General features: G+C 45.1%; 115 protein-coding genes, 1 tRNA gene, 3 pseudogenes and 1 riboswitch (1 of these 120 only partly in view). Of the genes and pseudogenes, 83 read left to right on the plus strand and 36 right to left on the minus strand.

The window, feature by feature from the left end; genetic code table 11:
• Nucleotides 1–15 precede the first annotated feature (15 nt).
• Together JEU20_RS07380 and moaC are read right to left on the minus strand one after the other, a co-directional pair.
• Nucleotides 16–711 (minus strand): ABC transporter permease, encoded by a 696-nt coding sequence (locus tag JEU20_RS07380; protein WP_198245942.1) that lies wholly within the window; start codon nt 709–711, stop codon nt 16–18.
• Nucleotides 712–715: 4 nt separating this feature from the next.
• Entirely contained in the window at nt 716–1189 is a 474-nt protein-coding gene (gene moaC, locus JEU20_RS07385) for a cyclic pyranopterin monophosphate synthase MoaC (protein ID WP_198244606.1), read from the minus strand.
• A gap of 48 nt (nt 1190–1237) precedes the next feature.
• Between moaC and moaD the strand changes: the two genes are divergently transcribed.
• The gene (gene moaD / locus JEU20_RS07390; protein ID WP_198244608.1) at nt 1238–1477 is read left to right on the plus strand and encodes a molybdopterin converting factor subunit 1; all 240 of its coding nucleotides are present in this window, start codon (nt 1238–1240) and stop codon (nt 1475–1477) included.
• Nucleotides 1474–1929, plus strand: a complete 456-nt coding sequence (locus JEU20_RS07395) for a molybdenum cofactor biosynthesis protein MoaE (protein WP_198244610.1) — start codon at nt 1474–1476, stop codon at nt 1927–1929. Before moaD ends, JEU20_RS07395 begins: the two co-directional genes overlap by 4 nt.
• Before the next feature lie 554 nt (nt 1930–2483).
• On the opposite strand, the gene ppa is transcribed toward JEU20_RS07395, so the two are convergent.
• Nucleotides 2484–3032: an inorganic diphosphatase gene (gene ppa / locus JEU20_RS07400; RefSeq protein WP_198244612.1), complete on the minus strand. Its 549-nt coding sequence runs from the start codon at nt 3030–3032 to the stop codon at nt 2484–2486.
• Nucleotides 3033–3175: 143 nt separating this feature from the next.
• Between ppa and JEU20_RS07405 the strand changes: the two genes are divergently transcribed.
• Both JEU20_RS07405 and JEU20_RS07410 read left to right on the plus strand, forming a co-directional pair.
• Nucleotides 3176–3976: a DUF2797 domain-containing protein gene (locus JEU20_RS07405; protein WP_198245944.1), complete on the plus strand. Its 801-nt coding sequence runs from the start codon at nt 3176–3178 to the stop codon at nt 3974–3976.
• Nucleotides 3977–4270: 294 nt separating this feature from the next.
• Nucleotides 4271–5272: a cytochrome-c peroxidase gene (locus JEU20_RS07410; protein ID WP_198244614.1), complete on the plus strand. Its 1002-nt coding sequence runs from the start codon at nt 4271–4273 to the stop codon at nt 5270–5272.
• A 96-nt stretch (nt 5273–5368) separates the two neighbouring features.
• Here JEU20_RS07410 and JEU20_RS07415 read toward each other — a convergent pair whose 3' ends face one another.
• Nucleotides 5369–7318: a BRCT domain-containing protein gene (locus tag JEU20_RS07415; RefSeq protein WP_198244616.1), complete on the minus strand. Its 1950-nt coding sequence runs from the start codon at nt 7316–7318 to the stop codon at nt 5369–5371.
• Nucleotides 7319–7471: 153 nt separating this feature from the next.
• Between JEU20_RS07415 and JEU20_RS07420 the strand changes: the two genes are divergently transcribed.
• The 28 genes and pseudogenes from JEU20_RS07420 to JEU20_RS07555 all read left to right on the plus strand — a co-directional run bounded on the left by JEU20_RS07420 (nt 7472) and on the right by JEU20_RS07555 (nt 36028).
• On the plus strand, nt 7472–8605 hold the full coding sequence (locus tag JEU20_RS07420) for a GGDEF domain-containing protein (RefSeq protein WP_198244618.1): 1134 nt from the start codon (nt 7472–7474) through the stop codon (nt 8603–8605).
• Between the two features lie 95 nt (nt 8606–8700).
• Nucleotides 8701–9570 carry a cell division protein ZapE gene (gene zapE, locus JEU20_RS07425; RefSeq protein WP_198244620.1) on the plus strand — a complete coding sequence of 290 codons (870 nt, stop codon included), beginning with the start codon at nt 8701–8703 and terminating at the stop codon, nt 9568–9570.
• Nucleotides 9571–9578: 8 nt separating this feature from the next.
• Nucleotides 9579–10049 (plus strand): annotated as a pseudogene (locus JEU20_RS07430) (IS5 family transposase); the annotation flags it as partial.
• The gene (zapE, locus tag JEU20_RS07435; RefSeq protein ID WP_245395145.1) at nt 10030–10377 is read left to right on the plus strand and encodes an AFG1/ZapE family ATPase; all 348 of its coding nucleotides are present in this window, start codon (nt 10030–10032) and stop codon (nt 10375–10377) included. The pseudogene JEU20_RS07430 and the gene zapE (JEU20_RS07435), both read left to right, overlap by 20 nt.
• 20 nt (nt 10378–10397) lie before the next feature.
• Nucleotides 10398–11768 carry a V-type ATP synthase subunit B gene (locus JEU20_RS07440; RefSeq protein ID WP_198244624.1) on the plus strand — a complete coding sequence of 457 codons (1371 nt, stop codon included), beginning with the start codon at nt 10398–10400 and terminating at the stop codon, nt 11766–11768.
• A gap of 1 nt (nt 11769) precedes the next feature.
• Complete coding sequence (locus JEU20_RS07445; protein WP_198244626.1) at nt 11770–12363, plus strand: V-type ATP synthase subunit D; 594 nt, start codon at nt 11770–11772, stop codon at nt 12361–12363.
• Nucleotides 12363–14165 (plus strand): V-type ATP synthase subunit I, encoded by a 1803-nt coding sequence (locus JEU20_RS07450; protein ID WP_198244628.1) that lies wholly within the window; start codon nt 12363–12365, stop codon nt 14163–14165. Before JEU20_RS07445 ends, JEU20_RS07450 begins: the two co-directional genes overlap by 1 nt.
• Nucleotides 14158–14616, plus strand: coding sequence for an ATP synthase subunit C (locus tag JEU20_RS07455; RefSeq protein WP_198244630.1), 459 nt, complete (start codon nt 14158–14160; stop codon nt 14614–14616). Before JEU20_RS07450 ends, JEU20_RS07455 begins: the two co-directional genes overlap by 8 nt.
• Nucleotides 14613–15302, plus strand: a complete 690-nt coding sequence (locus JEU20_RS07460; protein WP_198244632.1) for a V-type ATP synthase subunit E family protein — start codon at nt 14613–14615, stop codon at nt 15300–15302. The genes JEU20_RS07455 and JEU20_RS07460 overlap by 4 nt, the downstream gene beginning before the upstream one ends.
• A complete protein-coding gene (locus tag JEU20_RS07465) occupies nt 15299–15973 on the plus strand; it encodes a DUF2764 family protein (protein WP_198244633.1) in 675 nt (224 codons plus the stop codon). Before JEU20_RS07460 ends, JEU20_RS07465 begins: the two co-directional genes overlap by 4 nt.
• Nucleotides 15973–17796 (plus strand): V-type ATP synthase subunit A, encoded by a 1824-nt coding sequence (locus JEU20_RS07470; protein WP_198244635.1) that lies wholly within the window; start codon nt 15973–15975, stop codon nt 17794–17796. Before JEU20_RS07465 ends, JEU20_RS07470 begins: the two co-directional genes overlap by 1 nt.
• On the plus strand, nt 17783–18493 hold the full coding sequence (dnaQ, locus tag JEU20_RS07475; protein ID WP_198244637.1) for a DNA polymerase III subunit epsilon: 711 nt from the start codon (nt 17783–17785) through the stop codon (nt 18491–18493). The genes JEU20_RS07470 and dnaQ overlap by 14 nt, the downstream gene beginning before the upstream one ends.
• Nucleotides 18494–18510: 17 nt before the next feature.
• On the plus strand, nt 18511–19977 hold the full coding sequence (locus tag JEU20_RS07480; protein WP_198244639.1) for an NAD(P)H-hydrate dehydratase: 1467 nt from the start codon (nt 18511–18513) through the stop codon (nt 19975–19977).
• On the plus strand, nt 19974–20447 hold the full coding sequence (tsaE, locus tag JEU20_RS07485) for a tRNA (adenosine(37)-N6)-threonylcarbamoyltransferase complex ATPase subunit type 1 TsaE (RefSeq protein ID WP_198244641.1): 474 nt from the start codon (nt 19974–19976) through the stop codon (nt 20445–20447). The genes JEU20_RS07480 and tsaE overlap by 4 nt, the downstream gene beginning before the upstream one ends.
• 55 nt (nt 20448–20502) lie before the next feature.
• The gene (locus JEU20_RS07490; RefSeq protein WP_198244643.1) at nt 20503–21831 is read left to right on the plus strand and encodes an N-acetylmuramoyl-L-alanine amidase; all 1329 of its coding nucleotides are present in this window, start codon (nt 20503–20505) and stop codon (nt 21829–21831) included.
• Between the two features lie 145 nt (nt 21832–21976).
• Nucleotides 21977–22727 (plus strand): IS5 family transposase gene (locus JEU20_RS07495; protein ID WP_245395146.1). Its coding sequence is split into 2 segments (ribosomal slippage): nt 21977–22177 and nt 22179–22727, totalling 750 coding nucleotides; the frame shifts between segments, so codons are not numbered across the junction.
• Nucleotides 22728–22918: 191 nt separating this feature from the next.
• The gene (mutL, locus tag JEU20_RS07500; protein ID WP_198244648.1) at nt 22919–24736 is read left to right on the plus strand and encodes a DNA mismatch repair endonuclease MutL; all 1818 of its coding nucleotides are present in this window, start codon (nt 22919–22921) and stop codon (nt 24734–24736) included.
• Nucleotides 24736–25668, plus strand: a complete 933-nt coding sequence (miaA, locus tag JEU20_RS07505; RefSeq protein ID WP_198244649.1) for a tRNA (adenosine(37)-N6)-dimethylallyltransferase MiaA — start codon at nt 24736–24738, stop codon at nt 25666–25668. The genes mutL and miaA overlap by 1 nt, the downstream gene beginning before the upstream one ends.
• Before the next feature lie 257 nt (nt 25669–25925).
• Entirely contained in the window at nt 25926–26165 is a 240-nt protein-coding gene (gene hfq / locus JEU20_RS07510; protein ID WP_198244651.1) for an RNA chaperone Hfq, read from the plus strand.
• A 21-nt stretch (nt 26166–26186) separates the two neighbouring features.
• Nucleotides 26187–27452 (plus strand): ribosome rescue GTPase HflX, encoded by a 1266-nt coding sequence (gene hflX / locus JEU20_RS07515; RefSeq protein WP_198244653.1) that lies wholly within the window; start codon nt 26187–26189, stop codon nt 27450–27452.
• A 169-nt stretch (nt 27453–27621) separates the two neighbouring features.
• Complete coding sequence (hflK, locus tag JEU20_RS07520) at nt 27622–28809, plus strand: FtsH protease activity modulator HflK (protein ID WP_198244655.1); 1188 nt, start codon at nt 27622–27624, stop codon at nt 28807–28809.
• Nucleotides 28806–29657 (plus strand): protease modulator HflC, encoded by an 852-nt coding sequence (gene hflC, locus JEU20_RS07525; protein WP_198244657.1) that lies wholly within the window; start codon nt 28806–28808, stop codon nt 29655–29657. The genes hflK and hflC overlap by 4 nt, the downstream gene beginning before the upstream one ends.
• A gap of 86 nt (nt 29658–29743) precedes the next feature.
• Nucleotides 29744–30931: an ATP phosphoribosyltransferase regulatory subunit gene (locus JEU20_RS07530; RefSeq protein ID WP_198244659.1), complete on the plus strand. Its 1188-nt coding sequence runs from the start codon at nt 29744–29746 to the stop codon at nt 30929–30931.
• An 8-nt stretch (nt 30932–30939) separates the two neighbouring features.
• The gene (locus JEU20_RS07535; protein WP_198244661.1) at nt 30940–32232 is read left to right on the plus strand and encodes an adenylosuccinate synthase; all 1293 of its coding nucleotides are present in this window, start codon (nt 30940–30942) and stop codon (nt 32230–32232) included.
• Nucleotides 32233–32385: 153 nt separating this feature from the next.
• Nucleotides 32386–33741, plus strand: a complete 1356-nt coding sequence (gene miaB, locus JEU20_RS07540; RefSeq protein ID WP_198244663.1) for a tRNA (N6-isopentenyl adenosine(37)-C2)-methylthiotransferase MiaB — start codon at nt 32386–32388, stop codon at nt 33739–33741.
• Nucleotides 33741–34721: a PhoH family protein gene (locus JEU20_RS07545; protein ID WP_198244664.1), complete on the plus strand. Its 981-nt coding sequence runs from the start codon at nt 33741–33743 to the stop codon at nt 34719–34721. The genes miaB and JEU20_RS07545 overlap by 1 nt, the downstream gene beginning before the upstream one ends.
• Nucleotides 34699–35172 carry an rRNA maturation RNase YbeY gene (ybeY, locus tag JEU20_RS07550; protein WP_245395147.1) on the plus strand — a complete coding sequence of 158 codons (474 nt, stop codon included), beginning with the start codon at nt 34699–34701 and terminating at the stop codon, nt 35170–35172. Before JEU20_RS07545 ends, ybeY begins: the two co-directional genes overlap by 23 nt.
• Complete coding sequence (locus tag JEU20_RS07555; RefSeq protein ID WP_198244668.1) at nt 35165–36028, plus strand: CorC family transporter; 864 nt, start codon at nt 35165–35167, stop codon at nt 36026–36028. The genes ybeY and JEU20_RS07555 overlap by 8 nt, the downstream gene beginning before the upstream one ends.
• Nucleotides 36029–36048: 20 nt before the next feature.
• Here the strand turns inward: JEU20_RS07555 and JEU20_RS07560 are convergent, their stop codons facing one another.
• Nucleotides 36049–36456 (minus strand): PilZ domain-containing protein, encoded by a 408-nt coding sequence (locus tag JEU20_RS07560; RefSeq protein WP_198244670.1) that lies wholly within the window; start codon nt 36454–36456, stop codon nt 36049–36051.
• 157 nt (nt 36457–36613) lie between these two features.
• Between JEU20_RS07560 and JEU20_RS07565 the strand changes: the two genes are divergently transcribed.
• From JEU20_RS07565 to JEU20_RS07580, 4 genes are read left to right on the plus strand one after another with little or no spacing between them, the layout of a single operon-like run.
• Nucleotides 36614–37795, plus strand: a complete 1182-nt coding sequence (locus JEU20_RS07565; RefSeq protein ID WP_198244672.1) for an ABC transporter substrate-binding protein — start codon at nt 36614–36616, stop codon at nt 37793–37795.
• A gap of 1 nt (nt 37796) precedes the next feature.
• Complete coding sequence (locus JEU20_RS07570) at nt 37797–38756, plus strand: PQQ-dependent catabolism-associated beta-propeller protein (RefSeq protein ID WP_198244673.1); 960 nt, start codon at nt 37797–37799, stop codon at nt 38754–38756.
• A complete protein-coding gene (locus tag JEU20_RS07575) occupies nt 38753–39490 on the plus strand; it encodes an ABC transporter ATP-binding protein (protein WP_198245946.1) in 738 nt (245 codons plus the stop codon). Before JEU20_RS07570 ends, JEU20_RS07575 begins: the two co-directional genes overlap by 4 nt.
• The gene (locus JEU20_RS07580; protein ID WP_198244675.1) at nt 39487–40290 is read left to right on the plus strand and encodes an ABC transporter permease; all 804 of its coding nucleotides are present in this window, start codon (nt 39487–39489) and stop codon (nt 40288–40290) included. Before JEU20_RS07575 ends, JEU20_RS07580 begins: the two co-directional genes overlap by 4 nt.
• Before the next feature lie 11 nt (nt 40291–40301).
• On the opposite strand, the gene dtd is transcribed toward JEU20_RS07580, so the two are convergent.
• Nucleotides 40302–40745, minus strand: coding sequence for a D-aminoacyl-tRNA deacylase (gene dtd, locus JEU20_RS07585; protein WP_198244677.1), 444 nt, complete (start codon nt 40743–40745; stop codon nt 40302–40304).
• 618 nt (nt 40746–41363) lie between these two features.
• Here dtd and metG point away from each other — a divergent pair.
• The 4 genes from metG to JEU20_RS07605 all read left to right on the plus strand — a co-directional run bounded on the left by metG (nt 41364) and on the right by JEU20_RS07605 (nt 46564).
• Entirely contained in the window at nt 41364–43382 is a 2019-nt protein-coding gene (metG, locus tag JEU20_RS07590; RefSeq protein ID WP_198244679.1) for a methionine--tRNA ligase, read from the plus strand.
• Nucleotides 43383–43403: 21 nt separating this feature from the next.
• On the plus strand, nt 43404–45086 hold the full coding sequence (hcp, locus tag JEU20_RS07595) for a hydroxylamine reductase (RefSeq protein ID WP_198244681.1): 1683 nt from the start codon (nt 43404–43406) through the stop codon (nt 45084–45086).
• Between the two features lie 6 nt (nt 45087–45092).
• Nucleotides 45093–45665, plus strand: coding sequence for an electron transport complex subunit RsxB (gene rsxB, locus JEU20_RS07600; protein ID WP_198244683.1), 573 nt, complete (start codon nt 45093–45095; stop codon nt 45663–45665).
• Between the two features lie 65 nt (nt 45666–45730).
• A complete protein-coding gene (locus tag JEU20_RS07605) occupies nt 45731–46564 on the plus strand; it encodes an HDOD domain-containing protein (RefSeq protein ID WP_198244685.1) in 834 nt (277 codons plus the stop codon).
• Nucleotides 46565–46594: 30 nt separating this feature from the next.
• Here the strand turns inward: JEU20_RS07605 and JEU20_RS07610 are convergent, their stop codons facing one another.
• Together JEU20_RS07610 and JEU20_RS07615 are read right to left on the minus strand one after the other, a co-directional pair.
• On the minus strand, nt 46595–47434 hold the full coding sequence (locus JEU20_RS07610) for a thermonuclease family protein (protein WP_198244687.1): 840 nt from the start codon (nt 47432–47434) through the stop codon (nt 46595–46597).
• A 266-nt stretch (nt 47435–47700) separates the two neighbouring features.
• Nucleotides 47701–48450 (minus strand): annotated as a pseudogene (locus JEU20_RS07615) (IS5 family transposase).
• 94 nt (nt 48451–48544) lie between these two features.
• Between JEU20_RS07615 and JEU20_RS07620 the strand changes: the two are divergent.
• From JEU20_RS07620 to JEU20_RS07670, 11 genes are all read left to right on the plus strand, one after another.
• A complete protein-coding gene (locus tag JEU20_RS07620) occupies nt 48545–49291 on the plus strand; it encodes an OmpA family protein (RefSeq protein WP_245395148.1) in 747 nt (248 codons plus the stop codon).
• 60 nt (nt 49292–49351) lie between these two features.
• Entirely contained in the window at nt 49352–50146 is a 795-nt protein-coding gene (locus tag JEU20_RS07625) for a ParA family protein (protein ID WP_198244691.1), read from the plus strand.
• A 47-nt stretch (nt 50147–50193) separates the two neighbouring features.
• A complete protein-coding gene (locus tag JEU20_RS07630; protein ID WP_245395149.1) occupies nt 50194–50904 on the plus strand; it encodes a chemotaxis protein CheW in 711 nt (236 codons plus the stop codon).
• A gap of 226 nt (nt 50905–51130) precedes the next feature.
• On the plus strand, nt 51131–51880 hold the full coding sequence (locus tag JEU20_RS07635) for an IS5 family transposase (protein ID WP_198242867.1): 750 nt from the start codon (nt 51131–51133) through the stop codon (nt 51878–51880).
• A gap of 65 nt (nt 51881–51945) precedes the next feature.
• Nucleotides 51946–52419 (plus strand): chemotaxis protein CheW, encoded by a 474-nt coding sequence (locus tag JEU20_RS07640; RefSeq protein ID WP_198244695.1) that lies wholly within the window; start codon nt 51946–51948, stop codon nt 52417–52419.
• 5 nt (nt 52420–52424) lie between these two features.
• The gene (locus JEU20_RS07645; RefSeq protein ID WP_198244697.1) at nt 52425–52586 is read left to right on the plus strand and encodes a hypothetical protein; all 162 of its coding nucleotides are present in this window, start codon (nt 52425–52427) and stop codon (nt 52584–52586) included.
• A complete protein-coding gene (locus tag JEU20_RS07650) occupies nt 52586–52981 on the plus strand; it encodes a DUF2802 domain-containing protein (RefSeq protein ID WP_198244699.1) in 396 nt (131 codons plus the stop codon). Before JEU20_RS07645 ends, JEU20_RS07650 begins: the two co-directional genes overlap by 1 nt.
• 244 nt (nt 52982–53225) lie before the next feature.
• Nucleotides 53226–55247 carry a TonB-dependent receptor gene (locus tag JEU20_RS07655; RefSeq protein WP_198244701.1) on the plus strand — a complete coding sequence of 674 codons (2022 nt, stop codon included), beginning with the start codon at nt 53226–53228 and terminating at the stop codon, nt 55245–55247.
• A gap of 3 nt (nt 55248–55250) precedes the next feature.
• On the plus strand, nt 55251–55718 hold the full coding sequence (locus JEU20_RS07660; protein WP_198244702.1) for a Fur family transcriptional regulator: 468 nt from the start codon (nt 55251–55253) through the stop codon (nt 55716–55718).
• A 209-nt stretch (nt 55719–55927) separates the two neighbouring features.
• A complete protein-coding gene (locus JEU20_RS07665; RefSeq protein WP_198244704.1) occupies nt 55928–56716 on the plus strand; it encodes a peptidoglycan-binding protein in 789 nt (262 codons plus the stop codon).
• A gap of 89 nt (nt 56717–56805) precedes the next feature.
• Nucleotides 56806–58047, plus strand: a complete 1242-nt coding sequence (locus JEU20_RS07670; protein WP_198244706.1) for a hypothetical protein — start codon at nt 56806–56808, stop codon at nt 58045–58047.
• A gap of 249 nt (nt 58048–58296) precedes the next feature.
• Here JEU20_RS07670 and JEU20_RS07675 read toward each other — a convergent pair.
• Nucleotides 58297–58383, minus strand: a tRNA-Leu gene (locus JEU20_RS07675).
• A 290-nt stretch (nt 58384–58673) separates the two neighbouring features.
• On the opposite strand from JEU20_RS07675, the gene rnr reads away from it, so the two are divergent.
• From rnr to JEU20_RS07695, 4 genes are read left to right on the plus strand one after another with little or no spacing between them, the layout of a single operon-like run.
• A complete protein-coding gene (gene rnr, locus JEU20_RS07680; protein WP_198244708.1) occupies nt 58674–61010 on the plus strand; it encodes a ribonuclease R in 2337 nt (778 codons plus the stop codon).
• Complete coding sequence (rlmB, locus tag JEU20_RS07685) at nt 61011–61751, plus strand: 23S rRNA (guanosine(2251)-2'-O)-methyltransferase RlmB (protein WP_198244710.1); 741 nt, start codon at nt 61011–61013, stop codon at nt 61749–61751. It begins immediately after the preceding gene.
• The gene (locus tag JEU20_RS07690) at nt 61751–62023 is read left to right on the plus strand and encodes a c-type cytochrome (protein WP_198244712.1); all 273 of its coding nucleotides are present in this window, start codon (nt 61751–61753) and stop codon (nt 62021–62023) included. Before rlmB ends, JEU20_RS07690 begins: the two co-directional genes overlap by 1 nt.
• On the plus strand, nt 62020–63309 hold the full coding sequence (locus tag JEU20_RS07695) for an NAD(P)/FAD-dependent oxidoreductase (RefSeq protein ID WP_198244715.1): 1290 nt from the start codon (nt 62020–62022) through the stop codon (nt 63307–63309). Before JEU20_RS07690 ends, JEU20_RS07695 begins: the two co-directional genes overlap by 4 nt.
• A 10-nt stretch (nt 63310–63319) precedes the next feature.
• Here the strand turns inward: JEU20_RS07695 and mutS are convergent, their stop codons facing one another.
• Nucleotides 63320–65896, minus strand: coding sequence for a DNA mismatch repair protein MutS (gene mutS / locus JEU20_RS07700; protein WP_245395150.1), 2577 nt, complete (start codon nt 65894–65896; stop codon nt 63320–63322).
• A 246-nt stretch (nt 65897–66142) separates the two neighbouring features.
• Between mutS and infA the strand changes: the two genes are divergently transcribed.
• Nucleotides 66143–66361, plus strand: a complete 219-nt coding sequence (gene infA / locus JEU20_RS07705; RefSeq protein WP_198244717.1) for a translation initiation factor IF-1 — start codon at nt 66143–66145, stop codon at nt 66359–66361.
• Nucleotides 66362–66504: 143 nt separating this feature from the next.
• Here infA and clpA read toward each other — a convergent pair whose 3' ends face one another.
• On the minus strand, nt 66505–68769 hold the full coding sequence (gene clpA / locus JEU20_RS07710) for an ATP-dependent Clp protease ATP-binding subunit ClpA (protein ID WP_198244719.1): 2265 nt from the start codon (nt 68767–68769) through the stop codon (nt 66505–66507).
• Nucleotides 68770–68772: 3 nt separating this feature from the next.
• Nucleotides 68773–69096 (minus strand): ATP-dependent Clp protease adapter ClpS, encoded by a 324-nt coding sequence (gene clpS, locus JEU20_RS07715; protein ID WP_198244721.1) that lies wholly within the window; start codon nt 69094–69096, stop codon nt 68773–68775.
• A 206-nt stretch (nt 69097–69302) separates the two neighbouring features.
• Here clpS and JEU20_RS07720 point away from each other — a divergent pair, with 206 nt between their 5' ends.
• The 6 genes from JEU20_RS07720 (at nt 69303) to JEU20_RS07745 (ending at nt 74920) form a co-directional block, all read left to right on the plus strand.
• A complete protein-coding gene (locus JEU20_RS07720) occupies nt 69303–69755 on the plus strand; it encodes an NUDIX hydrolase (RefSeq protein ID WP_198244723.1) in 453 nt (150 codons plus the stop codon).
• A complete protein-coding gene (gene mnmA / locus JEU20_RS07725; RefSeq protein ID WP_198244725.1) occupies nt 69752–70840 on the plus strand; it encodes a tRNA 2-thiouridine(34) synthase MnmA in 1089 nt (362 codons plus the stop codon). The genes JEU20_RS07720 and mnmA overlap by 4 nt, the downstream gene beginning before the upstream one ends.
• 28 nt (nt 70841–70868) lie before the next feature.
• Nucleotides 70869–72236, plus strand: a complete 1368-nt coding sequence (gene purB, locus JEU20_RS07730) for an adenylosuccinate lyase (protein WP_198244727.1) — start codon at nt 70869–70871, stop codon at nt 72234–72236.
• On the plus strand, nt 72229–72720 hold the full coding sequence (gene pncC, locus JEU20_RS07735) for a nicotinamide-nucleotide amidase (RefSeq protein ID WP_198245950.1): 492 nt from the start codon (nt 72229–72231) through the stop codon (nt 72718–72720). Before purB ends, pncC begins: the two co-directional genes overlap by 8 nt.
• 560 nt (nt 72721–73280) lie before the next feature.
• On the plus strand, nt 73281–73991 hold the full coding sequence (locus JEU20_RS07740; protein WP_198244729.1) for a DUF434 domain-containing protein: 711 nt from the start codon (nt 73281–73283) through the stop codon (nt 73989–73991).
• Nucleotides 73988–74920 carry a histone deacetylase family protein gene (locus JEU20_RS07745; RefSeq protein ID WP_198244731.1) on the plus strand — a complete coding sequence of 311 codons (933 nt, stop codon included), beginning with the start codon at nt 73988–73990 and terminating at the stop codon, nt 74918–74920. The genes JEU20_RS07740 and JEU20_RS07745 overlap by 4 nt, the downstream gene beginning before the upstream one ends.
• Nucleotides 74921–75019: 99 nt before the next feature.
• On the opposite strand, the gene JEU20_RS07750 is transcribed toward JEU20_RS07745, so the two are convergent.
• Nucleotides 75020–76045 carry a zinc-dependent alcohol dehydrogenase family protein gene (locus JEU20_RS07750; protein ID WP_198244733.1) on the minus strand — a complete coding sequence of 342 codons (1026 nt, stop codon included), beginning with the start codon at nt 76043–76045 and terminating at the stop codon, nt 75020–75022.
• A gap of 192 nt (nt 76046–76237) precedes the next feature.
• Between JEU20_RS07750 and JEU20_RS07755 the strand changes: the two genes are divergently transcribed.
• Nucleotides 76238–76915, plus strand: coding sequence for a protein-L-isoaspartate(D-aspartate) O-methyltransferase (locus JEU20_RS07755; protein WP_198244735.1), 678 nt, complete (start codon nt 76238–76240; stop codon nt 76913–76915).
• A gap of 181 nt (nt 76916–77096) precedes the next feature.
• Here the strand turns inward: JEU20_RS07755 and merA are convergent, their stop codons facing one another.
• Both merA and JEU20_RS15605 read right to left on the minus strand, forming a co-directional pair.
• Nucleotides 77097–78779: a mercury(II) reductase gene (merA, locus tag JEU20_RS07760; protein WP_198244737.1), complete on the minus strand. Its 1683-nt coding sequence runs from the start codon at nt 78777–78779 to the stop codon at nt 77097–77099.
• A 2-nt stretch (nt 78780–78781) separates the two neighbouring features.
• Nucleotides 78782–79499 (minus strand): annotated as a pseudogene (locus JEU20_RS15605) (mercuric transporter MerT family protein).
• A gap of 83 nt (nt 79500–79582) precedes the next feature.
• On the opposite strand from JEU20_RS15605, the gene merR reads away from it, so the two are divergent.
• Together merR and JEU20_RS07780 are read left to right on the plus strand one after the other, a co-directional pair.
• Nucleotides 79583–79981: a mercury resistance transcriptional regulator MerR gene (gene merR / locus JEU20_RS07775; RefSeq protein WP_198244743.1), complete on the plus strand. Its 399-nt coding sequence runs from the start codon at nt 79583–79585 to the stop codon at nt 79979–79981.
• Nucleotides 79982–79996: 15 nt separating this feature from the next.
• Complete coding sequence (locus JEU20_RS07780) at nt 79997–80506, plus strand: SixA phosphatase family protein (protein ID WP_198244745.1); 510 nt, start codon at nt 79997–79999, stop codon at nt 80504–80506.
• A 33-nt stretch (nt 80507–80539) separates the two neighbouring features.
• On the opposite strand, the gene JEU20_RS07785 is transcribed toward JEU20_RS07780, so the two are convergent.
• A complete protein-coding gene (locus tag JEU20_RS07785) occupies nt 80540–81145 on the minus strand; it encodes a hypothetical protein (protein WP_198244747.1) in 606 nt (201 codons plus the stop codon).
• The gene (locus tag JEU20_RS07790; RefSeq protein ID WP_198244749.1) at nt 81135–81803 is read right to left on the minus strand and encodes a Bax inhibitor-1/YccA family protein; all 669 of its coding nucleotides are present in this window, start codon (nt 81801–81803) and stop codon (nt 81135–81137) included. The genes JEU20_RS07785 and JEU20_RS07790 overlap by 11 nt, the downstream gene beginning before the upstream one ends.
• 244 nt (nt 81804–82047) lie before the next feature.
• Here JEU20_RS07790 and JEU20_RS07795 point away from each other — a divergent pair, with 244 nt between their 5' ends.
• Both JEU20_RS07795 and JEU20_RS07800 read left to right on the plus strand, forming a co-directional pair.
• Nucleotides 82048–82440, plus strand: a complete 393-nt coding sequence (locus JEU20_RS07795; protein WP_198244751.1) for a group II truncated hemoglobin — start codon at nt 82048–82050, stop codon at nt 82438–82440.
• A gap of 4 nt (nt 82441–82444) precedes the next feature.
• The gene (locus tag JEU20_RS07800) at nt 82445–83161 is read left to right on the plus strand and encodes a M48 family metallopeptidase (RefSeq protein ID WP_198244753.1); all 717 of its coding nucleotides are present in this window, start codon (nt 82445–82447) and stop codon (nt 83159–83161) included.
• Here JEU20_RS07800 and corA read toward each other — a convergent pair whose 3' ends face one another.
• The 14 genes from corA to JEU20_RS07870 all read right to left on the minus strand — a co-directional run bounded on the left by corA (nt 83162) and on the right by JEU20_RS07870 (nt 95926).
• The gene (gene corA, locus JEU20_RS07805) at nt 83162–84118 is read right to left on the minus strand and encodes a magnesium/cobalt transporter CorA (protein ID WP_198244755.1); all 957 of its coding nucleotides are present in this window, start codon (nt 84116–84118) and stop codon (nt 83162–83164) included.
• Nucleotides 84118–85140 carry an FAD:protein FMN transferase gene (locus tag JEU20_RS07810; protein ID WP_198244757.1) on the minus strand — a complete coding sequence of 341 codons (1023 nt, stop codon included), beginning with the start codon at nt 85138–85140 and terminating at the stop codon, nt 84118–84120. Before JEU20_RS07810 ends, corA begins: the two co-directional genes overlap by 1 nt.
• Nucleotides 85141–85143: 3 nt before the next feature.
• Complete coding sequence (locus JEU20_RS07815) at nt 85144–85956, minus strand: undecaprenyl-diphosphate phosphatase (protein WP_198244759.1); 813 nt, start codon at nt 85954–85956, stop codon at nt 85144–85146.
• Nucleotides 85957–86053: 97 nt separating this feature from the next.
• Nucleotides 86054–86776: a cytochrome c1 gene (locus JEU20_RS07820; protein WP_198244761.1), complete on the minus strand. Its 723-nt coding sequence runs from the start codon at nt 86774–86776 to the stop codon at nt 86054–86056.
• A 2-nt stretch (nt 86777–86778) separates the two neighbouring features.
• Complete coding sequence (locus JEU20_RS07825) at nt 86779–88176, minus strand: cytochrome b (protein ID WP_198244763.1); 1398 nt, start codon at nt 88174–88176, stop codon at nt 86779–86781.
• Nucleotides 88173–88772 (minus strand): ubiquinol-cytochrome c reductase iron-sulfur subunit, encoded by a 600-nt coding sequence (gene petA / locus JEU20_RS07830; RefSeq protein ID WP_198244765.1) that lies wholly within the window; start codon nt 88770–88772, stop codon nt 88173–88175. The genes JEU20_RS07825 and petA overlap by 4 nt, the downstream gene beginning before the upstream one ends.
• A gap of 223 nt (nt 88773–88995) precedes the next feature.
• Nucleotides 88996–90078 carry a histidinol-phosphate transaminase gene (hisC, locus tag JEU20_RS07835; RefSeq protein WP_198244767.1) on the minus strand — a complete coding sequence of 361 codons (1083 nt, stop codon included), beginning with the start codon at nt 90076–90078 and terminating at the stop codon, nt 88996–88998.
• A 252-nt stretch (nt 90079–90330) separates the two neighbouring features.
• Nucleotides 90331–91635, minus strand: a complete 1305-nt coding sequence (gene hisD, locus JEU20_RS07840; protein ID WP_198244769.1) for a histidinol dehydrogenase — start codon at nt 91633–91635, stop codon at nt 90331–90333.
• A gap of 4 nt (nt 91636–91639) precedes the next feature.
• Nucleotides 91640–92266 carry an ATP phosphoribosyltransferase gene (gene hisG, locus JEU20_RS07845; RefSeq protein ID WP_198244771.1) on the minus strand — a complete coding sequence of 209 codons (627 nt, stop codon included), beginning with the start codon at nt 92264–92266 and terminating at the stop codon, nt 91640–91642.
• 11 nt (nt 92267–92277) lie between these two features.
• Nucleotides 92278–93543 carry a UDP-N-acetylglucosamine 1-carboxyvinyltransferase gene (murA, locus tag JEU20_RS07850; RefSeq protein WP_198244773.1) on the minus strand — a complete coding sequence of 422 codons (1266 nt, stop codon included), beginning with the start codon at nt 93541–93543 and terminating at the stop codon, nt 92278–92280.
• On the minus strand, nt 93536–93868 hold the full coding sequence (locus JEU20_RS07855; protein ID WP_198244775.1) for an STAS domain-containing protein: 333 nt from the start codon (nt 93866–93868) through the stop codon (nt 93536–93538). The genes murA and JEU20_RS07855 overlap by 8 nt, the downstream gene beginning before the upstream one ends.
• A gap of 2 nt (nt 93869–93870) precedes the next feature.
• The gene (gene mlaD / locus JEU20_RS07860; RefSeq protein WP_198244777.1) at nt 93871–94335 is read right to left on the minus strand and encodes an outer membrane lipid asymmetry maintenance protein MlaD; all 465 of its coding nucleotides are present in this window, start codon (nt 94333–94335) and stop codon (nt 93871–93873) included.
• A gap of 1 nt (nt 94336) precedes the next feature.
• The gene (gene mlaE / locus JEU20_RS07865; RefSeq protein ID WP_198244779.1) at nt 94337–95119 is read right to left on the minus strand and encodes a lipid asymmetry maintenance ABC transporter permease subunit MlaE; all 783 of its coding nucleotides are present in this window, start codon (nt 95117–95119) and stop codon (nt 94337–94339) included.
• 3 nt (nt 95120–95122) lie between these two features.
• A complete protein-coding gene (locus JEU20_RS07870) occupies nt 95123–95926 on the minus strand; it encodes an ABC transporter ATP-binding protein (RefSeq protein WP_198244781.1) in 804 nt (267 codons plus the stop codon).
• A 510-nt stretch (nt 95927–96436) separates the two neighbouring features.
• Here JEU20_RS07870 and JEU20_RS07875 point away from each other — a divergent pair.
• The 10 genes from JEU20_RS07875 (at nt 96437) to mgtE (ending at nt 105284) form a co-directional block, all read left to right on the plus strand.
• Nucleotides 96437–97411, plus strand: a complete 975-nt coding sequence (locus JEU20_RS07875; RefSeq protein ID WP_198244783.1) for a calcium/sodium antiporter — start codon at nt 96437–96439, stop codon at nt 97409–97411.
• Nucleotides 97408–98385 (plus strand): KpsF/GutQ family sugar-phosphate isomerase, encoded by a 978-nt coding sequence (locus tag JEU20_RS07880; RefSeq protein WP_198244785.1) that lies wholly within the window; start codon nt 97408–97410, stop codon nt 98383–98385. Before JEU20_RS07875 ends, JEU20_RS07880 begins: the two co-directional genes overlap by 4 nt.
• A gap of 246 nt (nt 98386–98631) precedes the next feature.
• A complete protein-coding gene (kdsC, locus tag JEU20_RS07885; RefSeq protein ID WP_198244787.1) occupies nt 98632–99171 on the plus strand; it encodes a 3-deoxy-manno-octulosonate-8-phosphatase KdsC in 540 nt (179 codons plus the stop codon).
• Nucleotides 99168–99737, plus strand: a complete 570-nt coding sequence (lptC, locus tag JEU20_RS07890; protein WP_198244789.1) for an LPS export ABC transporter periplasmic protein LptC — start codon at nt 99168–99170, stop codon at nt 99735–99737. Before kdsC ends, lptC begins: the two co-directional genes overlap by 4 nt.
• On the plus strand, nt 99724–100224 hold the full coding sequence (gene lptA / locus JEU20_RS07895; protein ID WP_198244791.1) for a lipopolysaccharide transport periplasmic protein LptA: 501 nt from the start codon (nt 99724–99726) through the stop codon (nt 100222–100224). Before lptC ends, lptA begins: the two co-directional genes overlap by 14 nt.
• On the plus strand, nt 100221–100946 hold the full coding sequence (gene lptB / locus JEU20_RS07900) for an LPS export ABC transporter ATP-binding protein (RefSeq protein WP_198244793.1): 726 nt from the start codon (nt 100221–100223) through the stop codon (nt 100944–100946). The genes lptA and lptB overlap by 4 nt, the downstream gene beginning before the upstream one ends.
• Nucleotides 100947–100952: 6 nt before the next feature.
• Nucleotides 100953–102386 (plus strand): RNA polymerase factor sigma-54, encoded by a 1434-nt coding sequence (locus JEU20_RS07905; RefSeq protein ID WP_198244795.1) that lies wholly within the window; start codon nt 100953–100955, stop codon nt 102384–102386.
• Between the two features lie 32 nt (nt 102387–102418).
• Nucleotides 102419–102709: a ribosome hibernation-promoting factor, HPF/YfiA family gene (gene hpf, locus JEU20_RS07910; protein ID WP_198244797.1), complete on the plus strand. Its 291-nt coding sequence runs from the start codon at nt 102419–102421 to the stop codon at nt 102707–102709.
• 91 nt (nt 102710–102800) lie between these two features.
• Entirely contained in the window at nt 102801–103661 is an 861-nt protein-coding gene (gene rapZ / locus JEU20_RS07915; protein WP_198244799.1) for an RNase adapter RapZ, read from the plus strand.
• Nucleotides 103662–103928: 267 nt separating this feature from the next.
• A complete protein-coding gene (gene mgtE / locus JEU20_RS07920) occupies nt 103929–105284 on the plus strand; it encodes a magnesium transporter (RefSeq protein ID WP_198244801.1) in 1356 nt (451 codons plus the stop codon).
• Between the two features lie 235 nt (nt 105285–105519).
• On the opposite strand, the gene JEU20_RS07925 is transcribed toward mgtE, so the two are convergent.
• From JEU20_RS07925 to minC, 4 genes are read right to left on the minus strand one after another with little or no spacing between them, the layout of a single operon-like run.
• Entirely contained in the window at nt 105520–105720 is a 201-nt protein-coding gene (locus JEU20_RS07925; RefSeq protein WP_198244803.1) for a winged helix-turn-helix domain-containing protein, read from the minus strand.
• Between the two features lie 24 nt (nt 105721–105744).
• On the minus strand, nt 105745–106011 hold the full coding sequence (gene minE / locus JEU20_RS07930) for a cell division topological specificity factor MinE (protein ID WP_198244806.1): 267 nt from the start codon (nt 106009–106011) through the stop codon (nt 105745–105747).
• On the minus strand, nt 106011–106823 hold the full coding sequence (minD, locus tag JEU20_RS07935) for a septum site-determining protein MinD (protein ID WP_198244808.1): 813 nt from the start codon (nt 106821–106823) through the stop codon (nt 106011–106013). The genes minE and minD overlap by 1 nt, the downstream gene beginning before the upstream one ends.
• 19 nt (nt 106824–106842) lie before the next feature.
• Nucleotides 106843–107574: a septum site-determining protein MinC gene (minC, locus tag JEU20_RS07940; RefSeq protein ID WP_198244810.1), complete on the minus strand. Its 732-nt coding sequence runs from the start codon at nt 107572–107574 to the stop codon at nt 106843–106845.
• Between the two features lie 292 nt (nt 107575–107866).
• A riboswitch (TPP riboswitch) is annotated at nt 107867–107985 on the plus strand.
• Nucleotides 107986–108016: 31 nt separating this feature from the next.
• Between minC and thiC the strand changes: the two genes are divergently transcribed.
• Nucleotides 108017–109885, plus strand: a complete 1869-nt coding sequence (gene thiC / locus JEU20_RS07945) for a phosphomethylpyrimidine synthase ThiC (protein ID WP_198244812.1) — start codon at nt 108017–108019, stop codon at nt 109883–109885.
• Between the two features lie 133 nt (nt 109886–110018).
• Nucleotides 110019–110585: a dCTP deaminase gene (gene dcd, locus JEU20_RS07950; RefSeq protein ID WP_198244814.1), complete on the plus strand. Its 567-nt coding sequence runs from the start codon at nt 110019–110021 to the stop codon at nt 110583–110585.
• Between the two features lie 2 nt (nt 110586–110587).
• Here the strand turns inward: dcd and JEU20_RS07955 are convergent, their stop codons facing one another.
• The gene (locus JEU20_RS07955) at nt 110588–110860 is read right to left on the minus strand and encodes a YcgL domain-containing protein (protein ID WP_198244816.1); all 273 of its coding nucleotides are present in this window, start codon (nt 110858–110860) and stop codon (nt 110588–110590) included.
• Nucleotides 110861–110944: 84 nt separating this feature from the next.
• On the opposite strand from JEU20_RS07955, the gene JEU20_RS07960 reads away from it, so the two are divergent.
• The 4 genes from JEU20_RS07960 to guaA all read left to right on the plus strand — a co-directional run.
• A complete protein-coding gene (locus tag JEU20_RS07960) occupies nt 110945–111529 on the plus strand; it encodes a CPBP family intramembrane glutamic endopeptidase (protein ID WP_198244818.1) in 585 nt (194 codons plus the stop codon).
• A 2-nt stretch (nt 111530–111531) separates the two neighbouring features.
• A complete protein-coding gene (locus tag JEU20_RS07965) occupies nt 111532–112002 on the plus strand; it encodes a hypothetical protein (RefSeq protein ID WP_198244820.1) in 471 nt (156 codons plus the stop codon).
• Nucleotides 112003–112064: 62 nt separating this feature from the next.
• Nucleotides 112065–113531, plus strand: coding sequence for an IMP dehydrogenase (gene guaB, locus JEU20_RS07970; RefSeq protein ID WP_198244822.1), 1467 nt, complete (start codon nt 112065–112067; stop codon nt 113529–113531).
• 73 nt (nt 113532–113604) lie between these two features.
• Nucleotides 113605–115085, plus strand: the 5' portion of a protein-coding gene (gene guaA, locus JEU20_RS07975; RefSeq protein WP_198244824.1) for a glutamine-hydrolyzing GMP synthase. It continues 103 nt past the right edge of the window; only the first 1481 of its 1584 coding nucleotides appear in the window; its start codon is at nt 113605–113607; the stop codon falls past the right edge of the window.

The following is a 115085-nucleotide window of genomic DNA, read 5'->3' on the forward strand; positions in this document are numbered from 1 at the left end:
ATCATACGCTGAAATTCATCGTAGAGATGTCGATGATAAGTAATGCAAAATAAAATTGGTGGTGAAAGCGATAAGTAACAGGATGATACCTAAAGCCAGACCTAACTCAAAATTGCCTTTGCTGGTTTCCAGTGCGATCGCTGTCGTCATGGTGCGGGTGACGCCTTGAATGTTGCCCCCAAGCATCATGGCGGCGCCGACTTCACCGATGGCGCGACCAAAGGCGGTGACGACGGCGGCTAACAAGGCAAGGCGGCATTCGCTCATGATCGTCTGAATTTTTTGTACTGTATTTGCTCCTAATAACTGTAATGTCTCTAATAAACGGGTATCGCCTGATCTGACGGCTACAATAGTCATGCTTAAAATTAAAGGTAGAATGAGGACTGTTTGGCCTAAAATTACGGCATTTTCAGTATACAGCATCCCCCATTCACCCAGTGGACCACGGCGACTGAGTAAACCGTAAAAAATCAAACCGACCATGACCGTTGGCATGGCAGTCAGGGTTTGCAAAATATGTTGTAGGGCGGTTTTGCCAGGAAATGACTTTATCGCGATTAATACGCCGCAAGGCAGTGCGATGAGGCTGGCGAAAAGACAGGCGGTCAGTGAAATAGTTAACGAGGTGGCGACGATATGCCAGGTTTCTGGGTCAAAATTTAAAATCAAAGCCAGGGCAGCTTGCAAGGCTGTGAAAAAATAATCCATCGCTTCATCGACACCAGTGGCCTGATTTGCCGCCGGATTTTTCCAGTAGTTGAATCGAATGCATGACCATGCCTCGGTCAACGGCTTTACACATGTCGTAGATGGTTAAGAGGGCGATTTGGGTGGCGGTCAATGCCTCCATTTCAACGCCGGTTTGGCCTTGGGTTTTGACGGTGGTCAGGCAATGTACGCCGCCGTTTTCAGGCTGGGGGGTGAGTTTTATCTCAACATGGGTAATGGGGAGTGGGTGACACAGCGGGATTAAATCGGCGGTTTTTTTGCTGGCCATAATGCCGGCAATGCGCGCAATGCCGAGTACATCGCCTTTTTTATGTTGGCCGGATTCGATCAATCGCAGGGTGTCATCCTGCATGCTGATAAAGCCTTCGGTGATGGCGGTGCGAGAGGTGATGGCTTTGTCGCCGACATCCACCATATGTGCTTCGCCGGATTGATTAAAATGCGTCAGTTGAGTCATTGTCAGATAATATATAAAGCATACGATTGTAATATTGAGTGGGGTGCTATGTCGATTAAAGTCCGTTATTTTGCCAGTTTAAAAGAACAGTTAGGGCGTGCCGAAGATGATTTGGCAACGGTGCGAGAATATACAGTCAGTCAAGTCTGGAGCGAGGCCAACCCCGGCCTGGATATGCCTGATAATGTGTTAATTGCCGTCAATATGGCTTATGTCGATCAGACAGCGGTCGTAAAAGATGGCGATGAGGTTGCCTTTTTTCCGCCGGTTACAGGAGGGGAAAGATGAAGGTCAGCGTTATAGATAGTCTGTTTGATCCTTGGCAAGCGGTTGCCGATTACCAACAAGGCTTAACGGCGTTAAAAGGAAAATATGGCGCGACCTGTCTATTTGTCGGCACCATGCGTGATTTCAATCAGGATGATTCGGTTAAAGGCATGTATCTTGAGCATTATCCCGGCATGACTGAAAAACAATTGCTCGCGTGTTTGCAGCAGGCCGCCGATAAATGGCCAGTGCTGGATGCGTTGTTGTTGCATCGGGTTGGGAATATTTATCCCGATGAACCGATTGTCGCTGTGGCCATCTGGAGTTCTCATCGCGGCGATGCCTTTGATGCTTGCCGCTTTGTGATGGAAAGCCTGAAATCAAATGCGCCATTTTGGAAAAAGGAATTGCTGGCCTCCGGCGAATCCCGCTGGGTGGAGAAAAACACGAATGGTTACGCTAAAAAAACATAGCAGATGGAGGTCAGCATCTTCATATCTGATGTTACGCAGTAACTCTTCCCTCATTCCCACACTCCTGCGTAGGACCCCATATAGACACTTCAGACCACTGAGAGCACAGAGAATGAAACCGTACAGCAAGGATAAACAACAGATATTTCAACAGAGTCGTTGATAACATCATGAATCCAGACATCAAAGGCATTAAACGATAATTCTGTGATCTCTTTTATCGTACCCTCTCTACCTGCGTGGGTACGATAAATCCAGCACCTCGTCCTGAAGGACAAGGTTTTCTTTAAGAAAAATAGTGCACCTTTTCATCCTCGCCATGAATGACGAGGTATTCTGAGGTGCTGGATAAATAGCAGTCAGTACCGAGGTGCAATTGTGATTCCCTCATTCCTACGCAAAAGTGCGGGAACCAAGGGATAACTCTGTGTGCTCTGTGGTCTCTGTGTCGATAAGAAATAGAGGCCAGAGATGGCTTTTTCTTTCTCGGTAATGGTGAACGGAGAATCATGGAAATGAAATTAAAGAGCCACCGCGTAACATCAGTTCATATTTTATAAGGCGGGCTCTTCAATCAATTTTTGATAACGCGCAATACTGTCGAGAATTTCCTGTTTGGCTTCATCAGGACCCACCCAGCCATCTAATTTTACCCATTTCCCTTCTTCAAGGTCTTTGTAATGCTCGAAGAAATGGGCGATTTTAGCCAGCTTTTCCGGCTGAATATCTTTATATGAATGAACTTTATTGTAGTAGGGCGATAATTCAGGTGTGGGGACGGCCAGTAATTTTGGATCGGGTCCAGCTTCGTCGCGCATCAAGAGCATGCCGACCGGGCGACAACGGATAAAACAGCCGCTCAGCACCGGCGAGGGGGTAATGACCATGACATCGACCGGGTCACCGTCTTCAGACAGGCTTTGTGGGATATAGCCGTAATTACTGGGGTATTGCATGGATGTGCCCATAAAACGGTCAACCTGCAAGGTCCCACTATATTTATCGACTTCATATTTGACCGGGTCGCTGAATGCCGGTATTTCAATAATGACATTGATAATGTCGGGGATATCGCTGCCCGATGAAATGTGTGAGAAAGCCATTTCGCTCCTTCAATGAAGATTAAATAAGGTATTATAGCAGCTCAATTTTAACAGTTTGATTAAACCGATTGATGGGAGAAACAGGTGTTTTGCCGTAATCATGCCAAAAACAGGAGTGATAAGTGAAAGGTTGTTTGCGAAAAATGGAGGTTTTCTTAACGGAGCCGGTGAGTTATCAAATGCCGTTGGGCGAGGCGCGGATTGCGTTGAATCCCTTGATTGGCAAAAAAATTCAGTTACATTTTACGGGGCAAATTTTTTGTATTCATTGCAATCGAAAAATTAACAAGAGCTTTAATCAGGGCTATTGTTATCCGTGCTTTACCTCATTGGCACAATGCGATATGTGTATCATGAAGCCTGAAACCTGTCATTTTGACCAGGGGACTTGTCGAGAGCCTGACTGGGCTAAGCAGTTTTGTTTCCAACCACATTACGTTTATCTGGCTAATTCATCGGCAATCAAGGTTGGGATTACGCGTGAAAATCAGATTCCGACCCGATGGATCGACCAAGGGGCAGTGCAGGCATTACCCATTTTAAAGGTGAAGTCACGTTATATTTCAGGATTGGTTGAGGTGGCGATAGCTCAGCATGTCAGTGATAAAACCAGTTGGCAGAGAATGCTGAAGAGCCAGGCAGAAACCGTGGATTTAGCCGCGCGACGCGATCAGCTGTTAACCGAATGCGAGCAGGAAATTGCAGAAATTGGTCAGCGCTTTGGCGATGACAGTATAGAATTTCTACCCGATGCCGAGGTTGTGGATATTTTCTACCCGATTTTAACCTATCCGGCTAAAGTCAAATCATTTAATTTTGATAAAAACCCGGATGTCAGTGGAGTACTGGAAGGTATTAAAGGCCAATATCTGTTGTTAGATACCGGGGTGATCAATATTCGTAAATTCGGTGGCTATGAAGTTGAGCTTTCTGTTCCTGATTAGTCCAAATTCTAGTGCAATATCTAGGAGGTTGTCGGATTTAGGAAAATTCTACTGCGACAGTAGGAAATCAAGGACAGTTTTCCCACTCGTCTCGTCACGAATTCCTAAACCCGACAACCTCCTAGGCTGGAGTGAGGTACGTAAACTTTTGTTTTACCTGTCAGGCGTTATCTCTTACAATTCAGATGTTGTTCATCAACACAAAACCTTGGAATGATTTTATCCTGTTCAACTAAAGGCGTTGAGTACGCAGGGTAGCTTGGTTTGATATTATAAAAATACCCGGAGGATAGTATGTTAAAAATTCGATTGCTGGTTTCTGCTTTATCGTTAGCAGGCTCCATGTCTGTTATGGCGGCCGAAGCCTTACCGACCACGGCGCCTGCACCTGCTGATAACCCAACAACCGCTGAAAAGGTGGCGCTAGGGAAAATGTTGTATCACGACCCGCGCTTGTCATCTAGCGGAACAGTGTCGTGTGCCTCTTGCCACAATACGATGCTGGGGGGTGAAGATAACCGAGGTGGCTCTGTCGGTGTCGGTGGCCAGGTTGGGGGGCGTAGTGCACCCACAGTTTGGAATGCGGCATTTAACAAAGTTCAATTTTGGGATGGTCGTGCGGCTAGTCTGGAAGAGCAGGCAGCAGGGCCTGTGACGAACCCGATTGAAATGGGTATGAAAAGCTGGGATGAGGTGGTCAAACGCCTTAAAAGCATAGAAGGCTATCAGCAGGCGTTTGAAAAAGCCTTTGGTAAAGATTCTATTTCCAAAGATACGGCAACAAAAGCGATTGCAGCGTATGAACGAACGCTGATTACGCCAAATAGTGCATTTGATCGCTATGTCAAAGGTGATAAATCGGCGATGACTGAGCAACAAGTTCGGGGCATGAATAAAGCGGTGGAATTGGGCTGTACTGGTTGCCACAGTGGTCCTGCATTCAATGGTCCGGGTATGTTCCAGAAATTCCCGGTTAATAAAAATGGCTATTTTGAAGCTCAATATGGTTTCAGTGATGATAAAGGCCGCGCGGAAGTAACCGGTAAGAAAGAAGACGAGCATTTATGGAAAGTGCCGACTTTACGTAATGTCGCTTTAACGGCACCGTATTTTCATAATGGTAAGGTCAAAACATTGGAAAAAGCGGTCTGGTTGATGGGCAAACTACAATTGGATAAAGATTTGTCTGAAGAAGATGTCGCTGATATCGTCGCATTTTTGAATGCATTGACAGGCGAATTTCCTAAACAGGAGATGCCAAGATTACCTGGCATGCCAGGTCGAACCTTTAATTAGAATAACGGGGCTTGCGTAAGACGGTTTTAACGTCACGCAAGCTCTGGAACTATTTGATAAAGGGCGTATAAAAGTACGCCCTTTTCTATACCGGGTTTACTGTTTTATCAAATCTAGGTATTCCTGTTCAGTCATTATGGTTATCCCTTTTTCGCGGGCAGCATCCAGCTTTGTTTGCCCCACTTTTTCACCGATAACCAGATAATCGGTTTTACCGGTCACGCTGCTAGCAACTTTTGCGCCAAAACTTTTCGCTTCTTTTTTCATCGCATCACGACTACCATGTTGCATGGTTCCTGTGAAGACGACGGTTTTGCCGCTCAGCGGGTGATTTTGAGTCTGCCGGGTATCGTGTGTGGTCGATTCAATGTTAAAGCCTAAAGCATATAATTTTTCAAATAGAGGCCGGATTCTTTTAAAACCTTTGATAACAATATGAGCCGTTTTTTCTGCAAAGCCTTCAACCGCGACGATATCCGCTTCGGTTAACTCAAAAATGGATTCTAAAGGGTAATGCGCCAGCAATTTTTCACAATTTCCGAGTCCCATCCGAAATACGCCAAAAGCCGCCAGGAAACGCCAGTCTTCCACCGGCTCGATTCGGCTGCGTACTAATTCATCGACCAGATTTTGGGATTGCTTGGGGCCAAATCCCATCGCCTCAAATTGTTCGGCATTCAACTGATAGATGTCATAAACATTTTTTATGCCATGTTCATACAGTTTTTTGATGGTAGCAGGACCAAAGCCATCGTTATTTTTTAATACTTTAAAAAAATGTTCCATCGTATGCGTGATTTGGGCTGGACATTCCAGATTATTGGTGCAGACCAGATAATCGTTATCCCAGACCAGTTCAGTGCCACAACTGGGGCAATGGCTTGGGATTTCAGGCGTCACCGGTTTGATAACAGCTTCAATTTTAGGAATCACCTCGCCTGAACGGGTCAGCCGGATGATGGCACCCGGCCCGATACCTTTTTCCTTGACCATTTTGTAATGGTGAGCGGTGGCACGAGATAGTAGTGCGCCACTCAATCGCACCGGCTCTAGTTCAGCCACCGGGGTGATACGGCCTGAACGTGAGGTCTGCGGAATTACTTTCAGTACTTTGACTTCGGCGGTTTCAGTATTGGCTTTATAGGCAATTTGCCAGCGATGATGATGACGTGTTGCGCCCATAATACGTTTGATTTCGGCATCGGTGACTTCAAGAATAACGCCATCGACATCATAATCGACACTATGCCAGACATCGTTGACAATTTCGTCGAAATGCTCGGCCAATGTTTTCCATGGACCTTCCCAGGCCGGTAGTAAGGCAAAGGGGTAAAATACCGCAGCTTTATCCTCAATGGCTTTGAGTGCATGCGGGTCCAGCTTTTTTTCCTTAATGATACTGGCCTGAAAATTACGGCTGTTATCGTAAATTTTAGCTAAATGCTGATTGAAATAGTGTTTGTTCACGACGATTTCACCGGCGCCTAAGCCGCGTTGTCCATTGTTAGCGACAACTAGGCCCCGCTCAAAGACACGGCTGATATCCTGGCCATAGCGACCATCACCTCGGGTGTAGAGTTTTTTTCCATCATCATAGGCGGCGTAGCCATCTAGTTTAGGTGTGACACGGAAAATAAGCTGATCAAAATCTTTGCCAATTTTCTCGGCTGCTTTTTCTACCCGTTTGGCCCAACGTTTGATTTCCTCGAAATGATAGGCTTTATCGGTTGAAAGCATGGTGACCGGGAGTTTTACCGTTTTACCTGCAAATGCAGGTTCTGCTTCAACCTGATGTAAATAGGGATGATCGGGATGGCGTTTTTTGAGTTCAGCCAGAAACAGAAAATCATAAACAGCATCACTGACAATCGGTTCGCCGCCTCGGTACAGTGCATTACAAATGGCTAATAGTTCTAGGAGTTCGTCATCATTGAGCTCTGACACAGCCTCTGGCTGTTGGATGAGGTATTGCAATTTATTTTCAGGTAAAAATTTAGGTTGAATATCAGCTTGTTGAAGTAGTTCTGTTTGTGTAGAGGTCAGCATTGTGTGATCGGGTTCGTGTTTTAAAAATTTGTTGTAAGGGTTTAAGTTCGAGTTCAGAAAAGGGCGGTAGTTTAATTATCAAACAACATGGTTTTTCTTTATTGAGCTGCTAGAATTATGAAAACTTCTTCAAGATTATACGAGAATCTACTTTTGGAAAAAGATTTATCAATGGGGCTGGTGTTGCTCGAAAGTCATCTAGATGGAATGCTGGAGCGGGTTCAACAGAACAGTGCCGCTTTAAAACGGTTTCAGAAATTCGAGATGGGCTTGCTTGGTCTGAACACGTTGGCCGAAATGATTGAGTATGTTTTAACCTATACTCAGAACTTTTTTGAGCTAGATCATGTCAGCTTCTGTCTGATTGATGAAAATAATGAAATTAGTCGTTATCTGGTCGAAGACCGTTACGATTATAAAAATCGGCAAGGCCTGATACTATTGAGTGAGAAAGATTTCTTTTATGACCGCTTAGGCGCTATGGCGCGGCCTTATTTGGGCGCTTATATGCCAAAATTATGCGATTATTTTTTTCTGGAACAGGAAAAGCCGGCATCTGTGGCTGTTTTGCCACTAAATCGTCGCGGCAGGATATTAGGCTCGCTTAATCTGGGCAGTTTAAAGCCGGATCGGTTTTCGATGAGCATGGCGACAGATTTTATCGAACATATGATTTCGGTTATCAGCATTTGTCTGGAAAATAATCTGAATTTTGAAACCATGCGCCGAACCACGTTAATCGACACTTTGACCGGCGTTAATAATCGTTTTTTCTGGGAGCAGCGCATTGATGAAGAATTGGATCGCAGTAGCCGCAATAATCAACCCTTAACCTGCTTGTTTCTGGATATTGATTTTTTCAAAAAAGTGAATGATGTTTATGGGCATCAGGCCGGTGATTATGTGTTGACGGAAGTTGCTGGAACCATAAAGAAACAATTACGCAGCAATGATGTCTTAGCGCGTTATGGCGGGGAAGAGTTTGTTGCTTTGTTATCTAATATCGATGAGGGAAAGGCCGATGAGATTTCCGAGCGCATCCGTTTAGCTATCAGCCAATTAACATTAAACTATAACGGTGATGATATACCGGTTACAATTTCTATTGGCTCAGCGTCTTATCAACCTAATAGCGCATTTTCCTGTCCCTCGTCAGACATTGCCGAGGCTTTGATAAAGCAAGCGGATACGGCGTTGTATGAGGCCAAGAGAAAAGGCCGTAACCGGGTGGAAAATGGTGGCCGAATTGCCACAATCAATCGTCAACTCGATCATAAAATTGCTTAAATGCCGTTTCAATGAAGTCATAAGTTTACGTTGGAAGTGCTGGCACGAATTCTTGTTGTCCTGAGCTTGCGAGCACCTCATCTATTCCCACAAAAATGTCAAAACCTCCCGCAGTAAAGTCGCACCCGGTCAATTTAGTCCAACACTATGAGCAACAGGTTGAAGAGCAAGGTTTGATTTTTGACCTGGCACAGTTGAATGTTGTTCAACATCTGCAAGTTATTCTCGATCAGTTAGCCGCAGAGTCTGTGCGGAGAAAGCGCTGGTTTGGGCGGAAAAAGAAGCCGTCGTCATCTCAGGGTGTCCAGCATTTATATATCTATGGCGAGGTAGGACGGGGCAAATCCATGTTGATGGATATGTTTTATCACGCCTGTCCAATATCCCAAAAACGGCGGGTTCATTTTCATACCTTTATGCAGGAAGTTCATCAGTTTGTTCACAACTGGACGCAACAGGGCAATGTGATGTCAGCAATGGGGGAAGAGATTAGCCAATCTGCTCGTTTATTGTGTTTTGATGAATTCCATGTAACCGATATTGCCGACGCTATGATTATGGAACGTTTGTTTCAAAGTCTGTTTGATCAAGGCGTTTGTGTCGTGATTACATCAAATCGACATCCCTCCGATTTATATCAAGGGGGACTATTACGCGAACAGTTTTTGCGTTTTGTGAATAAGTTGTTGAACAAGGTTGATGTGGTGGAATTGACGGCAAAGCAGGATTATCGGCGGCAAGGCGTGGCTTCAGAGCAGCTGCGTTTTATTTATCCTCTAGGGCAGGATAGCACAGCCTGTCTCCAGCAACGTTATCATCAGTTAAGCGATGCCGGTGTGGTTGAAGCAGGCATCGTACAAATATCAGGCCGAAAGATTCAGGTTGAAGCCTGGCACGGGCGGGTTTTATGGGCAACTTTTTCGCAATTATGCCGTGAATCATTAGGGGACTTTGGGAGAAACTGAAGATAATTATGTTGAAAATGGGAATTTATGACAAACCTTGTCTTCGAAAAACAGTCGAAGGTATTTTTTATCGCTTGCGAGTAGGTTGTCCCTGGAGAGATTTACCCACGGCTTTTGGTAATTGGAATGCGGTATATAAACGATTCAATGACTGGTCTCGTAAAGAAAAACTGATGGGTATTTTTAACGCCTTGGTTGTTGATCCAGACCTGGAATGGGAATTTATTGATGGGAGTATTGTGAAAGCACATCAGCATAGTAGTGGTGCGGCCTGTGAACAAGAAACAGCGATAGGGAAATCTGTCGCCGGGAACACCAGTAAAATTCATATGGCCGTTGATGCCTGTGGTCTTCCTATTCATTTCTCAGTGACAGGCGGCGAAGTTCATGACTGTAAAGAAGCACCGAAATTAGTTGCAGAGCTCCCAAAAGGTGACTATATAGTTGCTGACAGAGGCTATGACAGTGAAGCATTACGTCTTCCAGCCCCTAGGTAGTCGTGATTTTTTAGCTCTTGTTGGGCAGTTTGATACGGTCATTTTAGAGGCTATTCCAAAACTTTCGGCCGATGAATTTGACGCAGCGCGGCGGTTCAGCATATTGATCGATATTTTGTATGAAAACAAGCGCTTATTGATTTGCAGCTGCGAGGTTAAAGCCGCCGAAATTTATACCGAAGGTGACGGCGTTTTCGAATTTCAGCGCACGGTGTCTCGGTTAATCGAGATGCAGAGTCAACAATATCTTGCAGAACATAATCAACAGGTAGAGAATAAGGAAAAGACAGTCACGCAATATTCGGGCTAATCATCTTAAGCGGAGGACGCATGATTCACAACATGATTCGACACCAGCGCATTGAAGCGATTATTGGTAATATCATGAAAGTGAAAATTTCCAATATTGCCCAATTACAGGATATTGCGCCCTGTTTTGGCGATCTTGCCCGGGTGGAGGATGGGAGCGGCTATTTTTCATTGGCGCAAGTAATCAAGATTACTGATGATGAAGTCTCTCTGCAGGTTTTTTCGGGTACTCAGGGGCTTTCAACCCAGGCTTCCATTCTGTTTTTAGGCCATTCCATGCAGGTAACCTATTCGGCCAATATTTTAGGGCGGATTTTTAATGGTGTCGGTGAGCCGATGGATGGTGGTTCATCCCTGGCTCCCGACCCTAAAGTGTCGATTGAATCCGTGACGGTGAACCCGGTTAAGCGGCTATTGGCATCAAATATGATTCGGACCAATATTCCGATGATCGATGTTTTCAATTGTCTGGTTGAAAGCCAGAAAATTCCCATATTTTCCATTTCCGGCGAACCATACAACCCTTTTCTGGCCCGTATTGCAATCCAGGCCGATGCGGATATTGTAGTTTTTGCGGGCTTAGGGTTGATTTATGATGATTTTCATTTTTTTCGTCATCAGTTTGAGCAGGCCGGGGTGTTTGCCCGGACTGTCATGTTTACCAACCTGGCTTCCGATCCGATTGTCGAGCGCCTGCTGGTGCCGGATATGGCGTTGACTGTGGCCGAGCGTTTTGCGGTGGAAGAGGGTAAAAGAGTTTTGGTTTTAATGACCGATATGACCGCCTATGCCGATGCCATGAAAGAAGTCGGTATCGCCATGGAACATGTGCCTTCGAATCGGGGGTATATGGGGGATTTGTATTCGCAATTGGCCAAGCGTTATGAAAAAGCCTGTGATTATCAAGGGGCTGGCTCGGTGACGATTTTGACCGTCACCACCATGCCGGGCAATGATGTGACTCACCCAGTGCCGGATAATACCGGCTATATCACCGAAGGGCAGTTTTATTTGCATGACAATATGATTGACCCTTTCGGTTCCTTGTCGCGATTGAAACAGCATGTTATCGGCAAGGTGACACGGGAAGATCACAGTCAGATTATGAACACTATGATCCGCTTTTATTCTTCGGCGGTTGAGGCTGAACAAAAACAGGCAATGGCATTTGATTTATCGGACTTTGATCTGCGATTGTTAAAATTTGGCCAATTATTTCGACAACGCTTTATGGATATTACGGTTTCGATTCCGCTGGAGGAAGCACTGGATTTATGTTGGCAAACGTTGGCCGAGTGTTTTGAAGCCGAAGAACTGCTGATGAAGCAGGCGTTGATTGATAAATATTTCCCCGGCCGGAATACGGATCAGGTCATGGAAGCAGGGGGCTAATATGCGTCGATTAACCTTTAACAAAGCGGCCTTACATCAGCAAATACGCTTGTTGAAGCGGTATCGACAGTTTTTGCCGTCATTGGATTTAAAACGAAAACAATTATTACAAGAACGTGCCAAGGCTCAAGCGCGCTTATCTGATACACAAAAGCAGCTGGAATTATGTTTGGACTGGGTTGAAACCGAACTGCCCATGTTGGCAGATTCGCGGATTGAGGTGGAAAGCCTGGTTAAGATTCGGCGTATCAAAACCACTGAGAAAAATAGTGTCGGTATTCGCTTGCCGGTATTGGAAGCGGTTGAATTTGAACCTGTGCAGTATTCTTATTTTTGCAAGCCGCATTGGGTAGATGGCTATATCCATAAAATGCAGCAGGCGCTGAGGCTGAATATTCAATTATCGATCGAGCAGCAGCGTTTGGATATTCTGCAACAAGCACTCAGAAAGGTCACGCAGCGGGTGAATTTATTCGATAAGGTTTTGATTCCACAAACACTGGATAATATTCGAAAAATACGCATTTATTTGTCAGATAATGAGCGCGCTGCGGTTATTCGGTCAAAAATCACTAAGCAAAAAAGAGCGGGCTAATGGCCATCGTCCGTTTAAAAAAAGTCACTGTTACAGGTCTTCGGAAAGAGAAGCAGGCGGTGCTGGAAAAATTGCAGCAATTAGGGCAAGCACATTTGATTGCTTTGAATCCACAAGCTGCTAAAAGTCAGGGTGAATTGCGGCAACAAAATCGTGATGTATTGACGGCGTTGAAATACCTCAATCAATGTCCCCGAAAACGGCCACAAATCGATGACATGGATGATTTCGATTTGGATAAGACCATAGCTCAAATACTGGATATTAAAGAAAAAAGTCGACAATTATCGGAACAATTGGAACAGGTTCAGCTTAAGATCAAGCATCTTGAGCCGTGGGGTGATTTTAAATTGCCGCCGCTGGATGCTTTGAAGGGTATTCGCTTATGGTTTTATCGCGTACCACGGCATTTGCTGAAAAAAATAGCCAAGAACTTGATTTGGCAAGTTGTCCATGAGGACAATATTCATTGCTATGTTGTGGTTTTATCGACCAAAGAGCCGGCGCGTAATGCGATGCCTGTTGCACGATCCCATACCGGTTCAGTGCCTTTATCCACGCTTCGAAAACAGGCTTTGCGCATCACTCTGGAGCTTGAAGACTTGCAAGCACAACGTGAATCCTTAACCCGTTGGATTACGTTAATTTCTTTTAGCCTGCTCAAATATCAAGATCGGCTCGATCTTAAACAAGCGATGTTGATGGCCCTGGATACGCCAGATTTGTTTATTATTCAGGCATGGCTGCCTGAGGCGGCTGAAGCTGAAATGATACGCTTTGCTCGCAGACAGCAGCTGGCGCTTTTGTTTGAAGCACCGGTGCCTAAGGACACGCCGCCAACCTTATTGAAAAACCCAGAATGGATAGCTGCCGGTGAAGACTTGATTCGATTTTATCAAATACCGGGATATCGCGAATGGGACCCCTCCGGTATCGTGTTTTTCTCGTTTGCTACATTTTTTGCCATGATTATGTCTGATGCAGGCTATGCCAGTGTGCTGGGGTTGATTTTACTGTTGAAATGGAAGCACGCAGGTCAAACTGAAAAGGGACGAAGAATGCGCATTCTTGCGTTGTTTATCGTGCTGTTCTCATTGCTTTGGGGCGTGATAACCGGCAGTTATTTCGCTATCCCATTACCGCCTGAGTCAATATTGGCGAAAGCTGCGATACTCGATTTATCTGATTTTGATCAAATGATGCGATTGTCGATTGCCGTGGGGGTCGCACACCTGATACTGGCGAATCTGATTAAAGCCTGGCAATATCGAAAAACGACGCGTGCACTGGCGTCCGTAGGCTGGGCTGTGTTGGCGGCGGCAGGGTTTATGGAATGGATTGAGTTTGGGCAGGCAGACGCAACGATGAGCCCAAGTCGAATCGGTATTGTGACAGGATTGGCATTCGTTTTATGTTTCAGCAGCTCTCGCCCACTTTCCCGTCCACAAGATTTATTCTGGCGTCTATTGGAGGGCGTAAAAAAAATGGCCCAGGTTTCGCAGATTTTTGGTGATGCTTTGAGCTATTTACGTCTGTTTGCATTAGGGCTTGCAAGTGCTTCTTTAGCGCTGACATTTAATCATCTGGCCGGCAATGTTTACCACGCTATGCCCGGGGTGGGCTTGTTTTTGAGTTTGCTGATTTTGTTGGCAGGACATCTACTGAATTTGATGTTATGTTTAATGAGCGGTGTGGTGCATGGGTTACGCCTTAATTTTATTGAGTTTTTTCATTGGAGCCTGTCAGATGAAGGGTATCCGTTTAAAGTTTTTGCTTGTCGGGAGGAAATAGGCCATGGTTGATTTTATTATTGTGTTGTTGGGTTGGAGTGGCTTGTATGCACCGATGGCATTAGGCGCTATTGGCAGTATCATTGGCTGTGCAACCGCAGGGCAGGCGGCAATCGGTGCAATTCTTGATTCAGAAACAGGGCATGGTCGATTAGTGGGGGTTTCTGCGATGCCTTCGTCACAGGTTATTTACGGCATTGTGATCATGTTTACCTTGCAACGCGCCATCAATCCCGATAATGCACCGGCTATTTTTGCCATTGGCTTGTTATCAGGGCTGGCGTTAATGTTCAGTGCGATTTATCAAGGCCGGTGTTGTGCTTCGGCAATTAGTGCTGCGAAGGCGAAACCGGAAATTTTCGGTATTTCGATTGCGCCGGCGGCGATTGTTGAGGGGTTTGCGGTTTTTGCCTTTATTTTTGCATTGGTCATCAGTGCAGGTATTCCACAGGGCGCAGTATGAAAAAAACACATAAAACACTGGTTTCATCCGGGGTTGAGCAACTGATTGAACGGCTCAGAAACGAAGGTGTTGAGGCTGGCCAAGCTGAGGCTAAAAAAATTATTGATGAGGCTCAGGCGCGTGCCGACTGGCTTGTGCAAGAAGCCGAGCGTGAAAGTGAGAAAATTCTGAAACAAACGCATGAGGATGCAGAGGCGATTCGGAAAGCCGCTGAAGACGCCTTGAAACTGGCTGCACGCGATGCGGTAATAAAATTACGCGATACGTTACTAAACAGTTTCAGTCAGGAAGTTGCCCGTACTGTGAACCAGAAAATGGCGGATAAAAACGTACTGCAGCAATTATTACAATCACTAGCGGGGACGGTTCGGGAAAAAATGGCGTTGGATGAACGGCAAAAATTAGTCTTTCATTTGCCTGAAACGGTGATGGGGGTTGAGGAGTTGAAACAGCATCCCGAAGAATTGACCCAAGGCGCGTTATCGCATTTGACGTCAGACTTTGCTGAACAGATGCTGCGTAAAGGCGTTACGATTGAAGTGGATCCGAGTCTTGAATCTGGCATCGTGATTCAGTTAGTGGATGAGAAGATCCGTATTGATTTTACTGAGCAGACGGTGAGTGATTTGTTATTGAACCATTTGCAGCCGCGTTTTCGGGCGTTATTACAAGGTATCGTTAAATGAATGGCGTCAAAAATCGCTATGTCATGTTAATGGCCAGTCTGCCGCCACATTCGGCCGATTTTTTTGCAACCCGTTATCCACCCATTTCGGCGATTCAACTGCAACAACGTTTGGCCTGGTTAAGCCCTGAAGATGCGGCAGATTTAAACCGGATTCAAGGTATTTTATATTGGTCAGAGGTCATTGATGGATCCGATGCGGAATTCCTACAGCATGTGCAGGGAGTATTGCAACAAATTGATAACTGTTATTTAAAAGCTATTATCCTTTGGCGATTGCAATTGCGGACACTGGTTGCCGCCATGCGTTTAAAACATCATCAGCCGCAACAGGAGGTTAGCATGCAAATGTTGGCAATGACGCCTTTTGCCCGTGACATCCTCAGAAACTGGCAACTGCCGGATTTCGGTTTGCGCTATCGTTTTCCCTGGATCAATGACATCGATGCCTTGATTCAACAAGAATCTTATCTGGCATTGGAGAAATATTTACTGAAACTGATCTGGCGCTATTATGAGCAGCAAAGTCAGGGGCATTTTTTTGATTTCGAAGCGGTCGTTGTTTATGTATTACGCTGGGATCTGGTGAATCGCTGGAATCAGCAGCATGGACAAAAAGCCCGGCAACGCTTTGTCGAGATCATGCAACGCCAGGTTGAGGAGGCGGTCTGATGCAGAAACAACCCGAGTTTTCAGCCGAGGTCATCGCCATTCAGGATGATATTGTTTCCATTCGCATGCTGGATGCTGAGCACGCAGCCTTGATGAAAAACGAAGTGGTTTATATTTTGCCGAAGCGTAAACAAGAGGTCGATTATCAACCGTACCTGAAAGCGGAAGTGCTCCGAATCAAAGCGGATACTGCAGATGTCCAGGTCTATGAATCAACAACCGGTGTGGGTGTCGGTGACCCGGTTGTGCAAAGTCATGAAATGCTGTCGGTTGAACTCGGGCCAGGGTTGTTGGGACAAGTCTATGATGGCTTACAGAATCCTCTGGATGTCATCGCCAACCAATATGGTTATTTTTTGCCTAAAGGTGTTGATATACCCGCCTTGGATCGAAACAAAAAATGGGCATTTACCCCTTGTGTTCGCAGTAACGCACAGCTACAGGCCGGTAGTGTCATAGGTTCTGTGGTGGAAAATCGCTTTAATCATAAAATAATGCTGCCGTTTGATTTGCGTGGTGACGTGGAACTATGCTGGATTCAGGAAGGTAATGTCACGATTGATGAAGCCGTTGCGCAAATTAAGCACGCTAACGGTGAGTTGCAAAATATCACACTGAAGCAAGATTGGCCGGTCAGAATCCCATTGCCACAGTATTTGCTGAAACACAACTTGGCTAGAAGATGCTATCCACAGCAGCCTTTAATGACGCAATTGCGTATCATCGATACCTTTTTTCCGATTGCGCGGGGTGGTACGGGTTGTATTCCGGGCCCTTTTGGCGCCGGCAAAACCATTTTACAGAATTTGCTGGCTAAAAATTCCGATGTTGATGTCGTGATCGTGGTGGCCTGTGGTGAAAGAGCCGGTGAAGTGGTGGAAACCATCAATACTTTTCCGCAGCTTAGCGATCCGAAATCATCGGGGTCGTTGATGGAACGTACCATCATTATCTGTAACACATCATCGATGCCGGTTGCGGCGCGTGAAGCGTCAATATACACCGGCATAACATTGGGAGAATATTACCGGCAAATGGGGCTGAATGTTTTATTGATTGCCGACTCGACTTCGCGTTGGGCGCAAGCGATGCGGGAAACCTCCGGGCGGTTGGAGGAAATTCCTGGCGAGGAGGCTTTTCCGGCTTATCTGGACTCGGCCATAAAAACAGTTTATGAGCGGGCCGGTGTCATAGAAACATCACCGGAAAACAGTGGCTCATTAACGATGATCGGTACGGTTTCACCGGCCGGCGGCAATTTTGAAGAGCCTGTGACTCAGGCTACCTTGAATACAGTAAAAACATTTTTAGGATTGAGTGCGGATCGTGCTTACAAACATTTTTATCCCGCTGTCGACCCGCTCATTTCATGGTCGCGTTATCTTGAGCAGTTGCATGACTGGTATGCACAAAACCTGCAGCCGGAATGGACTGAAATGGTGCAACGCGTTATACAATTATTGAAACAGGGTGATGCGGTGTTGCAAATGATTCAGGTTGCCGGCGAGGAAGGCATTACCTTGGATGATTTTGTGGTTTACCTTAAAGCGCAGTTTGTCGATACCGTTTATTTGCAACAGGATGCGTTTGACGCTGTCGATGTGGCCGCACCGCTTGCTCGCCAACATGAAAATTTTGCCCTGCTGACAAAAATAGTGGAACATGATTACGTATTCAGTGACAGAGAGCAGGCCCGGCATTTTTTTACACAATTAAGCCATTTATTTAAAAATTTGAATTATGCGCCTTTTAAATCACAGGAATATCAGAAATTGATCGATGAAATCATCCAATTGACCCATTTGACGTATGAAAAAAACTAATCGACAGATTGTATTAGATACCGAAACCACAGGCTTAAACCCGAAAGAAGGACACCGTATTATTGAAATCGGCTGTGTTGAACTGGTCAACCGCAGGCTTACCCAAAATCATTTTCATGTTTATATCAATCCAGAACGTGAAATTGATCAGGAAGCCATCGACGTTCATGGGATTACGAACGATTTTTTGCGGGAAAAACCTAAATTTGCCGAAATTACAGATGATTTTTTCAATTTTGTCGCTGGTGCCGAGCTGGTTATTCACAATGCGCCATTCGATGTCGGTTTTTTAAATCATGAATTATCTTTGATCAAAGATGAACAACGTCGGATTGAAACGCAGTGTACGGTGTTCGATACCCTGGTTTATGCTCGCAAAAAACATCCGGGTGCGCGTAATACGCTAGATGCTTTATGTAAACGCTATGGTATTGACAATAGCCACCGTGAACTGCATGGAGCCTTGTTAGACGCCGAGATTCTGGCCGATGTCTATCTGTTAATGACAGGAGGCCAAGCCTCGTTACTGGAAGAAGATAATCTGTCGGATGCGATGCATGTTGAAGAAATTATCCGTTTACCGGCAGGACGCAAACCTCTGAAAGTGATTCAATGCAATGCGGCTGAGCGTGACAGCCATCTCAATTATTTAGAAGGCTTGAGTAATGTCGGCGGCGCTAAAATATGTTGGGAATAATGGCTGGCAGGCGAACTATGGATAATACGAAACCACAGAATTTGTATTCTGTAGAACAAACCCGTCAACTCGACCGGTTGGCCATTCATCAATTTGGCATTGCCGGTATTGAATTGATGCGGCGCGCAGGTTCTGCGTGTTTTGAAATTTTGCAGCGACAGTGGTCATCTCCTCGTCATATGACGGTGTTTTGTGGGGCTGGAAATAATGCCGGTGATGGTTATGTGATTGCCCGCCTGGCTTTGGCAAAAGCCTGGACGGTTACGGTCTACAGCCTGATTGATCCAAGTTCGCTTAAGCAGGATGCAAAAACGGCATTTGAAGACTATGTTGCCGCAGGGGGGGCTGTGCTTCAATTTCACCCGGATATTGAATTGACAGATACACTTGTCGTCGATGCTTTGTTGGGTACAGGGCTAGCCAGAACAGTGACGGGAGATTTTAAAACAGCTATCGACATGATCAATGCGGCGCAATGTCCGGTGGTGGCGGTGGATATTCCTTCAGGCGTGCAGGGTGATACCGGCTGCGTCATGGGCTGTGCCGTTAAAGCCGATGTGACCGTGACTTTTATTGCATTGAAGGTTGGCTTGTTTACGGCGGATGCAGCCGATTATTGTGGGCGCATACACTATGCCTCGCTCAATATCCCACAAGCGGTGTTTGACGATATGGAGCCATTCGCTCGCTTGATTGCGCCTCCCGCCTTGGCTTCAAGGTCGCGAGCTAGTCATAAAGGCCAGCATGGCCATGTGTTGCTCATCGGGGGCGATTGTGGCTATATGGGGGCGATTCGATTGGCGGCGGAAGCGGCGTTACGCGCTGGCGCTGGGCTGGTTTCGGTTGCAACCCGCGCCGATCACAGCCATTTGATCAATTCCGGGCGTTTCGAAATCATGAGTCATGCCGTTGAGCAGGCGGAAGATTTAACGCCCTTATTGGAAAAGGCGACTGTCATTGTTATCGGGCCGGGGCTGGGTTTGAGTGATTGGGCAAAAAGCCTATGGCAAAAGGCGTTGTTATCAGGGCGGCCAATGGTTGTTGATGCCGATGCATTGAACCTCTTAAGCCAAAATCCACATAAGAATAGCAATTGGGTACTGACGCCGCATCCTGGAGAAGCGGCACGATTATTGGCAACGGATACGAATACGATTCAACAAAACCGGTTCGAGGCTGTATCAAGGCTGTTTCAGCGTTATGCGGGTGTTTGCGTGTTAAAAGGCGCAGGGAGTTTGATTGCCAGCGAACACGGGTTAGCGGTTAATTCTACCGGTAATCCGGGGATGGCCAGTGGCGGCATGGGCGATGTTTTGGCCGGAATAATCGGTGCGTTGTTAGGGCAAGGGTTGAGCTTGGTCGAGGCCACCGAAACCGCCGTTTACACGCATGGTTTAGCGGCCGACCGGGCGGTGCAGGCGGGCGGCGAACGGGGGTTGTTGGCAGGTGATTTATTACCGTATATCAGGATGTTACTGAATTGACGCAAATTTCATTAGCAAACGCGAAAGCAACGGAGCGGCTGGGCGCAATTTTATGGCAAGTGCTACCCCCTTCATGTCTGGTGTTTTTGTACGGCGATCTGGGCGCAGGCAAAACGACGCTGGTTCGTGGGCTGTTACGGGCGGCAGGCTATCATGGGACAGTCAAGAGTCCGACCTATACTCTGGTCGAAGAATACCGGTTGGCACAACGAACGGTGTATCATTTTGATTTGTATCGTTTGACCGATCCGGAAGAGCTGGAATGGATTGGCATGGATGATTATTTACGCGATAACAGCTTGTGTCTGATTGAATGGCCACAAATGGGGCAAGGTTTTTTGCCGGCTGCCGATGTGATTATTCGGCTTGAGATTGACAAGCAGCAGCGCCAGGCTGTGCTGGAATCGGGGTCGGAGGATTTTGAAAATAGATTTTTATTGAACTGGAAAAACAAAGACATACTGCTATAATCTAATCAAGAGTATAAGATAAAGGTTTGGCATGATTGGTTTTCAAGGGGGGCGTATGTCTAAAATATGGAAAGTCGTGGCATTTTCTGTGTTGTTAGGGCTGGCGCAAACGGCGAGCGCAGCCCCGGTCACCGTTGATGCGCTACGGCTATGGAGCGCGCCGGATCATTCGCGCATGGTATTTGATGTTTCAGCAACGCCATCTCATCAGGTTTTTTTGCTGGATAATCCACCGCGACTGGTGATCGATATTCATAATGCGAAATTGCGGAAGAAGCTTAAGCAACCGTCTGCCAAAAATCCGTTTTTTTCACGTGTTCGCAGTGCCCAACGCCATAAAAAAGATTTACGCATCGTCGTCGATCTGAAACAGCCTGTTAATCCCAAAAGTTTTGTTCTGAAGCCCCGTAAACATTATGGTCACCGACTGGTTGTTGATCTTTATCAGAAGTCACTAAAAGGATCTGGGCAGGTCAAACAGGCTAAAAAGACAGTCACCAAAACGGTTAAAAACAAAGCACGCGATATTATTGTCGCCATTGATGCCGGTCACGGTGGCGAAGACCCAGGCGCACATGGTCCACATGGCACCCAGGAAAAAAAGGTGGTGCTGGCGATTGCTAAAAAGTTAGCCAAGATGATCGATCGGCAGCCGGGTATGAAAGCCGTTTTGGTGCGTAAAGGGGATTACTTTATCAATTTAAGAAAACGGATGGCGATTGCGCGTAAAGAAAAGGCTGATTTATTTGTTTCCATTCATGCCGATGCCTTTAAAAACCGTAACGTAAAAGGTGCATCGGTGTTTACATTATCTCGTCGGGGTGCATCGAGCGAGGCGGCACGCTGGTTAGCTAAACATGAAAATGATTCCGACCTGGTTGGTGGTGTCAGTTTGGATGAAATGGATTCAACGCTGGCCTCGGTGTTGCTGGATTTATCACAAACGGCGACCAAAGATGCCAGTCGGAAAGTGGCCGCGAATGTGCTGAAACAACTTCGCCCTATTGGGCATTTACATAAAAATTCAGTTCAGAAGGCGGGTTTTGTGGTGTTGAAGTCACCCGATATTCCATCTATTTTGGTTGAAACAGCGTTTATTTCCAATCCAACTGAAGAGCAGAAACTTAAAAACCATCGCCATCAACAAAAAATTGCTCGGGCTATTTTCAAAGGTATCCATGCGTATTTTAAACAATATGCACCGGCAGATACCTTGATGGCCGCTTTGTATAGCGAGCATCCAAAACATGTGATTTCACGCGGCGAAACCTTATCCGGTATTGCCCAGCAATATGGCGTCAGCATGAGCGCCATTAAATCCGCAAATTCTCTGAATAACGATGTCATTCGGGTGGGACAAGTTTTAAAAATCCCAACATCTTGATTATCACGCATGTTAGTCGGGAAATTTTCTGAGTATTTCAGTAGAATAATCGTAACTAGGGGCTGTTGCCGTTTTGAAAATCCCCCTTGAAATTCAATAACTCCGCCACATAGATTGTTTATTTTGACTCAAAAACAAGCAAACTATGCCGCGACAACTGCTTACGGATGAACTTTGGGAGAAACTGAAGATAATTATGTTGAAAATGGGAATTTATGACAAACCTTGTCTTCGAAAAACAGTCGAAGGTATTTTTTATCGCTTGCGAGTAGGTTGTCCCTGGAGAGATTTACCCACGGCTTTTGGTAATTGGAATGCGGTATATAAACGATTCAATGACTGGTCTCGTAAAGAAAAAACTGATGGGTATTTTTAACGCCTTGGTTGTTGATCCAGACCTGGAATGGGAATTTATTGATGGGAGTATTGTGAAAGCACATCAGCATAGTAGTGGTGCGGCCTGTGAACAAGAAACAGCGATAGGGAAATCTGTCGCCGGGAACACCAGTAAAATTCATATGGCCGTTGATGCCTGTGGTCTTCCTATTCATTTCTCAGTGACAGGCGGCGAAGTTCATGACTGTAAAGAAGCACCGAAATTAGTTGCAGAGCTCCCAAAAGGTGACTATATAGTTGCTGACAGAGGCTATGACAGTGAAGCATTACGTCTTCAAATTAAAGACAAAGGGGCTGTTCCTGTTATCCCAAGAAAAAAGAATTCAACTCGGGGAAATGATGAAATGGATTGGTGTCTCTACAAATATCGCCATCTCGTTGAAAATGTGTTTGCAAGACTTAAGCATTTCAGAGCGATCGCCACGCGATATGACAAACTCAAACGAAATTTTGAAGGCTCTATCGCTCTGGCTTGCGCCTTTTTATGGTTACCTATGTGAAATGGCAACAGCCCCTACTCGCACGATAATCATTTAGTGGGCGTAGGGTATTGATTTTTCAGGACGCGTAGATACATCCATGTAGCTCTGTGCAACATCCATGTTGCACAAGCCTGAAAAACTCAATACCCTACGCCCAGTGTTTCTAAAAGCGTGAGTAGTTACAAATAATCAATTTTCTGGAACTTTGCATGCGTATTCATCGGTTACCGACTCAACTTGTTAATCAGATTGCGGCAGGTGAGGTCGTTGAGCGGCCGGCTTCGGTGGTCAAAGAGTTAGTGGAAAACTGCTTTGATGCCGGCGCGACACAAATAGATATTGAGATTGAACAAGGTGGTGTCAGATTGATGCGCATTCGCGATAATGGCTGCGGCATCGACAAGGACGATTTGCCATTAGCTTTATCCCGTCATGCAACCAGCAAAATTTCTTCACTGCAGGATTTAGAAAAAATCAATAGCATGGGCTTTCGGGGCGAAGCATTGCCTAGCATTAGTTCTGTTTCTCGTCTGGTTTTGATTTCTCGAACGGCTAATGCTGAATGTGCCTGGAAAGTCAGCGCTGATGGCACAGAAACCGATTTTGACCCACAGCCTGACCCACATCCGCTCGGAACGACGGTTGAAGTCAGGGATTTGTTTTATAACACACCGGCTAGACGAAAATTTCTGAAAACCGAAAAGACTGAATTTTCGCATATCGAAAATTTGATCAAAAAAATGGCCTTGAGCCATTTCGATGTTGGCTTCAGACTGTTGCACAATCAGCGAGAAGTCTTGAACTTTAAACCCGCTAAGTCAGAAGCTATGCAGGCGCAACGAATTGCGGCCGTGTATGGATCAGCCTTTATTGAAAATGCCGTATCAATCGATGTTTCAGCCTCCGGCTTGCTGTTACAGGGCTGGGTTGGGAGGCCAACATTTTCGCGTAGTCAAGCGGATATGCAGTATTTTTATGTCAATGGACGTTTAGTTCGAGATAAGCTGATCAGCCATGCCGTTCGACAAGCTTATCAAGACGTTTTATATCATGGTCGGCATCCGGTTTTTGTATTGTATTTGACTTTGGATCCTCAGCTGGTCGATGTGAACGCGCATCCGGCTAAGTTGGAAGTTCGTTTCAGAGAGGGGCGATTGGTGCATGATTTTTTGTTCAGCGCATTGCATAGGTCACTGGCTGAACAACGCCCCGGGCAGGTGGCAGATAGCCCCATAATACATGAAACGACGGTTGAGTCGGCATCACTCAAGCGCGATGATGGGGGGGTGAAATCATCAAAGGCATATCAGTCATTTTCCGAGGTCCCTCAGCAATCGGCTTTGCCTTTGACCGTCGCCGAGGAAATTCAGGCTTATGCCAAATTGTACCCGCAAGAAACCAATACGGTGGCTCTGCCAAGGGGGGGCGCGGATAATAAAACGATACCTCCCTTGGGATTTGCACTGGCGCATATTCATCAAATCTATATTTTGTCCGAAACCGAAAATGGCATTATTCTGGTTGATGCGCATGCCGCACATGAACGTATTTTGTATGAGAAGCTAAAACGACAGTATCACCAAGGCTCGGTGCCTATGCAGCCTTTGTTGTTGCCCTTAAAGATTCAGGTTAGCCAGAGCGAGGCAGATTGGGTCGAACAGCAGCAGGATTTTTTTGCCAGTTTGGGTTTTAGTTTGACGCGTTCCGGGCCGGAAGCGGTCGTGCTGCGTTCGGTACCGGCTTTGTTGGGAAAGGCGGATGTAGAATTATTGATTAAGGATTTATTGGCCGATTTAGCGGAGTTTGGCTTGAGTGAAAGGGTGTTGGAAAAAAGCAACGAAATTCTGGCGACGATGGCTTGTCATGGCGCCGTTCGTGCCCGTCGTAAATTAACCCTTGAGGAGATGAATGCATTGCTCAGAGAGATGGAAAAAACGGAAAGAATCGGGCAATGTAATCATGGTCGGCCGACCTGGGTTGAGTTGTCGCATAGTGATTTGGACAAGTTTTTTATGCGGGGACAATGATGATGGCTGAAAAGCAGCCCCCAGCCGTATTTATCATGGGGCCGACGGCATCGGGAAAAACGGCATTGTCGATTAAATTAGCTCAGCAATGGAATGGCGAAATTATCAGCGTGGATTCTGCTATGGTATATCGCGGCATGGATATTGGGACGGCCAAGCCGACATTAGCAGAGCGCTGCGGTATTCCCCATCATCTGATTGATATTTTGGACCCTGCAGAAACATTTTCTACCGGCCAGTTTAAAGCGCTGGCATTACAGAAAATGGCCGAAATAACGGCACAGGGAAAAATCCCCATTTTGGTCGGTGGAACGATGTTGTATTTCAATGTGTTGTTAAATGGGCTGGCAGAATTACCGGAAGCCGATTCAGTCATTCGACAACGGCTGGATCAATTATTGGCAGAGCAAGGTGTACACGCCTTGCATCAGCGTCTTGCAGAAATCGATCCGGAAGCGGCCGCGCGTATTCATCCGAATGATCCGCAGCGGATTCAGCGAGCATTGGAAGTTTATGAAATCAGTGGGCGTCCAATCAGTGATTTCTTTAAACAGCAAATGAGCGCAATTCCTTATACTATCTGGAATGTAAAATTAGTGCCACCGGATCGAAAAATATTGCATGACAGGATTGCCAGGCGCTTTGACAGTATGTTAAAAGAAGGGCTAGTGGAAGAAGTCAGGCGCTTATTTGTCCGGGGGGATTTGAATGTGTCTTTGCCTGCTATTCGGGCGGTGGGGTATCGTCAGGTTTGGTCTTATCTGCAAGGCGATATGGATTATGATGTCATGCGTGAAAAAGGCATTATTGCCACCCGTCAACTGGCTAAGCGGCAGTTCACCTGGCTTAGAAAACTGGATGTTGGGAAAAGTTTTGATAGCGACGATGATTTTTTAGTACAGAAAGTCGGTCATTACATAGATTTATCATGAAAAACATGAGGTTATAAATTGCAGATGAACTTCATAAATAACAACATGTCATAGTTCAGCACAAAGTATTATGATGCGGCATTTTAATCTGAAAAATGCAAAGCAGGATGGTCTACTTTGTGCGTATTTTTAATATGCTGACACGATATTGTTGTTTATATTTTCATGATTTTTGGGCGGCCTGGGCAATATTCGGTTTTATGGGTTGATGATGCCGCGAAATGGGTTTTAAATTTATAATAATAAGGAGAAAGTGGATGTCAAAAGGTCACAATTTACAGGATATTTTTTTAAATACGCTCAGAAAAGAGCATGTGCCAGTTTCTATTTTTCTGGTGAATGGTATTAAATTACAGGGCAAAATTGATTCTTTTGATCAATATGTCATCATGCTGAAGAATACGATCAACCAAATGGTGTATAAACACGCTATTTCAACCATTGTTCCTGGAAAGCCGGTCAAGTTGCCGCGCGAATCTGAACAATCTGATGAATAATTTTTAACGAGAGGTATATTTTTGTTTGAAAGACCTGATGCCGGTGAACGGGCAATATTGGTTCATTTAACCTTACAAGCCGGGCAGGAAGACCTGGAAGAACTAAAAGAATTAACACGTTCGGCAGGTGCTGAGCCTGTCCATGTGATTACGGGTAGCCGTTATCGACCTGATCCAAAAAATTTTATCGGCTCTGGAAAGCTCGATGAAATCAAGCAGGCTTTGGAATTTTATCAGGCTGATATTGTTCTGTTCAATCATCCCTTAAGCCCTAGTCAGGAGCGTAATCTCGAAACGGCGCTGGATGTTCGGGTCGTTGACAGGAATGGCTTGATTTTGGATATTTTTGCCCAGCGCGCTCAGACCTTTGAAGGGAAATTACAGGTGGAGCTGGCTCAGTTAAGGCACTTGTCTACTCGCTTGGTGCGGGGTTGGACGCATCTGGAAAGGCAAAAAGGTGGGATTGGTTTGAGAGGGCCAGGTGAAACCCAGCTGGAAACAGACCGTCGATTACTCGGTATGCGTATCAAACAAATTCAACGGCGATTGGTAAAAGTGGACAAGCAGCGTGGGCAAGGACGGCGCAAGCGAAAAAAAGCCGAAATTCCTTCCGTTTCTCTGGTTGGTTATACCAATGCTGGGAAGTCAACATTGTTTAACACTCTGACGCAATCGGATATTTATGCGGCAAATCAATTGTTTGCAACATTAGATCCTACTTTGCGGCAATACCGGATTCAAAATGGTACTGAGCTGGTGATGGCCGATACTGTTGGTTTTATTCGACATTTGCCTCATGAATTAGTCGCAGCTTTCAAATCGACGTTGCAAGAAGCAAGTGAAGCAGATTTATTGCTCCATGTGGTTGATGCAAATGCAGCCGATCGAGATGAGACTATTTTTCAGGTGAATCAAGTATTGGAAGATATCAAGGCAAGTACGGTTCCACAATTGCTCGTTTACAACAAAATTGACCTGTTAGATGGTGTTGCTCCCCATATTGATTATGATGATGAAGGCAAACCGGTTCGGGTTTGGCTGTCTGCCAAAACTGGTGATGGTTGTGAATTACTAGACCAAGCTTTGTCGGAAATTTTTGCCAGCCAAAAGGTTATCAGAAAGTGTGTGTTGTCTGCGAAACAGGCCGGTATTCGGGCCAGATTATTCGATTATGCGCGTATTTTGCATGAGCAGACAGATGATTTTGGTGGCTGGAAGTTGAAGATTGAGATCGATAAAAAGCATTTAGGACTATTGAAAGAAGTTGAGTTGGAAGAGGTGGGCTAACGGCTAAGCTTCTCGGCATTTTTTGTAATCATAGTGGATATAAACTTTAATGTTATTTATCCTGTTAAATTAGGTACAATAGAAACAATGTACGAAGATCATGATGGTCATGATTGAGTACAATGTTTGCTGGAAAAAATACAAACACAAGTAAATTGGAGCACTGAATATGGCCTGGAATGAACCCGGTGGCGATAACAAAGATCCCTGGAGTGGGCGAAATGATCAGGGGCCGCCTGATCTAGATGAAGCAATACGTAACTTGCAAGATAAAATAGGCGGTTTGTTTGGCGGCGGTGGAGGCTCAGGTGATGATTCCTCTAAGAAAGGTCTTTTATTTTTATTGATTGCAGCCGTTGTTTTATGGTTGCTGAGTGGTTTTTATATTGTTGATGAAGGAACCCGGGGCGTGGTGACGCGATTTGGGCGTTATGTTGAAACCACACAGTCAGGTTTGAATTGGCATTTGCCTGCACCTATTGAGCAGGTACAAATTATTGATGTTAAACAACAGCGTTTCATTGAAGTCGGTTATCGTTCTGGTGGTCGCCAAGGTATGGGGTCTGTGCCCCGTGAAGCCTTAATGCTGACTAAAGACGAAAACATTATTGATGTTCGGCTAGCCGTGCAGTATCAGGTTAAAGATGCGAAAGATTTTGCGTTCAATGTTTATAATCCGGCGGCAACCTTGAAACAGGTGACAGAAAGTGTTGAGCGTGGCGTGATCGGCCAGAACACGATGGATTTCGTATTGACTGAAGGGCGTAGTGAGATTGTGTCCGAAATCAAACATGAAATTCAGACGATTATGGATTCTTACCAGGCTGGTATTCTGGTTACCAGTGTGAACTTACAGGATGCACAACCGCCTGAACAGGTTCAGGGTGCCTTTGAAGATGCCATTAAGGCGCGAGAAGACAAGCAGCGGCTGATTAACGAAGCTGAAGCCTATGCCAATGATGTCGTGCCAAAGGCACGCGGTGCAGCTTCGCGTCTGGTTCAGGAAGCAGAAGGTTATCAGGCGAAAGTCGTTGCTAAAGCGACAGGTGAAGTCAGTCGCTTTGATCAAATGCTGAAAGAGTATAAAAAAGCACCTGTGGTGACGCGGCAGCGAATTTATATTGAGACGATGGAGAGCATGTTGGGTAATACACCTACTGTGATGATTGATGTAAAAGGCGGTAATAACTTGATTTATTTACCCCTGGATAAATTAGCACCGCAGACAGGCAAGAAGGTTTCGCAAGAGCCTAAAACGAGTTTGCCAAAATATGTTCAACAACCAAAGACAAGAACCGATACAAGAGTACGAAGCTCTTTTCGCGGCCGTGAAACAAGAGGGAGGGTGGCACGATGAATAAAATAATTGTTTCGATTGTACTGGTTGTCGTCGTGGTTTCGATGTCGGTATTTACAGTTTCAGAAACTGAGCGTGCCATTAAGTTTCGCTTTGGTGAGATTGTTGAAATGGATTTTGAACCCGGTATTCATTTCAAAATTCCGTTTATCAATAACGTGAAAAAATTTGATAAACGTATTTTGACGCTGGATTCTAAGCCTGAGCGGTTTTTAACGGCTGAAAAGAAAAATGTGATCGTCGACTCTTTCGTTAAATGGCGTATCGGTGATTTAAAAACGTTTTATACCACGGTAGCAGGGGATATCACGCAGGCTAATGTGCGTTTGGATCAGATTATCAAAGATGCATTTCGTAGCGAGTTCAGTAAGCGGCAAATCAATCAGCTGGTCTCCACAGACCGGAAAATTGTTCGGGAAGCTTTGATTGCTAAAACGACAAGCTTGGCGGACAAGCTGGGTATTGATATTGTCGATGTACAGGTCAAGCGTATTGATTTACCACAAGACGTCAGTGCATCGGTTTATCGTCGGATGGAAGCTGAGCGGGAAAGAGTAGCCCGAGAGTTTCGTTCGCAGGGCGCTGAAGCGGCTGAAAGGATTCGGGCAGATGCCGATAAGCAACGCGAAATTATTTTGGCCAATGCGTTTCGTGACGCTGAAATACTTCGTGGTGAAGGCGAAGCGAAGGCAGCCGATATTTATGCCAAAACCTATGGAAAAGATGTCGAATTCTTTAATTTTTATCGAACTATGGTGGCCTATAAGAAAACCTTTGATAAAGAAGGCGATATGCTGGTATTGGAACCGAATTCCGATTTTTTCAAATATTTCAAAACACAGAAATAATTTTAAGTTGATAGTTTGAGAAGGCTTTTTGCCTGAATAAGACGCTCCACATTGTGGGGCGTTTTGTGCGATTAGGATATTAAAAAATGCAAACACAAGATTCCTGGTTATTACCCGAAGGAATAGAAGAAGTATTGCCGGGCGACGCTGCTCAGCTCGAGCAACTAAGACGAAATTTACTCGATGTTTTTTCGGCTTGGGGATATCAACTGGTTTTTCCACCACTGATGGATTTTCTTGATTCATTGTTAATTGGAACAGGACATGATCTGGATTTGAATACCTTCAAATTGACCGATCAAGTCAGTGGCAGAACCTTAGGCATTCGCGCCGATATGACACCGCAAGTGGCAAGAATTGCTGGTCACCATATGAGCCATAGCGTTCCGACACGGCTTTGCTATGTTGGGACGGTATTGCATACACTAGGCGATGAATTGGACAAAGACCGCAGTCCGGTACAGATCGGTGCTGAACTGTATGGTTATGATGGATTGGAAGGCGATTTTGAAATTATTCAGTTGATGCTGGAAATGTTAGCGATGTCAGGTATCGAACAGATTCATCTGGATCTAGGGCATGTCGGCATTTATCGGGCATTGGCTCGGCAAGCTGGCGTGACTGAGCGACAAGAAGCTGAATTATTCGATGTCTTACAGCGTAAAGCGATACCAGAAATGGATGATTTATTAAATGCCTTTTCTTTACATGAAAAAGACAAACAAACCTTTAAAGCATTAGCTACTTTGCATGGTGGGTTGGAGGTTTTTGAACGCGCCGAAACTGTTTTGAAAGGTTATGATGATTCTGTGCAGCAGGCGTTGGCAGACTTAAAAGCAATCGCCGAAAAGTTGAGTAAAATTTATCCTGCATTGCCGATTAACTTTGACTTGGCTGAATTGCGGGGATATTACTATCACACCGGAATTGTTTTTGCGGCATTAGTGCCGGGGTTGGGTAAAGAAATTGCCCGAGGTGGTCGCTACGATAATATCGGCGAAGCTTTTGCGACAGCTCGCAGTGCAACGGGCTTCAGTGCTGATTTGAAACGATTGGCAAGGCAGTCGGTAAATAGCAGAGATATGTCTGATACGATTGTTTTTGCGCCGTATTGTGATGATGAGGCATTACGAATTAAAATTCGGGGTTTGCGTGCTGAAGGTGTTACTGTTATTCAGCAATTACCCGGTCAAAAAGGGGATGCAAAAAGTATGGGCTGTACCGCATTATTGGCGCAGGAAAATCAAAACTGGATTGTTAAAGCATTGGACTGAAAGTAAAAATGGGAAAAAATGTTGTAGTCATCGGCACACAATGGGGTGACGAAGGAAAAGGTAAGTTGGTCGACTGGTTGACTGATCATGCGGCGGCAGTAGTCAGGTTTCAGGGCGGACATAACGCAGGCCATACATTAGTCATCGATGGTAAAACGACCGTACTGCATCTCATTCCATCAGGTGTATTGCGTGAAGATGTCGAATGTATGATCGGCAACGGTGTTGTTTTGTCTTTAGAAGCTTTACTAGAAGAGGTCGAGTTGTTGGAAAAATCGGGCATTCCTGTTCGGCATCGGTTAAAAATCAGTGAAGCGTGTGCCTTGATTTTGCCTGTGCATATTGCCTTGGATCAGGCGCGAGAAAAAGCGCGGGGTGGTAAAGCGATAGGTACTACCGGCCGAGGTATAGGCCCTGCTTATGAAGATAAAGTCGCGCGGCGTGGATTAAGGGCAGGCGATTTACGTAATACCGAGGAGTTCAGTCGCCGACTGAAAGAATTGGTGGATTACCATAATTTTATGTTGACCCAGTATTTTCAGGTCGAAGCGGTTGATTTTGAAAAGACTCTGGAGTCTGCATTACGTCTGGGTGAACAAATTCTGCCAATGTTGACGGACGTGGCTGAAGAGATTAAGCAATTACAACAACAGGATAAAAATGTTTTGTTTGAAGGCGCACAAGGGGCGCTGTTGGATATTGATCACGGCACTTATCCCTATGTGACCTCATCGAATACAACAGCGGGTGGTGCGGCGACTGGCACAGGTATTGGCCCACTTAATCTGGATTATGTTTTGGGAATTACCAAGGCTTATTCTACACGTGTCGGCAATGGTCCGTTTCCAACTGAATTAAATGATGGTTATGGAGAGCATTTAGGCATAAAAGGGCATGAATTTGGTGCAACGACAGGTCGTAAACGGCGTACAGGCTGGTTTGATGCGGTGTCTATGCGTAAATCAGCTTTAATGAACAGCTTGAGTGGAATTTGTCTGACAAAGCTGGATGTGCTGGATGGTCTGGATAAAATTGGTATTTGTACTGGTTATAAAATCGATGGGAAAATAATTGATACAGCACCGCTCGGCGCTGACCAGTATGAGGTATGTGAACCGATTATTGAAGAAATGCCCGGCTGGGAAACGACAACACGTGGTATTACTCGTTTCGATGACTTGCCGGAAAATGCAATAAATTATATTCGGAGGCTGGAACAATTGGTTGGAGTCAATGTCACAATCCTTTCTACTGGGCCTGATCGCGAAGAAACAATTGTATTGGAAAACCCATTTAAATGAAGCGGGATTTAAATTTTGTTTGAATACAGGTATAATTATCTGTTAAAGCCCTGGAATCAGGGCTTTTTTCTTGGTTTGAAGTGCGTTTGTGGGGCATAAGCATACGGATAGAGGCATATTTAAACAAATAAACGGTTGGAGTTTTAACAATAAATGACACAAAAACTTTATATACAAACAAACGGTTGTCAGATGAATGAATATGATTCTGACAAAATGCGTGATGTGTTGAAAGCGTCGCATGGTTTAGAAATTACCCAAAACCCTGAAGATGCCGATGTCTTATTGTTAAATACCTGTTCAATTCGTGAAAAAGCTCAGGAAAAGGTTTTTTCAGCCGTTGGGCGCTGGAAAAAGATTAAGGACAAGCGTCCTGACATTATTATTGGCGTAGGTGGCTGTGTTGCAAGCCAGGAAGGCGAAGCTATCCAAAAGCGTGCCCCTTATGTTGACATTGTATTTGGTCCACAGACTCTACATCGGTTGCCCGAGCTTTTAAATCAAGCGCGCCGCGGAAAACAAAAGGTCGTTGATATTTCATTTCCCGAAATCGAAAAGTTTGATTCCTTACCGGAGCCTCGCGCAGAAGGCCCTAAAGCATTTGTTTCTGTCATGGAAGGCTGTAGCAAATATTGCACCTATTGTGTTGTTCCCTATACACGAGGTGAGGAAATCAGTCGGCCATTAAATGATGTGATTGCAGAAATTGAGTCGCTCGCTCAACAAGGTGTACGTGAAATCAATTTGCTAGGACAAAATGTTAATGCCTACCGCGGTGAAATGGATGACGGTGATATTGCTAGCTTCAGTTTGCTGCTACATTATGTTGCCGCCGTTGATGGCATCGATCGGATTCGTTTTACCACGTCGCATCCTTTGGAATTTACCGATGATATCATTGAAGCCTACACAGAAATTCCACAGCTAGTCAGCCATCTTCACTTGCCTGTCCAAAGTGGCAGTAATCGTATTTTATCGGCGATGAAGCGGGGGCATACTCGGGAAGATTATTTGCAAATCATGGAAAAGATAAAACAGGCACGGCCTGGTATCAGTCTGTCATCAGACTTCATTATCGGTTTTCCGGGTGAAACCGATGAAGAGTTTGAAGACACGATGCGTTTGATTGAAGAAGTGGGTTTTGATTTCTCCTATAGCTTTATCTTTAGTCCGCGACCGGGTACGCCTGCTGCAGAGTTTGAAGATGCTATTCCGATGGACGTAAAAAAACAGCGGCTGGAGCGATTGCAGACGCGCTTGACAGAAATGACGCAAGCTATTTCCAAGTCTATGATTGGGACTGTACAGACCGTATTGGTGGAAGGTGTTTCACGTAAAAACCCACTGCATATGACGGGGCGAACAGAAAATAATAGAGCCGTTAACTTTGCTGCCCACCCACGGCTGGCGGGGCAGTTTGTCGATGTATTGATTACGGAAGCGTTGCCGAATTCATTGCGTGGTCGTCTAGTTGAGTCTTCCGTCGAAAAAATTGTTCAAACGGCTTGATGAGCGAATCGTGTTTTTCTCAGGAACTTACTTTATTACCGGCTGACAACCAGCGTTTGTCTGATTTTTGTGGGCAATTTGATAATCATCTCAGGCAAATCGAGCAGCGTCTGCATGTCGAAATCTTGAATCGTGGCAATTCTTTTAAAGTAACGGGTGTAAAGCAGGCCGTTATTGCCGCGTGTACAGTCATGAAAAAGATTTATGAAATGAGTGCAGATGAAGAGATTACGCCGGAGCAGGTTCACTTAAGTATGCAAGATGCCAATATCGAACAATTGATTGCCGAGCCTAAGCAGGAATCATTTAAATTGCTGCATATTAAAACGCGGCGTGGTGTTATCAAGGGTCGGGGTGAAAATCAACAAAAATATCTGCATAAAATCCTGACCCATGATATCAATTTTGGTGTGGGTCCTGCGGGTACCGGTAAAACCTATCTAGCTGTCGCCTGTGCGGTGGAAGCCTTACAATCAGAACAAGTCAGGCGTATTGTTCTGGTCAGGCCAGCCGTTGAGGCTGGTGAGAAGTTGGGCTTTTTACCTGGCGATATGGCGCAAAAAGTTGATCCGTATTTACGACCACTTTATGATGCGCTGTATGAAATGCTGGGTTTTGAAAAAGTTGAAAAACTGATCGAGCGGAATATTATAGAAGTTGCGCCGCTGGCTTTTATGCGTGGCCGTACATTGAATGATTCCTTTATCATTCTAGATGAAGCGCAAAATACAACCACCGAACAAATTAAAATGTTTTTAACCCGTATCGGTTTTGGCTCTACTGCTGTTGTGACAGGCGATATCACCCAAATTGACTTACCGAATGAGCGTTCATCAGGCTTGATTCATGTCTTAAAAGTCTTAAAAGACGTTGAGGGTATCAGTTTTACCTTTTTCGATACTAAAGATGTGGTCAGACACCCTTTAGTTCAACGCATTGTCAGTGCCTATGAGCGCTATGAACAAGAACAATCTTCTTGATCTTCAGTTGGTAACTGATTGTTCTGATTTACCTGACAGGGATCAGTTTAAGCTGTGGGTTGAGTTGGTTCTGTCAGATCAACAGCGCTCAGGTGAGATCGTTGTGCGGCTGGTTGATGAGGACGAAAGCAGTGGCTTAAATCAGACTTATCGGCATAAACCGGGGCCAACCAATGTATTGAGTTTTCCATTTGAAGCACCAGCGGAAATACAGACGACCTTGCTGGGTGATTTGGTTATCTGTGCGCCTGTTGTCCGTCACGAGGCCAAAGAACAAGGTAAATTACTAGAACATCATTGGGCGCATATAGTTATTCACGGTGTTTTACATCTACTTGGTTATGATCATATTGATGATAATGATGCTGCTGTGATGGAAGCCTTAGAAATTAAATTGTTAAATAAACTTAAAATTCCAAATCCCTATCACGAGGATTTAATAGATGACTGACGAAAACCCTCCGAGTAGCTCCTCACCATCGAAAAGTTTTATTGATCGAATTGGTCAAATGTTAACCGGTGATCCGCAAGACCGGGAAGATTTACTCGAGTTTCTGCATGCCGCACATAAAAAACATCTACTTGATGCCGATGCTCTGTCCATGATTGAAGGCGTATTGCAAATCAGTGAAATGCGTGCCAGGGACATTATGGTGCCTAGAATACAGATGGTGGTTGTGCCGCATGATGCCGAACTCGATACTATCTTGCCGTTAGTGCTCGAGTCCGGACATTCCCGCTATCCTGTCATCGAAGGCGATCGCAGTAAAGTGGTCGGTATTTTAATGGTCAAGGATTTGCTGGCTAATGTGTTGAAACAGAAAAGCCTGAAAGTTGAAGAAATTATGCGGCCAGTCAGTATCGTGCCCGAGAGTAAGCGTTTGAATGTATTGTTGAAAGAATTTAGAACGCAACGGCATCACATGGCGATTGTGATTGATGAGTATGGTATGGCAGCAGGGCTAGTGACGATTGAAGATATTTTAGAGCAAATCGTTGGCGAAATTGAAGATGAGCATGATGCCGAAGAAGAGACATATGTTCAGCAAAAAAATAAGTTCGAATTTTTAATCAAAGCCTTGATGCCGCTTGATGAATTCAATGCCTATTTTGACGCAGATCTGGATGATGAGGAATGTGATACTCTAGGCGGATTCATTGTCCATCAATTGGAGCACCTACCTAAAAAAGGTGAAAAACTTAAATATGGTGACTTTAGATTTGAAGTGGTCAGGGCTGACAATCGACGGATTTATCTAGTGAAACTCAAGCTGAAAAAGAAACCAGAAAAAGAGGCAGTGGATTGATCGGTGTATTCAACAGATTGTCACTGTTTGAATAGAAAATCTGTCTGGGTATTGAGCAAATGTTCGCCGAGCTTGTCGTTAGCATGGTTGAATTTCAGGCCATAAAAATAACAACCTTTTGAATTTCGATGATGGCGGATGGTTGCATCAATTCGGAACACTTTTCCATCTTTGAAAATCAATTGTAAAGATACATTTTTATTTCGAGGAAACTTTTTACTGCATGCAATCAAAGCGCCCTTACTGCTGATGTCCACTAGATTGACCATAAGCTTTGATGCGCTGAATAGGCTCCGAATCAATACAACAGTTGTGATATCTTTACGAATATAACGTACTGCGGTACGTTTGTTGATGAAGCCGGTATCCTCGTCGAGATCGCGAAAAATATCATCGTCTTGTTTTTGGTCTTCAGATGTTGGTGTCATTAGCCGAAGGTGATAAACAATAATGCTTTTAAGTATTGACCTAAATGAGTGAAATTGCAATTTTTAAGCTGCATAAATTTGCTGAGTTGTTCAACTATTAAGGTATTATCGGCAAGGCGAGGGTTAGCGTGTATTTTTCAAATTATTATTGGCCAGCATGAATCAGTTGTTTAAATATTTTTTTATTGTCGGTTTGCTTTTGCTAGAGATTCAGCATTCTGTTTTTGCCGATGAAAAACAAAAAATAAGCATTGTTTTTTTAAGCCAAGAAAAACAAGTGCCTGCTGCCTTATCCAATCTTGATGCGTTTGTTCAGCACAAGGGTCTTAAAGGTGCTGAAATGGCGGTTGCGGATAATAATACGACAGGCCAGTTTACCGGGCAGAATTTTGAGTTGAAGCATGTCATTATTCCGCTTGGTGAAAGTGTATTGGCGGCTTTTAAGCGGCATGCGAGCGATTCTGATTTGTTTGTCGTCAATGTGTCCGATAATCAACTATTGAAATTGGCCGACCTGGATGAGGCTAAAACCAAGCTGATTTTTGATGGGGTCAGTCGAGCCGATGAGTTACGAAATGAATTTTGCAGGCATAATGTGTTGCATATGTTGCCCAGTCGTGCCATGCGTGCCGATGCTTTGGCGCAATATATGTTAAAGAAACGCTGGCAGAAATGGTTTTTAGTGGTTGGTCCGACAAAAGATGATAAACGTTTTGCCCAAGCGTTACATCGCGCGGCAGAGCGTTTTGGCATGGATATTGTTGCTGAAAAACAATGGTTACATACCTATGACGCCAGACGCACGGCGCAATCAGATGTGCCGGTTTTTACCCAAGATGTCTCGGAGTATGATGTTCTGGTTGTGGCCGATGAACAAGGGCTGTTTGGCGAATACTTCAGTTATCGAACCTGGTTGCCAAGGCTGGTTATCGGTACTCAGGGGCTGGTTGCCACGGCCTGGCACAGAACCCATGAACAATGGGGGGCTGTGCAAATGCAGAACCGTTTTAAAGATTATGCCGGGCGATGGATGGAGGAAGAGGACTACGGTGCCTATTTAGCCGTAAGAGCCATTGGTGAGGCGGCGACGCGCACCCAATCGAATAAGATCAGTGATTTAAAAGCTTATTTGCTCAGTGATCAATTAGCTCTGCAAGGCTATAAAGGTCGACCTTTGTCATTCAGGCGCTGGAACGGGCAGTTGCGGCAACCGGTGTTATTGGCGGCGGCTCGCTCTTTAGTTGCCGTAGCGCCTTTAGACGGCTTTTTACACCCTAAAACAGAGCTGGATAGCTTAGGCTATGATCAGCCCGAAACACGTTGTCATCTCGGAGAGTAGCATGTTGAAACAGGTTGCAGGTATTTTAGGTTTGTTGTTGGCAGTCAATGCTGGGGCCGATACCGTTTATGTCACGCTGGAAAAAGATAATGCCTTAGCGGTTGTGGATGCCGAGGCGGGAGCATTGATAAAAACGGTTACGGTAGGTCAGCGTCCGCGCGGAATTTTGCTCAGCAAAGACGGCACACAGCTTTATGTGGCAACCAGTGATGACGATACTATTAAGATAATTGATGCTGAAACCTTGGCCGAAATTGGCCAGTTGCCTTCGGGAGAAGATCCTGAAACCTTTGCACAAAGTCCGGATGGCGCTTTTCTGTATGTTTCCAACGAAGATGATAACCAGGTCACGGTTATTGATATTAAACAGCGTAAGGTCGTGGCGAGGATTCCTGTCGGTGTCGAGCCTGAAGCAGTCGCGGTAAGTCCTAATAACAAATGGGTGGTCAGTGCCTCAGAAACCACCAATATGGTGCATTGGATCGACCCTGTAAGCCATCAAGTTGTCGCCAATACCCTGGTCGACCCGCGTCCGCGCGGCGCCAGCTTCAGTGCCGATGGCAAGCAGCTTTGGGTAACATCGGAGATGGCAGGGAGTTTGATGATTATTGATGTCGCCAGCAAGAAAATCATCAAAAAATTGGCCCTCAGTATTCCAACGGTCACAGATGATAAAATACAGCCGGTCGGGGTGGTGATTGATGCCGCTCAGCGGTGGGCTTATGTCGCCATGGGGCCGGCTAATCGTGTCGCTGTGATCAATGCTCAAACGCTGGAAGTGGAAAAATTTCTGCTGGTTGGTCAGCGTGTCTGGAATTTGGCCTTTTCGCCCGATCAAAAACGTCTCTACACAACGAATGGTGTCAGCAACGATATTTCGATCATTGATTTGGACACACATAAAGTCATTAAATCCGTTGCGGTAGGACGTTATCCATGGGGCATCGTGTCAAGACCATGAAAAAGCCGGCGCTGGAGATTGAACAATTAAGTTTTGCCTACGGTAAAAAAAAGGCCTTGGATCATGTCAATTTGACGATTCAGCCAGCCGAATGCTGTGTTTTGTTAGGACCGAACGGCGCTGGAAAAAGCACTTTATTTGCACTGATTACGCGACTTTATGATTGTCGTGAAGGGCGTATTGCCTTGTGCGGCTTTGATATTAAGCAGGAAAGCCTCAAGGCATTGGCAAAATTAGGCGTCGTGTTTCAACAGACGACATTGGATCCGGATTTAACCGTTCTGCAGAACCTGCATTATCATGCCGCCTTGCATGGCATGAGTCGAAAGCAAGCAGACCAGCGCATTCAGCAGGAGCTGGAGCGGTTCGAAATGTATCATCGTCGCAAAGAAAAAGTCCGGCAGCTTAATGGCGGGCATAAACGTCGCGTGGAGATTGCCCGGGCTTTATTGCACAAACCGCAATTATTATTGCTGGATGAACCGACTGTGGGCCTGGATATGCCTAGCCGACAAGGTATTGTCGAGCATGTCCATGCATTGGTGAAGGATGAAAAAATAGCCGTTTTATGGGCCACGCACTTGGTTGATGAAATTTATCCGGATGATAAGCTAGTGATTTTGCATCAAGGCAAGATTAAAGCCGATGGTGTGGTAAGTGAGGTGCTGCAAAAAACGGGCACCGAGACCATTCGAGAGGCCTTCAGTCGGTTGACGGAGGGTATGGCGACATGAGGATTTTACATTATTGGCGGGCATTGTCCGGCATTGTCAGTCGAGAAGTTTGGCGCTTTCTGTATCAACGGGAACGCTTTATTGCTGCGCTGGTCAGGCCATTGGTCTGGCTGTTTGTATTTGCCGCAGGATTTCGCGCCGCATTGGGTATCGCTATCACACCACCCTATGAAACCTATATTCTGTATGAGGTTTATATAACCCCGGGACTGCTTGGCATGATCCAGCTTTTTAATGGTATGCAAAGCTCCTTGTCAATGGTATATGACCGCGAAATGGGTAGTATGCGGATACTGATGGTAGCACCGTTGCCACGTGGATTTCTGTTAATGGCAAAGCTTGTAGCAGGCACGTTTGTGTCTATCTTACAAGCCTATGTGTTTTTAGGGATTGCCTGGCTGTATGGTATTCAACCACCCCTGGCAGGCTTGCTCTGGGTTTTTCCAGCTTTGGTTTTGTCTGGCATGATGTTGGGTGCGTTGGGTTTGTTGTTATCGTCTTTTATTAAACAACTGGAAAACTTTGCCGGAGTAATGAATTTCGTGATTTTCCCAATGTTTTTTATGTCAACAGCCTTGTATCCTCTGTGGAAAATCAAAGAATCCAGCGAATGGCTGTATTGGATTGCTCAATACAACCCATTTTCCCAGGCAGTTGAACTCATCCGCTTTGCTTTATATGGTCAATTAAATCAATATGCGTTGATTTATACCGGTGCGGCCTTTGTTATTTTTATGCTGTTGGCCATTTTAGGCTATAACCCGTCTAAAGGCATGATGATGCGAAAAGGACGGGGCTGATGCGTGCAGCGTTAGGCTTTAACCTGTAGCGTAAATGTGACGGGGCCATCATTGATCAAGCTCACCTGCATATCGGCTCCAAATTGACCAAATTCAGTATTGGGGTAAACCTTCTTCGCCCGTTGTTGCAAGTAGTGGAATAATTCACGCCCTTTTTCTGGCGGCGCAGCTGAAGCAAAACTCGGGCGGTTGCCTTTTTGTGTGTCTGCTGCGAGGGTGAATTGCGGAACTAACAATAAGCCACCGTTTATATCACGCAGGCCCAGATTCATTTTACCGACTTCATCCGAAAAAATACGATAATTCAAGATACGTTCCAATAAGCGGTCGGCCTGCTGTTCAGTATCATTTTTTTCAATGGCGACCAGAGCCATGATGCCTTGTTTAATGTTTCCAATACAGTGCGAGTCGACCGAAACCTGGGCCTGAGTCACGCGTTGAATAATTGAAATCATGATGTTGTTTAGAACAAAAATAAAATGTAAAGCTTAAAAAATAACAATAACACAATAACCAGCGCCACTTTGTACATAAAGGGTTGAGCCTGCCAGAAATGAGCTATGGTCTCTGCGGTGTAATGGTATTGATGCTTTACTTTTCCAATGAGAACTGGCATTTTTCGCCACAGCCAATACAAGCCATAAAGTCCCACAACCCAACTTAAATAGAAAAAAACTAAATGACTTTGGAATTTAGTCAGGCCAAAGCCATGTATCAGTAATTCTTCGACTAAAAAATCCAGGCCCTCGTATATATAGTGTAATAAAACAAAGCTGTAATGGGCAATTTCATACGGAAAATAAAAAAGCAACAGGAATATGGCTATTTTTAATAGCAGGCGTGTTAATGCGTTTTCATAAAATGCTTTTAATGCCATATTCTAGTTTTTATGGAGGACTTAAATCTGAATTAAGAGCTGAAAAATAGCAGCGAGTTCAGTTTTAGTTTTAAAAATATTGAGATGTCTTCATGATATAAAGTATAGGTGTAAACGACTTTTTGTTTAATGAAAATTGAACAAAAATATGCCATAATAACCGGTTCATTTTTTGTTGTGTTAATCACTGAGAGCCATGTCCGAAAGAAAAATTCTCGTTACCAGCGCATTGCCTTATGCCAATGGCCCTATCCATCTGGGGCATTTAGTTGAATATATCCAGACCGACATCTGGGTTCGATTTCAGAAACAACGGGGGCATTGTTGTCATTACGTCTGCGCGGATGATACACATGGTACGCCAATCATGTTGCGCGCTGATCGAGAAAACATCACGCCGGAGCAGTTGATTGCCCAGGTGGAAAAGGAACATCGTGCCGATTTTGACGATTTTGGCGTGGCTTTCGATCATTACCACAGCACACATTCTCCTGAAAACAAAGAACTTTCAGCGCTGATCTATACGCGATTACGCGATGCCGGGCATATCAGCAAACGTACGATTGTACAAGCCTATGATCCGGTGAAAAAAATGTTTCTGCCAGACCGGTTCATTAAAGGTGATTGCCCGAAATGCGGCGCTAAAGATCAATATGGCGACAGTTGTGAAGCCTGTGGCGCAACCTATTCACCCACCGATTTGAAAAATGCGGTGTCAGTGGTCTCAGGCGAAAAACCTGTCGAAAAAGAATCAGAACATTTCTTTTTCAATCTGGCAGATTTCAGTGACATGCTGGCAGAGTGGGTTAATCAACCCGGCCATTTACAGCCGGAAGTCCGGAATAAAATGGCTGAATGGCTGGAAAATGGCTTGCAGCAATGGGACATTTCCCGCGATGCGCCTTATTTTGGTTTTGAAATCCCGGATGCGCCAGGTAAATATTTTTACGTCTGGCTGGATGCGCCTATCGGTTATATGGCCAGTTTTAAAAAATTGTGCGAACTGAAAGGTTTAGATTTCGATGATTATTGGGGTAAGGACAGCGCGGCCGAGTTGTATCATTTCATTGGTAAAGATATTATCTATTTTCATGCCTTGTTCTGGCCTGCCATGTTATATGGTGCCGGTTTCAGAACACCTAGCGCGGTCTGGGCGCATGGCTTTCTAACCGTCAATGGCGAGAAGATGTCCAAATCGCGTGGGACCTTCATTAAAGCGCGCACCTATTTAAATCATCTCAATCCTGAATATCTGCGCTATTATTTTGCCGCGAAACTGACTGCTGGCGTCGATGATCTGGATTTGAATTTTGATGATTTCAGTCAGCGGGTCAATTCCGACCTAGTCGGGAAAGTGGTTAATATCGCCAGCCGTTGCTCAGGATTTATCAAAAAACGATTTGATAACACCTTGTCGGCTGAATGTGCTGAGCCGGCATTGTTTCAGCAATTTATTGATGCCAATGAGGTGATTGCCGCGTTGTATGAAAAACGTGAATTCGGCAAGGCCATGCGTGAAATTATGGCGCTGGCCGATAAGGCCAATCAATATATTGACGAGAAAAAACCTTGGATTATCGCCAAGGAAGAAGGTCGAGATGCCGAATTACATGCGATTTGTTCCATGGGTATTAATCTATTCAGAGTGCTGGTTGCTTATCTAAAACCTGTATTGCCGGTGTTAGCGGGCAATGCCGAGCAGTTTTTGAATATCGAATCGCAGTCTTGGCCGGCCACTGCCGAACCGTTACTGAATCATGCTATCAATAAATTCAAACCGTTGATGACGCGTGTTGAACCGGAAAAAATCGCGGCGATTATTGAAGATTCCAAAGAAAACCTGGAGAAAACAGCTGAAGCACCGGTTAAAAAGCACGAGCCAATTGCCGAGACGATCGAGTTTGATGATTTCGCTAAAATTGATTTACGCATCGCTAAAATCATCAAGGCTGAACATGTTGAAGGGGCGGATAAATTATTGCAATTGACCGTAGATATTGGCGATGAAACCCGGACTGTTTTTGCCGGCATCAAATCGGCCTATGCCCCCGAGGATTTAGAAGGCAAAATGACCGTTGTGGTGGCTAACCTCAAACCGCGCAAAATGCGTTTTGGTGTCTCTGAAGGCATGGTGTTGGCGGCAGGCCCTGGCGGTAAAGACCTTTGGGTATTGCATCCTGATCAAGGCGCTAAGCCTGGTATGCGCGTTAAATAATCCGCTTTATACGAGGTTTTCATGTTTTGTTATCACTGTCAGGAAGCGAAAAAAAATAAAGTTTGTGATACGGCCGGAATTTGCGGCAAAAAAGCCAATATTTCGAGTCTTCAGGACTTATTGATGTATAGCCTCAAGGGCTTGGCTTTTTATGCTGATCATGCGGTCAAGTTTAATTTAGTCAGTGTCAGGACGCATCGATTCATGGCCAAGGCGCTGTTTTCGATGGTGACCAATGTTAACTTTTCGGCGACTGATTTTGTGCAGTTGATTGATGAAGCCGTGCGTCGACGTAATTCGATTCGGGATAAACTGCTAATCGCTTGGCAGGAGAAGCATGGTGAGGCTTTCAATGAGCCGCTTCCTGAAGAAGCGTTGTGGCAATACGAGAGCGTGGACGAAAAAGCCTTTACCGAGAAGGGAGAGCAGGTCGGCATACCGTATTATCTGGAAAAATATAAGCTGGATACTGATGTTCATGCTTTGCAGGAATGTTTGCTTTACGCGGCAAAAGGATTAGGTTCGTTGGCCGTACATAATCTTGAGCTCGGCGTTGAAGAGACAAACTTTTACCTGTTTTTGTATCAGGCGTTGACGCTGACCTTAAACACCGATAATCAATTGGATGAAGTCTGGACAATACTGTTGGAGAGTGGACGCATAGGGCTAGCCGCTATGCATCAGCTAGAGCGTGCAAATGCACAGCAATTCGGTGAGATGGAGCCGACGACGGTATTTTTGGATACTTGGGACAGACCAGGTATTCTGGTTTCTGGGCATGATTTACGCGATATAGAAGATTTGCTGGTGCAAACTGCCGGTACTGGCGTGGATGTTTACACCCATGACGAAGCAATGTCGGCACACGCTTATCCGGCGTTAAAAAAGTTTTATAACCTAGTCGCGAACTATGGCGGTGCCTGGCAGGATCAAAAAACACAGTTTCCCAAGTTTAATGGGCCTATTCTGGTCACCACCAACAGTATTCAGCAGCCGAAAAAAACCTATGAAAACAGATTGTTCAGTACCGGTATGGTGGGGTGGCCGAATGTACCACATATCCCCGATCGCAAGCCTGGGCAGCGTAAAGACTTCAGTGCCTTGATCGAATTGGCCAAAACCTGTGAGCCACCTGCGCCACTAATGGAAGGGGAGCATATCACAGGCTATGGTTTGTCGGCATTGAAGCGTTTACTGACGCCGATTGCCGAAGCCATAAAAACGGGAAAAATCAAACGTATTATCGTGTTGGCGGGCACTGACGGACGTCACAAAGAGCGTCGTTATTACACTGAGTTGGCTGAAACGCTGCCTGAAAACACCTTGATTCTTTCGGCAGGCGATGTCCGTTATCGTTTTTTTCAGCATGATTTTGGGAAAATAGATGATATTCCACGGTTGCTCGATTGTGGACAGAATTACGACTTTAATGGCATCCTGGATTTTCTTGAACAATTGCAACAGGCTCTGCAGCTTGAACAGTTCAATCAGTTGCCGGTGTCATTCAACATTGCCTGGTATGAACAAAAAACGATTTTGATGATGTTGGCTTTGTTTGCCCGAGATATCCAAAATGTTCGGGTCGGCCCAACCTTGCCGCCTTTCTTTACGCCAAACATTTTAGCCATGCTTGAACAAAAATATAGCTTGAAAGGTATCGACAGCGTTGAAAACGATATTGCTGCCATGTTGGCGGGGCAGTAAAGTGCTATGAATCGAGCACGGGTCGATGAGATCGACGCCATTTTGCCGCAAACGCAATGCACGCAATGCGGCTATCAGGGTTGCCGGCCTTATGCCGAAGCGATTGCGGCAGGTCTTGCCGATATTAACCAATGCCCACCGGGTGGTAAAGCCGGGATTAAAAAACTGGCTGCGCTGCTGAATCGACCCGAAAAACCACTAAATCCAGTACATGGGATAGAAAAGCCGCGCCAGGTGGCGGTGATTATTGAGGCCGATTGCATCGGCTGTACCAAATGCCTGCCGGCTTGCCCGGTCGATGCCATTATCGGCAGTAATAAGCATATGCACACCGTGATTATGACAGAATGCACCGGCTGTGAACTGTGCATTGCACCGTGTCCGGTCGACTGTATTGAAATGCAGACACTACATGATGCCGAGCCCTGGAATGAGAACATGGCCAATCACGCGCGGATGCGCTATTACAACAAATTGCAGCGACAACAACAGGACGCCCAGGCTAAGGCTGAGCGTCTTGCAAAACAAAAACAACGGCTGGCGAAAATAAAGTCGCGACAAAAAACCGTCACGCGATAGATTTTTTAAGAAATTCATCTAAACTTGATAGGTCTTGATTTAAGTAACTTAGGAGTTTATCGCTCATGAAGCTGACGCTGGAAAAATTATTCGACCAAATCCATAAAGTCCCTCAAATTCCTGAAGTTGTTCGTGAGCTGATCGCTCAAGTGAACAATCCTGATTTCGATTTTATGGCGGTTGCCAAAAATGTCGAGAAAGAACAAGTGATTGCACTAAAAGTGCTACGTTTAGTCAATTCCGCCCACTTTGGGCTGTCTCGAAAAATTGGCTCGATTGATGAAGCCGTCGTATTGCTTGGCATGGGACAGCTTAAAACCCTTGTTATTGCATCGGGTATTGTCAGTTCGGTTTCTGATATTCCTGGTATCAATATTAAAGAATTCTGGGCGGATAGTTTTTTAACCGCAACCTATGCCAAATGGTTGGCTGAACAAGCTGGACTTGAAAATAGTGAAACGGTTTATACCGCAGGCCTCTTGAGTGGTTTGGGAACTATTTTAATTCACTTGGCTGATCCAAAAGCAGCCAATGAAATTGATCAGCATGTCAAGGCGGGTGAATCTCGGCCTGAATTTGAACGTAAACGAATCGGTTTTACCAGCGAAGAAGCCTGTGCAGCCTTGTGTGAACGCTGGAAGTTTGCACCTGAGTTGGTCGACACCGTGCGTCAATCGGGTGAGCCTTTAGCGTATGATCCGGTTTTGCCTGAAGCCTGTTGTGTTTATCTAGGTCGTTTTATCACTCAGGCTAAACGCCACGGTTTAAGTCAAGATGAGATGATGGCCAATTTTCCGCTGGATGTCTGGAAAAAATTGGGCTTTAGCGAAGAGCAGTTGAGTGAAAAATTGACGGAACTGTTGACGCTGGAATCAGGTTTGGACGGTTTGGCTGATTAGTCTCGCAATATGGACAAGGATGTTACTCAATTAGTCATTGAGCATGACGATAGCAACCGGGTGCCGGATCATCAGGTTGTAGCCATGGCGAGATTTATGAATCCAGCCGCGAGCTTCAATTTTTTTGCCTAAATAAATTTCTGGATCGGGAAACAGCGAAAGATACTTGCGGGCGATTTTTATCGCAAACTGATCTGAAAACTTCAAATAAACATTATGGCGTGTTGATTGAATGTGCTGGACGGTTCCGGTAACACGTTTCCAGCCTTTATGGTATTTTCCTTTGATGTCGCTGTAAGGTTGTGGCGCAAAATAAGGCTGCCCCCATAATCCCAGTTTTGCATTTTCGGCTTTTTGCTGTGCTGAGATCAGGGTATCGATATAGTTGAGATTAGGCGGATGTACAGTCACAAATGCCAAACCATTTTTTACCAGCAATGCATTGATATGGCTGCCGTCTTCAGTAAAAACATGGGCAATTAAACGGCCATATTTATCCCGTTTTTCAAAGCCTGTTTCCAGGCGAATCTTAGTGTTTTTTAAGCGATTAGATAGCCACTGTCGAGCCTGCTCACCTATGGGCTCGCCGGTTTGATAACGGCTTTCAATCTCTGGTGTGTTGATACCTGATAACCGTACTTTGGTCTTATCATCTAAAATGATGGTATCACCATCATAAACATATCTAACCTTATGCCAGGCATAGCCAGGCTTGATGGATAGGACTTTGGCATTTTTATGGGGTTTATCAGAATAATGCTTCTGTCCATATTGATCTTGCCAGACAAAAATTTCACTATAGGCAGCGCGCTGGTGAAATAAGACTAATAAGAGTAAAGAGAATACAATTCGACTTTTTTTATTCAGCATAGTGCGATTAAATGACGGTTATAAAGTCAAGGTATAGCAAAATTTGGAAAAATGTGTTGCAAACAAGACGTAAAAGTTAGACATTACATTTCATGTGTACAGCATATAAGATAATCTGGTCTGATTGAGTTTTTGGTGCGATTTTTTATTGAATGATAAGGTGTTGGCTATGAGCAGACGCAAACGAATAGATAGGCTGGAAGAAGAGGAAAGCCAAGATCGCTGGCTGGTCTCGTATGCTGATTTTATTAGGGGCTGTTGCCATTTCACATAGGTAACCATAAAAAGGCGCAAGCCAGAGCGATAGAGCCTTCAAAATTTCGTTTGAGTTTGTCATATCGCGTGGCGATCGCTCTGAAATGCTTAAGTCTTGCAAACACATTTTCAACGAGATGGCGATATTTGTAGAGACACCAATCCATTTCATCATTTCCCCGAGTTGAATTCTTTTTTTCTTGGGATAACAGGAACAGCCCCTTTGTCTTTAATTTGAAGACGTAATGCTTCACTGTCATAGCCTCTGTCAGCAACTATATAGTCACCTTTTGGGAGCTCTGCAACTAATTTCGGTGCTTCTTTACAGTCATGAACTTCGCCGCCTGTCACTGAGAAATGAATAGGAAGACCACAGGCATCAACGGCCATATGAATTTTACTGGTGTTCCCGGCGACAGATTTCCCTATCGCTGTTTCTTGTTCACAGGCCGCACCACTATTATGCTGATGTGCTTTCACAATACTCCCATCAATAAATTCCCATTCCAGGTCTGGATCAACAACCAGGGCGTTAAAAATACCCATCAGTTTTTCTTTACGAGACCAGTCATTGAATCGTTTATATACCGCATTCCAATTACCAAAAGCCGTGGGTAAATCTCTCCAGGGACAACCTACTCGCAAGCGATAAAAAATACCTTCGACTGTTTTCGAAGACAAGGTTTGTCATAAATTCCCATTTTCAACATAATTATCTTCAGTTTCTCCCAAAGTTCATCCGTAAGCAGTTGTCGCGGCATAGTTTGCTTGTTTTTGAGTCAAAATAAACAATCTATGTGGCGGAGTTATTGAATTTCAAGGGGGATTTTCAAAACGGCAACAGCCCCTACATTGTTGTTCGCTTTTTTTGTGGTGATGTATTCGATTGCTCAACTTAATAATACCAAATACGATTCTTTGGTCGAGGCTTTAGAAGATGCATTTACATCCAAAAAGCAAAAACCAATCACCGCTGAACAGCCAATTCCAGCCGAGGATTCAGTCACCGTGATACAGCCGATAAAGCTGGATGATCCAACGGATGAAGAAAAGCGTAAGCGGCAACGGCTCAGCGATGAAATTTTACATGAACGACGTATTTTGGCCAAGGCTTCAGAAAACTTACATGCGGTTTTAGAGCCTTATATTAAAGATGACCTGGTATCGGTAAAGCGCAATGATTTCTGGTTGGAACTGGAAATGAAAAGCGACTTACTGTTTTTAAGTGGCGAAGCTGAGTTGTCAAAAAAGGCCTCTCCTGTTCTTAGAAAAATTGCGGAAGTGTTAGGGCGGATGCCGAATATGATCAATGTTGAAGGTCATACTGATAATATTCCTATCGATACTGTCGAATTTCCATCTAATTGGGACTTGTCGGCGGCACGGGCGACCAGTGTCGTCAGGGAATTGATAAAAGATCATATCAATCCGAAAAGATTAGCGGTGGTCGGTTATGGAGAATTTCATCCTGTGGCCGATAACAGTACTGAAGAAGGTCGGTTTAAAAACAGGCGGGTTTTGTTGGTGGTGATGTCTCAGGCATTTGCGCGTTATGGGGCAAGCGATGAAGAACGGGCACGATTATTGAATTATAAAAGGTAGTGTCAAAAAACAGGCGTAGGGTTTTGGACAGACAGTAACGCATGAGTGCAAGGTAACCGTATGAAAATTTGGGCAGTCTCCAATCAAAAAGGTGGCGTGGGTAAAACAACGACCGTCGTTTCATTGGCCGGATTATTATCATCCTGGGGTTTTCGCGTGTTATTGGTTGACCTGGATCCGCATGGTTCATTAAGCAGTTACTTCGGATTGGATCCTGATGGTATCAAGGCCAGTGTGTATAACTTGTTTCATGATGCCAGTCAGAAGAAAGCCATCAAAACGGAAGCCTATATTCGAAAAACAAAATTTGAAAATATTTCAATTCTGCCAGCATCGACAGCCATTGCCACGCTTGATCGACAGGTTGCATCAATGGGGGGCATGGGGCTGGTTGTCTCTAACGCCTTAAAAAAAGTCTCCAGTCAATATGATTATGTCATCATCGACAGTCCGCCTATGTTGGGTGTGTTGATGAGTAATGCATTAGCGGCATGCCAGCATCTTTTGATTCCTACCTTGGCTGAATTTTTGGCTTTAAAAGGTTTGGAGCGCATGTTGCATACCTTTGATATGGTATTCCATTCGCGTAAAGTGAAACCGGCGTGTACTATTATTCCGACGATGTTTGACAAGCGAACCCGGGCAGCACGAGAAAGTTTGGTGGCATTAAAAAGTGCTTATCCTGATAAGGTTTGGGTAGGCTATATTCCCGTAGATACTAAAATTAGAGATGCCAGCCAGGCTGGTGTTCCCGTTTCATTATTTGTAAAAAATTCCAAAGCGGCGGATGCCTATGCGGAATTGTTGGAGACTTTGTTGCAAGATGACATCGACCATGACAGAAAAATGGCATGAACGCGGACTGGCAATCAATATGATTATTGACGCATTGGATGCAATACATGAAACCTAAACAAAAAGCGGCAACAAAGCAGATTGCTCAGCATGAGCAGGCGCTCGACCTGTATTTTAAAAATATGCTTGGCGATTTGCTAAGCGGTCAGGCCGCGCCTGAACCTAAGATCGAAGTCAAAGCACACCCTAAACCTAGAATCAAGCATGTTCAAAAACCTGTACCGGTTGTCGCTAAGGAGGTGGTTGTAGCGCAAACCAGGCAAGCGGCGACTAAGACAGAAGGCAAAATAATGCCGCTTTCGGTGATGCCTGAATGGTCACAACAGGAATTTCAGGCATTATTCTTTAAAATCGATAAAATGATCCTGGCGGTGCCATTGACTGAGTTATTGAGAACAATTACCTTCGACCGGAAAGTGATCAAGATTCCAGAGCAACCCAGTTGGTTTATGGGTTTGATGGATGAATTGGATAGTCGTGTTGGCGTGTTGGATAGTGGCCAGTTGATTTTGGGAAAAAGCCGCGGCATGCAGCGGAATATGCAGGATAACCCGTATAAAAGTATTCTGATTACGGCCGATGGTCGATGGGGGTTGGCGTGTGATGGTGTCTTGTCTATTGGCAAATTGACGCCGGAAAAAGTCCGCTGGCGAACTTATCGGGAAAAACGACCCTGGCTGGTTGGTACTGTGATTGATGAATTAGTTGCCGTGATTGATATTCAAAAGCTGGTGCCGCATCGAAAAAATGAGGTGTAAGGTCGTTTCGGTAAACCCAGCACCTCGTCCTGAAGGACAAGGCTTTCTTAAGGAAATTTTTATCCAACACCTTAAACCTTACCCTGTTCGGAGCAAGATTCTGAAGTAAGGTGCTGGGTAAAATATCAATATTCGACTAGGGGCTGTTGCCGTTTTGAAAATCCCCCTTGAAATTCAATAACTCCGCCACATAGATTGTTTATTTTGACTCAAAAACAAGCAAACTATGCCGCGACAACTGCTTACGGATGAACTTTGGGAGAAACTGAAGATAATTATGTTGAAAATGGGAATTTATGACAAACCTTGTCTTCGAAAAACAGTCGAAGGTATTTTTTATCGCTTGCGAGTAGGTTGTCCCTGGAGAGATTTACCCACGGCTTTTGGTAATTGGAATGCGGTATATAAACGATTCAATGACTGGTCTCGTAAAGAAAAACTGATGGGTATTTTTAACGCCCTGGTTGTTGATCCAGACCTGGAATGGGAATTTATTGATGGGAGTATTGTGAAAGCACATCAGCATAATAGTGGTGCGGCCTGTGAACAAGAAACAGCGATAGGGAAATCTGTCGCCGGGAACACCAGTAAAATTCATATGGCCGTTGATGCCTGTGGTCTTCCTATTCATTTCTCAGTGACAGGCGGCGAAGTTCATGACTGTAAAGAAGCACCGAAATTAGTTGCAGAGCTCCCAAAAGGTGACTATATAGTTGCTGACAGAGGCTATGACAGTGAAGCATTACGTCTTCAAATTAAAGACAAAGGGGCTGTTCCTGTTATCCCAAGAAAAAAGAATTCAACTCGGGGAAATGATGAAATGGATTGGTGTCTCTACAAATATCGCCATCTCGTTGAAAATGTGTTTGCAAGACTTAAGCATTTCAGAGCGATCGCCACGCGATATGACAAACTCAAACGAAATTTTGAAGGCTCTATCGCTCTGGCTTGCGCCTTTTTATGGTTACCTATGTGAAATGGCAACAGCCCCTACACTAAAAGCATAAAATTTTAATCCGCTTTATCTAGGAAGAGTGAGCAATGAGTGAAGATACAAATCAAAATGATCCCCTAATGCAATGGGTTACTTTTTATTTGGGCGATGAAAAATATGGCATCAATGTGATGCAGGTTCAAGAGGTGCTCAGATACAGTGAAATAGCACCGGTACCGGGTGCGCCGAACTATGTGCTTGGCATTATTAATTTGCGCGGCAATGTGGTTACGGTGATTGACACACGCAATCGTTTTGGTTTGCCTTCGAAAGAAACCGATGACGCTTCAAGAGTGGTGATCATTGAAACAGAAAAGCATATTATCGGGATTTTGGTTGATAGTGTTGCCGAAGTGGTGGAATTAAAGGCTTCCGAGATTGAAACTGCACCGAATGTAGGTAATGAAGAGAGCTCAAAATATATTCAGGGTGTGACCAGTCGTGATAATGAATTACTGATTCTGGTTGATTTAAACAAATTATTGAGTGAAGATGAAAAAGCTGAATTGGATATGATCTGATTCTCATGATTGACATCCCACCGGTTACCCCGATTGCTCCTGTAAAACAGCCAAAAAAAATAAAGCGGGAGGAAGGCGCTAAAAAACGGCCGGTTAAACCTGAAAAACAGGATGAAGAATCGGTCGATAAAGACACGGCTTTGCCCCATATCGATGAAAGAGTCTGATGACAACTGTGTTCTTGATTGCCTTAAGCGGCATTAATTTAATCCTGTGCTTTGCGGTAATCAGACTGGTGATTATTTGTCGGCGGTTGGGGCGGGATGTCTCTGAGTTGGAAAACCAGGTCGCCCGAAACAGCAAAGATATTGCCGGGCTTTGTTCCGCTGCGGTTAAAGTGGATGCCAATTTGCAGCATAATGCGCATTTTCTATCTGAAATACAGGCAAAACTAACAGACTTGGAGCAGTTAGAGCATGATAATTACGGTGTATCGCCTTATCAAGATGTCATCGCCCGTATTCACCAAGGTGCAACGCCTGAGCAATTAGTAAAAGACTGCGGCATCAGTCAGGAAGAAGCCAAATTACTGATTCGGTTGCATACGGACAGCGAAGCATAGTTATTTTGTATCTACTCACCCTCTCTAAAAAGCAGGTGTAGGTTGTTGATTTATCAGGCTTGCATAACAGGGATGTTATGCAGAACTACATGGATGTATTCACGTGTCCTGATAAATCAATGACCTACTCCGGCTAAAACACAACCGGGTGAGCAGTTACGTTATTTTTTTAGAATGGGGATGAGTATTTTGACGCTATAATGTTATGATGTAACATATCATAAAAATCATAAGGCTTCTAAAAATGAATTATCAGGGGGATAGAAAACATATTTCTCAAGGGCTGTTGTTGCTGTTATTCATTTCTACATCTGTCTATGCAGAGCCAGAGCATGTTCAAACATTGGATGCGTTGGTGATTCATGCCACGCCGCCACAAGCTGCTGAAACAGCCTTGCCAGTATCGATGCTGAGTGGCGATGAATTGCGTATGAAAGCCAGTTCAACCCTGGGTGAAACACTGCAAAACGAGCCGGGTATTAGTAGCCAGTCATTCGGTCCCGGTGTGGGGCAGCCGGTGATTCGGGGGCAATCCGGTGCCAGGGTGCAGGTTTTGCAAAATAGTCTGAGCAGTCTGGATGTGTCATCCTTAAGTCCGGATCATGCTAATAGTACGGAATCGCTGTGGGCGGAAAAGATTGAGGTTCTAAAAGGGCCGGCTACATTATTGTATAGCAGTGGAGCGATTGGTGGAGTTGTCAATGTATTGGATAATCGCATCCCCGATATGTTGCCTGAAAAAGCGCTGCAAGGTGCGATTGAGCAACGTTACAATACCGTCAATGAAGGCAAGTCGACCGCATTCAAGCTGGAAGGGCGCGCGAATCAGCTGGCTTGGCATTTAGACGGTTTTTACAGGGATAGTATCAATTTGCGAATACCGGGTTATGCCATCAATGGGCAGGCAAACAGCAGTCAAGGCCGCCTGCAAAATTCTAATACTCGGGCCCGTAGCGGCACGGCGGGTTTTTCCTGGGTTGGAGATAATGGCTTTGTTGGAGTTTCGGTGAATCATTTGAACAATAATTATGGTATTCCGCCGGCAGAGGAGGCCGCGTCGGTGCGTATTGCCATGCAGCAAACCCGCTATGAGATGAAGTCGGCAGTAAATTCACCATTCGCCTTTGCTGAAAAATTACGTATCCAGTTGGGTTATAACGATTACCAGCATACGGAGTTGGAAGGCGGGGCAGCCAGCAATGTTTATAAGCAAGAGGGTTTTAGCAGTCGTCTGGAGCTGGTGCAAAAACCTTGGGCTATTTTTGATCACGGCGTGGTGGGTGTGCAAACCCGAAATAGTCGCTTTTCAGCCATTGGCGCAGAAGCGATAGTGCCAGCCTCAGATATCAATGGTTTTTCATGGTTTACCATGCAGGATATTCACACTGAATATATGACCTATGAGCTGGGTCTGCGGGTAGAACAACAATGGATAAGCCCAGAGAATTTGCCCGAAAAATCGCATACCCCAGTTAGCTTTTCGGCCGCGGCTATTTGGAATGTTTCTGAAGAAGATAGTGTGACGCTGACATTTACGCGGTCGCAACGAGCGCCTGGTGTTCAGGAATTATTTTCCGATGGTCCGCATTTAGCGACACAGAGCTATGACCGAGGTAATGCCAATTTGATTGAAGAAACCTCGCATAATCTTGAATTAGGATTACATATCGATCACGAAAAGGTGCAAGCTGATATCAATTTATACCAGAATTGGGTGCAGGATTACATCACTCAAATCAGTAGTGGGCAGTTTTTTGATTTAAATAACGAGATATTTATAACGAGTTGTACATTGAATTGTTTGCCGGTTTTCAATACGCAGCAACGTGATGCCGAATTTCAGGGCTTTGAAGCGCAGATTAATTTACGCTTGGCTGATTTTAAAAACGGTTCACTGAATACGCAAGGGTTTGCTGATTATGTGCGAGGTCGGTTTAGTGGTGGGGGTGATGTGCCTCGTATGCCGCCATTGCGTTATGGCATGGCTTTATCCTGGCGCAGTCTGGACTGGATGGCGGATATGCGCATAACGCGTGCGGAAAAGCAGAATCATCCTGGGTTAAACGAAGCGGAAACGGCGGGTTACTGGTTGTTAAATCTTGCGGCGCAGTATCAACTGAATGCAGGCGATGATGCTGAAATAAAATTATTCGTAAATGCAAATAATCTATTAGACCAAGATATTCGCCACTCTGTTTCCTATTTACGGCAATTTGCTCCTGAGCCGGGTAGAGGTGTGGCTATGGGTGTCAGGGTGACGTTTTAAAGTATGACGACTATCAACAAGATTGAGCGTATATTGAAAAAAGTCGAGCACGACTGTCTGCAATCGGGTTTGCGGCTGACAAAAAAACGCCGTAATGTGTTGCAGATTTTATTGCAAGAACAAGAGCCTTTATCGGCCTATGATATTGTCGAGCGCTATAAAATAACGATGGCCGAATCGCTTTCGGCCATGTCTGTTTATCGTATGCTGGATTTTTTATTAGCGGCCGGGTTGGTACATAAACTGGAAACGACTAATCAATATTTAGCCTGCTCCCATATTATTTGTGAACATCAGCATCAAATTCCCCAGTTTTTGATTTGTGATCAATGTCATAAAGTTGAAGAGGTCGGTTTATGTAAACAACTTTTAGATGAGCTTAAAGCCAGTATTGAAAACACGGGTTTTTCTTTGTTGAGTCAACAATTAGAGTTGCATGGTTTGTGTGCACATTGTAAAAAACAGGAATAGTTTTTATCTTTTTTGGAGTGGGGTCTTAAATTGTTGCAAGTCTGTTTTATAGTGCCTTTAAATTGACAGGGATACATAAAAGGACTAATTTGCGAATTAAGCTTTGCGTTAGAGAGTCTTATTCTAGTGTAATGGCTAAATCGGTAAAAGAGTTTTTGTTGTGATGAATTTAAATAGCCGGTTCAATCTAAGCAAAGAGGGTGGAGTCCATGATACCTGTAGATGGTGATTTTATTTTATCTGTCGCACCACGTTTGTCGGGGAGTAGAGGTGAATCTCAGTGGCGAATTGTGGCTGAGATATCGGGCGTTTTTTCGTCTACCCTTAGCAGCTACGAAATAAATACCCGATTACGTATTGCTCACTTTATGGCGCAGATAACCCATGAAAGTGCTGGGTTTTGTACGACAGAAGAGTTTGCCACGGGCGCTGCGTACGAGGGGCGAGAAGATCTTGGAAATATTCACCCTGGAGATGGTAGACGCTATAAAGGGCGAGGATTGATTCAACTGACAGGTCGATCCAATTACAGGAAAATAGGACAGATGCTCAATTTGCCTTTAGAAGATAAGCCACAGCTCGCTGGGCAGCCGGTTATTTCTTTAAAGATTGCCTGTGAATACTGGAAAAGTCGAAATATAAATGACGCGGCCGATCGGGATAACTTAATTAAGGTAACAAAACTCGTTAATGGCGGCCTCAATGGTTTGGATGATAGGCGACAGTATCTGCAAAAAGCAAAAAGGGCGCTGGCCACTATTGAAGGCATAAGAGTAGCCATCAATGAAGGCGGAAACTCGATTGTATTACGACGTGGATCTTTTGGTGAATCCGTCAGAGAGTTACAAGAGTTTTTAGTGGGCAAAGGCTATAGCATTGCTATTGATGGTGATTTCGGAGCGGCGACAGAACTTGCTGTAATGTTATTTCAAAAAAATCATAACGTGACAGTAGATGGAATTGTAGGGCAGAAAACATGGGCCTTGTTGAAAGCATAGTGTAATAAGTATAGATTTTCTGGATGTAATCATTCTGTCATATTTGGTGCTTATAATCGACCTTTGCTAGAGAATCAGGTCAAAGGTTGATGAAGCAATTATTTATTAATGCTGTATTGGTAACCGTCATGGCGACTACGGGTGCCGTCGCGAAAAATAGCCCAGTGGTCGAGGTGGACAGTGAAATGTCATTGCGTGCCGCGATTGATAGCGCTAATCATGATGACCGAATCAAAAAGATCATTTTCAAGAATAACGTGTATATCGAATTGAATGCACCGGTTATTTATTCTGGGACACAAGAATTGGAAGTTTTCGGAAATAATGCTGTCATCGATGGGCATAATGCAGGTTCCTTTGAGTTCGGTGAGGATTTGGTTGCGATTACTGATGATGCAAGCCTGATTTTTAATACGGCCTCAAATATTACCATTCATGCACTTTCTGTAGTAAACAGTGCAACACGCGGCATAGTTATTAATATTCCATTAGATGCACACGGTACGGATATTGAAGTAACGCTAGATCGGGTCAATATTTCGAATTCGGCTTTATATGGTTTGCATGTCGATGACAATGCCGATGCGTTTGATAACGGTCTGGTGGGTTCTGATATTGGCGTAAATTTAAAAATTTCACATTCATCATTCACTCAAAATGGTACTGGTGCGATTGATTTTGATGGTGTTCGGGTTGATGAGCGTGGCTTGGGTGGAATTTATGCTGAAATCACCGATACACACATTGATATGAATGGTGGTGATGGAATTGAGCTGGACGAAGCGGGGCCGGGCGATGTTGTGGTTAATATGAGGCATGGCACATTGAATGAAAATGGGTTTTTTAATCCAAAAGATTTGGATGATGGGTTTGATATTGATGAGGCCGGTGCGGGTGATGTGGAAGTCATGTTTTTTGATATTGAAGTAAAGTCAAATCAGGATGAAGGTCTTGATTTTGATGAAAGTGGCGAAGGCGATGTGTATGCGGTATTAAGGCAAGTTACGGCGATGACGAATTTTGATGAAGCTATCAAAATCGATGAAGAAGGAGAGGGTGATATTTTGGTGCGTATGGCAAAAGTGATTGCTGATGATAATGGTGATGATGGTATTCAATTGACTGAATTAGGCGAAGGTGTCATCAATGCCTGGTTGAAGAAAGTCAGTGCTACAAATAATGTAAAATATGGCATTAAGTTGGAACAGAGAGTGGTTGAAGATGAGGTGCGTCTACTTGGTGTACCGGGCAGACTGAAAGTCAAAAAAGTAGTACTGAGCGGAAATCATAAAGGCAATACAATCAAAACAAATAATGTGAACGTCATTTAAAAATAACCGCTTTATTTGACTGCTGTAAGCCCTTGTTCAGTTAGATTGGCAAGGGCTTTTTTGTTATCCGAGGAGGTGGACAGGTCAAAAAATCAATAGTTACTTCTCATTATTCGTTCGTGAATGCAAGTTGTAAATACTCAGAATGATCAGGTTTAGCCACAGGTCGATAGCGGATATATTTCCTGGAGCGGGACAGTCTATAGAAATTGTACGAGGGGAGGTCGACGAAAAGCTTGATAATGTTCATGGTGCCGAGGAGAGGACTTGAACCTCCACGGGGTTGCCCCCACTAGCACCTGAAGCTAGCGTGTCTACCAATTTCACCACCTCGGCTAAGAGACTTGATTGATCAAGTTAGTGAATCAATAATTCTAATGATACATTATATATCTGTCAAATGTTTTTTATTTGTATATGTGTTTATGTTGGTTTGCTGCCTTTTTACGGTTTTTAAATTTGATGTTTTCAATGTGGGCTTGTTTAATAGGTATTAATCACTATATAAGGTATATTAATTAACACGATTTGTGATGTTTGACTTTAGATAAAATTGTTTTCTGATGAACAGATTTTAACCAATTCGTGTAAGAATATTAAAAGAAACAAGAGTTTGGAACCTATCAATGAATGATAAAAAGAACAATCAGGGAACTGATAAGAATTATAAAGACCCGTATTTTGAGCGGGAAGCAAAAAAGTATGATAAGCCAATTCCCAGTCGGGAGTTGATTTTGCAGCTGATTCAAGAAGCCGGAAGGCCTTTGCGGCGGGATCAGATTGCACAGAAACTTGGGCTTGAAAGCGATGAGGAACGGGAAGCCTTACGTCGGCGTTTGCGAGCCATGGAGCGCGATGGACAACTGGTGTTCAATCGACGCCAAAAATATTGCCTGGTCAATAACCGAGATTTAATTACAGGCCGTATCATTGCGCATCCAGATGGCTTCGGTTTTTTAAAGCCGGATGATGGCTCTGATGATTTATTTATGTCGCCTCGGGAAATGCGATCTTTAATGCATAATGATCGTGTCGTGGCTCGAATTCAAGGGGTTGACCGTCGCGGACGCCGTGAGGGTGGTCTGGTTGATATTTTGGAGCGCGGAACCCGGCAGATTGTCGGGCGTTTGTTTAGTGAGCACGGGGTAATGTTTGTTGTCTCGGAAAACAAACGCATGACACAAGATGTTTTGATTCCGCCTGATGCTTTAAATGGTGCTAAAAAAGGCCAGATTGTCGTTGTTGAGATTGTTGAATATCCAACCCAGCGTAGTCAAGCTGTTGGCAAGATTGTCGAAATACTGGGCGAGCATATGGCGCCGGGTATGGAAATTGATGTGGCGATTCATAATTATGAATTACCGCATGTGTGGCCGGAAGCGGTCGAAAATGAAATAGCAAAATTGTCGCCTGAGGTCGCTGAAGCTGACAAACAGGGGCGGACAGATATACGTCATTTACCCTTAGTGACGATTGATGGTGAAGATGCACGTGATTTTGATGATGCCGTTTATTGTCAGAAAACCCCTAAAGGCTGGAAGTTATTGGTGGCGATTGCTGATGTATCGCATTATGTGAACATCAATACGGCACTGGATGAGGAAGCCAAAAAACGCAGTACCTCGGTTTATTTTCCAGAGCAGGTTATTCCCATGCTGCCGGAAATTCTGTCTAATGGCTTATGCTCCTTAAATCCGCATGTTGACCGTTTGTGTATGGTTTGTGAAATGCAGATCAATGAAGAAGGACGCGTCATTCGATCACGGTTTTATGATGCGGTGATGCAATCGCATGCGCGGTTGACCTATGATGAAGTCGCTAAAATGCTGGTCACGGGAAATAAGCGATTACAGAAAAAACATGCCGCGTTAATGCCGCATTTAGAACAGCTCTATGCTTTGTATAAGGTCTTGCGTACACAGCGGGAACGGCGTGGGGCAATGGACTTTGACACTCAGGAAACACGGATTATTTTTGGCCAGGATCGGAAAATTGAAAAAATTGTGCCGGTTGAACGCAATGATGCGCATAAGCTGATTGAAGAGTGTATGATCACGGCCAATACTACGGCAGCACGTTATTTAAACCGGAAGAAAATTCCTCGCTTGTTGCGGGTTCATGAGCCGCCGACACAGGAAAAAATACAGGCATTACGCGAATTTTTAGGCGGCTTGGGGTTGCATCTAGGGGGAGGTGATAAACCAAGCCCTCTGGACTTTATGCAGTTGCTTGAGTCAGTAAAGGGGCGGGATGATGCGCACCTGATTCAGACCGTATTATTGCGTACCATGTCGCAAGCGGTGTATAGCCCTGAAAATAAAGGCCATTTTGGGTTGGCTCTGGATACTTATACACATTTTACCTCACCGATTCGGCGTTATCCGGATTTATTGGTGCATAGAGGTATCCGGCATTGTTTGCAGGGCAAAAAACCGGAGACTTTTTTCTATGGTTTTCCTGATATGGCGGTATTGGGTGAACATTGCTCGGCGAATGAGCGGCGGGCGGACGAAGCAACCCGCGATGTCGAGAGTTGGTTGAAATGTGAATATATGCAAGATAAAGTCGGTGAGGTGTTTACCGGCTTGATTACCGCAGTGACCGGATTTGGTTTTTTTGTCGAACTAAAAGATATTTTTGTCGAAGGTCTGGTTCATATTTCAAGCTTACCGCAGGATTATTTCCATTTTGATGCACCGAATCATCAATTGCTCGGTGAACGTACCGGTATTCGCTTCCGGTTAGGCGATGTGGTAAACGTCAAGGTTGTACAGGTCAGCCTGGACGAGAAGAAAATTGATTTTGAATTGGTTGGCGTTGCCAAAAAGCGGCGTAGCAAGGCGCAAACCAAGCCTGAAAAGAGAGCTAAACATCTGGCTAAAAAAGCCTCAAAAGCGAAAAAATCACAGAAAAATACGAAAACCGTCGATAAGAAAAAACACTCCAGGAAGAAAAGGCGCTAAATGAGTCAGGCAAAAGTTTTTGGTATTCATGCTGCACAAGCAGCCTTAGATTATTCGGCCGATAAAATCAAACGCGCCTGGGTGGATCATCAACGCCAGGATAAGCGCTTGATGCCGTTGCTAGAGGCATTGAATAAATATCAGATTCCGGTGGTTAAAGCCGATCGCAAAAAACTGGATGGTTTGGCGGAAGGAAAAAATCACCAAGGCATCATTCTTGACATTCAATTACCTGGCGTACGCACTGAAGCCGATTTAAAATCGGCTGTGCAAAGCCTGGATACGCCAGCCTTTTTTTTGGTGCTGGATCAGGTGCAGGACCCTCACAATCTCGGCGCCTGTCTGCGTACCGCTGATGCCGTGGGAGCCGATGGTATTATTATTCCAAAAGATAATTCGGTTGGGATTACCTCGACGGTGTGCAAAGTGGCCAGTGGCGCAGCAGAAACAGTGCCTGTCTATCAGGTGGTGAATCTGGCGCGCACCCTGCGTTGGTTGAAGCAGCAACAGATTTGGATTTTTGGTAGCTCGGGAGACTCAGAACAATCGGTATTTGCAGCAGATTTAACACTACCTTTGGCTTTGATCATGGGCACTGAAGGGACAGGGATGCGGCAATTGACGGCTAGGCAATGTGATTTTCGGGTGAAAATCCCGATGCAGGGTACAGTTGAGAGCCTGAATGTGTCGGTGGCAGCCGGTATCATGATGTATGAAGTCAGAAGGCAACGCGGGATGTGATGAAACGGCTGCTAATTTATGTTGTGTTGAGTGTAATGATCAAGCCGGTTATGGCGGATGTGGATAGTCGCTTGATACAGATGAATTGTCAGATATGCCATAGCGGGGGCACTACACGTTTGGCCCAATTTAAAGGTTTGCCGGAAACCGAGCGGGTAATCGTTTTGCGTGATTTTAAAACCGGCAAACGTCCGTCTTTGGTGATGGGGCGTTTGCTTAAAGGTTTGAGTGATCGCGAGATTGAGCAATTGGCAAAGCGGATAGATTTATGATCGACCGGCGCAGATTTTTGCATTTGAGTGGTGCGGCGTGTTTGGCGTCAATGACAGGTTGTGGTGCTACACGCCTCGCCTCACCTTATTCGGCGCATGTCGTTGTGATTGGTGGTGGATTTGCCGGGGCGACAGCGGCCAAAACTCTGCGTTTACTTAATCCACATCTTAAAGTCACTTTAGTTGAAGCGAATGCGTATTATATGACCTGTCCAACCAGTAATTGGGTGTTGGCCGGCATTAAATCAATTCGGGATTTGCGTTTTGACTACCGTGCATTAAGCCAAAATTATGGGGTCAATATGATCATCGACAGAGTCACCGCTGTTGATGCTGCGCAGAAAACGGTGATATTGCAACGCGGAGACTGTTTGCACTATGATCGGCTGATTATGGCGCCAGGGATTGATTTTGTGTGGGATGATATTGCAGGCTATGATGCCGAAATCGCCCAGCGTGTCCCACATGCCTGGCAGGCCGGGCCACAAACGCGCTTACTTTGGAGACAATTGCAAGCGATGCCGGATAATGGACTTATTGTATTGCTGGCGCCGCCGAATCCCTTTCGTTGCCCACCGGGGCCGTATGAGCGTGCTAGTCTGATGGCCTATTATTGTCAGCGTTATAAGCCTAAAGCCAAGATTCTGATTCTCGATCAGAAACGCAGCTTCTCCAAACAGAGCCTGTTTATTCAAGGCTGGCGTAGATTGTATGGTTATGGTGCAGATAACGGCCGGATCGAATGGCAGTCGATAACAGATAACCCGGTGGTTGCCTTAATGCCTAAAAATACCCTGGAAACTGATTTCGGTGACCGCTTCACGGCCGATGTGTTAAATATTATTCCGCGCCAAAAAGCTGGAAAAATTGCACAGTTAACCGGGCTTGCTGATGACAGTGGCTGGTGTCCTGTGACGCCTTTAAGCGCAGAATCAACCCGTATTCCCGGTATTCATGTGATTGGCGATGCCGCCACTTATGCCGGGATTCCGAAATCTGCCTTCGCCGCTAATTCCGAAGCGAAAGCTTGTGCTATGGCCGTCGTCGCCTTATTAAATGATGAGCTACCGCAGGCACCATTATGGATGAATACCTGTTTCAGTCTACTATCGCCAAGTCAGGCCATTTCAGTCAGCATGGTGTATAAACTCAATAGTGCACAACAGATCGAGAAGGTGAAAGGCGCCGGTGGGGTATCGGTAAAAACCGATACGGCATCATTACAACATGAGTCTGAATTTGCGCGTCACTGGTATCAAAGCATTACTCGGGATACCTTTTCCTGAGCCTTATCAACTATTCAGAGCGGGTCTCATTCGCCAGTGATTTTAATTGATACAGGAGATCCAATGCATCGCGCGGGCTTATATTATCTGGCTCGATATCTTGCAACAGACCGATTGCCGGGTGAAACTCCTGGCCGGAAAATAAATCCAGTTGATGTGAGCCGGCGTCGCTCTGTTGATTCAGATAGGATTGGTGTTCAAGCTGTTGCAGTTTTTCACGCGCTTTATGAATGACAACCTGTGGGACACCTGCTAATGCGGCCACTTGTAAGCCATAGCTTTGACTAGCCGGGCCATCTTTAACCGCATGCAAAAAAATAATTTTGTCGCCATGCTCAACAGCATCTAAATGCACATTATGAATGGCGGAATGCTCCTCACTCAGTAACGTCAATTCAAAATAATGGGTAGCGAATAAGGTAAAGGCTTTGGTTTTTCGTACCAGATAATCGGCACAGGCCCAGGCTAGCGACAAGCCATCAAAGGTACTGGTGCCACGGCCGACTTCATCCATTAACACCAGACTGTTGCGGGTTGCATTTTGTAGAATATTGGCGGTTTCCGACATTTCCACCATAAATGTCGAACGGCCGCTGGCCAGGTCGTCGGACGCACCGATACGGGTGAATATCTTGTCAATTGGCCCGCACACCACGGATTTCGCTGGTGCATAGCAGCCACTGTGTATCATCAATACAATTAAGGCCGACTGCCGCATATAGGTGGATTTACCACCCATATTCGGGCCGGTAATCATTAGCATTTTACGTTGATTGGAAAATGAGAGATCGTTGGCGACAAAGGGAATATCAGAAACCTGCTCGACCACCAGATGACGTCCGGCTTCGATTTCAATGCCAGCCTTATCGGTCAATTGTGGTTGACACAAGTTTAAAGTTTCGGCGCGTTCGGCGAAATTACTCAAGACATCCAATTCAGACAGTGCATCGGCGCAGCGCTGAAAATCGATAACCGATTCGGCCAATTTTTCCAACAATTGCTCATAAAGATTTTTTTCAAAAGCCAATGCTTTCTCACGCGCGCTCAACACCTTATCTTCAAAGGCTTTTAATTCTTCGGTGATGTAGCGTTCGGCATTTTTCAGGGTTTGTTTGCGGGTGTAATGCGGTGGCGCTTTGTCAGAATGCAATTTTGACATTTCGATATAGTAGCCATGCACCCGATTATATTTGACTTTTAAGGTCGTAATGCCGGTGCTTTCGCGTTCGCGCTGTTCCATTTCCAGCAAAAATTGATCGGCATTCTGACTGAGGTTGCGCAGCTCATCGAGTTCTGGATGGAAGCCCGGTGCAATCACGCCGCCATCCCGAATCAGAACCGGTGGATTATCAACGATGGCCGATTCAAGCTCGGCCACCCATTCAGGCTGCTCGCGCAATTGTTGCGCCAGTTGTTTTAAATGAGGATTATCGATTTTCGATAATGCCTGCTGCAATGCCGGCAGTGCAGCCAATGTCGTTTTCAGGCTGATTAAATCGCGTGGGCGTGCCGTTTTTAACGCGATACGCGCAGAAATACGTTCGATATCACCGGTTTGCCGCAGAATATCTTGAATCACCAGGTAGTGTTGTTGTGATAATAATGATTCAACACAACTAAAGCGCTGATTTAAAATGTCCTGATTGCGTAAAGGCCGGTTGAGCCAGCGGCGTAGACAACGGCTGCCCATTGCCGTACTGGTTTTATCGAGTACACCCAGCAGGGTAAATTCCAGATTGCCGCTGGGGTGATTGTCCAGCTCAAGATTGCGGCGGCTGGCGGCATCGAGCAGAATGCAGTCGCTATGATGTTCAACAGAAATCCCTTGAATGTGGGGCAGGGCGGTTTGCTGAGTGTCTTTGATATATTGCAACAAGCAACCGGCTGCACCGATGGCAATGTTTAAGCTTTCACAACCAAAGCCTTTTAAATCATGCACATTAAATTGTTTCAGAATCAGCGCAGTCGCTGAGTCAGTATCAAAATGCCAATGCGGACGTTGACATAGCCCCGTGCGTTTTTTGAGAAATTCCGGTACCGGAATTTCTTCAGAATACAATATTTCAGCGGGATCAAGCCGCTGAATTTCAGCCATCAACAAGGTTTCGTTCTCGACTTCTTGCAGGGTAAGCTTGCCACAGCTCAGGTTCAGCCAGGCCAGGCCGTAGCTGTTTTGTTGTTGATGGAAGGCTAATAAAAGAGTGTCTTTGCGGTCTTCTAGCAATGCCTCGTCGGTGACGGTCGCCGGCGTGATAATCCTGACGACTTTACGCTCGACAGGGCCTTTGCTGGTCGCAGGATCGCCGATTTGTTCACACATTACCACCGATTCGCCCTGTTTGAGCAGGCGGGCAATATAGCCTTCGGCAGCATGATACGGAATACCGGCCATCGGAATGGGTTCACCCGCAGACTGGCCGCGACGGGTTAAGGTAATATCAAGAAGTTGCGCGGCCTTTTTGGCATCATCAAAAAACAATTCATAGAAATCCCCCATCCGATAGAACACCAGATTATCCGGATGTTGGGCTTTGATGCGCAGGTATTGCTGCATCATCGGGGTGTGTTGGTTTTTTGATGGTTTCATTGAGTAGTGCGTGATTTATGTTTGTAAGATGAAAAAAGGGCAAATTTTAGCAAAATAGTGAGAGTCTGGCGCAAATATACGCCTCGTCGTATATGGATGCAGCTTGACAGTGGTTCATTGTTTATCGAGGGTAAGGGAAAAGGGAGAATGTCAGAGAAATGTCATGTGTGGAGAGTATAATGTCCCTATATTCAACTTGCTAAGTGAATATGATAGAATTCACATATTTTTAAACGAGGTACAGCAATGGCGAAAGAAGACCAAATTGAAATGGAAGGGAAAGTGATTGATACGCTTCCTAACACGATGTTCCGGGTGGAACTGGAAAACGGACATGTAATTACCGCACATATTTCCGGTAAAATGCGAAAGCATTATATCCGTATTTTAACGGGGGACAAGGTCAAGGTTGAGATGACGCCTTATGATTTGACCAAAGGCAGGATTACCTTCCGCATGCGCTAATAATGCCCTGGGCATAAAGCACATGCGGTGATAAAGGCCTGACACGGCACCATTTTTGCACTGACGGGGAAAGTTACAATATTTCCTTTGTTTGTCAGATAAGTTTTAGTGATCATCAATCGAAAATAAAAATAGATGCTGCGTTAGTTTATTGGCATCAGGTCTTTGTTATCGATTGAAAAGGCCAAATCATCATTGTTAACGGTAACCTGGACGTGCCCGCCTTTGGCCAGTTTTCCGAACAGTAGTTCATTGGCTAATGGCTTTTTGATTTTTTCCTGAATCAGGCGACTCATGGGTCTTGCACCCATTTTAGGGTCGCAGCCATGTTCGGCCAGCCATAATCTGGCGTCTTGATCCAGGCTTAAGGTGACATTCTTTTCGGCCAATACGGCTTCCAGTTCAAAAATAAATTTGTCGACAACCTGACCGACGATTGAAATATCTAACGGCTTGAATTGAACGATGGCATCGAGCCGATTACGAAATTCGGGTGAAAAGCTTTTTTCAATCACCTTCATGCTATCGGTCGAATGATCCTGTTGGGTAAAGCCGATAGATGCACGACTGCCTTCTTCGGCGCCGGCATTGGTTGTCATGACTAGAATAATATTACGGAAATCGGCTTTCCGACCGTTGTTGTCGGTTAAGGTGCCGTGATCCATAATTTGTAACAGAAGATTAAATACATCAGGATGCGCTTTTTCCAGCTCATCTAGCAATAACACGGCATGCGGATGTTTGGTTACGGCCTCTGTCAAAAGGCCTCCCTGATCAAAACCGACATAGCCTGGAGGTGCGCCGATCAAGCGGGAAACGGTATGCCGCTCCATGTACTCTGACATATCAAAGCGAATCAGTTCAATGCCTAGGACTTTGGCTAATTGGCGGGTGACTTCAGTTTTACCTACACCTGTTGGTCCTGCAAACAGGAACGAGCCAATGGTCTTGCTGGTGTCGCGTAAGCCTGAGCGGGATAGTTTTACCGCATTAGCCAATTCGGATATGGCTTGATCCTGGCCAAAAACCAGCATTTTGAGATTATTCTCAAGATTCTGCAATTTATCGATTTCGTTGGACGATACCGTTTGTACGGGAACTCGGGCAACTTTGGCGATAACTTCCTCAATATCACGACTGTCGATCACTTTTTTACGCTTTTCCTGTTTAAACAAGCGTTGCCGCGCTCCTGCCTCATCGATAATATCGATGGCTTTGTCGGGTAAGTGACGATCTGTGATGAAGCGCGAAGATAATTCCGCAGCCTGTTTTAAAGCTTCCGCGGTGTAGCTTAAATCATGATGTTCTTCAAAACGCGATTTTAAGCCCTGCAGAATTTTAATGGTGTCTTCAACCGAGGGCTCCAGTACATCAATTTTTTGAAAGCGGCGGGCCAAGGCATGATCTTTTTCAAAAATGCCGCGGTATTCCTGATACGTTGTCGAACCAATGCAGCGCAGCTGGCCGGAGGCGAGAACTGGTTTAATCAGGTTTGACGCATCCATTACGCCACCGGAGGTTGAGCCGGCACCGATAATGGTGTGAATTTCGTCAATAAACAGAATCGAATGAGGTTCTTTTTTGAGTTGATTAACCAGCGCTTTAAGGCGTTTTTCGAAATCGCCGCGGTATTTTGTACCCGCGACCAATGCGCCTAAGTCCAAGGAATAGATGACATTATCCAACAAAATGTCGGGAACATCCTCCTCGACGATGCGCTTGGCCAAGCCTTCGGCAATCGCAGTTTTACCAACGCCCGATTCGCCCACCAGTAATGGGTTATTTTTGCGGCGCCGACATAAAATCTGTATGGTGCGCTCGATTTCCTCTTCACGACCAATTAGCGGGTCGATTTTGCCAGCCAACGCTTCTTCATTCAAGTTAGTGGCATATTTTTCTAATGGGGTTTCCTGAATCGGTTGTGGCGCTGTTTCTGGTTCGGCATGATGGTCAACAAAGTCTTCGTTGTTATCGTCGCTTTTAGCGATACCATGCGCCAGATAATTGACCACATCCAGTCGGGTGATGTTTTGTTTGCCCAATAAATACACAGCATGGGAATCTTGTTCACTGAACAGGGCGACAAATAGATTTGCGCCGGTAACTTCTTTTTTCTCAGAAGCCTGAACATGAAATACGGCGCGTTGCAAAACACGTTGAAAGCCCAATGTGGGCTGAGTTTCCCGATGGACGCCTTCAGGAATTAAAGAGGCGGTTTCATCGATAAACTGATTGAGTTCAGCACGCAAGGTTTTAATATCGCATGCGCAGGCCTTGAGAATAGGTTCAACCGTTTCATTATCCAGCAAGGCCAGGAGTAAATGTTCAACGGTTATAAATTCGTGTCGTTTTTGGTGTGCTGTCGTGAAAGCCGTATTCAGGGTGACTTCCAACTCTTTACTTAACATAATTTAAGCCTCTTCCATTGCGCACATCAAAGGATGATGATGTTCGCGCGAATATTCGTTAACGATATGGACTTTGGTTTCTGCCACATCTTTGCTATAGGTACCACAAACGCCAACACCTTGTGTATGAACTTGTAACATGACCTGGGTGGCTTTTTCTTCGGACATGTGGAAAAAATCAGTCAGGATTTCAACCACAAAGTCCATTGGCGTAAAATCATCGTTTAACAGGATGACCTTATACAGAGGTGGTTTTTTTAGTTCTGGTTTTGCCTCCTGTACAAGCAGACCACTATCGTTATCATGTAAAGGATTCGTGTCGGACATCGTTTTATATCGTCTGATTATTATTACCTAAGTCTTAAAATAGTGCTTTCAGATGAAAATTTCAATCTTTACAAACACAAAAATGACAATTCTTGTAAAATAGTTGTTGTTTAGTGTGTCATTCCAGCTTGTTTTTTGAAATACGCGGCAGGCACAGAATATGACTGTTTTAAATTCAAATCGTTCGCTAAAAAGTGGAGTCAGTTGTGGTTTGGAAGCCTCATGTCACGGTTGCTGCCGTGATTGAACAAAATCAGCGTTTTCTCCTGGTTGAAGAACAAACCTCAAGGGGCTTGGCTTTTAATCAGCCTGCAGGACATCTGGAAAACAATGAAGACTTGCTCGATGCAGTCAAGCGCGAAGTCAAAGAAGAAACCGCTTGGCGCTTTGAGCCAGATTATTTAATCAGTACGCAGTTATGGCGGCGCTCAAGTACAGAGCCTACTTTCTTGCGGTTTTGTTTTGCAGGATATGTTCATTCCCATGATGCCAATCAAGCGCTGGATGATGGTATTTTGGCTGCACACTGGCTGAGTCGTGACGAGATTGCGCAAAAAAATAATTTACGTAGCCCTTTAGTGTTAGAAAGCATTGATGAATATCTGAATGGCGAGCGTTATCCTTTATCAATGCTGAAATCATTTATCGATTTAACATGAGTAAACATATTATTGTCGGCATGTCGGGTGGCGTCGATTCGTCCGTCACAGCTTTGCAATTATTGGAACAGGGTCATCAAGTGACAGGACTGTTCATGAAAAACTGGGAAGAAGATGACGGCACCGAGTATTGTACGGCGATGGAAGACCTAGCCGATGCACAGCAGGTTTGCGATCGTTTGGGCATCCCGCTGAAAACGGTCAATTTCGCCGCAGAATACTGGGATGAGGTGTTTGAAGTCTTTTTATCGGAATTCAAACATGGCCGAACCCCGAATCCGGATATTTTGTGTAACAAACACGTTAAATTCAAAGCCTTTCTGGACTATGCGTTGGAAGACCTGAATGCCGAATATATTGCAACCGGGCATTATGCGCGTGTACGTGAAGTCGATGGGGAATTCCAATTATTGAAGGGCTTAGACCCTGGCAAAGAACAAAGTTATTTTTTGTACGCTCTAGGCCAGAAAGCGTTGTCCAAATCCTGGTTTCCCATTGGCCACTTGCATAAAACCGAAATTCGGAGACTGGCTGATAAAGCCGGTTTTGCCAATGCACGCAAAAAAGACAGCACCGGTATTTGTTTTATCGGTGAACGTAAATTCAAAGAATTTTTACAACGTTATCTGCCAACCCAACCCGGTGATATAAAAACCGATACAGGGCAGGTCATAGGACGTCATCAGGGCTTGATGTATTACACCCTGGGACAACGGCAGGGCTTGGGGATTGGCGGCGTTAAGAATGCGCCGGACGAGCCTTGGTATGTATTGGAAAAAGATTTGGATAATAATGTTTTAATCGTAGGGCAAGGGCATGAACATCCGATGATGATGCACTCCACGCTAGAGGCGATCAAACTGGACTGGTGTAATGACAGACCTTTGACAGAACCGATAAAATGCGCGGCCAAAACACGTTACCGTCAGGCGGATCAAGCCTGTCATGTCGAACCGATTGACGAAGACCGAGTCAAAGTGGTTTTTGACCGGCCGCAAAGAGCAATAACGCCCGGCCAATCTGTGGTTTTTTACCAGAACGAGGTTTGTCTAGGGGGCGGTATTATCGAATGCCGTTACAATTGATATTTATTTTTTTTAGACAGGATAGGATATGACCCACTCGCTTACTGCAATTTCACCCATCGACGGCCGCTATGCCAATAAAGTTGATGCTTTCAGGCCCATTTTTAGTGAATTTGGCCTGATACGCTATCGCGTTGAAGTAGAAGTCCGCTGGCTACAAGCTCTGGCCGATCACCCGCTGTTGATCGAAGTACCGTTTTTATCGGCTGATGCCACTGCCGCACTCAATGATATTGTTCAGCATTTCAGCGAACAGGATGCAGCGCGGGTCAAGGAAATCGAAAAGACGACCAATCATGATGTCAAGGCCGTTGAATATTTTCTGAAAGAAAAAATTACCGGAAATAAAGAGCTGGAAAACATCGCGGAATTTATCCATTTTGCCTGCACATCAGAGGATATTAACAATCTGTCCTATGCCTTGATGCTAAAGCAAGGGCGTGCAGTTTTGTTAAAGCAGATGGATGAGTGTGTTCAGGCGATCAAACAGGTTGCACTGGAGACTGCTGAGCAACCGATGATGTCGCGCACGCATGGACAAACGGCCAGCCCGACCACAACCGGCAAGGAGTTTGCTAATTTCGTCGCACGTTTGGTGCGGCAAAAACGCCAATTTGAACAGGTTGAACTGTTAGGCAAAATCAATGGCGCGGTCGGTAATTACAATGCACATGCTGTGGCTTTCCCTGAAATTGACTGGGCCGAGTTCGCCGAGCGCTTTGTTCGTTCGCTGGGCCTGGATTGGAATCCCTATACTATTCAAATCGAACCGCATGATTATATCGCTGAATATTTTCATGCTTTGTCCCGCTTCAACACCATCTTGCTGGATTTTGACCGCGACATCTGGGGGTATATCTCGCTCGGCTATTTCAAACAAAAAACTATTGCAGGTGAAGTCGGTTCATCCACCATGCCGCATAAGGTCAACCCGATTGATTTTGAAAATTCAGAAGGTAATTTAGGGCTGGCCAATGCCCTGTTTGGTTTTCTAAGCGAAAAACTACCGGTCTCACGTTGGCAACGTGATTTAACCGACTCCACGGTGTTGCGTAATATCGGTGTGGGCATAGCGCACACGAGTATCGCCATTCAATCGACCCTGAAAGGCATTTCCAAACTACAGATTAATCCTGATGTGATTGAACAGGATTTAAACGACAACTGGGAAGTGTTAGCCGAGCCGGTACAAACCGTGATGCGTCGTTATGGCATCGAAAAACCGTATGAAAAACTTAAAGAGCTGACCCGCGGCCAGCGCATTACCGCTGAAGGCATGAAAGCATTCATCGAAAAACTGGATATTCCCGATGCTGCCAAAGCCGTATTACTCAAATTGACGCCACGAGACTATACCGGCTACGCGGCTAAACTTGCCAAAAAAATTGATGAATGAGAGTGCCGTAACACGACAACACATTGAACAACTGGCGCGGCAACTCGGCGAAAAATGCCTGGCTCGCCGTATCGTGCTTGCTACCGCCGAATCCTGTACCGGCGGTGGCATTGCCAGCGCCATCACCGACATTGCCGGCAGTTCGCAATGGTTTGATCGCGGCTTTGTGACCTACAGCAACGCCGCCAAAATGGATATGCTAGGCGTCCGGCAGACAACTTTGGCCCAATTTGGTGCCGTCAGCTTTGAGACTGCTCTGGAAATGGCGACAGGTTGTCTTGAACAGAGTCAGGCCGATATGGCCGTATCGGTCACAGGTATAGCCGGCCCAAGCGGCGGTTCAGAAGAAAAACCCGTCGGTACGGTCTTTTTTGGATTGGCCACAAAAAATAAAACACGCACAAAACATCAACTATTCAGCGGCAACCGCCATCAAGTTCGATTGCAAACCGTTTTTTATGCATTGCAGCTTTTGTATAACTAACTGATGTTACGTGGAACAGCTCATATGCTTTTGTAAGTTTTGATTATTCGTAACTGCTCACCCGGTTGTGTTTTAGCCGGAGTAGGTCATTGATTTATCAGGACACGTGAATACATCCATGTAGTTCTGCATAACATCCCTGTTATGCAAGCCTGATAAATCAACAACCTACACCTGCTTTTTAGAGGGGGGTGAGTAGTTACGATTATTCAATAAATAGTGGTTTTAGGATGGGTGCCACTATATGGTTGCAGCGCAAAAAACCGTTGCTGAGAGGCGATAGCGAACCCCATCGAAATGAGCAATCTAAATGATGGGTTCGCTACCGATCTACCCGGAATACAATTTTTTGTTATAAAATCAATGATTTATATTGTGTTGTGCGTGCAAATAGCTGATTTATATACGCTTGCCAGAGTATTGCTATAGCGTATCAAAAGTATGCAGATTGCGTAACATCAGTGACTAATTGTTTGCGAGAAAATAGGTTTTGACTGTTCTGCAATTTTAGCAAAAAAATACGGATTTTCTCTTAGTCGCAATAGAGCGAGGGATGACTAGTGCTTAAACATCGCGGTTTGGCTCCTGAAGATAAAATATTTTTCGAAGCTGGACGCCTCGAAAAACTTCGCCAAGCGGTAAATGATCTGACTTATTTACTGCGTCGCGGTTATGCGCAAAAAGCCGCCGCGGAACTGGTTGGAAACCACTATCAACTAATGGCGCGCGAGCGCCTTGCTCTTATCCACGCCGCTTGGGAGTGCGAGTCGCGCAGGTCGCCCATAAGGCCTGAAGATCTACAGGGGCGCAAACTCTGCATTGATGGCTTTAATGTACTCATCACGCTTGAAACTGCGTTAGGCGGCGGCATACTGATTCATGCCATCGACGGCTGCTATCGTGACATCGCCAATGTTCATGGTAATTACACTTTTCGTATAGAAACCGAAGAAGCGGTAACATTAGCAGCTAAGGCCATCAAGACGCTTGGCGTGGAAATGGCCACATGGTATTTTGATCGCCCGGTTTCCAACAGTGGATGTGTTACCACATTGATCAACGAAATGGCTCAACGCTTGCAAGCTCCCATGCATGCGGAAACCGCTGATAAAGTTGATGCGCGCCTTAAGGCCTGCACCAATGTCGTCGTTACCGCTGATGCCGCTATTCTCGATAGCGGCGTTGAATGGTTCGATTTAGCGGGGTGGATTATTGAACACCGAATGACGAGCAAAGCGGTCATTATTGATTTATCAAAACAATCGATATGAAAAAAAATGTCGCCTATCTTTACGATCCTGTTTGTCTTGAGCATGATACTGGGCCTTGGCATCCAGAGAAAGCAGAACGACTACGAGCGATTGAACAAACGCTGACAAGCCTCAAATCCCAGCTGGTGCTGTTGCCACCGAGTTGTGTCCCGGAAAAGCTGCTGCTGCAAGTCCATACGCCCAAACATATTGAAACAGTCCGTTTTGCTTGTGACATGGAACGACCGCTAGATGCCGATACCATTTGCGTACGCCGTTCATGGGATGCGGCATTGATAGCGACAGGGGCTGGAATTGTAGGTTTAGATGCGTTAAAAGCAGGGCAGGTTGGCCGTGCTTTCTGTGCCATTCGGCCGCCTGGGCATCATGCGACACGAAATCAGTCAATGGGTTTCTGCCTTTTCAACAATATCGCCGTTGCCGCCCGTTATGCTCAATCGATTGGCTATGAAAAAGTAGCCATCATTGATTTCGATGTGCATCATGGCAATGGTACGCAGGATATTTTTTATGATGATGGTTCGGTGCTTTACCTTTCGACGCATCAGTATCCTGCCTACCCGGGAATGGGCTCGTCGGATGAATGTGGCCGCTGTGAAGGTAAGGGGACAATATTCAATTTTCCCTTTCCACCCGGCAGTGGTGATGCTGAATTGATTCCTGTGTACAGCGAAAATCTACCTCATATTCTGGCTGATTTTGGCCCCGATATTATTCTTGTCTCCGCCGGTTACGACCTCCATGAAGCCGATCCTTTAGCTCAGCTGGAGGTGACATCCGAAGGTGTACGCGCTATTGTTCGGGCGATATTAGATGCCGCCGATGCGCTGCCGACACTATTTTTTCTTGAAGGCGGTTACGATGTAAAGGCGTTGAGTGAATGTGTCTATGCAACAGTGGAAGAAATGATTAAACAGGGCAGCCGATAATTTTGTTGAACTATCTTTCAGCACACCAACAGTTTTAGTCCAATATCGATAGTTCAACTTTCTGTGTCAGCGATGTTGATCGGCGCTTCAGGTTTATTTTTAATCTATTTTTAAGACCTTGGCGCCGCGGATTTTTCCGGTCTTTAATTCCAGCAATGCGGTATTAGCCTGTTCCAGTGAGAATATTTGAATTTCGGGTTTAAGTTTCATTTCAGTGGCAAGCGCCAGAAATTCGCTGACGTCACTTCGGGTAATGTTTGCGACACTCTTAATTTCTTTCTCTTGCCAAAGATGCAGCGGATAATCCAGTTCCAGCAAGCTGTTTTTGCTGCCTTCCTTGCGAATGGCATTGATTACCAATCGGCCACCGGGCTCCAGATTAGCTAATGCCCCAATAATGGGTGGCCATACGGGCGTGGTGTCAATAATACACTCCAGCTTGTTCGGTGCCCGCTCTGTCGTTTCGCCACTCCAGACAGCACCCAGCTCCAGAGCAAATGCGCGTTCTTTTTGATTACGGGCAAAAACATAAATTTCAGAGTTCGGGTAGAGATATTTGGCCATTTTTAAAACGATATGTCCTGATGCGCCAAAGCCCGTCAGACCAAGACGCTGCCCATCCTGCAAGCCGGTTAAATGTAAGGACCGATAACCAATAGCGCCAGCACACAATAAGGGCGCCGCTTCTTCATCGGAGAAAAACTCAGGAATAGGATAAGCAAAGTCTGCGGCAACAACCATAAATTGTGCGTAGCCACCATTTGCATCACGCCCAGTTGCTTGAAATGAAGAACATAGATTTTCATGACCGGACAGACAGAATTTACAGCTTCCGCACGCCAAATAAATCCAAGCAACGCCAACCCGGTCACCTGTTTTAAAAGAACGTACATTATGGCCAATTGCTTCAACCCAGCCAATCACCTGGTGTCCTGGAATTATCGGTAAATGTGGTGGCGGTGTTCGCCCCTCGATTTCATCTAACTCGGTATGGCAGACGCCGCAGGCTGAGACTTTCAATAAAATTTCATCTGCAGCAGGAACCGGAATATCAATCTCTGTCAGTTCCAGCGGGTTTGAGTTTTCTTGAAGACTGCATATCTTTTTCAAAACCATTGCTTTCATTGTTTCGCCTCTTTTTGAATAATTGAAACCACGCTCTCATATTAACTGGCAATTTTCTTGTAGGCATCAATAAAGCAATGAATGGTTAAATACCAGTAATTATGAGGGAATTCAAGTTAAAATGTGTCGAAGATACCGGTGAACTATTTAAGGCTTCAGTTTATTTAGGTTGGTAACAATGGAGAATAGCATATGAATGCATTGCAGCGCATGATTAAAGATATTGAACAGGAGGCCAGATTGACGCGTCACCTTACCGGTAAAGAGGCTTTAGATCCCCGAGTCATCGCGGCAATGAGACAGGTTCCAAGGCATGCATTTGTTCCTGAAGACCTGACTTATCTTGCATATGAGAATGGTCCGATTCCTATCGGTGCGGGGCAAACTATTTCTCAGCCTTATATTGTCGCTCTGATGACTGATCTACTGAAGACCCGACCGACTGATCGTATATTGGAAATTGGAACCGGATCCGGTTATCAGGCCGCCGTTTTGTCACAGCTAGTACAAAAAGTTTATAGTATTGAAATCATCGAAAGCCTGGCTGAAAAGGCGCGCAGCCGGCTTAGTAAACTGGGTTATGATAATGTTGAGATTCGTACAGGTGATGGTTATTTCGGTTGGCCAGAGCATGCGCCTTATGATGGCGTTATCGTGACGGCGGCGGCACCTTATATTCCTCCGGCATTGATCGAACAATTGAAAAACAGTGGCAGACTGGTGATTCCGGTTGGTTTGCCGTATGGCTATCAGGAATTGAAAGTGATCGAAAAAACAGACGATGGAGAGCTCAAAACTCAAACCATTCTGAGTGTCAGCTTTGTCCCTCTCACCGGCAAACACGACCTAGATTTAACTGACTACACCTGAATAGTGCTCGTCATGTAAGAATAATGACACTATCAAAGATTTAATGCCTCTTTTATCAAGATAGATTTCCCTTCGATAAAATGAAATTCTAAAAGAATTCTCGAGGAGGTCTGAGGATAAGAATCAGTCTATTTCGAAATGACAAAGGAAGAAGACTTCAGTGAGGCTGCACTATATCTCTCTATCCCGCACAACACGACAGTTCTTTGACATTTTTGTTGAAGGTTTGAGCGCATAATTTTATGCCTTCTACCATGGTGAGATAAGGGAATAATTTAGCGGCTAGGTCTTCGACGGTCATGTTGTTGTGTATCGCTAAAACGGCTGTCTGGATCATTTCTCCTGCCTCTGCAGCGACAATTTGAGTGCCGATCAATTGTCGGGTGTGTTTATTGATAACCAGTTTGATAAAGCCTCGACTATCAAAATTAGCCAGGGCGCGGGGCACGTTATCTAAGGTTAAGACACGGCTTTCGGTTTCGATTCGTTGGTATTGGGCCTCGGCTTCGGTGAGTCCTGCCGTAGCCATCTGTGGGTCGGTGAACATGACGGTAGGCATGGTAGATAAGTCGATTTCAGCATGGCCACCTGTCATATTGATACCGGCACGGGTGCCGGCGGCAGCGGCGACATAGACAAATTGTGGCAGGTTTGAGCAATCGCCGGCAGCGTAAATATCTGCGATATTAGTTTGCAGTCGGCTATTGACCAAAATTGCGCCATTTTGGGCCGTTTTGACGCCGATTTGTTGTAGGTTCAAATTTGCCGTATTAGGCGTTCGTCCTGTCGCTACTAATAATCGGTCACTGTGTATCTCGCCGTGTGATGTCTTGATGGCGAATTTGGCGCCGCGGATAAAATGCTTGTGGTAATGAACGGATTCCGTTTGTGTGTGGTTTAGAATAATCATGCCTTCTTGTTTAAAGGCTTGTTCTAGTGCTTGGCCAATTTCAGGGTCTTCGCGGTACATCAGTGTGTGACGGGCCAACACAATGACCTGGCTGCCGAGTCTTTGATAGGCTTGGGCAAGTTCTAGTGCTACGATGGATGAACCTAATACGGCTAATGTTTCTGGAATCTCGGGTGATTCTAATGCTTCAGTTGATGTCCAGTAAGGGGTTTCGGCTAAGCCTGGTATGTTTGGAATATGTGGGGCCGAGCCGGTCGCAATCAGGATCTTATTAGCAGTGATTTCCTCATGGCCGGCATCGTTTTCGATAATCAGAGTATGTACATCTTTAAACCGGGCTTCGCCTTGTTTTAGCCGGATATTCGGGTTGTTTTGCAGAATATTTTCATATTTTGCGGCACGAAGTTCATCAACACGCTCTTGTTGCTGTTGTAATAACAGTTTACGGTTAATGACAGGCTTTTGTTTTTTGATGCCTGGGAAAGGGTGGTTTTTTTGCAGGTGGGCAATATGCGCTGCTCGAATCATGATTTTGGAGGGAACACAGCCAATATTGACACAGGTGCCACCAATAATTGGTTTTTTCTCAATCAACGTGACTTCAGCGCCATTTTCAACGGCTTTTAATGCACAGGCAAAGGCGGCAGAGCCGGTGCCGATGATGGCGATATGTTGCGCTTTTTGTTGAGCATTGTTGCTGTTGCAGCAGGATGTGTTTTTTGAGGTTGATTGTGTTGCGGTATCATCTAACACCTCAACCTGATAGCCATGTGTCTGAATCATGTCGATCAGTTGTTTGAGGCTATAGTCTGAAGCCGGAAAATTGAGTTCAGCGCGGCCATTATCGTAACTGACCTTAATATTGACGCCAGCGAGCGCATTCAAATCCTTTTCAATACTGCTGGCACAGCTTGAACATGTCATGCCGGTGATTTTAAGTGTTTTCTGTATCATTTTTAGTGTGTTTTATTGGTATGAACGGAAGCCGGGTAGCCCACGTTTGTGGTGGCCTTGATAAGTTCTTGAACGCTTGTGCGTTTGGGCTCAAACTGAATCGTGACCGTTTTTTTATTAAAATCGACCGTGGCATTTTTAACACCGGCGACTTTTTCAAGCGCTTTGCGAATAGTGATTTTACACATGGCGCAGGTCATGTTTTGAACATCCAGCGTGACGCTTTTCAGTTGTTGTGTGACTTGACTGGTGGCGCTTATGGCGTTGGTGAACAGGGCTGAACTGATTAACAGGGTTGAGATTAAAAGGGTGTTTTTTGTAAACATCGTGTGTGACTCCTTATAAGAAATAGGGGGCATACCAGGGAAAAGCCAGCAGTGAAAGAATAGCGATTGATCCAATCCAGAATAAAATACGCTGGCGCCGCTGAATATCAGGCAATGTGCAAGATGCGCCATCTTGACAGCTCTCTTCATCAAGATACAGTTTGTTAAAGCCCATCCAGATAAATAATAAGGTCAAGAAAAAGAAAAAAGGCCGGATGTTTTCCATCGAGGTCAGGGTGCTCATCCAGGCGCCTCCAATCCCTAACGACATCAGTAACAACGGGCCGACGCAGCAGGCCGATGCGCCGATGGCTGCAAGAACGGCGCCGACACTCAGCCAGGTGGTGGATTTATCCCGGGTATTTTCCGATTTTTCGTGTGGTTTTGATGGCATAGCATTTTCCTCCTATTCATTTTAAATATAGTGTAAACTCTGGTCTATAGAACAGAGTCAAGTGTTTTTTAGGTATTTATGATATGGCGTATACCATTGGCAAATTAGCTAAAGCGGCGGGCGTTACGTTGGAAACGATTCGCTATTATCAGCGTAAAGGGCTGATCGAAGAGCCCGTAAAACCGCTGCAAGGCTATCGGCATTATTCAGAGCAAACAGTTCAGCGCTTACACTTTATTAAACGGGCGCAGCAACTAGGTTTTACCTTGAAAGAAATCAATGAATTGCTGTTTTTGGATAGTGGGCATTGTGATGATGTCAGGCAGCTTGCGGAGCAGAAGTTGCAGCAGATTGAGGCACAAATCAATAGCCTGACAGCGTTGCATGGTGCGTTGCAAGATATGGTGAGTGGTTGCGGTCGGGCTAAAGCAGATAATCGCTGCTCTGTGATTGATGCATTATCGCAAAATGGCGAAAAATAATTGAATTGATCAGCGTTGGGGCTGAACGGGGTTAAAATGCTAAGAACACTCATTATTGCAAGACATGCGAAAGCTAAAAGGGGGCTTGCGTATCAGAATGATTTTAAACGGCCATTGTCATCGAAAGGAAAGACTGATGCATTATTGATCGGGACATCATTAAAGAAAAAGGGGCTTATTCCTGACCTTGTGATAAGTTCGGCGGCTAAACGGGCTAAAAAGACGGCAAAAAGAGCAATTACCGCGATGGTGTATCCGGGCGATCTTGTCCTTAAGCGAGATTTGTATTTATCAGGCTGTAAAGCCTACCTGAAAACAATAAAAGCGCTTGATGATGAAATAACATCCGTTATGCTCGTGGGTCATAATCCTGATTTAGAGGAACTGGTTTATGAGCTGACCGAGGAAGATGTGATGATTCCGACAGCGGGTGTTGTCTGTATTGAAATAGATTTAGCGCATTGGAAAGACATAAAAAATGCCCACGGTCGGATAACGGACTATTTGGGGAGACTGAGCGAATAACGCACTCCAAACAACAGTGTGAGTGAGGCGTTGTCAGATCTTGCGCTGATCTGGCGGTAGAGGTGTAGGCTCAGTCGGTTTGGGCTGTAAGAATTTTTTCAGGTTTTGATTAAATTGTTCAAGTTGTTTTTGCAGTTGCTGACCTAAAGATTCGGCTTCGTGTTGAAACCGTGGAATGATTTCTTGTTCCAGTTGCTGATTGAGTTGTTCGCCCAGAATGTCCAGGTTTTTTAACAGATTCTCAAATACATCACCAGAAAAGCTACGCAAGGTTCGGCTGGCATCGACTTTCCAGGCATGATTTTCAAACACCAGATACGTTGTGACAATTTTCTTTTTGTCGTTATATTGAAGGATGGTTTCAACCCGGGCATGGGGTTTTTCGATGATTATTTTGCCCGTTGATATTTGTGCGCCAGACAAATCCTGATCTAATGGTGTAAGTGTATCGCTGTCAGCTTGTCGTACAAAGCGCTTTGCTCGATCAAGGTCATGCTTGATCATAGCTTGCCAGAAGGCGGCCGTAACTTGCTCGGGTTGTTTTGGCGTTTGACAGCCTGATATTAGGCTGGTGAGCAATAAAAAAAATCCGGCCAATAAAGCCGGATTTTTGCTTACGCCATAAAGATCAGTCTTCACCGGCAAATACACCCAAAAGCTGTAATAAGCTCAGGAACAGGTTGTAGATTGAAACATACAGCGAAACAGTTGCCATAATGTAGTTGGTTTCACCACCATGAATAATGGCGCTGGTTTCATACAGAATCATACCTGACATCAGTAGGATAAACATGGCAGAAACAGCCAGCGACAAGGCCGGGATATTGAAAAATAATGCCCCTAAGCTGGCCAGAAAAGCGACCAGAATACCGATCATCAAAAAACCACCGATAAAACTGAAATCTTTTTTCGATGTCAGGGCATAGCCGGACAAGCCTAAGAAGATGACACCGGTACCGCCTAAAGCGGTCATAACCAGTTCATGGCCATTGCTGAAGGCATTGAGGTACATATTTATAATCGGCCCTAAGGTCATGCCCATGAAGCCGGTCAGCATGAAAACAAAAAGGATACCCAATGCGCTGTTGCGGAATTTTGTGGTTAAAAACAACAAACCAAAATAACCGACAAAGGTAATCAGCATACCGGGGTGGGGTAGATTTAGCATCATTGAAACACCTGCCATTGCCGCACTGAATAACAGTGTGAGTGACAATAGAAAATAGGTGTTTCTAAGCACACGGTTGGTCGCCAGGACGCTTTGTGTGGATCGTGATGTTACAGTGTTTACTCTCATTGCTTTACCTTTAAAGTGTTTACATGCGGATAAGACTTGATAATCTTACAAGAGTTTCATTATTTTTGTAATAGCTGGATCAAGTATTTTCAAAACTGCCCGCCTCGAATTTAACCCAGCCTTGCCATTGTAGTACCATACGACAACTTATGTTATTGGCAAGGCCGATTAAGATTATGTGCGGAGCAATCTTACAAAAAAGGCTGCTGGACGACTTTACATTTTTAAGACGGGATGACAACGGATGAGTGAAAACACTTTAACACCTTACGAAGCGATAGGGGGTGAAACGACGCTGCGCTTTTTGGTCGATCGTTTTTATCACTACATGGATACCTTGCCTGAAGCAAAGCCGATTCGCCATATGCATGCCGATCAGCTTGATAATGCAAAAGACAAGTTATTCAAGTTCTTATCGGGCTGGTTGGGCGGGCCGGACTTATATATACAGGAATTTGGTCATCCCATGTTACGGCGGCGTCATTTTCCATTTTCAATCGGTCAGGCCGAGCGCGACCAATGGATGCTGTGTATGGATAAAGCCTTGGGCGATATTGAAATGCATCCACAATTTAAAGACCATCTACGTAATGCGCTGGCTGACTTGGCAACACATATGATCAATCAGGATTCATAAGGACATGAGTGCAAAAGACGGTTATCAGATTCGTTATAGTAATCGGGCTAAACGGGTGCGGCTGGTAGTTTCAGCGGACAAAGTTGAAATAGTCGCACCGCCTGGCGTGCCAGAAGGGCAGTTACATGCGTTCGCCGCCGAAAAGAAGGACTGGATCAGCGCGACCTTGAAAAAAGTTCAGTATAAAACGCAGGCGGTTAAGCCACTGGCACCGGAACGCTATGAAGAAGGTTGTCTGATTCCCTTCAAAGGGGATTTTTATCCGCTACATATCCAAACCCAAGAACGAATACGGCAAGCTATTTTGACATTCAAGCCTGAGCAGGGCTTTACGCTGAACATTCGAGCGCAAGATCAATACAGCGATACGATCCGCCTCATCGTGCGGCAATGGATGTTCCAACAGGCGGCGGAAGAAACCGATCGCTATATTCAGCATTACGCGCCAAAGCGGCAATTATGGCCGCAGCAGGTTCGGATCAAACAGCAAAAAGCTCGTTGGGGCAGTTGCTCTGCCAAAAACAATCTGAATATCAATGGCTTGTTGATTATGACGCCGCCACAGGTGATGGCGTATGTTGTGGTGCATGAGCTGTGTCATATCCGCCATAAAAACCATTCAGCAGCGTTTTGGCAATTAGTTGCCGAGCATATACCCGATTATCAGGAATGCAGGCATTGGCTCAAGCAGCATGGCCAGCGTGTGATGTGTGGGTTTTAACTATTGCAGCCAGCCTTTATGTTTAAAAAACAAATAGGGCGCAATCGCCGATAGAATCATGATAAAAATGGCGGTCGGATAACCGTATTTCCAATCCAGTTCAGGCATGAATTCGAAATTCATGCCATAAATACTGGCGACCACGGTGGGTGGGAGAAAAATAACGGCGGCGATGGAAAATATTTTTATGATTTGATTTTGGCGAATATTGATAAAGCCTTGAATCGAATCCATCAGAAAGTTGATTTTTTCAAATAAAAAAGCGGTATGTGACTGTAGGCTGTCGATATCGCGCATGATTTTACGGCAAATTTCCAACAGCTCGGGTTGTTTTATTAAATGACGTTGCAGAAAGGATAACTCCCGCATGCTGTCCATTAAACACAGCCGAATCTTGCCATTACTGTTTTCCAGTTTTGCCAGTTGACTGATAGCCGCTTGTAAATCGGTATTTTCATTTTCCAGGACATCCTGACTAAGATCACCCAATTTACTGTGTAGTTCTTCAACAATATCGGCCAGATTTTCTATTTTATGTTCCAGTAAGGTGATCATCAATTCGCTGACCGATTGGCACGAAATCATTTTATGGCGTGCTCGCATACGGAACAGTCTGAAATCGGCAATATCGGCTTCTCGTATTGTAATTAAGCGTTTTTTTTGTAGGATGAAGGCAACGGTTTCAGTCTCGTGCCGACCCTCGGTTTGCGATAAAAACAAGCTGTGTAGGTGGAGGCCAGATTCATCGATAAAATAACGTGCCGAAGTTTCGATTTCTTCCATATCATCGGATTCGGGTAGCTCATCACGAATCAGGTGTTCTAATAAATCGCGTTCGCACTCATCAGGCTCTTGGGCATCAATCCAGTCGGCCTGTTGTAAATCGGCTGGGGTAACAGGAGATTCGCAGTCTAATTTATGAATCAGATTATGATGAATTTTAAACAGTCTAAGCATTATTGAATGATGATGTCGGAAAGTTGGCGCCAAGGCTGACTGGATTGTTCAGTCAATGTCTCACCATCATGTTGAGTGATAAACAGAGCGGCAATACCAATCTGGTTTGCAATGGCCAGACCTTTTTCAGCGCCGACACAGAGCAACGCGGTTGACCAGGCATCAGCAATGGTCGCATCGTCATGAATCAGCGTGACAGAAACCGTATTATGGGTAACAGGGCGGCCGGTACGCGCATCCAGAATATGGCTGAAACGTTGGCCGTTTTGATCGAAAAAATGGCGATAGGTTCCTGATGTCATCACCGCGACGGCATCGTGGCGTTTAATCGTCAGGATTTTATGCAGCCGGGTTTGTCCAGGCAAGGGGCGCTCGATGGCGACTCGCCAGGGCTTGTTGCCTGGCTTCTGGCCACGAGTTTCCAATTCGCCGCCAATTTCGACCAGATAATTTTCAATCTTGTTTTGCAGCAGGATTTGACCAATACGGTAAACGCTGTAGCCTTGAGCGATTGAAGCAATGTCGATTTCAAGTTGAGGTAGGCGCTTGCGTAAATGGGTGGCATCGACAATTTCCAGATTTTGATAACCAATGCGTTGTTGGGTTTGCTGTAATGCGTCGTCCGCAGGTTTTACGGGATGATCGGTATTGAATGCCCATAACGAAAATAATGGTTTGCTGGTGATGTCGTAGCAGCCATCGGTTTTTTTGCTCACCTGTTGTGCTTTTTTCACCAGTTGTACGAATTCTTCGCCGACTTCAAACGGTTCGCTTTTAGAAAAGGCGTTGAATTGTTCAATGACCGAGTCAGGGCGATAATTGGAGAGCAGTTTATCCAGTCGTGCCAATTCCTGATCAACCTGCTGTTTTAATGCGGTCGAATCAACCCCCGGTTTCCAGAATGAAATATGGTATGAGGTGCCTTGTGTCAGGCCAGCAAAACGCTGTAATGACTCCGGCGGCGAGCAGCTTAAAAGCGCTGGAATGATCATAAAAATAAGCAATCTTTTTAAGTTCATCATTGTTTAGGTTATCACAGGCTTGATTAACCAGAAATAAATTACGCCGGCCAGAATAATCCGGTAAATCACATAAGGCCACATGCCAAATTGGTTTAACCATTTTAAGAAGTAATGAATCGCAGTTAGTGCGGTAATGAATGAGGTGAGGGTGCCGACTAAAAAGGCTAGCCAGTCAACGGGGGCATTGGTAATGGCGACTTCCAGTAATTTAACCGATGCGGCCAGAGCTGTAATCGGAATGGCAAGCAGGAAAGAAAAGCGTGAAGCGGCTTGCCGGTCCAGGCCTAGTAGCAAGCCGGCGGTAATGGTCGCACCTGAACGTGAAGTGCCAGGAATCAGGGCGATAGATTGCGCAAGGCCCACCAGTATGGCGTCTTTCCAAGTGATAGAATCAATAGTACGTTGTTTTTTACCAAACACATCGGCTGCACCCAGTAATATGCCGAAAACCAGGGTCGTGACGAAAATAATCTGTACTGAACGTAAATGGGTGTCGATGATATCGAGTAATAGCAGGCCAAACAAGCCGGTCGGAATGGTACCGATGACAACGGCCCAGGCTAGGCGGCTGTGCCCAACATGCTGGCGTTGCTGCACTGAGCGGAAACCATCATTCAGTAGTATCAGGACATCTTTGCGAAAATAAAGTATTACAGCCAATAGCGTACCGATATGGACAGCCAGATCGAAAGCAACGCCTTGATCTTTCCAGCCGCTGAAAACCGGGGTCAGAATAAGGTGGGCAGAGCTGGAGATGGGCAAAAATTCGGTGATTCCCTGGACGATGCCTAAAATCAGAGCATGTATAAAATCCATTACTGTATCCGATAATTTAAGAAGAGGGGCGATGATAAATATAAAAAAGGCACCAAACCGAAATTTGATGCCTTTTGTGTGTCAAACTTCGTATGATTTAATGAATATCTTTCCAGTATTCACGTTTTAACAGATAGGCGACAATGGTAAACAGCAAAATATAGAATAGAACATATTTACCCATGGATTTTCTTTCCAACTGTACCGGCTCGCCGATATAAACCAAGAAATTGACCAAGTCGTTAACAAAGCGGTCGAACTCTTTTTCCGACATTTTGCCATTATCTTTTGGAATCAGTTTGGTAATAACAGGTTTGCCATCAATTTTCTTGATCGATGCGGTTTGTTCGCCTTGTAATTGCCATAAAACATTTGGCATGCCGACATCTTCAAAAACACGGTTGTTGACACCATAAGGCCTGGAAGGATCGGTATAGAAGCTTTTCAGGTAGGTGTACAGCCAATCGGCACCACGCACGCGTGCAATAAGGGATAAGTCAGGTGGTGTGGTTCCAAACCATTTCGAAGCATCTTTCGGGTTCATTGCAGAATGCATCTGATCATAGATACCGGCGCCTAATGGTGCAATATCATTAAGCACCTTATCTTCATCTAAGCCTAAGTCAATCGCTATACGCTTGTAACGAATGTATTGGGCGGAGTGACAGCCTAAGCAATAGGTCACATAGTTTTTTGCGCCCCGTTCGAGTGATTGAACATCGCTCAAATCAATGTCAGCATCTTCAAGCTCAACTTCAGCCCCTGCAGAATAAACACTGAAAGGCACGACTAATAACAAAATATAAAGTAATTTTTTCATAGTTAATCAAGGCTTTCTTTTAGTTTTTTTGCAAATCGAATCAGTGCATTAATCATTGCTGTCCGATCCGGCCTTCTTTTCATGACGGTATTGCCATGGCTATCTTTAACAGGCGTTTGAGGAAAGATTTCATTGAAGAACTCAATCCAGCCAGGAACCCGTTCTTCCAATGAAGGTTGATGGGTTAGCCGTGTGGGCACGGGTTTAGTTTTTTCCCAACGGGTGTAAAGCGGCATGAGCAGGAAAAAGCCAAAATAAATAACAGTCAATATTCTGGCGACGAGGGTCGCGCCCGGTGTTGCTGGCTGTGTACCCAGATAGCCTAAACCGATGAAGCTGATAATAAATAATAAAACGGCTTTTTTATAAATACCGCCACGATAACGGATGGATTTGACTTTACAGCGATCCAGCCACGGCAGTAGAAATAAGACGACAATGGCGCCGCCCATAGCGATCACACCGGCGAATTTATCGGGGACGGCCCGTAAAATAGCGTAGAACGGTGTGAAATACCAGACAGGTGCAATATGTTCAGGTGTTTTTAATGGGTCGGCCGGGATAAAATTGGCGTGTTCCAGGAAGTAACCGCCCATTTCCGGCATATAGAAAATAACGGTAGCAAAAAAGAATAAAAAGACGCCAATCCCAACAATATCCTTAACGGTATAGTAAGGGTGGAAGGGAATACCATCGACAGGCACGCCAAACGGGTCTTTGGATTCTTTGATTTCAATGCCATCCGGGTTATTAGAGCCAACTTCATGCAAGGCAACAATATGCAGGAATACTAAAATCAACAGTACCAGAGGAACAGCGATGACATGGAATGCGAAAAAGCGGTTTAAGGTGGCGTCCGAAATAACGTAGTCGCCTCGAATCCATAAGGATAAATCGTCACCAATTACCGGGATGGCACTAAACAAGGAAATGATAACCTGCGCTCCCCAATATGACATTTGTCCCCAAGGCAACAGATAGCCCATGAAGGCTTCAGCCATCAGTGCAACAAAAATCAACATGCCGAAGATCCAGATCAGTTCGCGGGGTTGTTTGTACGAGCCATAGATCAGCCCTCTGAACATATGCAGATAAACGACGATAAAAAACGCCGAGGCGCCGGTCGAGTGCATATAGCGCACCAGCCAGCCCCAGTTGACATCGCGCATGATGTATTCAACCGAGTCGAATGCCAGCTCGGCATCCGGTTTGTAGTTCATGGTCAGTAAGATGCCGGTAATGAATTGATTGACCAGCACAAACAGGGCCAGGGAACCAAAGAAGTACCAAATATTAAAGTTTTTGGGCGCATAATAGTGCGCCATATGTTCGTTCCACAATTTAACCAGTGGGAAACGACACAGAAACCAGTCTGTGCATTGACCTATTTTATTCTTCATGCGCTAGCCTCCTCGTTATCTTCGCCGACCGTGATGAGTGTATCCTTGACATATTTATGGGGAGGAATTTCTAGGTTGGTGGGCGCAGGAACGCCTTTATAAACACGACCCGCCAGATCGAACCATGAGCCGTGGCAGGGACAGAAAAAGCCTCCTTTCCAGTCATCACCTAAGTCAGGCGGAGCAATTTCCGGACGGAAGGTTGGCGAGCAGCCTAAATGCGTACACAAGCCAACCGCCAGAAAAATCTCGGGTTTGATGGCACGGAATTCATTTTTACAATAATCAGGCTGAAGCGATTCATTGGACAGTGGATCAGCCAGCTTGTCGGTGAGTGTCGTCAGGGTTTCAAGAACATCGGGTGTTCGGTTTAACACCCAGACTGGTTTGCCGCGCCAGGCAACGCGAATCAGTTGGCCTGGTTCCATTTTGGTCAGGTCAACATCGACGGGGGCGCCGGCCGCCATGGCTTTAGCGCTCGGTTGCATTTGCGAAAGGAAAGGTACTGCGATAAAACCAGTACCGACTGCTCCAACCACGGTAAGTGCCGAGGTTAGAAACTGGCGTTTTGATTTATTGACGCCTTCGTTAGTCATGGGTAACGCTCCTGTGTTTTATTTTTTGACGCACTATCGACGCGTCTTTTTTAATTAATCCCGCTCAATATACCGTACTCGTTAGGTTTATTGAAGTGAGAATTTATATTTTTTTATTTGTCGATAAGGGGATGAACCGCCATGTAGCAAATAGCGACAAGATTAGGTGCAAAGCTACATTTTTTGCACAAGATAGGTGCAAATAAAAAGAAAGCGGTAAGAATCAGGGATGCAAAATTTGAGTCAAGTGCTGAATGAAAAGCTCATTTTCATGTGTTTTTCCAACTGTAACGCGCAAACATTGGTCGAGTAAGCCGCCTTGAGGGGAGAGATTTTTGATTAGAATACCGCATCGCTTGAGTGATTGAAAAACAGTGTCCGCCTCAACCGTATTACTTTTGAATAAAATAAAATTGGCTTCAGATGGGTAAACGCTCAGGCCGTCAATTTGTTTAAGGGTGTCAAATAGCCATTGCCGTTGCTGACGGATTTGTTGTGTTTGTTCAATCAAAAAATCAATTCGGTTCAGAGCGAATTCCGCGGTGAGTTGAGTCAGGCTGTTAATATTGTAAGGGAGTCTGATTTTATTCAGCTCGGTAATAATATCGCTATTTCCGGCCAAAAAACCCAGACGGAGCCCTGCCAGGCCCAGTTTTGAAACCGTGCGCATAACCAGAAGGTTATTGAATTCAGGTAACTGCGGCATAAAGCTAGCGTCGGTAAATGGGGCGTAAGCCTCATCGACAATGACCAGCCCTTCGCTAGCTTCGATGATATCGAAAATATCCTGCTCAGCAAATAAATTACCGGTTGGGTTGTTGGGGTAGGCCAGAAAAATGATGGCAGGCTGTTGCGTTTTAATGGTGTCAAGCATGGCTGGCATATCCAGACTGAAATCGGCCTGTAACGGAATGCCAAGGTAGTTTAGTCCCAAGCTGAGTGCAACCTGTTTATACATGACAAACCCCGGCTCGGGTGCCATGATGCACGAATTTTGTTTTAGCGCCATCAATAAAATCTGAATAATCTCATCTGAACCATTGCCCAGTAAAATATCCGCCTGCACCGGAACCCGGTTGGTTTCCCGCAGGCTGCAGGTCAATGAGGTGGCAGCAGGGTCAGGATAACGATTGATGGCACAATCTTGTAACTGTACCAGCCATTCTTGTTTGATGGCGTCTGGCCAGCTGTAAGGGTTTTCCATGGCATCCAATTTGATCAGATTATGGGCATCGGCCACTTTATAGGCCTGCATGGCTTTAAGTTGCGGTCGGAATAAGGATTGAACAAGGTGAGTCATGGTCATTTTAATGTGTGGGTATGTCCCGGAAAGACTTAATCCGTAGGCTGGGTAGAGCGGTAAGCGAAACCCATCAAAACAATATCAGAGTAAATGATGGGTTTTTTAGCTATCGCCTTCTATCCATCCTACAGTCTGATATTAATTGGAACATAGAACAGAGCATCATTACGTAGGGCAATTTATGAATTGCCCCTACATGGTTAGGGTTAACTCGGCTGTAAATTCATCATACAAGTTATGTCTGCGTAACATCAGTTATTTAATCCTGTATTCGGCCGAACGGGCATGAGCCGTTAGACCTTCGCTACGCGCTAGAATTGAGGCAATTTCGCCTAAGCGACTCGCGCTTTTTGGAGAGCAGTTAATCAGGCTGCTGCGTTTTTGAAAGTCGTAAACCCCTAAAGGCGATGAAAAACGCGCCGTGCCAGACGTTGGCAGAACATGATTAGGGCCTGCACAATAATCGCCTAAGGCCTCGGCTGTATAACGACCCATGAAAATAGCACCCGCATGCTGGATTTTTTGACATAGATCTTCCGGGTTTTCGACAGAAAGCTCTAGATGTTCCGGAGCAATATGGTTGACCACGTCGGCGGCTTGATCGAGGCCTGCAACTTTGATGAAGGCGCCGCGATTTGTCAGCGAGCTGCGGATAATATCGGCACGTTCCATTTCTGGCAATAGTTTATTGATGCTAGCTTCGACCTGATCTAGAAAATCGTGGTCTGGGCTGATTAAAATAGCCTGTGCATCTTCATCGTGTTCGGCTTGTGAGAATAAATCCATTGCAATCCAGTCTGCTGATGTTTGACCATCGCAGACCACTAGAATTTCAGACGGGCCTGCGATCATATCAATCCCAACTTTACCGAAAACCAGTTTTTTGGCGGTAGCGACGTAGATATTGCCCGGGCCGACGATTTTATCGACAGCCGGGATGGTTTTAGTGCCGTAGGCTAAGGCAGCGATGGCCTGGGCGCCACCAATTGTAAATACGCGATCGACACCGGCAATATAGGCGGCGGCTAAAACCATCGGGTTGGTTTCATCGTTTGGAGTTGGCACAACCATAACGAGTTCTTTGACGCCAGCAACTTTAGCTGGAATTGCATTCATCAAAACCGACGACGGATAGGAGGCTTTACCGCCAGGCACATACAGGCCGACCTTGTCGAGCGGGCTGATTTTTTGACCTAAAACGGTGCCGTCATCTTCTACGTATTGCCAGGATTCGAGTTTTTGTTCTTCAGCATAGGCACGAATTCGGTTGGCTGCAATTTGCAAAGATTCGGCTTGATTAGCTGATAAATTATCCCAAGCGTTTTGCAATACGGTTTTGGGCAATTCGAGTTCAGCCGCTTTTTTAATCTGGCGGTGATCGAATTGATTGGTTAATTCAATCACGCTGGCATCGCCGTGTTGGCGAACCTTACCAATAATTTCTAGAACACGCTGATGGATTTCTAGGTCGTCTGCCTGATCAAACGCCAGGCGTTGGTCTAATTGGTTGAAAAAATCGCTATCGGCAAAATCGAGTCGTCGTATTTTCAGCGTGTTCATACCGTTACCTATTGGCTAAAGTCGTTTCGAATTGGTCAAGCAAAGCTTGAATGGCTTGATGTTTCATTTTCATCGCCGCTTTGTTGATGACCAGGCGGGATGTGATGTTGATAATTAAATCGCGAGGCTCTAAGCCATTCGCCTTTAAGGTGTTGCCTGTATCGACTAGGTCGACAATATAGTCAGCCAGCCCGACTAGTGGTGCAAGTTCCATAGAACCATACAATTTGATGATATCGGCCTGGATGCCGCGATCTGCAAAATAGCGTTGTGCGGTTTTGACATATTTGGTTGCGACTCGGACACGGCCCGAAATTTCAGGGGCATCGACCGGCGCTGCCGTCATCAGGCGACAGCCTGCAATGCCAAGATCCAAGGGCTCATAAAGATTGTCCGAACCATGCTCTAGAAGCACATCTTTGCCGGCAATCCCCATGTCGGCGGCACCGTATTCGACAAATGTCGGAACATCGGTAGCTCGAATGATGACGAGTTCTACGTCATCCCGGGTTGTTTTTAAAATCAACTTCCGGCTTTTTTTAGGGTCGTCAATGGGGGTGATGCCTGCTTCCTCTAACAGGGGCAGGGCATCTTCGTAAATACGTCCTTTAGAAACGGCAATAGTCAGCATAATCTTTCTTTTTAACCTGGAATTCGGCGAATAGAGGCGCCAAGCTGCGCCAGTTTTTCTTCAATATGCACATACCCTCGATCGATATGATAAATACGATCAACGAGGGTTTCACCTTCTGCAACAAGTCCGGCCAGTACCAGACTAGCTGAAGCGCGTAGATCGGTGGCCATCATTGGAGCGGCAGTTAGTTTGTTAATGCCAGTGACAATGGCGGTATTGGATTCGAGTTTGATATCAGCGCCCATACGTTGTAGTTCCTGGACGTGCATAAACCGATTTTCAAACACGGTTTCAGTGATAATGCCAACCCCTTCGGCAATGGTGTTCAAAGCGGTAAACTGAGCCTGCATATCGGTCGGGAAGGCTGGGTATGGCGCGGTTCTTACGCTGACAGCTTTAGGTCGTCTGCCATTCATATCCAGCTTGATCCAGTTTTCACCGGTGGTGATTTCAGCGCCGGTTTCGCGTAATTTATCCAGCACCGCATCGAGTAACTCAGGATTGGTATCTTTTAACAAGACCGAACCCTGACTGATTGCGGCGGCAACTAGGTAAGTACCTGTCTCAATCCGGTCGGGCAAAATGGAATAATGTAAATCCGGTTGGCCTAAGCTTTCTACGCCTTGAATCGTAAGAATATCGGTGCCGATGCCTTTAATTTTAGCGCCCAGTTTATTGAGAAAATTTGCCAAATCAGTCACTTCAGGTTCTTTGGCGGCATTTTCTATAATGGTTTCACCCTCTGCGAGTGTCGCGGCCATTAACAGGTTTTCAGTGCCGGTTACGGTGATTTTGTCCAATACGAGTCGACAGCCTTTCAGACGATCGACTTTGGCATGGATATAGCCTTGTTCAACCCGAATTTCAGCGCCCATTTTCTCCAGAGAGGATAAATGGATATCGACAGGACGGGTGCCAATGGCACAGCCGCCGGGCAGAGAAACATGCGCTTCGCCGAAGCGAGCCAATAAAGGCCCTAAGACCAGAATTGAGGCACGCATGGTTTTGACCAGCTCATACGGCGCTTCGAATTTGTCAATGGTATTACTGTCGACCTCGATGTTCATTTTTTCATCGATGGTCAGTTGAACCCCCATCCTGCCCAATAATTCCATAGTGGTGGTGATATCATGTAAATGGGGAATATTACCAATGGTAACGGGGCATTCGGACAAGAGTGTGGCCGCGAGAATCGGTAATGCGGCATTTTTTGCGCCCGATATTCTAAGTTCTCCGGTCAGAGGTTTTCCGCCGCTTATTAATAGTTTATCCATCAAGTTTAGCTTTTGTTGTACAGTTTTGAATAAAATAATCTGAATTATCAAAGCCGCTCAAAGCGGCAAGTGCTGTGAGCTGTTCGGGTATGTTCTTAAAACAGATTTTTTGTTGGTGACGCACAGATTGTTTAATCCATTCAATCAATAAAGCAAGCCCTGCGCTGTCGGCGCGTTTGACCGGGCTTAAGTCAATGACCAGGTGCTTTGTTTGCGTCAGGTTTTGTAATAAACGGGCGGTATTTTTATCGATACGATTAAAGGTGAGTTCACCGTGCAATTTGTATTCACCGGAATCCTGTTTTAACAATTTAATATTGTCCACGTTTATTCCGATGCTTTTTTGAAAAGAAACTGGCCGATGACTTCTTCTAGCACGATGGCTGACTGAGTAATATCAATAGCGTCGCCATCTTGCAAGTATTCATCAGAGCCACCGGGTTCGAGGCTGATATATTGTTCACCGAGTAATCCAGCGGTAAAGATGCTAGCGGTAGTGTCGGTCGGTAAAGTGTTGAATTGTTTGTCTATTTGCATTTCAACAATGGATTCGTAACGGGTTTTATCCAGTTTTATGGCGGAGACACGGCCAACGGTCACGCCGGCGACAGAGACTTTGGATTTTACTTTCAAGCCACCTGAGTTCTCGAAACTGGCTGTAATCGTATAGGTATTGGACGTATCCAGATAACTGCTCAGATTACTGACTTGTAATGACATATAAAAAAGAGCAGCAATGCCACAGGCAACAAAAAAACCAACTAATGTGTCCTGAGTATAGGTATTCGACATGTTAAATATCTCCAAACATGAGCGCTGTAAGAATAAAATCCAGCGCCAAAACAGAAAAGGCTGAATTGACTACGGTTCGAGTGGTCGCCCGGCTGACGCCTTCTGATGTCGGGATGGCGTCATAGCCTTCGAACAAGGCAATCCAGGTGACGACAAAGCCGAACACTAGGCTTTTTATAAAACCATTGATGACATCATCATAAAAATCGATTCCGGCCTGCATTTGTGACCAAAATGAACCATCGTCAACGCCAAGCATACCTACGCCAACCATATGGCCACCCATAATACCGACTGCGCTGAATAAAGCGGCGAGTAAGGGCATGGAAAAAATGCCGGCCAGAAAGCGGGGAAAGATAACGCGTCGAATCGGATCAACGGCCATCATTTCCATGCCGGACAATTGTTCAGTCGTTTTCATTAAACCAATTTCGGCTGAAAGGGCAGAGCCTGCGCGACCGGCAAACAACAGGGCTGCGACCACAGGACCTAATTCTCGTACTAAGGAGGCGGCAATCATGACGCCTAGCGATGCTTCTGCACCGAAATCCGACAAGGTGTAATAGCCTTGCAATGCCAACACCATGCCGACAAACAAGCCTGAAACTGTAATCAGTAAGAAGGATAAGACGCCGACAGAATAGATTTGTCGGATAAATAGGCTTGGTCGTCGTAAAACATCGACGAGGCCGGGTAAACTATGCAGCAGAAAAAAGGTTGCACGGCCTAATTTAGCAAAACGGCTGCGGGTTGACGCACCCAGATATTGAAAGATTTGCATCATGTCTTAACTCAACTGATTTGACATTAAATCGTCAAAATAATCGGGGGCAGGGTAATGGAAATGCACCGGCCCATCGGCTTTACCTTGCATAAATTGTTGAACCCATTCCGAGTTGGAGGTTGCGATTTGTTCGGGTGTCCCTTCGCCGACAATTTTACCGTCAGATAAAACATAAATATAATCGGCAATTGCGGCTGTTTCTTGCACATCGTGTGACACAATGATACTGGTCAATCCCAGCGTTTTGTTGAGGGCTTTGATCAGATGAATTAAGGCGCCCATCGAAATCGGGTCCTGCCCGGTAAATGGCTCGTCATACATGATCATCATCGGATCCAGCGCAATTGCGCGGGCTAGTGCGACTCTGCGGGCCATACCGCCGGATAATTCTGAAGGCATTAAATGCCGCGCCCCGCGCAGCCCAACCGCTTGTAGTTTCATCAACACCAGGGTGCGAATCATCGATTCTGAAAGCCGCGTATGTTCCCGTAGTGGGAAGGCGACATTTTCATAGACATCAATATCTGTTAGCAAGGCGCCTGACTGAAACAGCATGCCCATTTGTTTGCGTAACGCAAACAGTTCGGAGCGTTTTAGCTGGTGAACATTTTGCTGGTTGACTACAACCGAACCAGATTGTGGCGATAATTGACCGCCAATTAATTTCAATAAGGTGGTTTTTCCGGTCCCACTTGGCCCCATGATAGCCGTTACTTTGCCGCGCCGAATATCGAGGGATATGTCATCGAAAATTTTGCGTTGGCCGCGCATGAAAACCAGGTTTTTTATCGTGACAATATTATCCATTGTGGTTTTTCGTTGTTGCAGGATGTCTGGTTTTACTCATAGGGCTCAGATTGCATTCATCATCAGTCTGGAAAACCGTGTATTCTCCACGACATTGCCAGTTTAAGTCAATTAAAGCCACTTTCCAAAGCAGGCGTATATAATTCACGATAACATAAGTGATTGATTTTCAATCTCTATACCTTTTTCGGGCCGGATGAGTAGAGCAGTGAGCAAAACCCATCATCATTTACCCGGCGTTACCAACAATTCATTAAAAAATTAACTCTTTATGGGCCATCAATGGCAAGGCAGGATTTAAGCATACTGACGATTGTTTTAATGGGTTTCGCTTACCGCTCTAGCCATCCTACAAATTTAACCCAGTCTTGCTGTTATCGAAGTGCGTGAAAATTTTAACCTTATTTATCAGTAGGTTATGTTTTTGCTGGTAAAGTGGGCTTAAAACCCATCCAAGTCAGAACGGGATCATGCCATAATATCCCGATTTTTTAACTGATTAAGAGATTTATGCTGATTAACTTTCTTGCGCTCATCGGAGGCCTCGTGGTTTTAGTGGTTTCCGCCGATAAATTTGTGATAGGAACCGCTTCAATCGCTCGAAATATGGGAGTTTCGACCTTATTGATTGGGCTGACGATTGTTGGTCTTGGAACCTCAGCTCCAGAAATTCTGGTTTCGGCGATTGCATCTTTCGAAGGGAATGGCGGGTTGGCTATTGGTAATGCGTTGGGGTCGAATATCGCTAATATTGGCCTGATTTTAGGCTTGACAGCCATGGTATCACCATTAGTTGTGCATTCAGGGTTGTTGAAGCGCGAGTTGCCGGTTTTGGCTTTGATCTGCCTTATGTGTTTTTTGTTAGCGTTTGATGGTTTGAGCATCGGCGACAGTATCTGGATGCTGATTGTCTTGGGCGTGTTTATTGTTTGGCTCATTCAGTTAGCCCGGCAAGGTCGACAGGATGAGCTGACGAAAGAATTGGAAGCGGAAATTCCTAAAGATATCAGCATGTTTAAAGCTATTGTCTATACGCTGTTAGGGCTGTTTGGGCTGTTGGTGAGTTCACGTATTCTAGTTTGGTCGGCGGTTAATATTGCAGAGGCGTTTGGGGTGAGCGATATGGTTATCGGTTTGACCATCGTCGCTGTGGGTACCAGTTTGCCCGAATTAGCCGCGTCAATTACGAGTGTGTTGAAAGGTGAGGACGATCTAGCCGTCGGCAATATTATTGGCTCTAATGTCTATAATCTTTTAGCTGTGTATTCTTTGCCCGGGTTCGTGGCAGGCATCAGGCTTGATGAGACTGTTTTAGTCCGAGATTTTCCGGTTATGTTAGGGTTGACAGCAGTTTTGTTCATTATGGGCTATGGTTATAAGCAAGTCGGGCGTATCAGTCGGGGCGAGGGGGGGCTACTAGTTTTGGCTTATATGAGTTATCAATGGGTCGTTTATCACGCTGCAGTTACGCCGGTTACAACATGAAGTCAGGTGCGTACAATTTTAAGGCATTAGCTGTGGCCGTCATCGAGGCTGAAAAGAATGCAGTGGCAGCCTTAGTAGAGCGTATTGACGACCAGTTTGTTCACGCCTGTCAATTGATGCTGGCGTGCCAGGGACGGGTTATTGTGACTGGCATGGGGAAATCAGGACATATTGCCGGAAAGATTGCCGCGACCTTGGCGAGTACCGGGACACCTGCTTTTTTTGTACATCCGGGTGAAGCTAGTCATGGGGATTTGGGCATGATTACTCGCCAGGATGTGGTTTTGGCCTTGTCTAATTCTGGCGAGACCGGTGAAATATTGACGATTTTGCCGATTATCAAACGTTTGCATGTGCCATTGATTGCGATGACAGGTCAGCCGCTGTCATCGTTGGCGACTTTGGCTGATGCGCATTTGAATGTTGCCGTCGAAAAAGAAGCCTGTCCTTTAGGTTTGGCGCCGACGGCTAGTACGACGGCGGCCTTGGTGATGGGGGATGCATTGGCGGTGGCATTGCTGGAAACGCGTGGTTTTTCCCGTGATGATTTTGCCCTGTCCCACCCGGGAGGCAGTTTAGGGCGGCGTTTGATTATGCGGGTGAGTGATTTGATGCATCAGGGTGAGAAATTGCCATGCGTAAAACCCGATACTCTGGTGGCGCAGGCATTGCTGGAAATGACAGAAAAAAAACTGGGTATGACGGCCGTTATCGATGACAATCAGCATGTTCTGGGTATTTTTACCGATGGTGATTTACGCAGGATGCTGGAAAAGCGTGATGATGTGCATCAGACCACGGTTGCCGAGGTGATGACTTCGCCATGTACTACTGTTGATTCGCAACTTTTAGCGGCTGAAGCAATGCAGATTATGGAGCAAAAGAAAATTAATGCATTGCTGGTCACCGATGAAAATCAACGTTTGGTTGGGGCATTGAATATGCACGACTTGCTGCGTGCCGGTATCATTTAACCTGGCTGTTACTACTCAGTGTATTTAGGTGTTTACTATCAGTCACTTACTCCAGAAGACGTCGTAAATACATCCGTGTAGGCTTGTATGTGACATCCCTGTCACATACACTTCTTCCGTAAGCAACTGATAGTAAACTATTTCTCTTTATAAATACGCTAAGTAGTTATCCACCGTTTTGCACAAGCTACGGGTGGATTATTGAGTAATGTGTTACAGGACTATAATGGCAAGTCTGGATTAAGGATGCAAAATATGGTTTCCGAAAAGATTTTGAAAAAAGCGCGATCAGTGAAATTGCTGATTTTGGATGTCGACGGCGTATTGACCGATGGGCGCTTGTTTTTTGATGATCAAGGTGTGGAATATAAATGTTTTCATGCACGGGATGGTCATGGTATTAAATTGTTGCGTCAAACTGGCGTAGAAGTTGCCGTCATTTCCGGGCGAAAATCCAATTCAGTCGCCATTCGCATGAAGAATCTAGGTATTGATCTGGTTTATCAGGGGCATGAAGACAAAATAGCCGCGTTTTATGAGATTCTGGAAAAACTTTCGATTGCGCCTGAGCATGCTGCGCATGTCGGTGATGATTTACTCGATTTGCCAATAATGAGGCGGGTAGGGCTGTCGGTTGCGGTTCAAGATGCTAATTTTGCTGTTAAGCAATATGCGGACTGGTGTACGCAAACGCCTGGAGGTTTGGGGGCTGTCAGGGAGGTCTGCGATATGATTATGCAGGCGCAAGGTCGTTTCGATCAGGTGTTGAAGTTGTTTTTGTCATGATGCAGCAAAGCGCCCGATTTTATGGCGTACTCGTTATTCTGGCCGTTTTATCCTACGTTCTGGTGCGTTTGAATACACCAGAACAAGAGCAGGTCACTGTAAAACGAAATAATCCGGTCGATTATTTCAGTATAGATTATCAAAAAAAAGAAATGGATGAGGCCGGTCAACCGAAAAGCTTGTTGGTGGCCGATAAGCTGACGCATTATGCTGGTGATGGTACAACCCATTTGCAGCATCCTGTAATGACGCTGTATAACAATGATAATACGGCACCCTGGGTGATTCGCTCGGAACGGGGTATTTTGCAGGCTGATGGGGATAATTTACTGTTGCAAGGCAAGGTAAAAATACAGCGCGAGGCGCGTCCTGCGCATGATGAGTTGATTATAAATACTTCGGAATTACAGGTGCATTTGCCGACATCGTTCGCGAAAACAACGCAATGGTCAGAAATTATCAGTGCAGCAAATAGAACGACCGGTATTGGGATGCGTCTGACGTTCAAATCACCGATTCAATTAACCTTATTATCACATGTTAAAGGATATTATGAAGTTCGCTAGTTTTTTGTTGATGGCATTGCTTTCTTTTGCGGCTATGGCGTTGGAAAGTGATTCAAAACAACCCATTTATATCGATTCAAATACGGCAACGTATAACGACAGGGCGCAGACCAGTGTTTATACCGGCAATGTCGTGACCGTTCAAGGCACGCTTAAAGTATGGTCGGATAAGTTGGTGGTCTATTTGAATAATGGCGAAATCAAAAAACTGGTTGCTACGGGCAAGCCTGCTCGATTTGAACAAATTCCCTCTGAAGGTGCAGAAAAAATCACAGGGCGGGCGTTGATTGGCGAATATTATCCCGCCAAAAATTTATTGATTCTGAAAAAAAAGGCTGAAGTTTGGCAGGGCGAGCATAAGACAGCCAGTGAATTGATTCGTTATGACAGTCGAAATTCATTGGTTATGGCTGGCGAAAAATCCTCTGATTCAAAGCGTGTTCATTCCGTATTCAAACCTCGTAACGTTGAGGAAAATAAGCCATGAGTCGTTTGACGACTATCGATCTGGTCAAGCGCTACAATAAACGTAATGTGGTTGATCATGTCAGTCTTGAAATCAATACCGGGGAAGTCGTCGGCTTACTCGGGCCAAATGGTGCCGGGAAAACGACCAGTTTTTATATGATTGTGGGTTTGATCAGGCCGGATAGTGGACAAATCCTTTTAGATGACCATGATATTACGCATTATCCCATGCACAGCCGAGCCCGAATGGGCATCGGTTATCTGGCACAGGAAGCGTCGGTTTTTCGTAAATTGAGCGTGGCTGATAATTTACGGGCGGTGATTCAGATCAGAGAAGATTTGACTGAAGGACAAGGAGAGCTTTTGATCGACGAACTATTAGATGAATTCGGGATTGCGCATCTGCGTGATCAGAAAGCTATGGGGTTGTCTGGTGGCGAGCGTCGACGTGTTGAAATTGCCAGGGCTTTAGCGACCGATCCGCAATTTATTTTATTGGATGAGCCTTTTGCGGGTGTTGATCCCATTTCTGTTATTGATCTGCAAAAAATTATCTTTCATCTTAAGCAGCGGGGTATTGGTATTTTAATTACTGAACATAAGGTGCGTGCGACACTGGAAATATGTGATAGGGCTTATATACTTAATGAAGGTAAAGTCATTGCAACCGGCACGACGTCAGAGATTGTCAGCAATGACTTGGTTAAACAAGTCTATCTAGGTGAAAATTTCAGTTTGTAACTATCGATGAAGCAATCACTCCAACTTCGACTCGGGCAAAGCCTGACCATGACGCCGCAATTGCAGCAGGCGATTAAACTGTTGCAATTATCAACGCTGGATTTGCAGCAGGAAATTCAGCAGGCGCTGGAATCGAACATGATGCTTGAAATTGATGAAGAGGAAAAAACCGATCGGATTGAAAAAAAGATCGATAGCAGCGATCAAATGACCAGTGAAGGATCACAAACCGATATTCCAGATGAACTGCCGATTGATAGCAGTTGGGAAGATGTTTTTGAATCATCGATTCCCTCGATGGCAGGCAGTGAACCTGGCGAAGCCGTAGAGTTTGAGAATTTTCGCAGTAAGGTTGAAACCTTGCAGGATCATTTGGTATGGCAGCTGGAAATGAGCCGTTTCAGTGAACGGGATCATGCGATTGGTGTTGCCATTATTGATGCGATTGATGACGATGGTTATCTGATGCAATCAGTGGAAGAGATTCATCAGGGTTTAAGTCAACAATTGGATGATCTGGAAGTCGATGAAGTGCAAGCCGTTTTACATCAAATTCAAAATTTTGACCCCCTTGGCATCGGTTGCCGTGATTTGGCCGAGTGTTTAACCCTGCAATTAAAACAATTACCGCCTGATACGCCATATCGCCAGCAGGCTTTAATGTTGGTGGATTATCTGGAGGAATTGGTCGCTCATCAACGAAACCGGTTAGCGCGACGATTGGGGATGACCGAAACGGAGTTCACTCAGGCTATTGGGGTGATCAAGCGCCTTGATCCAAAACCGGGCGCTTATTTTAGAAATTTTGAGCAGGAATATATTATTCCCGATGTTTATGTCATGAAGCGAAATGGCGAATGGCAGGTTAGCTTGAATCCTGAAATTGCACCGAAATTGCGTATCAATCCAGTGTATTCGGGTTTGATCAAGCGGGCAGATAATAGCCAAGATAATGTGTTTATGAAAGATCATTTGCAAGAGGCGCGCTGGTTTATCAAAAGTTTGCTCAGTCGGAATGAAACATTGCTGAAAGTGGCACAAAGTATCGTCAGGCATCAACTGGATTTTTTCGAACATGGCCCAATTGCGATGAGACCTATGGTGTTGCGGGATGTCGCCGAAGAGTTGGAGCTGCATGAATCAACCATCTCCCGGGTAACAACCCGTAAGTATATGCATACACCTAGTGGTATAATTGAATTCAAGTATTTCTTTTCCAGTCATGTTTCAACCAGTAATGGGGGGGAATGCTCGGCAACGGCTATTAAATCTTTGATAAAAGAGTTTGTCGCTTCGGAAAAACCAACCAAACCATTAAGTGATAGTAAGATAGCCAATTTATTAAAGGAACAAGGGATCAATGTGGCGCGTAGAACAGTGGCCAAATATCGCGAAGCCATGTCCATCCCCCCATCCAGTCAAAGAAAAAAAGTTCTTTGACGTATTTTTATTATTAACAACAGGAGTTATTCATGCAAATCAGTGTAACGGGTCATCACGTCGAAATTACCGATTCATTAAGAAATCATGTCGAAGATAAGATCAAAAAATTAAAACGGCATTTTGATAATGTTGTCGATATTCATGTGATTTTGACTGTTGAAAAGCATGTGCAGAAAGCGGAAGCCACCGTACAGATCAGTGGGGCAAAATTATATGCCGAAGATTCACAAGATGATATGTACACAGCAATTGATAATATGGTAGACAAACTGGATAGACAAATTATCAAGCATAAAGAAAAAACCAAAAACCATCGTTAACACCTTTACAGGATAACGTGCGTTTTTTCTATCTACACAATGCTTGTGGTGTTTCCTATTGCGCCACAAGCATTTAAAAATCACTCATTAAATGAAGTTGCTCATCGTCAGTGGCCTTTCTGGCTCCGGGAAAAGTATCGCTTTAGATACCTTGGAAGATTGCGGATATTATTGTATCGACAATTTACCCGTTACCTTGCTTGAAGATTTTATTCGGCATGTCATGCTGGATGATAAAAAAACCTACGAAAAAACAGCCATTGGTATCGATGCCAGAAATAAATCAGAGGCCTTGTTAAAGTTTTCTGAAAATCTGGATTTTATTCGCTCTCAAGGTATCGATTGTGAAGTTTTATATTTGCAATCAGAAGAAAATGTATTGCTGAAGCGCTACAGTGAAACACGTAGAAAGCACCCTTTGACTGATGGGAATAAACCCTTAGTAGAGGCGTTGCGGGCTGAAAAGGATATGTTGCGGCCCATTGCTAAATGCGCTGATATCGTTATTGATACCAGTCATACGCATTATCACCAGCTCAGAGAAATTCTAAAAATCCAACTGGGAGAAGGGCATCAAAAGCAAATGATTATTCAGTTTTTATCATTTGGTTTTAAATATGGCCTTCCGCTTGAAGCTGATTTTGTGTTTGATGTACGTTGTTTGCCTAATCCCTTTTGGGTGACTGAATTACGTGAATACAGTGGTAAAGACCAGCCTGTTATTGAATTTCTACAAAAAGAAGATATGGTGCAACAGTATTTTATGGATGTCCGGAGCTTTGTTGAACGATGGGTGCCACGTTTTGAAGCGGACAACCGTAGCTATTTGACTGTTGCGATGGGGTGTACGGGTGGACGGCATCGTTCGGTTTATCTGGTGGAAAAGTTAACAGGCCATTTTAAATTAAATAACCAAAATGTTATTGCCAGACATCGTGAGTTGCAGCGATAATGGGCATATTTGCTCTTTGTGTACGACAAAAAAACTGCCGGTATGTTGAAGTTTTTATACGGAGAGCGTATCTAAATTCTAGGGCGAGCGAGCAACGCATGGAGCCGTTGCCGGGAGCGATAGCGAAATCTATCAAAATTAGTTTTTAGCTATATTAAGGATAGAAGCCTGCAGTCGAACGTATTTGAGGAATGGTATGATAAATGCCAGGATAAGTTTGCAGGCGCTTTTGATAATCTAAACACCACAGGGCTTTTTAGGATTTTTATGCCAAAAACAGAAAAAAAACAAACTGAATCCTTGTTAGATCGTGCAACTGAAGTACTCAAAACAGGGTCTCAGTACAAAATAAGGGATTTTGTTCATTCATTATTTCCTGCTGAAACAGCCCATATTCTTGAATCATTAGAGCCTGAGCAGCGGAAAAAAATCTGGGCGGTTATTCCACCCAATGTTATGGGGGAAATTCTGGTCAGGGTGAACACCGAAGTTGGCCAGTCCTTATTAAAAATCACCGATCGTAATGATTTGATTAAGGCTACCGCGGAAATGGAATCCGATGATATGGTGGACTTGCTGCAGGTATTGCCGGAGCCATTATTATCGCAAGTTATGGATGCGATCGGTTTACAGGAACGGAGTCGCCTAGAATCAGCTTTAGCTTTTGATGAGCATTCGGCGGGTGGGTTAATGTCCATGGATATTATCACCATCCGCTCTGACGTTAACCTGGATGTTGTCTTGCGTTATTTACGTCAACGGGGGGAAATGCCGCCTAATACCGACAGTTTGATTGTTGTGGACAGGAAAGATCACTTTAAAGGTCTTTTATATTTAGATAAACTTTTGACTGTCGATGGGCATACCAAAGTTGCGGATGTAATGGATGTCAATGCGATAGCGATTCCATATTCCATGCCTGCGCATGATGTTGCGATTATGTTTGAACAACGGGATATGCTTTCAGCGCCAGTTATTTCGGATGATCGACGTGTTTTAGGGCGGATAACCATTGATGATGTGGTCGATATTATCCGTGAAGAAGCTGACCATAATATTATGAGTATGGCTGGCTTAGATGAAGAACAGGATATGTTTGCGCCGGTTTCAGTGAGTGCTAAGCGCCGTGCACATTGGCTGGGAATCAATTTGTTCACAGCCTTTTTGGCATCATGGGTCATTGGCTTGTTCGAAGCAACTCTAGAGCAAATTGCAGCGCTTGCCGTTTTAATGCCAATTGTTGCGAGCATGGGCGGTATCGCAGGAACCCAGACACTGACCTTGGTGGTCAGAGGGTTGGCTTTGCGTCAAATCAGTTCGGCCAATGCGAAGCGGCTGTTTTTTAAAGAAATGGCTGTCGGTGCCATTAATGGTATATTGTGGGCCGTTGTGGTCGCGACAATTGGTGGCTTATGGTTCCAAAGCATGAGTCTTGGCTTGTTATTGGGCGCTGCGATGATTATTAACTTGATTTGCGCCGCATTGGCGGGTGCCGCTATCCCAGTGATACTGGATAAAATTGGCATTGACCCAGCGCTTGCTGGGGGGGTTTTGTTGACAACTGTGACAGATGTTATCGGCTTTATGTCGTTCCTGGGGTTGGCGACGATTTTCTTAATGTAAATAAAGCGTAACTGCTCACCCGGTTGTGTTTTAGCCGGAGTAGGTCATTGATTTATCAGGACACGTGAATACATCCATGTAGTTCTGCATAACATCCCTGTTATGCAAGCCTGATAAATCAACAACCTACACCTGCTTTTTAGAGGGGGTGAGTAGATACAATAAAGCTTTAGTTGCGAAGAGCTTGTGGCTTGGAATGGGTAAGGCGGGTTCGCCTTACCCGCTTTTTAAGTATTTATTTTAAAGACAATAGTTCGCTTCGGCCCTGGGTTTCAAAATTCAGTTTACCTTCTTTTGCCAGCCAGCCTATCGCGCGCTGGGCATCATTACGATTTAATCCAGTTTCTTTAGTGATTTTTGACACACTGGCTTCCCCGTTTTTATCCAGGTATTCCCAAATTTTTCCAGCCGCTTTACCAATTGCAATTTCAGACATGATGACTCCTTAAGTTTAAGATAGTTAGGGTTTTTTTACAGATTCTTCAGGTAAAACAATATTCAGTTCTAATGTTTCTTGATCGGCATCCTGTTCAAGATGAACAGAGATAGCATCTTGATCGACATCAACATATTTTTTTACCACGGCCAACAGTTCTTTCTGTAGTTCAGGAAGATAAGAGGGCTGGTTTCTGGCGTTTCGTTCATGGGCAATCAAAATCTGTAAACGTTCTTTTGCCACTGAAGCGGATTTAGGCTTGGTGGACTTAAAATAATCTAACAGGCTCATCATTTGCTCCTGAATAGCTTGCCAAACAAGCCTTTTTTCTCTTCTTCAATAAATCGATGCGGACGCTCTTCTCCCAGGTAGCGGGCGACAACATCGCTATAAGCTTGTCCGGCATCACTTTGTTCATCCAGGATGACTGGGACGCCAGAGTTGGATGCGTTGAGAACAGACTGAGATTCTGGAATAACACCTAATAAATGTAAAGATAAAATATCTTGAACATCATCAACGCTTAGCATTTCACCTACTTTGACGCGGGCAGGCGAGTAGCGTGTCAATAGCAAGTATTCCTTGATGGGTTCATCACCTTGTTCGGCACGCCGAGATTTGCTGGAAAGAATGCCTAGCATACGATCAGAGTCTCTAACAGAAGCGACTTCAGGGTTAGTGACAACAAAGGCATCATCGGCAAAATACATGGCCAGGTTGGCGCCACGCTCAATACCGGCTGGAGAATCGCAGACAATGTATTTGAAGTCCTTGCTCAGTTCTTCTAGAACCTTGCCTACGCCTTCTTTGGTCAAGGCATCTTTATCTCGCGTTTGTGAGGCGGGGAGAATATACAGTTGGTTGCAACGTTTGTCTTTGATAAGCGCCTGGTTTAACGTTGCTTCCTCATTGATGACGTTGACAAAGTCATAAACGACGCGTCGTTCACAACCCATAATTAAATCCAGATTACGCAAGCCCACATCAAAATCGATAACGGCTGTTTTATGCCCTTTTTTAGCCAGGCCCATGGCTATCGCCGCGCTGGTTGTTGTTTTTCCAACGCCGCCTTTGCCTGATGTTACGACGATTATTCTAGCCAATGGTTTTCCTCCGGGAATATTAAATAGACTCTATGATCAGAGCGTGTTCTTGTAAAAAAATCTGTACGGGTTTGTTAAGATTGTCGGAATCAATTTCATCATTTATTTTGTAATTTCCAGCAATGGAAATCAATTCTGCCTCAAGCCTGGAGCAGAAAATCCGGCTGTTGGGATTGCCTTGTACACCCGCTAAGGCACGGCCTCTAAGTGCGCCATAGACATGAATATTGCCTTCAGCCATAATTTCTGCACCAGCGCTGACGGTTGCCGCAATAATCAGATCGCCACGTGAGTAAATGCGTTGACCTGAGCGGACGGGAGTATTGATAAATTTGTTTTCGACAGGTTCTGCAGGTTGTTCAATTGTCACAGAGGGTTTAAGCGTTTCGACTTTTTTTTCTGAGACAGGATGAGTGACGGCTTGTGATGAGTGGTATGGAATGCCTAACGTTAAGGCTTGTTGGTTTTGTTCGTCGTTTCCACCTCGGATGCCGACCGGTAAAAAATGATTCGTCCGTAATAATTCAATTAAAGTTTGCACATCTAGCGATAAATCATGACTATTGATGTCATGTAAATCAAGCACAATGGGAGAGTGTTTAAAAAAATCCGGCGCTTGGCTTATTTTTTCAAGTAATTGATGCTCAATTTGAGCGAGATTGGCACTGTGCAAGATAAGCACGGGCACATTAAGTGTGGCATTCTTGAATTCCAAAACGGGTTTTGCGGGTTCGCGCGTATCAATCGACATTGATTATAAAAACTGTTACCTGTTAGTGGGTTAAATAATAACATTTGTTGTCCGAAAAATCATAACCTTAATGCAATTTAATGAGCATTTGTAGGGTTGAATTAAAGGTGGTGCATGGACATCACGCCAAAGAAATCAAAGCCAATGGGTTAAGAATGTTTTTGAGATTATCTGTTTTATAGATAGCCTCGTAAAACTGTTAAATTATCAGTAGATTGGAAGGCGTAGTTGGCGTGTTATTTAGACTCACGAACTTGCATTTGTAAGTAATATCCATTACCTTAATCAGTTCACGCAAGGCTAGGGGTGCTTTTATGGTTTTCTCATATGCGAAGACCATAAAAAAGCTGAGACAAACCCTTTGAACCTGAACCGGCTAATACCGGCGTAGGAAAGCCACCTCTTCCCTGCGCTTAACAAATTCATGAATTTGGAGATAAGCATGAGCGCTGTCCGTAATGAAATTACTGGGGATTTAGCCAGTAGTATAAAAATTGATTCCTATCCCGCATCCGAAAAAATTTATGTTCAAGGCAGTCGCCCTGACATCCGGGTTCCAATGCGTAAAATCACACTCTCCGACACCCCTGCCCAATTCGGTGCCGAAAAAAACCCGCCATTGTATGTATACGATACCTCCGGCGTTTATACTGACCCGGATGTTGCCATTGATTTGCACAAAGGGTTAGCGGCAATTCGGGCAGGCTGGATCGAAGAGCGGGGTGATACTGAATTGTTGGATGGGCCAAGCTCTAAGTTTGGACAGGAGCGCCTGGCCGATCCTGAAACGGCAGAGTTGCGCTTTCAATTGACGCGAAAGCCGAGACGGGCGAAATCCGGTGCAAATGTAACGCAAATGCATTATGCCAGGCAAGGTATCATTACGCCGGAAATGGAATATATCGCAATCCGTGAAAATCAAAATATGGAGGAAATGAAAGCCTATTTGAAAGGCCGTCATCCCGGTCAGCCATTAGGTGCCAATATTCCTGATGTCATTACCCCCGAGTTCGTACGCGATGAGGTAGCACGGGGCCGGGCGATTATTCCGGCTAATATAAATCACCCTGAATCGGAACCGATGATTATCGGGCGTAATTTTCTGGTGAAGATTAACGGTAATTTAGGTAATTCGGCGGTGACTTCTTCCATAGAAGAAGAAGTTGAAAAAATGCTCTGGGGTATCCGGTGGGGTGCCGATACCATCATGGATTTATCGACGGGTAAAAACATTCATGAAACGCGCGAATGGATACTCAGAAACTCACCAGTACCGATTGGCACCGTACCGATTTATCAGGCACTGGAGAAAGTAGATGGTAAGGCCGAAGAATTAACTTGGGAAATTTTCCGCGATACTTTGATCGAGCAAGCCGAACAGGGCGTGGATTATTTTACTATTCATGCCGGTGTCAGATTGCATCACGTTCCGCTGACTGCCAAGCGTTTGACCGGCATTGTGTCTCGTGGAGGCTCAATCATGGCAAAATGGTGTCTAGCGCATCATACCGAAAGCTTCCTCTATACGCATTTCGAAGAAATCTGCGACATTATGAAGGCCTATGATGTGTCCTTTTCTTTAGGTGATGGTTTACGGCCGGGGTCAATTTATGATGCCAATGACGAAGCACAATTTGGTGAGCTGGAAACCTTAGGTGAATTAACCCAAATCGCTTGGAAGCATGATGTGCAAACCATGATTGAAGGACCGGGGCATGTGCCGTTACATATGATCAAGATCAATATGGAAAAGCAGCTGGATGATTGTCATGAGGCACCATTTTACACCCTGGGCCCACTGACAACCGATATTGCACCAGGATATGATCATATTACCTCAGCCATCGGTGCCGCTAATATTGGCTGGTATGGCTGTGCCATGCTGTGCTATGTCACACAAAAAGAACATCTGGGGCTGCCAAACAAGGAAGATGTGCGTGAAGGTATCGTGACTTACAAGATTGCGGCTCATGCTGCGGATTTGGCGAAAGGACATCCAGCCGCTCAAGCGCGTGATAACGCGATGTCTAAAGCACGTTTCGAGTTCCGCTGGGAAGATCAATTCAATATTGGTCTGGATCCTGAAAAAGCTCGTTCATTTCATGATGAAACCTTGCCGAAAGACTCGGCTAAAGTTGCGCATTTTTGCTCCATGTGTGGTCCACATTTCTGTTCTATGAAAATTTCACAGGATGTGCGTGATTATGCGGCAGAAAAAGGTTTGGATGAACAGGAAGCCCTGAAGAAAGGAATGGATGAAAAATCCGAACAATTTCTTAAAGAAGGTGCAGACATTTATCGTAAACTCTAACAAAGAATAGACGGCAGGCGTTCTGAATCTCACTGTCATTAAAGTCTTTAAGGTGCATTTTTGAAATTGGAAATGCTTTATTTGATGACAGCGACTCAGCGCCTGCTTTCCTTTATGTTAATTGAGCAAAAAAATGGGAATAAAAGCAGATAAATGGATCCGGCGCATGGCAGAGCAACACGCTATGATCGAGCCGTTCGAACCGAACCAGGTTAGGGAATCCGAACAGGGTCGGATAATCTCTTATGGTACATCGAGTTATGGCTATGATGTGCGCTGTTCTGATGAATTCAAAATTTTTACCAACATCAATTCCGCCATCGTTGATCCTAAAGATTTTGCCGAAGACAGTTTTGTAGATGTTCAGTCCGATGTCTGCATTATTCCGCCGAATTCGTTCGCATTAGCCCGAACAGTCGAGTATTTCCGGATTCCGCGGGATGTGCTGACGATTTGTTTAGGGAAATCAACCTATGCTCGATGTGGCATTATCGTCAATGTTACACCACTTGAACCCGAATGGGAGGGACATGTGACATTGGAGTTTTCCAATACGACGCCTTTGCCGGCAAAAATATATGCGAATGAAGGTGTTGCTCAAATGTTGTTTTTTACCGGCGATGAGGTTTGCGAAACATCGTATCTTGATCGTGGTGGCAAATATCAAGGTCAGCGCGGCGTTACCTTGCCTAAGGCCTGAGTCTAATGTAACGGACTGTTCTTCAGGTTAATATTGGCTGTGATCGGGGTGGGTGGCATTTGAATGAAAAAGCCTTTTTCTGTCAGGCTTTGCATGACCTGATTGACATCCACTCTGGCTAACGTGCGTTCCGGAGCCAACGCCAACGCCATAACAAATTCCAGTCTCCCCAAGCTTTCGAGTAAGGTTTCGGGGACCTCAGAAAAATCATCTTTTTGTTTGATGTACAAATAAAGCTCATCTTTCTTCAGGCTTTTGTAGATAAAACACTGCATTTTATTTCAACAATCATGGTTTAAAAGCGTCTATTTTAACAGCTTCGGGTAAAATAGGGCTTTTCTCTGTCGCGTTAAATAACCATGACTGAAAATTCTGAAAATTTTTTCAAATCAGCCTGTCTTTTTGAGGCATCACTGATTTTAGTCGCCCTGTTTTTAGGCTGGATTGCAGACATCAATCCTTTTGTTGCACTGTATTTTTCAGAGCAAGCTGTGTTTTACGGTATCATCGGCACCGTGCCGTTGTTTTTGTTGTTTATTGTCATGCAAAACTTGCCGTATGCTGAGGTGCAAAAAATTCGCCGTTTGTTGCTCGATACTTTGGGTCCCGCTTTAAGTCATTGTAATTGGGCGGATTTTATGGTGTTGGCCGGTATTGCGGGAGTTGCCGAAGAAATTTTGTTTCGCGGTGTCTTGCAGCCCTGGTTTGAGAATCATTGGGGGCTAAATGGTGGATTACTGTTAAGTAATCTGATTTTTGGTCTGGTTCATGCGGTAACACCTGTCTATTTTGTGATTGCAACATTGGTCGGAATCTATCTGGGCCTGTCTCTGGACTATGGCGGTGAACGGAATCTTTTGACCCCCATTATCATTCATGGGCTATATGATTTTTTGGCCTTTATGGTCATTATCAAGGCCTATAAACGCGAGCAGGGAGTATAAGTATGGCGGAAAATAAGGAGCTAAGAAAACACTGGTGGGTTGTTTATAGTGTTGTTTTGACAGTATTGATCTATAACCTGATTTGTCACTATTTTGATGCACAGATTCAGTATGATTTAGGGGAGGAGCAGCGCGTGTTGATTCGAACGTTCCTCTATATTGCGGCTATTGTGTTATTACCTTTAACTAACCTGCTTCGATTTGTATTGATACGTCTCAATCAAACCATGCCAGGTGATAAATCAGCCGAAGATCGTTATTTTATAACGATTGTATGGACTCAACTGGTGATTGAACTGATTGCCAGCTTCGGCTTGATTATGTTTATTTTGGGGGATGGATACAATACGTTGTATATTTTTAGTGTTATCGCTTTATTAGGTGCGGGCCTACATCGTCCTAAACAACAAGATTTGGATGGTATCAAAGTGGCGCTGCAAACACAGCATGATGTGCCTAAGGCCAAGCGATGAATTGTTGATTATGTTTGTATTTTGCTATAATGAAAAGTTAACAAAAAACTCAAGGTACTGACATGCAAGTGATACAGGAAGCGCTCACATTTGACGATGTTTTGCTGGTGCCGGCACATTCAACGGTGTTACCTAGGGATGTGGATATGGCGACTCAGCTTACGCGAAACATTAAATTGAATATCCCCCTGGTTTCGGCAGCGATGGATACCGTTACCGAAGCCCGCCTCGCGATTGCCATGGCTCAGGAAGGCGGTATCGGTATTATTCACAAAAACATGACGGCTAAAAAACAGGCAAAGCAAGTCAGTCAAGTTAAAAAATATGAAAGCGGTGTCATTAAAGATCCAATAACGGTGACTTCTTCGGCAACGGTTCGGGATGTGATCGAATTGACGCGTAAAAAAAATATATCCGGCGTACCTGTCGTCGATGGAGAGTCATTAGTCGGCATTGTGACCAGTCGGGATCTACGCTTTGAAACGCGCTTAGATGAGCCGGTTGCTTCGGTCATGACGCCAAAGGATAAACTGGTTACCGTTAAGGAAGGCGCTGACCCTAAACAAGTCATTGCCTTGCTGCATCAACACCGGATTGAAAAAGTTCTGGTCGTTAATGATGATTTTCATCTGCGCGGTCTGATTACGGTCAAGGATATTCAAAAAGCCAAGGATTATCCTAACGCTTGTAAAGACAGCCAGGAAAGATTGCGTGTCGGTGCTGCGGTGGGTACCGGAGCGGGTACGGAGGAACGGGTGCAAGCCCTGGTCAATGCAGGTGTCGATGTGATTGTCGTCGATACGGCGCATGGTCATTCACAAGGCGTACTCGACCGGGTGCGCTGGGTTAAACATAATTTTCCGGATTTACAGGTTATTGGCGGTAATATTGCTACCGCTGAAGCGGCTAAAGCATTAGTTGAAGCGGGCGCCGATGGCGTTAAGGTCGGGATCGGGCCGGGGTCAATCTGTACTACGCGTATTGTCGCTGGCGTTGGCGTACCACAAATTACGGCAATCAATAATGTTGCTGAAGCATTGAAAGATACTGATGTGCCGTTAATTGCCGATGGCGGTATTCGTTTCTCCGGCGATGTCGCCAAAGCTTTAGCGGCCGGTGCGCATTGTGTGATGCTAGGCAGTATGTTTGCCGGGACAGAAGAAGCACCAGGCGAGGTTGAGCTTTATCAAGGTCGGTCATATAAATCCTATCGCGGCATGGGCTCTTTAGGTGCGATGTCGCAAAAACAAGGCTCCAGCGATCGTTATTTTCAGGAAGAGGCCGACAGCGTCGAAAAACTGGTGCCAGAAGGCATTGAAGGCCGTGTTCCTTATAAAGGCACATTGCTGACCATTATTCATCAATTATTAGGGGGTATTCGTGCCAGCATGGGTTATACCGGCAGTGAAAATATCGAGATGATTCATCAAAAAGCACGATTTGTTAAAGTGACCAGCGCCGGTATGCGTGAAAGTCATGTGCATGATGTCACGATTACCAAAGAAGCACCGAATTATCGCTTGTCATAAGCAGCATCCAAACCCGGTGACAAAAGGGCTCGAATGAGCCCTTTTATTATTTAACTTTTAAGAGACGATTGACGTGACACAAGCAAGCAATATCCATTCCGACAAAATTCTGATTCTGGATTTTGGTTCCCAATACACCCAATTGATTGCCCGACGCATTCGCGAAATTGGGGTCTATTGCGAAATTTACTCCTGTGAATGTAGTGAAGACGAGATTCGTCGCTTTGCGCCTAAAGGCATTATTTTGTCCGGTGGCCCGGAAACAGTGACGAGTCATGAAACCCCGCGTGCGCCGCAATATGTTTTTGAGGCTGGTGTACCGGTATTGGGTATTTGCTATGGCATGCAAACGATGACCGAACAATTAGGCGGCAAGGTTGAGGCTTCCGAGCATCGCGAATTTGGTTATGCTCAGGTGCGTGCGCATGGGCATTCGCGTTTGTTAATCAATATAGAAGATCATACCTCCGAGGAAGGCTATGGCTTATTAGATGTATGGATGAGCCACGGCGACCGGGTGACTGAAATGCCCGAAGGTTTCAAATTGATCGCCAGTTCAGAGGGTGCCCCCGTTGCCGGTATCGCCAATGAAGAAAAAGCGTTTTATGGACTGCAATTCCATCCGGAAGTCACACATACCAAACAAGGCGGACGTATTTTAAAACGCTTTGTCATCGATATTTGTGGTTGCGAGGCATTATGGACCGCCAGCAATATTATCGAAGACAGCATAGCCGCCGTGCGTAAAAAAGTAGGTAGCGATAAAGTTATCTTGGGGCTTTCTGGTGGTGTGGACTCCTCCGTTGTGGCCGCATTATTGCATGAAGCGATCGGTGACCAGCTCACTTGTGTTTTTGTTGATACCGGACTTTTGCGTTTACACGAAGGTGATCATGTCATGGCGACCTTTGCCAAGCACATGGGCGTTAAGGTGATTCGGGTCGATGCTGAGAAACGCTATCTAGATGCCTTAGAGGGCGTGACCGATCCTGAGGCAAAACGTAAAATCATCGGTAATCTCTTCGTCGAAATTTTTGATGAAGAAGCATCTAAGTTGACCGATGCAAAATGGTTGGCGCAAGGAACTATTTATCCCGATGTCATTGAATCGGCTGGCGCTAAAAGCGGTAAAGCGCATTTAATCAAATCACATCATAATGTCGGCGGCTTGCCTGAAAATATGAAACTGAAACTGGTTGAACCTTTACGCGAATTATTTAAGGATGAAGTTCGAAAGATTGGCGTCGAACTTGGATTACCTGCCGACATGGTGTATCGCCATCCATTTCCGGGGCCAGGATTAGGGGTTCGAATCCTGGGGGAAGTTAAAAAAACCTATGCCGATTTACTACGCCAGGCCGATGCGATTTTTATTGAAGAATTGTATAACCATGATCTTTATGACAAAGTCAGCCAAGCATTTGCTGTTTTCTTGCCAGTCAAGTCAGTCGGCGTTATGGGCGATGGCCGTCGCTACGATTATGTCATTGCACTTCGGGCAGTCGAAACCATTGATTTTATGACGGCACGGTGGGCGCATTTACCATACGATTT

It is taken from the genome of methane-oxidizing endosymbiont of Gigantopelta aegis, from assembly GCF_016097405.1.
GTDB lineage: Bacteria > Pseudomonadota > Gammaproteobacteria > Methylococcales > Methylomonadaceae > Methylomarinum.

Excerpts from the sequence above, each read along its gene's own strand:
- zapE (WP_245395145.1), top strand. The coding sequence starts at position 10,030 with ATGACAGTGAAGCATTACGTCTTCCAGCCCCTAGGTAGTCGTGATTTT.
- JEU20_RS07755 (WP_198244735.1), top strand. The coding sequence starts at position 76,238 with ATGAATGCATTGCAGCGCATGATTAAAGATATTGAACAGGAGGCCAGA.
- hpf (WP_198244797.1), top strand. The coding sequence starts at position 102,419 with ATGCAAATCAGTGTAACGGGTCATCACGTCGAAATTACCGATTCATTA.
- thiC (WP_198244812.1), top strand. The coding sequence starts at position 108,017 with ATGAGCGCTGTCCGTAATGAAATTACTGGGGATTTAGCCAGTAGTATA.
- miaA (WP_198244649.1), top strand. The coding sequence starts at position 24,736 with ATGATGGCTGAAAAGCAGCCCCCAGCCGTATTTATCATGGGGCCGACG.
- dcd (WP_198244814.1), top strand. The coding sequence starts at position 110,019 with ATGGGAATAAAAGCAGATAAATGGATCCGGCGCATGGCAGAGCAACAC.
- JEU20_RS07925 (WP_198244803.1), bottom strand. The coding sequence starts at position 105,720 with ATGTCTGAAATTGCAATTGGTAAAGCGGCTGGAAAAATTTGGGAATAC.
- JEU20_RS07820 (WP_198244761.1), bottom strand. The coding sequence starts at position 86,776 with ATGAAAAAATTACTTTATATTTTGTTATTAGTCGTGCCTTTCAGTGTT.
- lptC (WP_198244789.1), top strand. The coding sequence starts at position 99,168 with ATGATGCAGCAAAGCGCCCGATTTTATGGCGTACTCGTTATTCTGGCC.
- JEU20_RS07825 (WP_198244763.1), bottom strand. The coding sequence starts at position 88,176 with ATGAAGAATAAAATAGGTCAATGCACAGACTGGTTTCTGTGTCGTTTC.
- mlaE (WP_198244779.1), bottom strand. The coding sequence starts at position 95,119 with ATGATGCAAATCTTTCAATATCTGGGTGCGTCAACCCGCAGCCGTTTT.
- JEU20_RS07405 (WP_198245944.1), top strand. The coding sequence starts at position 3,176 with ATGGAGGTTTTCTTAACGGAGCCGGTGAGTTATCAAATGCCGTTGGGC.
- lptB (WP_198244793.1), top strand. The coding sequence starts at position 100,221 with ATGAGTCGTTTGACGACTATCGATCTGGTCAAGCGCTACAATAAACGT.
- rlmB (WP_198244710.1), top strand. The coding sequence starts at position 61,011 with ATGAGTCAGGCAAAAGTTTTTGGTATTCATGCTGCACAAGCAGCCTTA.
- JEU20_RS07445 (WP_198244626.1), top strand. The coding sequence starts at position 11,770 with ATGCGTCGATTAACCTTTAACAAAGCGGCCTTACATCAGCAAATACGC.
- minE (WP_198244806.1), bottom strand. The coding sequence starts at position 106,011 with ATGAGCCTGTTAGATTATTTTAAGTCCACCAAGCCTAAATCCGCTTCA.
- pncC (WP_198245950.1), top strand. The coding sequence starts at position 72,229 with ATGAATGAGAGTGCCGTAACACGACAACACATTGAACAACTGGCGCGG.
- JEU20_RS07875 (WP_198244783.1), top strand. The coding sequence starts at position 96,437 with ATGCTGATTAACTTTCTTGCGCTCATCGGAGGCCTCGTGGTTTTAGTG.
- clpA (WP_198244719.1), bottom strand. The coding sequence starts at position 68,769 with ATGTTAAGTAAAGAGTTGGAAGTCACCCTGAATACGGCTTTCACGACA.
- kdsC (WP_198244787.1), top strand. The coding sequence starts at position 98,632 with ATGCAAAATATGGTTTCCGAAAAGATTTTGAAAAAAGCGCGATCAGTG.
- JEU20_RS07650 (WP_198244699.1), top strand. The coding sequence starts at position 52,586 with ATGACAACTGTGTTCTTGATTGCCTTAAGCGGCATTAATTTAATCCTG.
- JEU20_RS07470 (WP_198244635.1), top strand. The coding sequence starts at position 15,973 with ATGCAGAAACAACCCGAGTTTTCAGCCGAGGTCATCGCCATTCAGGAT.
- merA (WP_198244737.1), bottom strand. The coding sequence starts at position 78,779 with ATGATACAGAAAACACTTAAAATCACCGGCATGACATGTTCAAGCTGT.
- corA (WP_198244755.1), bottom strand. The coding sequence starts at position 84,118 with ATGCTTAGACTGTTTAAAATTCATCATAATCTGATTCATAAATTAGAC.
- mlaD (WP_198244777.1), bottom strand. The coding sequence starts at position 94,335 with ATGTCGAATACCTATACTCAGGACACATTAGTTGGTTTTTTTGTTGCC.
- mgtE (WP_198244801.1), top strand. The coding sequence starts at position 103,929 with ATGCCAAAAACAGAAAAAAAACAAACTGAATCCTTGTTAGATCGTGCA.
- petA (WP_198244765.1), bottom strand. The coding sequence starts at position 88,772 with ATGACTAACGAAGGCGTCAATAAATCAAAACGCCAGTTTCTAACCTCG.
- ybeY (WP_245395147.1), top strand. The coding sequence starts at position 34,699 with ATGAACAAGAACAATCTTCTTGATCTTCAGTTGGTAACTGATTGTTCT.
- JEU20_RS07380 (WP_198245942.1), bottom strand. The coding sequence starts at position 711 with ATGGATTATTTTTTCACAGCCTTGCAAGCTGCCCTGGCTTTGATTTTA.
- purB (WP_198244727.1), top strand. The coding sequence starts at position 70,869 with ATGACCCACTCGCTTACTGCAATTTCACCCATCGACGGCCGCTATGCC.
- JEU20_RS07465 (WP_198244633.1), top strand. The coding sequence starts at position 15,299 with ATGAATGGCGTCAAAAATCGCTATGTCATGTTAATGGCCAGTCTGCCG.
- JEU20_RS07630 (WP_245395149.1), top strand. The coding sequence starts at position 50,194 with ATGAAACCTAAACAAAAAGCGGCAACAAAGCAGATTGCTCAGCATGAG.
- hisC (WP_198244767.1), bottom strand. The coding sequence starts at position 90,078 with ATGACCATGACTCACCTTGTTCAATCCTTATTCCGACCGCAACTTAAA.
- guaB (WP_198244822.1), top strand. The coding sequence starts at position 112,065 with ATGCAAGTGATACAGGAAGCGCTCACATTTGACGATGTTTTGCTGGTG.
- JEU20_RS07870 (WP_198244781.1), bottom strand. The coding sequence starts at position 95,926 with ATGGATAATATTGTCACGATAAAAAACCTGGTTTTCATGCGCGGCCAA.
- moaC (WP_198244606.1), bottom strand. The coding sequence starts at position 1,189 with ATGACTCAACTGACGCATTTTAATCAATCCGGCGAAGCACATATGGTG.
- JEU20_RS07395 (WP_198244610.1), top strand. The coding sequence starts at position 1,474 with ATGAAGGTCAGCGTTATAGATAGTCTGTTTGATCCTTGGCAAGCGGTT.
- JEU20_RS07575 (WP_198245946.1), top strand. The coding sequence starts at position 38,753 with ATGAAAAAGCCGGCGCTGGAGATTGAACAATTAAGTTTTGCCTACGGT.
- lptA (WP_198244791.1), top strand. The coding sequence starts at position 99,724 with ATGAAGTTCGCTAGTTTTTTGTTGATGGCATTGCTTTCTTTTGCGGCT.
- JEU20_RS07605 (WP_198244685.1), top strand. The coding sequence starts at position 45,731 with ATGAAGCTGACGCTGGAAAAATTATTCGACCAAATCCATAAAGTCCCT.
- JEU20_RS07480 (WP_198244639.1), top strand. The coding sequence starts at position 18,511 with ATGGATAATACGAAACCACAGAATTTGTATTCTGTAGAACAAACCCGT.
- JEU20_RS07580 (WP_198244675.1), top strand. The coding sequence starts at position 39,487 with ATGAGGATTTTACATTATTGGCGGGCATTGTCCGGCATTGTCAGTCGA.
- ppa (WP_198244612.1), bottom strand. The coding sequence starts at position 3,032 with ATGGCTTTCTCACACATTTCATCGGGCAGCGATATCCCCGACATTATC.
- merR (WP_198244743.1), top strand. The coding sequence starts at position 79,583 with ATGGCGTATACCATTGGCAAATTAGCTAAAGCGGCGGGCGTTACGTTG.
- JEU20_RS07490 (WP_198244643.1), top strand. The coding sequence starts at position 20,503 with ATGTCTAAAATATGGAAAGTCGTGGCATTTTCTGTGTTGTTAGGGCTG.
- JEU20_RS07965 (WP_198244820.1), top strand. The coding sequence starts at position 111,532 with ATGGCGGAAAATAAGGAGCTAAGAAAACACTGGTGGGTTGTTTATAGT.
- dnaQ (WP_198244637.1), top strand. The coding sequence starts at position 17,783 with ATGAAAAAAACTAATCGACAGATTGTATTAGATACCGAAACCACAGGC.
- hisG (WP_198244771.1), bottom strand. The coding sequence starts at position 92,266 with ATGCTGACTATTGCCGTTTCTAAAGGACGTATTTACGAAGATGCCCTG.
- JEU20_RS07610 (WP_198244687.1), bottom strand. The coding sequence starts at position 47,434 with ATGCTGAATAAAAAAAGTCGAATTGTATTCTCTTTACTCTTATTAGTC.
- JEU20_RS07570 (WP_198244673.1), top strand. The coding sequence starts at position 37,797 with ATGTTGAAACAGGTTGCAGGTATTTTAGGTTTGTTGTTGGCAGTCAAT.
- JEU20_RS07790 (WP_198244749.1), bottom strand. The coding sequence starts at position 81,803 with ATGAGAGTAAACACTGTAACATCACGATCCACACAAAGCGTCCTGGCG.
- JEU20_RS07645 (WP_198244697.1), top strand. The coding sequence starts at position 52,425 with ATGATTGACATCCCACCGGTTACCCCGATTGCTCCTGTAAAACAGCCA.
- JEU20_RS07440 (WP_198244624.1), top strand. The coding sequence starts at position 10,398 with ATGATTCACAACATGATTCGACACCAGCGCATTGAAGCGATTATTGGT.
- minC (WP_198244810.1), bottom strand. The coding sequence starts at position 107,574 with ATGTCGATTGATACGCGCGAACCCGCAAAACCCGTTTTGGAATTCAAG.
- JEU20_RS07695 (WP_198244715.1), top strand. The coding sequence starts at position 62,020 with ATGATCGACCGGCGCAGATTTTTGCATTTGAGTGGTGCGGCGTGTTTG.
- zapE (WP_198244620.1), top strand. The coding sequence starts at position 8,701 with ATGTCAAAACCTCCCGCAGTAAAGTCGCACCCGGTCAATTTAGTCCAA.
- hfq (WP_198244651.1), top strand. The coding sequence starts at position 25,926 with ATGTCAAAAGGTCACAATTTACAGGATATTTTTTTAAATACGCTCAGA.
- JEU20_RS07460 (WP_198244632.1), top strand. The coding sequence starts at position 14,613 with ATGAAAAAAACACATAAAACACTGGTTTCATCCGGGGTTGAGCAACTG.
- hflC (WP_198244657.1), top strand. The coding sequence starts at position 28,806 with ATGAATAAAATAATTGTTTCGATTGTACTGGTTGTCGTCGTGGTTTCG.
- JEU20_RS07750 (WP_198244733.1), bottom strand. The coding sequence starts at position 76,045 with ATGAAAGCAATGGTTTTGAAAAAGATATGCAGTCTTCAAGAAAACTCA.
- JEU20_RS07455 (WP_198244630.1), top strand. The coding sequence starts at position 14,158 with ATGGTTGATTTTATTATTGTGTTGTTGGGTTGGAGTGGCTTGTATGCA.
- miaB (WP_198244663.1), top strand. The coding sequence starts at position 32,386 with ATGACACAAAAACTTTATATACAAACAAACGGTTGTCAGATGAATGAA.
- JEU20_RS07690 (WP_198244712.1), top strand. The coding sequence starts at position 61,751 with ATGAAACGGCTGCTAATTTATGTTGTGTTGAGTGTAATGATCAAGCCG.
- JEU20_RS07560 (WP_198244670.1), bottom strand. The coding sequence starts at position 36,456 with ATGACACCAACATCTGAAGACCAAAAACAAGACGATGATATTTTTCGC.
- JEU20_RS07660 (WP_198244702.1), top strand. The coding sequence starts at position 55,251 with ATGACGACTATCAACAAGATTGAGCGTATATTGAAAAAAGTCGAGCAC.
- JEU20_RS07450 (WP_198244628.1), top strand. The coding sequence starts at position 12,363 with ATGGCCATCGTCCGTTTAAAAAAAGTCACTGTTACAGGTCTTCGGAAA.
- rnr (WP_198244708.1), top strand. The coding sequence starts at position 58,674 with ATGAATGATAAAAAGAACAATCAGGGAACTGATAAGAATTATAAAGAC.
- JEU20_RS07880 (WP_198244785.1), top strand. The coding sequence starts at position 97,408 with ATGAAGTCAGGTGCGTACAATTTTAAGGCATTAGCTGTGGCCGTCATC.
- murA (WP_198244773.1), bottom strand. The coding sequence starts at position 93,543 with ATGGATAAACTATTAATAAGCGGCGGAAAACCTCTGACCGGAGAACTT.
- JEU20_RS07665 (WP_198244704.1), top strand. The coding sequence starts at position 55,928 with ATGATACCTGTAGATGGTGATTTTATTTTATCTGTCGCACCACGTTTG.
- moaD (WP_198244608.1), top strand. The coding sequence starts at position 1,238 with ATGTCGATTAAAGTCCGTTATTTTGCCAGTTTAAAAGAACAGTTAGGG.
- JEU20_RS07905 (WP_198244795.1), top strand. The coding sequence starts at position 100,953 with ATGAAGCAATCACTCCAACTTCGACTCGGGCAAAGCCTGACCATGACG.
- infA (WP_198244717.1), top strand. The coding sequence starts at position 66,143 with ATGGCGAAAGAAGACCAAATTGAAATGGAAGGGAAAGTGATTGATACG.
- JEU20_RS07415 (WP_198244616.1), bottom strand. The coding sequence starts at position 7,318 with ATGCTGACCTCTACACAAACAGAACTACTTCAACAAGCTGATATTCAA.
- dtd (WP_198244677.1), bottom strand. The coding sequence starts at position 40,745 with ATGATTTCAATTATTCAACGCGTGACTCAGGCCCAGGTTTCGGTCGAC.
- mnmA (WP_198244725.1), top strand. The coding sequence starts at position 69,752 with ATGAGTAAACATATTATTGTCGGCATGTCGGGTGGCGTCGATTCGTCC.
- JEU20_RS07960 (WP_198244818.1), top strand. The coding sequence starts at position 110,945 with ATGACTGAAAATTCTGAAAATTTTTTCAAATCAGCCTGTCTTTTTGAG.
- rapZ (WP_198244799.1), top strand. The coding sequence starts at position 102,801 with ATGAAGTTGCTCATCGTCAGTGGCCTTTCTGGCTCCGGGAAAAGTATC.
- clpS (WP_198244721.1), bottom strand. The coding sequence starts at position 69,096 with ATGTCCGACACGAATCCTTTACATGATAACGATAGTGGTCTGCTTGTA.
- hisD (WP_198244769.1), bottom strand. The coding sequence starts at position 91,635 with ATGAACACGCTGAAAATACGACGACTCGATTTTGCCGATAGCGATTTT.
- JEU20_RS07555 (WP_198244668.1), top strand. The coding sequence starts at position 35,165 with ATGACTGACGAAAACCCTCCGAGTAGCTCCTCACCATCGAAAAGTTTT.
- JEU20_RS07745 (WP_198244731.1), top strand. The coding sequence starts at position 73,988 with ATGAAAAAAAATGTCGCCTATCTTTACGATCCTGTTTGTCTTGAGCAT.
- rsxB (WP_198244683.1), top strand. The coding sequence starts at position 45,093 with ATGAATCGAGCACGGGTCGATGAGATCGACGCCATTTTGCCGCAAACG.
- JEU20_RS07795 (WP_198244751.1), top strand. The coding sequence starts at position 82,048 with ATGAGTGAAAACACTTTAACACCTTACGAAGCGATAGGGGGTGAAACG.
- hflK (WP_198244655.1), top strand. The coding sequence starts at position 27,622 with ATGGCCTGGAATGAACCCGGTGGCGATAACAAAGATCCCTGGAGTGGG.
- JEU20_RS07955 (WP_198244816.1), bottom strand. The coding sequence starts at position 110,860 with ATGCAGTGTTTTATCTACAAAAGCCTGAAGAAAGATGAGCTTTATTTG.
- mutS (WP_245395150.1), bottom strand. The coding sequence starts at position 65,896 with ATGAAACCATCAAAAAACCAACACACCCCGATGATGCAGCAATACCTG.
- JEU20_RS07565 (WP_198244672.1), top strand. The coding sequence starts at position 36,614 with ATGAATCAGTTGTTTAAATATTTTTTTATTGTCGGTTTGCTTTTGCTA.
- JEU20_RS07640 (WP_198244695.1), top strand. The coding sequence starts at position 51,946 with ATGAGTGAAGATACAAATCAAAATGATCCCCTAATGCAATGGGTTACT.
- metG (WP_198244679.1), top strand. The coding sequence starts at position 41,364 with ATGTCCGAAAGAAAAATTCTCGTTACCAGCGCATTGCCTTATGCCAAT.
- JEU20_RS07655 (WP_198244701.1), top strand. The coding sequence starts at position 53,226 with ATGAATTATCAGGGGGATAGAAAACATATTTCTCAAGGGCTGTTGTTG.
- JEU20_RS07800 (WP_198244753.1), top strand. The coding sequence starts at position 82,445 with ATGAGTGCAAAAGACGGTTATCAGATTCGTTATAGTAATCGGGCTAAA.
- JEU20_RS07625 (WP_198244691.1), top strand. The coding sequence starts at position 49,352 with ATGAAAATTTGGGCAGTCTCCAATCAAAAAGGTGGCGTGGGTAAAACA.
- JEU20_RS07810 (WP_198244757.1), bottom strand. The coding sequence starts at position 85,140 with ATGATGAACTTAAAAAGATTGCTTATTTTTATGATCATTCCAGCGCTT.
- JEU20_RS07410 (WP_198244614.1), top strand. The coding sequence starts at position 4,271 with ATGTTAAAAATTCGATTGCTGGTTTCTGCTTTATCGTTAGCAGGCTCC.
- JEU20_RS07635 (WP_198242867.1), top strand. The coding sequence starts at position 51,131 with ATGCCGCGACAACTGCTTACGGATGAACTTTGGGAGAAACTGAAGATA.
- mutL (WP_198244648.1), top strand. The coding sequence starts at position 22,919 with ATGCGTATTCATCGGTTACCGACTCAACTTGTTAATCAGATTGCGGCA.
- JEU20_RS07530 (WP_198244659.1), top strand. The coding sequence starts at position 29,744 with ATGCAAACACAAGATTCCTGGTTATTACCCGAAGGAATAGAAGAAGTA.
- JEU20_RS07535 (WP_198244661.1), top strand. The coding sequence starts at position 30,940 with ATGGGAAAAAATGTTGTAGTCATCGGCACACAATGGGGTGACGAAGGA.
- JEU20_RS07815 (WP_198244759.1), bottom strand. The coding sequence starts at position 85,956 with ATGGATTTTATACATGCTCTGATTTTAGGCATCGTCCAGGGAATCACC.
- JEU20_RS07545 (WP_198244664.1), top strand. The coding sequence starts at position 33,741 with ATGAGCGAATCGTGTTTTTCTCAGGAACTTACTTTATTACCGGCTGAC.
- hcp (WP_198244681.1), top strand. The coding sequence starts at position 43,404 with ATGTTTTGTTATCACTGTCAGGAAGCGAAAAAAAATAAAGTTTGTGAT.
- JEU20_RS07670 (WP_198244706.1), top strand. The coding sequence starts at position 56,806 with ATGAAGCAATTATTTATTAATGCTGTATTGGTAACCGTCATGGCGACT.